This window comes from Streptomyces sp. HNM0574, assembly GCF_012726235.1.
Classification (GTDB): domain Bacteria; phylum Actinomycetota; class Actinomycetes; order Streptomycetales; family Streptomycetaceae; genus Streptomyces.
On sequence record NZ_JAASAH010000013.1, the window covers coordinates 1 to 115,343 of the forward strand.

95 protein-coding genes, 1 pseudogene and 1 riboswitch are annotated in these 115,343 nt (G+C 72.4%); of the genes and pseudogenes, 22 read left to right on the forward strand and 74 right to left on the reverse strand.

From position 1 onward, the window contains the following. Window positions 1-304 precede the first annotated feature (304 nt). From HCC30_RS20770 to thyX, 3 genes are all read right to left on the reverse strand, one after another. Window positions 305-1,990: a ribonuclease J gene (locus tag HCC30_RS20770; RefSeq protein ID WP_169444139.1), complete on the reverse strand. Its 1,686-nt coding sequence runs from the start codon at window positions 1,988-1,990 to the stop codon at window positions 305-307. A gap of 161 nt (window positions 1,991-2,151) precedes the next feature. Continuing rightward, a complete protein-coding gene (gene dapA / locus HCC30_RS20775; RefSeq protein WP_169444140.1) occupies window positions 2,152-3,051 on the reverse strand; it encodes a 4-hydroxy-tetrahydrodipicolinate synthase in 900 nt (299 codons plus the stop codon). Between the two features lie 202 nt (window positions 3,052-3,253). Further along, the gene (gene thyX, locus HCC30_RS20780) at window positions 3,254-3,991 is read right to left on the reverse strand and encodes an FAD-dependent thymidylate synthase (RefSeq protein WP_169444141.1); all 738 of its coding nucleotides are present in this window, start codon (window positions 3,989-3,991) and stop codon (window positions 3,254-3,256) included. 263 nt (window positions 3,992-4,254) lie between these two features. Here thyX and HCC30_RS20785 point away from each other — a divergent pair, with 263 nt between their 5' ends. Next, window positions 4,255-4,494 carry a hypothetical protein gene (locus HCC30_RS20785; RefSeq protein WP_169444142.1) on the forward strand — a complete coding sequence of 80 codons (240 nt, stop codon included), beginning with the start codon at window positions 4,255-4,257 and terminating at the stop codon, window positions 4,492-4,494. Between the two features lie 110 nt (window positions 4,495-4,604). Further along, entirely contained in the window at window positions 4,605-5,153 is a 549-nt protein-coding gene (locus tag HCC30_RS20790) for a PH domain-containing protein (protein WP_169444143.1), read from the forward strand. 48 nt (window positions 5,154-5,201) lie between these two features. Here the strand turns inward: HCC30_RS20790 and HCC30_RS20795 are convergent, their stop codons facing one another. The 6 genes from HCC30_RS20795 to eccD all read right to left on the reverse strand — a co-directional run bounded on the left by HCC30_RS20795 (window position 5,202) and on the right by eccD (window position 12,439). Continuing rightward, window positions 5,202-5,699 (reverse strand): hypothetical protein, encoded by a 498-nt coding sequence (locus HCC30_RS20795; RefSeq protein WP_169444144.1) that lies wholly within the window; start codon window positions 5,697-5,699, stop codon window positions 5,202-5,204. 10 nt (window positions 5,700-5,709) lie between these two features. Then, window positions 5,710-6,462: a 4-hydroxy-tetrahydrodipicolinate reductase gene (gene dapB, locus HCC30_RS20800; RefSeq protein ID WP_169444145.1), complete on the reverse strand. Its 753-nt coding sequence runs from the start codon at window positions 6,460-6,462 to the stop codon at window positions 5,710-5,712. 65 nt (window positions 6,463-6,527) lie between these two features. Then, window positions 6,528-7,856, reverse strand: a complete 1,329-nt coding sequence (locus tag HCC30_RS20805) for a pitrilysin family protein (RefSeq protein ID WP_240979780.1) — start codon at window positions 7,854-7,856, stop codon at window positions 6,528-6,530. Window positions 7,857-7,953: 97 nt separating this feature from the next. Further along, entirely contained in the window at window positions 7,954-10,191 is a 2,238-nt protein-coding gene (locus HCC30_RS20810) for a polyribonucleotide nucleotidyltransferase (RefSeq protein WP_169444147.1), read from the reverse strand. A 319-nt stretch (window positions 10,192-10,510) separates the two neighbouring features. After that, window positions 10,511-10,801: a 30S ribosomal protein S15 gene (rpsO, locus tag HCC30_RS20815; RefSeq protein WP_169444148.1), complete on the reverse strand. Its 291-nt coding sequence runs from the start codon at window positions 10,799-10,801 to the stop codon at window positions 10,511-10,513. Window positions 10,802-10,972: 171 nt separating this feature from the next. Then, a complete protein-coding gene (gene eccD, locus HCC30_RS20820) occupies window positions 10,973-12,439 on the reverse strand; it encodes a type VII secretion integral membrane protein EccD (protein WP_346776733.1) in 1,467 nt (488 codons plus the stop codon). 314 nt (window positions 12,440-12,753) lie between these two features. Between eccD and eccCa the strand changes: the two genes are divergently transcribed. Together eccCa and HCC30_RS20830 are read left to right on the forward strand one after the other, a co-directional pair. After that, on the forward strand, window positions 12,754-16,695 hold the full coding sequence (gene eccCa, locus HCC30_RS20825) for a type VII secretion protein EccCa (RefSeq protein WP_169444150.1): 3,942 nt from the start codon (window positions 12,754-12,756) through the stop codon (window positions 16,693-16,695). A 200-nt stretch (window positions 16,696-16,895) separates the two neighbouring features. Continuing rightward, on the forward strand, window positions 16,896-17,159 hold the full coding sequence (locus HCC30_RS20830; RefSeq protein WP_169444151.1) for a DUF397 domain-containing protein: 264 nt from the start codon (window positions 16,896-16,898) through the stop codon (window positions 17,157-17,159). Window positions 17,160-17,223: 64 nt separating this feature from the next. Here HCC30_RS20830 and HCC30_RS20835 read toward each other — a convergent pair whose 3' ends face one another. From HCC30_RS20835 to HCC30_RS20850, 4 genes are all read right to left on the reverse strand, one after another. Continuing rightward, entirely contained in the window at window positions 17,224-17,817 is a 594-nt protein-coding gene (locus tag HCC30_RS20835; protein WP_169444152.1) for a hypothetical protein, read from the reverse strand. Between the two features lie 61 nt (window positions 17,818-17,878). Then, window positions 17,879-18,583 (reverse strand): hypothetical protein, encoded by a 705-nt coding sequence (locus HCC30_RS20840; protein WP_169444153.1) that lies wholly within the window; start codon window positions 18,581-18,583, stop codon window positions 17,879-17,881. Continuing rightward, window positions 18,580-19,866, reverse strand: a complete 1,287-nt coding sequence (locus HCC30_RS20845; protein WP_206324110.1) for a putative T7SS-secreted protein — start codon at window positions 19,864-19,866, stop codon at window positions 18,580-18,582. The genes HCC30_RS20840 and HCC30_RS20845 overlap by 4 nt, the downstream gene beginning before the upstream one ends. After that, window positions 19,866-20,192, reverse strand: a complete 327-nt coding sequence (locus HCC30_RS20850) for a hypothetical protein (protein WP_169444154.1) — start codon at window positions 20,190-20,192, stop codon at window positions 19,866-19,868. The genes HCC30_RS20845 and HCC30_RS20850 overlap by 1 nt, the downstream gene beginning before the upstream one ends. Window positions 20,193-20,525: 333 nt before the next feature. Between HCC30_RS20850 and HCC30_RS20855 the strand changes: the two genes are divergently transcribed. Together HCC30_RS20855 and HCC30_RS20860 are read left to right on the forward strand one after the other, a co-directional pair. Beyond that, a complete protein-coding gene (locus tag HCC30_RS20855; protein ID WP_169444155.1) occupies window positions 20,526-20,948 on the forward strand; it encodes a hypothetical protein in 423 nt (140 codons plus the stop codon). Between the two features lie 48 nt (window positions 20,949-20,996). Continuing rightward, on the forward strand, window positions 20,997-21,326 hold the full coding sequence (locus HCC30_RS20860) for a hypothetical protein (RefSeq protein ID WP_169444156.1): 330 nt from the start codon (window positions 20,997-20,999) through the stop codon (window positions 21,324-21,326). A 134-nt stretch (window positions 21,327-21,460) separates the two neighbouring features. Here the strand turns inward: HCC30_RS20860 and HCC30_RS20865 are convergent, their stop codons facing one another. From HCC30_RS20865 to eccB, 5 genes are all read right to left on the reverse strand, one after another. Next, complete coding sequence (locus tag HCC30_RS20865) at window positions 21,461-22,864, reverse strand: S8 family serine peptidase (protein ID WP_169444157.1); 1,404 nt, start codon at window positions 22,862-22,864, stop codon at window positions 21,461-21,463. A 329-nt stretch (window positions 22,865-23,193) separates the two neighbouring features. Then, the gene (gene mycP / locus HCC30_RS20870) at window positions 23,194-24,510 is read right to left on the reverse strand and encodes a type VII secretion-associated serine protease mycosin (protein WP_206324111.1); all 1,317 of its coding nucleotides are present in this window, start codon (window positions 24,508-24,510) and stop codon (window positions 23,194-23,196) included. A 185-nt stretch (window positions 24,511-24,695) separates the two neighbouring features. Beyond that, window positions 24,696-24,986 (reverse strand): WXG100 family type VII secretion target, encoded by a 291-nt coding sequence (locus HCC30_RS20875; protein WP_169444158.1) that lies wholly within the window; start codon window positions 24,984-24,986, stop codon window positions 24,696-24,698. Window positions 24,987-25,072: 86 nt separating this feature from the next. Continuing rightward, window positions 25,073-25,384, reverse strand: coding sequence for a WXG100 family type VII secretion target (locus tag HCC30_RS20880; protein WP_169444159.1), 312 nt, complete (start codon window positions 25,382-25,384; stop codon window positions 25,073-25,075). A gap of 460 nt (window positions 25,385-25,844) precedes the next feature. Next, complete coding sequence (gene eccB / locus HCC30_RS20885; protein ID WP_169444160.1) at window positions 25,845-27,380, reverse strand: type VII secretion protein EccB; 1,536 nt, start codon at window positions 27,378-27,380, stop codon at window positions 25,845-25,847. Window positions 27,381-28,243: 863 nt separating this feature from the next. Between eccB and eccE the strand changes: the two genes are divergently transcribed. From eccE to HCC30_RS29045, 3 genes are all read left to right on the forward strand, one after another. After that, complete coding sequence (eccE, locus tag HCC30_RS20890) at window positions 28,244-29,428, forward strand: type VII secretion protein EccE (RefSeq protein WP_346776734.1); 1,185 nt, start codon at window positions 28,244-28,246, stop codon at window positions 29,426-29,428. A gap of 122 nt (window positions 29,429-29,550) precedes the next feature. Beyond that, complete coding sequence (locus HCC30_RS20895; RefSeq protein WP_240979781.1) at window positions 29,551-30,303, forward strand: hypothetical protein; 753 nt, start codon at window positions 29,551-29,553, stop codon at window positions 30,301-30,303. 343 nt (window positions 30,304-30,646) lie between these two features. After that, window positions 30,647-33,541: an SCO5717 family growth-regulating ATPase gene (locus tag HCC30_RS29045; RefSeq protein ID WP_169444162.1), complete on the forward strand. Its 2,895-nt coding sequence runs from the start codon at window positions 30,647-30,649 to the stop codon at window positions 33,539-33,541. Between the two features lie 105 nt (window positions 33,542-33,646). Here HCC30_RS29045 and HCC30_RS20905 read toward each other — a convergent pair whose 3' ends face one another. From HCC30_RS20905 to rimP, 9 genes are all read right to left on the reverse strand, one after another. After that, window positions 33,647-34,609, reverse strand: a complete 963-nt coding sequence (locus HCC30_RS20905) for a bifunctional riboflavin kinase/FAD synthetase (protein ID WP_169444163.1) — start codon at window positions 34,607-34,609, stop codon at window positions 33,647-33,649. Window positions 34,610-34,734: 125 nt separating this feature from the next. Next, a complete protein-coding gene (locus HCC30_RS20910; protein WP_169444164.1) occupies window positions 34,735-38,325 on the reverse strand; it encodes a serine protease in 3,591 nt (1,196 codons plus the stop codon). A gap of 189 nt (window positions 38,326-38,514) precedes the next feature. Next, window positions 38,515-39,450 carry a tRNA pseudouridine(55) synthase TruB gene (gene truB / locus HCC30_RS20915; RefSeq protein WP_169444165.1) on the reverse strand — a complete coding sequence of 312 codons (936 nt, stop codon included), beginning with the start codon at window positions 39,448-39,450 and terminating at the stop codon, window positions 38,515-38,517. A 3-nt stretch (window positions 39,451-39,453) separates the two neighbouring features. Beyond that, a complete protein-coding gene (gene rbfA / locus HCC30_RS20920; RefSeq protein WP_169444166.1) occupies window positions 39,454-39,936 on the reverse strand; it encodes a 30S ribosome-binding factor RbfA in 483 nt (160 codons plus the stop codon). 15 nt (window positions 39,937-39,951) lie between these two features. Further along, the gene (locus tag HCC30_RS20925) at window positions 39,952-40,248 is read right to left on the reverse strand and encodes a DUF503 domain-containing protein (RefSeq protein WP_169444167.1); all 297 of its coding nucleotides are present in this window, start codon (window positions 40,246-40,248) and stop codon (window positions 39,952-39,954) included. Window positions 40,249-40,365: 117 nt separating this feature from the next. Continuing rightward, window positions 40,366-43,449 (reverse strand): translation initiation factor IF-2, encoded by a 3,084-nt coding sequence (gene infB, locus HCC30_RS20930; RefSeq protein ID WP_169444168.1) that lies wholly within the window; start codon window positions 43,447-43,449, stop codon window positions 40,366-40,368. A 153-nt stretch (window positions 43,450-43,602) separates the two neighbouring features. Next, on the reverse strand, window positions 43,603-43,890 hold the full coding sequence (locus tag HCC30_RS20935; protein ID WP_169444169.1) for a YlxR family protein: 288 nt from the start codon (window positions 43,888-43,890) through the stop codon (window positions 43,603-43,605). Between the two features lie 64 nt (window positions 43,891-43,954). Continuing rightward, the gene (nusA, locus tag HCC30_RS20940; protein ID WP_169444170.1) at window positions 43,955-45,010 is read right to left on the reverse strand and encodes a transcription termination factor NusA; all 1,056 of its coding nucleotides are present in this window, start codon (window positions 45,008-45,010) and stop codon (window positions 43,955-43,957) included. A gap of 2 nt (window positions 45,011-45,012) precedes the next feature. Continuing rightward, complete coding sequence (rimP, locus tag HCC30_RS20945) at window positions 45,013-45,558, reverse strand: ribosome maturation factor RimP (RefSeq protein WP_169444171.1); 546 nt, start codon at window positions 45,556-45,558, stop codon at window positions 45,013-45,015. Between the two features lie 268 nt (window positions 45,559-45,826). Between rimP and HCC30_RS20950 the strand changes: the two genes are divergently transcribed. From HCC30_RS20950 to HCC30_RS20960, 3 genes are all read left to right on the forward strand, one after another. Beyond that, window positions 45,827-46,366, forward strand: coding sequence for a hypothetical protein (locus HCC30_RS20950; protein WP_169444172.1), 540 nt, complete (start codon window positions 45,827-45,829; stop codon window positions 46,364-46,366). Continuing rightward, a complete protein-coding gene (locus tag HCC30_RS20955; RefSeq protein ID WP_169444173.1) occupies window positions 46,363-46,875 on the forward strand; it encodes a ferritin-like domain-containing protein in 513 nt (170 codons plus the stop codon). Before HCC30_RS20950 ends, HCC30_RS20955 begins: the two co-directional genes overlap by 4 nt. A 160-nt stretch (window positions 46,876-47,035) precedes the next feature. Then, entirely contained in the window at window positions 47,036-48,001 is a 966-nt protein-coding gene (locus HCC30_RS20960; protein WP_169444174.1) for an aminoglycoside phosphotransferase family protein, read from the forward strand. Window positions 48,002-48,089: 88 nt separating this feature from the next. On the opposite strand, the gene HCC30_RS20965 is transcribed toward HCC30_RS20960, so the two are convergent. The 11 genes from HCC30_RS20965 to HCC30_RS21015 all read right to left on the reverse strand — a co-directional run bounded on the left by HCC30_RS20965 (window position 48,090) and on the right by HCC30_RS21015 (window position 64,192). Then, a complete protein-coding gene (locus tag HCC30_RS20965) occupies window positions 48,090-49,829 on the reverse strand; it encodes a proline--tRNA ligase (protein WP_169444175.1) in 1,740 nt (579 codons plus the stop codon). Window positions 49,830-49,943: 114 nt separating this feature from the next. Further along, window positions 49,944-50,513 (reverse strand): GNAT family N-acetyltransferase, encoded by a 570-nt coding sequence (locus tag HCC30_RS20970; RefSeq protein ID WP_169444176.1) that lies wholly within the window; start codon window positions 50,511-50,513, stop codon window positions 49,944-49,946. Window positions 50,514-50,612: 99 nt separating this feature from the next. Further along, window positions 50,613-51,458 (reverse strand): GNAT family N-acetyltransferase, encoded by an 846-nt coding sequence (locus HCC30_RS20975; RefSeq protein ID WP_169444177.1) that lies wholly within the window; start codon window positions 51,456-51,458, stop codon window positions 50,613-50,615. Window positions 51,459-51,673: 215 nt separating this feature from the next. Then, the gene (ispG, locus tag HCC30_RS20980; RefSeq protein ID WP_169444178.1) at window positions 51,674-52,831 is read right to left on the reverse strand and encodes a flavodoxin-dependent (E)-4-hydroxy-3-methylbut-2-enyl-diphosphate synthase; all 1,158 of its coding nucleotides are present in this window, start codon (window positions 52,829-52,831) and stop codon (window positions 51,674-51,676) included. Between the two features lie 243 nt (window positions 52,832-53,074). After that, complete coding sequence (locus HCC30_RS20985; RefSeq protein ID WP_169444179.1) at window positions 53,075-54,379, reverse strand: site-2 protease family protein; 1,305 nt, start codon at window positions 54,377-54,379, stop codon at window positions 53,075-53,077. Next, complete coding sequence (dxr, locus tag HCC30_RS20990) at window positions 54,376-55,638, reverse strand: 1-deoxy-D-xylulose-5-phosphate reductoisomerase (RefSeq protein WP_206324112.1); 1,263 nt, start codon at window positions 55,636-55,638, stop codon at window positions 54,376-54,378. Before dxr ends, HCC30_RS20985 begins: the two co-directional genes overlap by 4 nt. 149 nt (window positions 55,639-55,787) lie before the next feature. Continuing rightward, complete coding sequence (locus HCC30_RS20995) at window positions 55,788-57,686, reverse strand: acyl-CoA dehydrogenase family protein (protein WP_169444180.1); 1,899 nt, start codon at window positions 57,684-57,686, stop codon at window positions 55,788-55,790. Between the two features lie 81 nt (window positions 57,687-57,767). Continuing rightward, complete coding sequence (locus tag HCC30_RS21000) at window positions 57,768-58,547, reverse strand: metallophosphoesterase (protein ID WP_169444181.1); 780 nt, start codon at window positions 58,545-58,547, stop codon at window positions 57,768-57,770. Between the two features lie 103 nt (window positions 58,548-58,650). Continuing rightward, window positions 58,651-60,105 carry an aldehyde dehydrogenase family protein gene (locus HCC30_RS21005; RefSeq protein ID WP_346776735.1) on the reverse strand — a complete coding sequence of 485 codons (1,455 nt, stop codon included), beginning with the start codon at window positions 60,103-60,105 and terminating at the stop codon, window positions 58,651-58,653. 234 nt (window positions 60,106-60,339) lie between these two features. Continuing rightward, entirely contained in the window at window positions 60,340-62,073 is a 1,734-nt protein-coding gene (locus tag HCC30_RS21010) for a PucR family transcriptional regulator (protein ID WP_169444183.1), read from the reverse strand. A 49-nt stretch (window positions 62,074-62,122) separates the two neighbouring features. Then, window positions 62,123-64,192: an ATP-binding protein gene (locus HCC30_RS21015; RefSeq protein WP_240979776.1), complete on the reverse strand. Its 2,070-nt coding sequence runs from the start codon at window positions 64,190-64,192 to the stop codon at window positions 62,123-62,125. 424 nt (window positions 64,193-64,616) lie between these two features. On the opposite strand from HCC30_RS21015, the gene gabT reads away from it, so the two are divergent. Together gabT and HCC30_RS21025 are read left to right on the forward strand one after the other, a co-directional pair. Next, window positions 64,617-65,969, forward strand: coding sequence for a 4-aminobutyrate--2-oxoglutarate transaminase (gene gabT, locus HCC30_RS21020; protein WP_169444271.1), 1,353 nt, complete (start codon window positions 64,617-64,619; stop codon window positions 65,967-65,969). A 120-nt stretch (window positions 65,970-66,089) separates the two neighbouring features. Further along, a complete protein-coding gene (locus HCC30_RS21025; RefSeq protein ID WP_346776736.1) occupies window positions 66,090-66,917 on the forward strand; it encodes a phosphatase PAP2 family protein in 828 nt (275 codons plus the stop codon). 44 nt (window positions 66,918-66,961) lie between these two features. On the opposite strand, the gene HCC30_RS21030 is transcribed toward HCC30_RS21025, so the two are convergent. The 7 genes from HCC30_RS21030 to HCC30_RS21060 all read right to left on the reverse strand — a co-directional run bounded on the left by HCC30_RS21030 (window position 66,962) and on the right by HCC30_RS21060 (window position 75,295). Then, a complete protein-coding gene (locus HCC30_RS21030) occupies window positions 66,962-67,480 on the reverse strand; it encodes a hypothetical protein (protein WP_169444185.1) in 519 nt (172 codons plus the stop codon). A gap of 161 nt (window positions 67,481-67,641) precedes the next feature. Next, complete coding sequence (locus HCC30_RS21035) at window positions 67,642-69,072, reverse strand: FAD-dependent oxidoreductase (RefSeq protein WP_169444186.1); 1,431 nt, start codon at window positions 69,070-69,072, stop codon at window positions 67,642-67,644. Beyond that, window positions 69,069-69,947, reverse strand: a complete 879-nt coding sequence (locus HCC30_RS21040; protein WP_169444187.1) for an ABC transporter permease — start codon at window positions 69,945-69,947, stop codon at window positions 69,069-69,071. The genes HCC30_RS21035 and HCC30_RS21040 overlap by 4 nt, the downstream gene beginning before the upstream one ends. Further along, entirely contained in the window at window positions 69,947-70,897 is a 951-nt protein-coding gene (locus tag HCC30_RS21045) for an ABC transporter permease (protein WP_169444188.1), read from the reverse strand. Before HCC30_RS21045 ends, HCC30_RS21040 begins: the two co-directional genes overlap by 1 nt. After that, window positions 70,894-72,045 (reverse strand): ABC transporter ATP-binding protein, encoded by a 1,152-nt coding sequence (locus HCC30_RS21050; RefSeq protein WP_169444189.1) that lies wholly within the window; start codon window positions 72,043-72,045, stop codon window positions 70,894-70,896. The genes HCC30_RS21045 and HCC30_RS21050 overlap by 4 nt, the downstream gene beginning before the upstream one ends. 45 nt (window positions 72,046-72,090) lie before the next feature. Further along, complete coding sequence (locus HCC30_RS21055; protein ID WP_169444190.1) at window positions 72,091-73,332, reverse strand: spermidine/putrescine ABC transporter substrate-binding protein; 1,242 nt, start codon at window positions 73,330-73,332, stop codon at window positions 72,091-72,093. Between the two features lie 448 nt (window positions 73,333-73,780). Continuing rightward, complete coding sequence (locus HCC30_RS21060) at window positions 73,781-75,295, reverse strand: gamma-aminobutyraldehyde dehydrogenase (protein WP_169444191.1); 1,515 nt, start codon at window positions 75,293-75,295, stop codon at window positions 73,781-73,783. A 211-nt stretch (window positions 75,296-75,506) separates the two neighbouring features. On the opposite strand from HCC30_RS21060, the gene HCC30_RS21065 reads away from it, so the two are divergent. Beyond that, window positions 75,507-76,547 (forward strand): adenosine deaminase, encoded by a 1,041-nt coding sequence (locus tag HCC30_RS21065; protein WP_206324113.1) that lies wholly within the window; start codon window positions 75,507-75,509, stop codon window positions 76,545-76,547. A gap of 79 nt (window positions 76,548-76,626) precedes the next feature. Here HCC30_RS21065 and HCC30_RS21070 read toward each other — a convergent pair whose 3' ends face one another. Beyond that, complete coding sequence (locus HCC30_RS21070; protein WP_169444193.1) at window positions 76,627-78,213, reverse strand: APC family permease; 1,587 nt, start codon at window positions 78,211-78,213, stop codon at window positions 76,627-76,629. A gap of 506 nt (window positions 78,214-78,719) precedes the next feature. Continuing rightward, window positions 78,720-80,168, reverse strand: a complete 1,449-nt coding sequence (locus HCC30_RS21075; protein WP_169444194.1) for a gamma-aminobutyraldehyde dehydrogenase — start codon at window positions 80,166-80,168, stop codon at window positions 78,720-78,722. A 171-nt stretch (window positions 80,169-80,339) separates the two neighbouring features. Here HCC30_RS21075 and HCC30_RS21080 point away from each other — a divergent pair, with 171 nt between their 5' ends. Both HCC30_RS21080 and HCC30_RS21085 read left to right on the forward strand, forming a co-directional pair. Continuing rightward, the gene (locus tag HCC30_RS21080) at window positions 80,340-80,828 is read left to right on the forward strand and encodes an Lrp/AsnC family transcriptional regulator (protein WP_169444195.1); all 489 of its coding nucleotides are present in this window, start codon (window positions 80,340-80,342) and stop codon (window positions 80,826-80,828) included. Then, window positions 80,813-82,192 (forward strand): aspartate aminotransferase family protein, encoded by a 1,380-nt coding sequence (locus HCC30_RS21085; RefSeq protein ID WP_169444273.1) that lies wholly within the window; start codon window positions 80,813-80,815, stop codon window positions 82,190-82,192. Before HCC30_RS21080 ends, HCC30_RS21085 begins: the two co-directional genes overlap by 16 nt. Window positions 82,193-82,296: 104 nt before the next feature. Here the strand turns inward: HCC30_RS21085 and HCC30_RS21090 are convergent, their stop codons facing one another. Further along, a complete protein-coding gene (locus tag HCC30_RS21090; protein ID WP_346776737.1) occupies window positions 82,297-83,802 on the reverse strand; it encodes a PucR family transcriptional regulator ligand-binding domain-containing protein in 1,506 nt (501 codons plus the stop codon). 245 nt (window positions 83,803-84,047) lie between these two features. Here HCC30_RS21090 and HCC30_RS21095 point away from each other — a divergent pair. The 4 genes and pseudogenes from HCC30_RS21095 (at window position 84,048) to HCC30_RS21110 (ending at window position 89,563) form a co-directional block, all read left to right on the forward strand. Then, window positions 84,048-85,560: pseudogene (locus HCC30_RS21095) on the forward strand (sodium:solute symporter). 29 nt (window positions 85,561-85,589) lie between these two features. Next, a complete protein-coding gene (locus tag HCC30_RS21100; RefSeq protein WP_169444197.1) occupies window positions 85,590-87,227 on the forward strand; it encodes a thiamine pyrophosphate-binding protein in 1,638 nt (545 codons plus the stop codon). Window positions 87,228-87,392: 165 nt separating this feature from the next. After that, the gene (locus HCC30_RS21105; RefSeq protein WP_169444198.1) at window positions 87,393-88,202 is read left to right on the forward strand and encodes an ATP-binding cassette domain-containing protein; all 810 of its coding nucleotides are present in this window, start codon (window positions 87,393-87,395) and stop codon (window positions 88,200-88,202) included. Further along, complete coding sequence (locus HCC30_RS21110; protein ID WP_169444199.1) at window positions 88,184-89,563, forward strand: hypothetical protein; 1,380 nt, start codon at window positions 88,184-88,186, stop codon at window positions 89,561-89,563. Before HCC30_RS21105 ends, HCC30_RS21110 begins: the two co-directional genes overlap by 19 nt. A gap of 250 nt (window positions 89,564-89,813) precedes the next feature. On the opposite strand, the gene HCC30_RS21115 is transcribed toward HCC30_RS21110, so the two are convergent. From HCC30_RS21115 to rpsB, 10 genes are all read right to left on the reverse strand, one after another. Then, entirely contained in the window at window positions 89,814-90,842 is a 1,029-nt protein-coding gene (locus HCC30_RS21115) for an ABC transporter ATP-binding protein (protein ID WP_169444200.1), read from the reverse strand. Then, entirely contained in the window at window positions 90,842-92,452 is a 1,611-nt protein-coding gene (locus HCC30_RS21120) for an iron ABC transporter permease (protein WP_206324114.1), read from the reverse strand. Before HCC30_RS21120 ends, HCC30_RS21115 begins: the two co-directional genes overlap by 1 nt. Window positions 92,453-92,508: 56 nt before the next feature. Next, window positions 92,509-93,585: a thiamine ABC transporter substrate-binding protein gene (locus HCC30_RS21125; RefSeq protein ID WP_169444202.1), complete on the reverse strand. Its 1,077-nt coding sequence runs from the start codon at window positions 93,583-93,585 to the stop codon at window positions 92,509-92,511. Beyond that, a riboswitch (TPP riboswitch) is annotated at window positions 93,582-93,699 on the reverse strand. (Overlaps the previous gene by 4 nt.) Window positions 93,700-93,787: 88 nt before the next feature. After that, complete coding sequence (gene rlmN, locus HCC30_RS21130) at window positions 93,788-94,900, reverse strand: 23S rRNA (adenine(2503)-C(2))-methyltransferase RlmN (RefSeq protein ID WP_169444203.1); 1,113 nt, start codon at window positions 94,898-94,900, stop codon at window positions 93,788-93,790. Between the two features lie 11 nt (window positions 94,901-94,911). Then, entirely contained in the window at window positions 94,912-95,088 is a 177-nt protein-coding gene (locus HCC30_RS21135; RefSeq protein WP_169444204.1) for a hypothetical protein, read from the reverse strand. 109 nt (window positions 95,089-95,197) lie between these two features. Continuing rightward, a complete protein-coding gene (locus HCC30_RS21140; protein ID WP_169444205.1) occupies window positions 95,198-96,340 on the reverse strand; it encodes a phosphatidate cytidylyltransferase in 1,143 nt (380 codons plus the stop codon). Between the two features lie 44 nt (window positions 96,341-96,384). Beyond that, window positions 96,385-96,942, reverse strand: a complete 558-nt coding sequence (gene frr / locus HCC30_RS21145; protein WP_169444206.1) for a ribosome recycling factor — start codon at window positions 96,940-96,942, stop codon at window positions 96,385-96,387. Window positions 96,943-97,197: 255 nt separating this feature from the next. Then, a complete protein-coding gene (gene pyrH / locus HCC30_RS21150) occupies window positions 97,198-97,968 on the reverse strand; it encodes a UMP kinase (protein WP_169444207.1) in 771 nt (256 codons plus the stop codon). A 197-nt stretch (window positions 97,969-98,165) separates the two neighbouring features. Then, complete coding sequence (tsf, locus tag HCC30_RS21155; protein WP_169444208.1) at window positions 98,166-99,002, reverse strand: translation elongation factor Ts; 837 nt, start codon at window positions 99,000-99,002, stop codon at window positions 98,166-98,168. Window positions 99,003-99,254: 252 nt separating this feature from the next. Next, window positions 99,255-100,145, reverse strand: a complete 891-nt coding sequence (rpsB, locus tag HCC30_RS21160; protein WP_169444209.1) for a 30S ribosomal protein S2 — start codon at window positions 100,143-100,145, stop codon at window positions 99,255-99,257. A gap of 460 nt (window positions 100,146-100,605) precedes the next feature. Between rpsB and HCC30_RS21165 the strand changes: the two genes are divergently transcribed. Further along, window positions 100,606-101,595, forward strand: a complete 990-nt coding sequence (locus HCC30_RS21165) for a M23 family metallopeptidase (RefSeq protein ID WP_240979777.1) — start codon at window positions 100,606-100,608, stop codon at window positions 101,593-101,595. A gap of 108 nt (window positions 101,596-101,703) precedes the next feature. Here HCC30_RS21165 and HCC30_RS21170 read toward each other — a convergent pair whose 3' ends face one another. The 16 genes from HCC30_RS21170 to HCC30_RS21245 all read right to left on the reverse strand — a co-directional run bounded on the left by HCC30_RS21170 (window position 101,704) and on the right by HCC30_RS21245 (window position 114,949). Next, on the reverse strand, window positions 101,704-102,243 hold the full coding sequence (locus tag HCC30_RS21170) for a TetR/AcrR family transcriptional regulator (protein WP_169444275.1): 540 nt from the start codon (window positions 102,241-102,243) through the stop codon (window positions 101,704-101,706). Between the two features lie 71 nt (window positions 102,244-102,314). Continuing rightward, window positions 102,315-103,160 (reverse strand): RNA polymerase sigma factor WhiG, encoded by an 846-nt coding sequence (gene whiG, locus HCC30_RS21175; protein ID WP_169444210.1) that lies wholly within the window; start codon window positions 103,158-103,160, stop codon window positions 102,315-102,317. A gap of 269 nt (window positions 103,161-103,429) precedes the next feature. Then, window positions 103,430-104,617 carry a DNA-processing protein DprA gene (dprA, locus tag HCC30_RS21180; protein ID WP_169444211.1) on the reverse strand — a complete coding sequence of 396 codons (1,188 nt, stop codon included), beginning with the start codon at window positions 104,615-104,617 and terminating at the stop codon, window positions 103,430-103,432. Further along, window positions 104,614-106,251, reverse strand: a complete 1,638-nt coding sequence (locus HCC30_RS21185; RefSeq protein ID WP_169444212.1) for an ATP-binding protein — start codon at window positions 106,249-106,251, stop codon at window positions 104,614-104,616. The genes dprA and HCC30_RS21185 overlap by 4 nt, the downstream gene beginning before the upstream one ends. After that, window positions 106,251-106,670: a YraN family protein gene (locus tag HCC30_RS21190; protein WP_169444213.1), complete on the reverse strand. Its 420-nt coding sequence runs from the start codon at window positions 106,668-106,670 to the stop codon at window positions 106,251-106,253. The genes HCC30_RS21185 and HCC30_RS21190 overlap by 1 nt, the downstream gene beginning before the upstream one ends. A gap of 153 nt (window positions 106,671-106,823) precedes the next feature. Further along, a complete protein-coding gene (locus tag HCC30_RS21195) occupies window positions 106,824-107,147 on the reverse strand; it encodes a DUF2469 domain-containing protein (protein WP_169444214.1) in 324 nt (107 codons plus the stop codon). Between the two features lie 58 nt (window positions 107,148-107,205). Further along, complete coding sequence (gene lepB, locus HCC30_RS21200) at window positions 107,206-107,937, reverse strand: signal peptidase I (protein ID WP_169444215.1); 732 nt, start codon at window positions 107,935-107,937, stop codon at window positions 107,206-107,208. A 165-nt stretch (window positions 107,938-108,102) separates the two neighbouring features. Then, window positions 108,103-109,035 (reverse strand): signal peptidase I, encoded by a 933-nt coding sequence (lepB, locus tag HCC30_RS21205; RefSeq protein WP_346776738.1) that lies wholly within the window; start codon window positions 109,033-109,035, stop codon window positions 108,103-108,105. Then, window positions 109,028-110,326 (reverse strand): signal peptidase I, encoded by a 1,299-nt coding sequence (gene lepB, locus HCC30_RS21210; RefSeq protein WP_346776739.1) that lies wholly within the window; start codon window positions 110,324-110,326, stop codon window positions 109,028-109,030. The genes lepB (HCC30_RS21205) and lepB (HCC30_RS21210) overlap by 8 nt, the downstream gene beginning before the upstream one ends. A gap of 304 nt (window positions 110,327-110,630) precedes the next feature. Continuing rightward, window positions 110,631-111,350, reverse strand: coding sequence for a signal peptidase I (gene lepB, locus HCC30_RS21215; protein WP_169444217.1), 720 nt, complete (start codon window positions 111,348-111,350; stop codon window positions 110,631-110,633). 72 nt (window positions 111,351-111,422) lie between these two features. Further along, the gene (gene rplS, locus HCC30_RS21220; RefSeq protein ID WP_169444218.1) at window positions 111,423-111,773 is read right to left on the reverse strand and encodes a 50S ribosomal protein L19; all 351 of its coding nucleotides are present in this window, start codon (window positions 111,771-111,773) and stop codon (window positions 111,423-111,425) included. Between the two features lie 130 nt (window positions 111,774-111,903). Beyond that, a complete protein-coding gene (gene trmD, locus HCC30_RS21225; protein WP_169444219.1) occupies window positions 111,904-112,737 on the reverse strand; it encodes a tRNA (guanosine(37)-N1)-methyltransferase TrmD in 834 nt (277 codons plus the stop codon). Beyond that, a complete protein-coding gene (gene rimM / locus HCC30_RS21230) occupies window positions 112,734-113,279 on the reverse strand; it encodes a ribosome maturation factor RimM (protein WP_169444220.1) in 546 nt (181 codons plus the stop codon). The genes trmD and rimM overlap by 4 nt, the downstream gene beginning before the upstream one ends. Before the next feature lie 118 nt (window positions 113,280-113,397). After that, a complete protein-coding gene (locus tag HCC30_RS21235; protein ID WP_169444221.1) occupies window positions 113,398-113,637 on the reverse strand; it encodes an RNA-binding protein in 240 nt (79 codons plus the stop codon). A 2-nt stretch (window positions 113,638-113,639) separates the two neighbouring features. Then, a complete protein-coding gene (rpsP, locus tag HCC30_RS21240) occupies window positions 113,640-114,077 on the reverse strand; it encodes a 30S ribosomal protein S16 (RefSeq protein ID WP_169444222.1) in 438 nt (145 codons plus the stop codon). A 224-nt stretch (window positions 114,078-114,301) separates the two neighbouring features. Then, window positions 114,302-114,949: a hypothetical protein gene (locus tag HCC30_RS21245; RefSeq protein WP_206324118.1), complete on the reverse strand. Its 648-nt coding sequence runs from the start codon at window positions 114,947-114,949 to the stop codon at window positions 114,302-114,304. Between the last annotated feature and the right edge of the window lie 394 nt (window positions 114,950-115,343).

Here is a 115,343-nt window from a genome sequence, read left to right on the forward strand (position 1 = left end):
CCCGATGATCGGGTAGGACGGGGTATCAACATTTTCTGGCGTTGACTTTTAGCACGCTGTTGAGTTCTCAAGGAACGGATGCTTCCTTCGGTCCACCCTCTCGGGCTTTCCTCCGGGCTTTCCCTTCGGTGTTTCCAACCTTACCAGATTCTCTGCCCGGCTCGTTTCCGAGCCATTTCGTGAATTCCGGCTGCTTCGGTTCTTCAGGCGGGGTCCGCCCGGTTTCCCGTTGCGTTGGAGCCGTAAACGTACTGGAGCGGAGCGCCCGGATGCAAATCGAGGCGCTCCGCCCTCTGACGAGGCCTCAGACCTCGACGACGACCGGCAGGATCATGGGCCGGCGACGGTAGTTGTCGGAGACCCACTTGCCCAGCGTGCGGCGCACGAGCTGCTGGAGCTGGTGCGTCTCGGCGATGCCGTCCTGTGCGGAACGGGCCAGCGCCTCGTCGAGCTTGGGGATCACCTGCTCGAAGGCGGCGTCGTCGATGCCCGAGCCGCGGGAGTGGATGTTCGGGCCGCCGACGATCTTGCCCGTGGCGCTGTCCACCACCACGAAGATCGAGATGATGCCCTCGTCCCCGAGGATGCGGCGGTCCTTGAGAGAGGACTCGGTGACGTCGCCGACCGACAGGCCGTCCACGTACACGTATCCGGCCTGGACCTTGCCGGAGATGCGGGCCTTGCCGTCGATGAGGTCGACGGCGACGCCGTCCTCCGCGATCACCACGCGGTCCCGCGGTACGCCGGTCTGCGCGCCGAGTTCCGCGTTGGCCCGCAGGTGGCGCCATTCGCCGTGCACGGGCATGAGGTTCTTGGGCTGGCAGATGTTGTAGAAGTACAGCAGCTCGCCGGCCGAGGCGTGGCCCGAGACGTGCACCTTGGCGTTGCCCTTGTGCACGACGTTGGCGCCCCAGCGGGTCAGCCCGTTGATGACGCGGTAGACCGCGTTCTCGTTACCCGGGATCAGCGACGAGGCCAGGATGACGGTGTCGCCCTGGACGATGCGGATCTGGTGGTCGCGGTTGGCCATGCGGGACAGCGCCGCCATCGGCTCGCCCTGCGAGCCGGTGCAGACGAGCACCACCTCTTCCTCGGGCAGGTCGTCGAGCGTCTTCACGTCGACGACGAGGCCGGCCGGCACCCGGAGGTAGCCGAGGTCGCGGGCGATGCCCATGTTGCGGACCATCGAGCGGCCGACGAACGCGACGCGGCGTCCGTACTCGTGCGCGGCGTCGAGGATCTGCTGGATGCGGTGGATGTGGCTGGCGAAGCTGGCCACGATGATGCGCTTCTGCGCGCTGGCGAAGACCTGGCGCAGTACGCCGGAGATCTCGCGCTCGGGCGGCACGAAGCCGGGGACCTCGGCGTTGGTGGAGTCCGACAGCAGGAGGTCGATGCCCTCCTCGCCGAGGCGGGCGAAGGCCCGCAGGTCGGTGAGGCGGCGGTCGAGCGGCAGCTGGTCCATCTTGAAGTCGCCGGTGTGCACGACCATGCCGGCGGGCGTGCGGATGGCGACGGCCAGCGCGTCGGGGATGGAGTGGTTGACGGCGACGAACTCGCAGTCGAACGGGCCGATGCGCTCGGTGTGCCCCTCCTCGACCTCCAGCGTGTACGGCCGGATGCGGTGCTCCTGGAGCTTGGCCTCGATGAGGGCCAGCGTCAGCTTGGAGCCGATGAGCGGGATGTCCGGCTTCTCGCGGAGCAGGTAGGGGACGGCACCGATGTGGTCCTCGTGGCCGTGCGTGAGGACGATGCCCTCGACCTGGTCCAGCCGGTCCCGGATGGAGGTGAAGTCCGGGAGGATCAGGTCGATGCCGGGCTGCTCCTCCTCGGGGAAGAGGACGCCGCAGTCGACGATGAGGAGGCGGCCGTCGAACTCGAAGACGGTCATGTTGCGGCCGATCTCGCCGAGACCGCCGAGCGGGGTGACCCGGAGGCCGCCCTCGGCAAGCTTCGGCGGCGGTCCGAGCTCAGGATGCGGGTGACTCAAAAGACTCTCCTTACCCAACGCGCCACGCGTCCCTGGCCTCCGGCGTAGGGAACCCGTGGGACACGTGGCGCGCGGTATTCGTGATGACGTGCTTCGTCGGGGGTGGTGCAGTCACTGCACTCGTCGTGGTCGTGCTCGGTATGCAGTTGTGAAGTCTGGTGCTACAGCTGTACCCCGCTGTGCGAGAGGTCGTGCTTGAGCTGTTCGGTCTCCTCCGGGGAGAGCTCGACGAGCGGCAGCCGGAGCGGGCCGCCCGGGAGTCCCTTGTGCGCGAGGGCGGCCTTGGTCGTGATGACGCCCTGGGTGCGGAACATGCCGGTGAAGACCGGGAGCAGCTTCTGGTGGATCTCCGTGGCCTTGGTGACGTCGCCGCTGAGGTGCGCGTCGAGCATGGCGCGCAGCTCGGGGGTGACGAGGTGGCTGACGACGGAGACGAAGCCGACGGCGCCCACCGAGAGCAGCGGCAGGTTGAGCATGTCGTCGCCGCTGTACCAGGCGAGGCCGCTGGTCGCGATGGCCCAACTCGCGCGCCCCAGGTCGCCCTTGGCGTCCTTGTTGGCGACGATCCGCGGGTGGTCGGCCAGCCGCACGATGGTCTCGGTGTTGATCGGGACGCCGGAGCGGCCCGGGATGTCGTAGAGCATGACCGGCAGCTCGGTCGCGTCCGCGATCGCGGTGAAGTGCCGGTAGAGGCCCTCCTGCGGGGGCTTGCTGTAGTACGGCGTCACGGCCAGGAGGCCGTGGGCTCCGGCCTTCGCCGCGTCACGGGCCAGTTCGAGGCTGTGCGCGGTGTCGTTGGTGCCGGCTCCCGCGACGACGTGCGCGCGGTCTCCGACCGCTTCCACGACCGCGCGGACGAGCTTGGCTTTCTCCACGTCGCTGGTGGTCGGTGACTCTCCGGTGGTGCCGTTGACGATCAGGCCGTCGTTGCCGGAATCCACCAGATGGGCAGCCAGCTGCTGCGCGCCGTCGAGGTCAAGGCCGCCGTCTGCGGTGAACGGCGTGACCATCGCGGTCAGGACCCGCCCGAAGGGCGTCTGCGGTGTGGAGGTCGGAGCCATGGGGTCCACGCTACTCGCAGCGGGTGGCGCAATGCTCCCTCGGGGCGGCTGTGGTGTCGGCCCGGGAGGGCCGTGGGCCTGCGCCGGAGGGGATGCGAGGGGATCGGACGGAGGGCCCGGCACTGCCTGCTCGGGGGTTCAAGCAGTGCCGAGCCCGTTCCGTCAGGCTAGTTGAACTTCCCGAAATGCCGCAATACGGACACTACGGAGCGACACGGCCGTTGGCGTTGAAGGCCGCGTACGTGAGGGGCATGAGCTTCGCCCACTGCGCCTCCATCTGCTCGGCCACCATGGCGATCTCGCGCTGCGGGAAGGACGGCACCTTCGCGTCCTCGTGCTGCGTGCGCAGGCCGAGGAAGTGCATCAGCGAACGGGCGTTGCACGTCGCGTACATGGAGGAGTAGAGGCCGACGGGGAGGACCGAGCGGGCCACCTCGCGGGCGATGCCCGCGTCCAGCAGCTCCTGGTACGTCGCGTACGCCTGGCGGTAGGACTCCTCCATCGCGCGACCCGTGAGCTCGTGCTGCTCCTCGGTGCCCTCGACGAACTCGTACTTGCCGGGACGGCCCTGCTGCACCAGCTTGCGGTCCGCCTCGGGGACGTAGAACACCGGGTCGAGACGGCGGTAGCGGCCGGACTCCTCGTTGTACGACCAGCCGGCGCGGTGCCGCTGGAACTCGCGGAAGACGAAGAGCGGGGCGCTGATGAAGAAGGTCATCGAGTTGTGCTCGAAGGGGCTGCCGTGGCGGTCCCGCATCAGGAAGTTGATCAGGCCCTTGGAACGCTCCGGGTCCTTCTGGAGCTCCTCCAGCGACTGCTCGCCGGCGGTGGAGACGCGCGCCGCCCACAGCACGTCGGTGTCCGCCGCGCTGTGCTTGACCAGCTCGACGGTCATGTCGCCGCGGAAGCCTGGGGCGGTCCGGTCTTGGGTTTCGGTCACTGGGCGGGTCCTTCCACGCACGTACTTCTGCCAGGGCGGCGACCACACTACGGCGCCCCACCGACAGTGCCCGAAGTGCCCCTGAACTTCCGGAGATACCCGACATACTCGCCACGAACGGAGAAAGAGGGACCCCGGTGCCGGTGTGCGCAGGTGGGCTTGATATTTTTCTCACATACCTCCGGTGGAGAACGGGCACTCGCCCACGCTCCCGGACGTTCACCTCTCACCAGCCCAGATCGAGTGTTTTCGGGAGCCCCGCCATGCTGCGCCGCGGAGAAAAAGTGCCGTTCGCCTTCGTCGCCGAGGCAGAACGGTTCCGCAGCAATGTGACGCCGCCGCCCCGGCCCGAACGCAGCTTCGCGCAGAAGGCCGGCAGCGCCCTGTTCGGACTGACCGTCGTGGCCGGACTCGCGGGGTCGCTGCTGCTGGGCACCCCCGCGCTCGACCCGGGACAGCAGGAGGGCCGCAGCGGTCACCCGGCCGCCGCCGAGGGCCGCTGACCGACGCCGGGTGACCGGACCGCCGCCTGCCACCCTCGGGTGGTCCGGTCACTCCCGCCTCGCTACTCTCCGGACTCACACAGTCCCCCTGTCGTGAGCGAGGACCACCCGTGCCCCTGCCCTTCCTGACGGCCGACCGCGACCCCGGTCCCGCCGCCCACACCGACGTCCCGCTGCCCCACACCGACCGCGACCGCTGGCGGCGTCCCTACCGGCCCGGGCCCTGGCGGGTCGGCGGCAGCGCGCTGCTGTTGCTGCTGTCCTCGTACGTGCTGATGTCGGCGCTGGTGATCGCGCTGACGGGGTCCGTCTGGGGCGCGCTCGGCGCTCTCGTGCCGGCCGTCGTCCTGATCGCGCTCGCGCTGCGCCTGCTGCGGGTGGGGGTGTGGGTCTCCGCGTACGGGCTGCGGCTCATAGGTCTGTTCTCGACCGTCACGCTGCGCTGGAGCGAGGTCGCGGCCGTGCGGACGGTGCAGCAGCCCGTCCGGTGGCTGGGTCTCCCCCGCACCGTGCAGGGCCAGGCGCTGAGCGTCGGCCGGGCACAGGGCGAGCCGCTGCGCACCGTACTGACCGACCACAACGCGGACTTCCTCAACCGGAGGGACGCGTTCGAGCACGCGGCCGACGTCATAGAGGCCTGGGCCGCCGAGTCCCGCTGACCGCCGTCCCCGCCGCTCCATGAGGACGGACGGGGACGACGGCGGGGGTCACACCTCCGTGCGGGGCTGCGCCTGGGCACCGGACTGCGCCTGGGCGGAGGGCTGTGCCGGGTTGCGGTGCAGGGTGATGGCGCGCTGCATGGCCTTGCGGGCGCGGGGGGTGTCGCGGGCGTCGTGGTACGCGACGGCGAGCCGGAACCAGGAGCGCCAGTCGTCCGGCGCCGCCTCCGTCTCGGCCTGCCGCCTGGCGAAGACCTCGTCCGCCGAGTCGCGGTCGATCCGGCCCGCGGCCGTGCGCTTCAGCTCGTCGACGGGCAGGCCGCCCTCGGCCTCCAGTTCCCGCGCCAGCCGGTTGGCGTTCCGCGCGAACTCCGTGGTGCGCCACAGGAACCAGACGCCGATGACCGGCAGCGCCAGCACGGCGACGCCGAAGGCGACCGTCACCGGGGTGCCCTGCCGGATGAGCAGGACGCCCCGGCTGCCGACCAGGAAGAAGTACACGACCAGCACGGCGGCCAGCGTGAAGTAGGTGATGCGTGCGCGCACGGGCCGGCCCTCAGTCCAGGTCGAGGAAGTGCTCGAGGCCGAAGGTCAGACCCGGCACCGACACCACCTTGCGGACGCCCAGCAGTACGCCGGGCATGAACGAGCCACGGTGCATGGAGTCGTGGCGGATGGTGAGCGTCTCGCCCTCGTCGCCGAGGAGGACCTCCTGGTGGGCGACGAGGCCGCGCAGGCGCACCGCGTGCACCGGGACGCCGTCCACGTCCGCGCCGCGCGCGCCCTCCAGCGCCGTGCTGGTCGCGTCGGGCTGCGCGGGCAGGCCCGCGTCCCGCCGCGCCTCGGCGACGAGCTGCGCGGTGCGCACGGCGGTGCCGCTGGGCGCGTCCGCCTTGTTCGGGTGGTGCAGCTCGACGACCTCGACGGACTCGTAGAACCGTGCGGCCTGCTGCGCGAAGCGCATCGTGAGGACGGCGCCGATGCCGAAGTTCGGGGCGATCAGGACGCCGGTGCCCGGCGCGGCGGCGAGCTGTCCGCGGAGCGTGGCCAGCCGCTCGTCCGTCCAGCCCGTGGTGCCGACGACGCCGTGGATGCCGTGGCCGACGCAGAACGCGAGGTTGTCCATGACCGACTCGGGGTGGGTCAGGTCGACGGCGACCTGCGTGCCGCTCCCGGTGAGGGCGTCGAGGCTGTCGCCGCGGCCGAGGGCGGCCGTCAGCTCCATGTCGTCGGCCGCCTCGACGGCCTTCACGGCCTCGGAGCCCATGCGGCCCTTGGCGCCGAGGACGGCTACGCGCAGCTTGCTCATTGATTCGTTCCTTCGGGAGTGTCAGGAGGGTCGGGGACGCGTGCCGAGGCCCGCTGCCCGGGGGCTCAGGAGAGCACCTCGTGCAGCCGGGACGTCTGTTTGTCGGTGAACGCCCCGATCGCGGAGAGGGAGGGACGCCCGGCGAGGACGTCCCGGGCCACCGAGCGGATGTCGTCCGGGGTGACGGCCGCGATCTTCGCCAGCATGGTGTCCACCGACAGCTGTTCGCCCCAGCACAGCTCGCTCTTGCCGAGCCGGTGCATCAGCGCGCCGGTGTCCTCCAGGCCCAGCACCGTCGATCCCGACAACTGGCCGACCGCGCGCCGCAGTTCCTCGTCCGTGATGCCGTCCCGGACGACGGAGTCCAGCTCCTCGCGGCAGAGCCGCAGGACGTCGGCGGCCTGGGACGGGCGGCAGCCCGCGTACAGCCCGAAGAGCCCGCAGTCGGCGAAGCCGGAGGTGTAGGAGTAGGTGCTGTAGGCCAGGCCGCGCTTCTCCCGGATCTCCTGGAAGAGGCGGGAGCTCATGCCGCCGCCGAGCGCCGCGCTGAGCACCCCGAGCGCCCAGCGGCGCTCGTCGTGCCGGGAGACGCCGGGCAGGCCGAGCAGGACGTGCGCCTGCTCGGTGTCCCGCCGGACGATGTCCAGGCGTCCGGTGGCGGGCAGCGGGTGGCTGCCGCCGCGCGGGCCGACCGGTTCGGCGCCCGCGGTGCGCTCCAGCGCACCGGCCCGCTCGAACGCGGCGCGGACCTGCTCGACCACGGTGTCGTGGTCGAGGTTCCCGGCCGCGGCGACGACCAGGCGCGGGGCGTCGTAGTGCGCGCGGTAGAACCGCTCGACGCGGTCGCGGTCGAGGGCGTTGACGGTGTCGACGGTGCCGAGGACGGGGCGGCCGAGGGCGCTGTCGCCGAACATCGTCCGCGCGAACAGGTCGTGCACGCAGTCGCCGGGGTCGTCCTCGGTCATCGCGATCTCTTCGAGGATGACGCCGCGCTCGGCGTCGAGCTCGGACTCGTCGATGACGGACGAGGTGAGCATGTCGGAGACGACGTCGATGGCCAGCGGCAGGTCGGCGTCGAGGACGCGCGCGTAGTAGCAGGTGAACTCCTTCGCGGTGAAGGCGTTCATCTCGCCGCCGACGGCGTCGAGGGCCGCGGAGATGTCGAGCGCGCTGCGGCGCCGGGTGCCCTTGAAGAGCACGTGCTCCAAGTAGTGGGTGGCGCCGTTGAGTTCGGGTGTCTCGTCACGGGAGCCGACGTGCGCCCAGATGCCGAAGGTCACCGAGCGCACGTGCGGGACGGTCTCGGTGACGACGCGGAGGCCGCCCGGCAGGACCGTCTTGCGCACCGCGCCGTCTGCCGTCGCGGATGCGCCCATGGCCCCCGTCCCCGTCATGGTCGTCGCTGTCATCTCCGCCTCGTGTTCGTCCGGGTACGGGCGACGGCCCGCCCCTCCGTGGAGGTGGGGCGGGCCGTCGCTCGGAGCGGTGAGGTCACTTGGCGTCCGCTGCGGACTCGTCCGCCGCGCCGTCCTCACCGGAGTTGTCCTCGTCCTCGTCGAGCACGGGGATCAGCGACAGCTTGCCGCGCTGGTCGATCTCCGCGATCTCGACCTGGACCTTCTGGCCGACGCCGAGGACGTCCTCTACGTTCTCCACGCGCTTGCCGCCGGCGAGCTTGCGGATCTGCGAGATGTGCAGCAGACCGTCCTTGCCGGGGAGCAGGGAGACGAAGGCACCGAAGGTGGTGGTCTTCACGACCGTGCCCAGGTACCGCTCGCCGACCTCGGGCATCGTCGGGTTGGCGATGCCGTTGATCGTGTTGCGGGCGGCCTCGGCGGCCGGGCCGTCGGCGGCACCGATGTAGATCGTGCCGTCGTCCTCGATCGTGATGTCGGCGCCGGTGTCCTCCTGGATCTGGTTGATCATCTTGCCCTTGGGGCCGATGACCTCACCGATCTTCTCCACGGGGATCTTCACGGTGATGATCCGCGGGGCGTTCGGGGACATCTCGTCCGGGACGTCGATGGCCTCGTTCATCACGTCCAGGATGTGCAGACGCGCGTCGCGGGCCTGCTTCAGCGCGGCGGCGAGCACGGAGGCCGGGATGCCGTCGAGCTTGGTGTCGAGCTGGAGCGCGGTGACGAACTGGCGCGTACCGGCGACCTTGAAGTCCATGTCACCGAAGGCGTCCTCCGCACCGAGGATGTCGGTGAGGGTGACGTAGTGCGTCTCGCCGTCGATCTCCTTGGAGATCAGGCCCATGGCGATACCGGCGACGGGGGCCTTCAGCGGCACACCGGCGTTCAGCAGCGACATGGTGGAGGCGCAGACCGAGCCCATGGACGTCGAGCCGTTGGAGCCCAGCGCCTCGGAGACCTGGCGGATCGCGTAGGGGAACTCCTCGCGCGTGGGCAGCACCGGCACGATGGCGCGCTCGGCGAGGGCGCCGTGGCCGATCTCGCGGCGCTTCGGGGAGCCGACGCGGCCGGTCTCACCGGTGGAGTACGGCGGGAAGTTGTAGTTGTGCATGTACCGCTTGCGGGTCACCGGGGAGAGGGTGTCCAGCTGCTGTTCCATGCGGAGCATGTTCAGGGTGGTGACGCCCAGGATCTGGGTCTCGCCACGCTCGAACAGCGCGGAGCCGTGCACCCGCGGGATGGCCTCGACCTCGGCGGCGAGCGTACGGATGTCCGTGACGCCGCGGCCGTCGATGCGCTTCTTCTCGCGGATGACGCGCTCGCGGACCAGTTCCTTGGTCAGCGAGCGGTACGCGGCGGAGATCTCCTTCTCGCGGCCCTCGAACTGCGGGATGAGCTTCTCGGCGGCGACGGCCTTGACGCGGTCCAGCTCGGTCTCGCGCTCCTGCTTGCCGGCGATGGTGAGCGCCTGGGCCAGCTCGTCGCGCACGGCGTCGGTCAGGGCCTCCAGCACGTCGTCCTGGTAGTCCAGGAAGACGGGGAAGTCGGCGACCGGCTTGGCGGCCTTGGCGGCCAGGTCCGACTGGGCCTTGCAGAGCGTCTTGATGAAGGGCTTCGCGGCCTCGAGACCGGCGGCGACGACCTCCTCGGTCGGCGCCTCGGCGCCGCCCTTGACGAGCTCGATGGTCTTCTCGGTGGCCTCGGCCTCGACCATCATCACCGCGACGTCGCCGTCGGGCAGGGTGCGGCCGGCGACGACCATGTCGAAGACGGCGTCCTCGAGCTCGGTGTGCGTCGGGAAGGCGACCCACTGGCCCTGGATGAGGGCGACGCGGGTGGCGCCGATCGGGCCGGAGAAGGGCAGGCCGGACAGCTGCGTGGAGCAGGAGGCGGCGTTGATCGCGACGACGTCGTAGAGGTGCTCGGGGTTGAGCGCCATGATCGTCTCGACGATCTGGATCTCGTTCCGCAGGCCCTTCTTGAAGGACGGGCGCAGCGGGCGGTCGATCAGGCGGCAGGTGAGGATCGCGTCCTCGGAGGGCCGGCCCTCACGACGGAAGAAGGAGCCGGGGATCTTGCCGGCCGAGTACATGCGCTCCTCGACGTCCACGGTCAGCGGGAAGAAGTCCAGCTGGTCCTTGGGCGACTTGGAGGCGGTGGTGGCCGACAGCACCATGGTGTCGTCGTCCAGGTACGCCACGGCGGAGCCGGCGGCCTGCTTGGCCAGGCGGCCCGTCTCGAAGCGGATGGTGCGGGTGCCGAAGGAGCCGTTGTCGATAACGGCCTCTGCGTAGTGGGTCTCGTTCTCCACCAGGGATGCTCCTCGTGATGTGTCCGCCGCCCGTGTGGCGGCGGACCCTCTGCGGCGGAGCGTGTCCGACGTTCGGGCCGGTCTTCGATCGAAGCACCCGGGAGCTTGCGCGGGTCCGGGGGCCACTACCGAGGACCGACGACAGGCGGGCACGCTCTGCCTCGTACATGTTCTGTTGTGGCTGCCGCACCCCGCCGCGACCGGCGGACGGTGTCCGACGGGACCAGCCTACCGAGAGTCGGCGGCCGGCGAGATGCGGCGGGAGATACGGCGAAGGGAGCGGCTCCCGGTCGAGGGGGCCGCTCCCTGTAGGCACGTCTTAGCGGGCGCCTGCCGCACCGCGGCGGATGCCGAGGCGCTCGACCAGGGCACGGAAGCGCTGGATGTCCTTCTTCGCCAGGTACTGCAGCAGACGGCGGCGCTGGCCGACGAGCAGCAGCAGACCACGGCGGGAGTGGTGGTCGTGCTTGTGGGACTTCAGGTGCTCGGTCAGGTCCGAGATGCGACGGGAGAGCAGCGCCACCTGGACCTCGGGGGAGCCGGTGTCACCCTCCTTGGTGGCGAACTCGCTGATGATCTGCTTCTTCGTCGCGGCATCGAGAGACGACACGCGTACTCCTCACGGTTTCATGGGCCCCGTCGAGCGCCCCTGGTATGGGTCACAGGGGATGCTTCGGTTACTCGGGAGGCCGGACAAGCTTACCAGCGGCTGCACACGCGTCCGCCCGCCCCCTGTGCTGCCGGAAGGGGGCGGGCGGACGGCTGTGCGTACGGGCGGGTGTCAGCCTCCGATGAGGCCCTTCACCTTGGCGTAGACGTCGAGCACCGCGAGGCACAGCGGGATCAGCGTCAGCAGGACGAAGGTCTCGGACAGCTCCATGAACCGGCCCCAGAAGGGGGTCAGTCCGGTGCGCGGGACGATCAGGCCGATGGCGGTGACCAGGGCGGCGGCCGCGGCGATGGAGGCCGTGATCCAGATCGTGCGGATGTCGAGCGGGCCGCTGTCCCCCTTGATCATGTCGGCGACGAGGCCGGCCGGGGTGTTCAGGGACAGACCGAGCGCGAGCAGCGCCAGGGCGCCGAGGCCCGCGATCAGGGCGCTGCCGACCTGCGCGGTGTACCGGAAGAGGCGGGCGCGCAGCAGCATCGCGATGCCGGTGGCGAGGGCGAGCAGCTGGCCCCAGCCGTTGTCGGAGAAGCCGAGGACGGCGGCGGAGCCGATGACGACGGCGCACCAGCCGCCGACGAGACCGACGAGCATCTCGTGGCCGCGGCGGGCCTGGGCCGCGATGCGGTCGGCGTCGACGGGGCCGTGGGTGTCGGGCTTGCCGTCGCCGTCGCCGTCGTAGCCGGGGGCCGCGACGCGGGGCTCGTAGCCGACGGGGAGCCGGGCGAAGCGGGCGGAGAGGCCGGGCAGGAAGGCGATGGTGCCGACGGCGACGGGTGCGGCGATGGCCGCGGCGGCGACGGGGCCGATGTCGGTGGCGACGGCGATGAAGGTGATCACGGTGCCGACGGCGGAGGCCACGGCGGAGGCGACGAACGGGCCGTCGCCGGTGGGTGTGACGGTGATCAGCACGGCGGAGGCGAGGAGTACGGCGACGCAGCCGAGGAGGAACTGGAGCCGGCCGACGCCGCTGTCCTCCGGGAGCGGCAGGATCGCGGAGCCCGCGATCATGATGTGCGGCATGGCCCCGAGCCCGAGGGCGATCGAGGAGGCGCGGTCGTCGTAGACCCGGGCGCGGACGCAGGCGAGCGCGACGAGCAGCAGCCCTGCGGCCGCGGCGATGATGCCGGGCAGGCCGTGCATGTCGTGCCGGACGGGGTCGGCGAACCAGAGCGCGAACGCCATGAGCACCAGCAGGACGCCGCCGCCGGTGAGGCCGGCGCCCCGCATCAGCGTCTCGTTCCACAGGGTGCGGTCCTGCTTGACGGACGAGGCGACCGCGTCGCTTACGTCGTCGAAGACGGCGGCGGGCAGCGAGTCGGCGAAGGGGCGCAGCAGGAGGACCTCGCCGTCCCGGATGCCGTTGCCCGCGAGGGACAGCCCCGACTCCAGCGCGCGTCCGTCCCGGCGCACCAGGTGGTACCCGGACAGCGAGCCGTCCGCCGGGCTGCCGCCGGACAGCCGGGCGATCTCCGGGTAGACGTCGGAGAGCGGCACGTCCTCGGGCAGCGCGACATCGATGCGCCCGCCGGGCGCGACTACCGTGACGCGGCAGAAGCCGGTCGCTGCGGTCGTGGCCACCTTGTTATTCCCCCTTGCATCTCTGCTCGGACCTTGCATCTCTGCTCGGACCGCGTAGATCCAGCATCACGATGAATTAGACATCTCGGGCCGAATGGCCCGTATTGCTCTGAAGTTCTTCCCCAAGGCCCCTCGCCGCGGAAGCACTTGGGAAGATTGCGGGTTACCTTACCGTCATCCGAGCCCGGTCCATCGCCCCGCTCTCCGCTCGCTCTCGCACCTACTAGGATCAACGCCTGCATGACCGGTAGCTGTTGCAGAGGCGGGGGCGTCGGTGCGTAATTGCGAAATTATCGTGAAGGACTGATGTATCGGTGAGTGTGGTCATCGTGAAGCGGCAACCACGGGTCATGCCGCCGACCGTGCCCGAAGGGGAAGTGAAGCTGGAATCCCCTCCGGAACTTCCCCGGGACGGGGACCAGGACATCTGGATGAATCTCCTGCCCCTCATGGGCATGGGCGGTTCGGTGGCATTCTTCTTCATGCCCGGCTCTCAGCCGTACATGAAGGTCGTCGGCGGCCTGATGGCCGTCTCCACCGTTGCCATGGCGATCGCGCAGCTCGTCAAGGCACGGCGCGGGGGTCGCGCGCAGCTCGGACAGGAGCGCCGCGACTACTTCCGCTATCTCGACCAGGTGCGCAAGGACGTCCGCAAGACGGCGGACGCACAACGGCACGCACAGCTGTACCAGCACCCGAGCCCGGATCAGTTGTGGGCGATCGTCGGTGACAACAAGCGGCTGTGGGAACGGCGCCCGTCCGACGCGGACTTCTCCTCCGTACGGATCGGAACGGGCTGGCAGCAACTGAGCACTCCGCTCGTGGCGCCGGAAACGGCTCCGAAGGACGAACTGGAACCGCTGACGGCGGACGCCATGAAATCCTTCCTCGACATTCACAGGTCCATCCCGGACCTGCCGATCGCGGTCAGTCTCCGGGCCTTCTACCACGTGGTGGTAACCGGCAGTACGGACGAGGTGTACGGCAATGTCCGGGCCACCATCGGCCAGTTGACGTCGCTGCACTCCCCCGAGGAACTGATGGTCGCCGTGGTGTCCCACCCCGGATCCATGGCCGAGTGGGACTGGACGAAGTGGCTGCCGCACTCGCAGCACCCCTCGCAGAAGGACGGCGCGGGCCAGGCCCGGCTGTTCTACGACGACCTGGGGCAGCTGGAGGAGGCGCTCGCCAACCAGCTGGAGGGCAGGGCCCGTTGGAACCGTGACGGCACCCCCGTCGCGGACCAGCCGCATCTCGTGGTGATCCTCGACGGCGGCTCCATCCCGCCGGACTCGCAGCTCGCGGGCGCCGAGGGCCTGCAGGGCGTCACCTTCATCGAGGTCGCGCCCGGCAGCCTGGACGACCAGATGTCCGGCGGCCTGACGGTGCACGTGCGGGAGAAGGCGCTGGACCTGTACGTCGGCCGCGAGTCGGCGTTCTCCGGCAAGCCGGACCTGCTCAGCTACGAGCAGGCCGAGGCGCTCGCGCGGCAGCTGTCCCCGATGCGCATGGGCAGCGGCGAAGAGGGCGAACCGCTGCTGTCCAACCTGGACTTCACCGACCTGATGGGGATCGGCGACGCCGGCTCCGTCGACGTCGCGCGGACCTGGCGGCCGCGTTCGCTGCACGAGCGGCTGCGGGTGCCGATCGGCATCGGCGGCGAGGGCGAGCCCGTGATGCTCGACATCAAGGAGGCCTCGCAGGAGGGCATGGGCCCGCACGGCCTGTGCGTCGGTGCGACCGGTTCCGGTAAGTCGGAGCTGCTGCGGACGCTGGTGCTCGGCCTGGCCGTGACGCACTCGTCCGAGACGCTCAACTTCATCCTCGCCGACTTCAAGGGCGGCGCGACCTTCACGGGTATGGGCGACATGCCCCACACCTCGGCGGTCATCACCAACCTCGCCGACGAGCTCACCCTCGTGGACCGCATGCGGGACGCGATCACCGGTGAGCTCAACCGGCGGCAGGAGCTGCTGCGCAAGGCGGGCAACTACGCCAACATCACGGACTACGAGAAGGCGCGCGCCGCGGGTGCCGCGCTGGACCCGATGCCGTCGCTCGTCCTGATCATCGACGAGTTCTCCGAACTCCTCACCGCGAAGCCGGACTTCATCGACATGTTCATCCAGATCGGCCGCATCGGCCGTTCGCTGGGTGTGCACATGCTGCTGGCCTCGCAGCGTCTGGAGGAGGGCAAGCTGAGGGGTCTGGACACCTTCCTGTCCTACCGGATCGGTCTGCGGACCTTCTCCGCCGCCGAGTCCCGTACGGCGATCGGTGTCCCGGACGCCTACCACCTGCCGAACGTGCCGGGTGCGGGCTTCCTCAAGTACGACACCGAGACGATGGTCCAGTTCAAGGCCGCGTACGTCTCCGGTGCCTACCGGGCCGCGGGCCCGACGCGGGTCAGCCAGTCCGCCTCGGCGCGTCCGGTGATGTTCACCGCCGAGCCGGTGGCCCTCCCGGTCCTGCCCGAGCCGGAGGTGCAGGAGGAAGAGGACGTCGACGAGGCGCTCGCCGACACCGTGCTCGACGTCATCGTGCAGAAGATGGTCGGGCAGGGCCCGTCCGCGCACCAGGTGTGGCTGCCGCCGCTGGACGAGGCGCCGTCCCTGGACCAGCTGCTGCCGGCGCTCGCCGGTACCCAGGAGCGCGGTCTGACCGCCCCGGACTACACGGCGCTCGGCCGTCTCACGGTGCCGGTCGCGCTGCTGGACAAGCCGTTCGAGCAGCGGCGTGACGTGCTGTACCGGGACTTCTCCGGTGCCGCCGGTCACGGCTTCGTCGTCGGTGGTCCGCAGTCCGGCAAGTCGACGCTGCTGCGGACGCTGATGACGTCCTTCGCGCTCACCCACACCCCGTCCGAAGTGCAGTTCTACTGCCTGGACTTCGGTGGCGGCTCGCTGCTGGCGATGGAGGATCTGCACCACGTCGGCGGTGTCGCCAACCGGCTGGACGGCGAGAAGGTGCGCCGTACGGTCAGCGAGGTCATGGCGATCCTCAACGAGCGGGAGGAGTACTTCCGCGCGAACAACGTGGACTCGATCGCCACCTACCGTCAGCGCCGCGCCGCCGGGCAGCTGCCGGACCAGAAGTGGGGCGACGTCTTCCTCGTCATCGACGGCTGGGCGACGTTCAAGAACGACTACGAGATGCTGGAGAGCGACATCACCGACCTCGCCACGCGGGGTCTCGGTTTCGGCATCCACCTGATCCTCACCGCCACCCGGTACACCGAGGTGCGCCCGGCGCTGAAGGACCTGCTGCAGAACCGCGTCGAGCTGCGGCTCGGCGACCCCTCGGAGTCGGAGATCGACCGCAAGGTCGCCGCGAACGTCCCGAACGGCCTGCCGGGCCGCGGTCTCAGCCCGGACAAGCTGCACCTGATGACGGCGCTGCCGCGGATCGACGGCTCCTCCACCCTGGAGGACCTGTCCGAGGCGACGGCGCAGACCGTCCGCTCGATCAACGAGCACTGGACGGGAGAGCCGGCACCGGCGGTGCGGCTGCTGCCGACCATGCTGGAGGCGGCGCGGCTGCCGAAGGGCTCCGACTACCCGGAGCACGGCGTCGCGTTCGGTATCGACGAGAGCTCGCTGCGTCCGGTCTTCGTCAACTTCGAGACGGACCCGCTGTTCGTCGTCTTCGGCGAGAGCGAGTCCGGCAAGAGTGCGCTGATCCGGCTGCTCATCCAGCAGATCACCGAGCGATACTCGCCGGACAAGGCGAAGATCGTCGTCGGTGACTACCGGCGTGCGCATCTCCAGGGCGTCCCCGAGGCGCACCTCTCGCGCTACTGCGCCGCGGCTCCCGCGCTGCAGGAGACCCTGGAGGGCCTCGCGGGTTCCATGTCCCGGCGCATGCCGGGTCCGGACGTCACGCCGGAGCAGCTGCGCAACCGCAGCTGGTACGACAGCCCCGACGCGTTCGTCATCATCGACGACTACGACCTCGTGGCGACGGGCCAGAACCCGCTGATGCCGCTGCTGGAGTACCTGCCGTTCGCGCGGGACGTGGGTCTGCGCGTCATCATCGCCCGCTCCTCCGGCGGCGCGAGCCGCGCGCTGTACGAGCCGGTGATGCAGCGCATGAAGGAACTGGGCGCGCAGGGCATGGTCCTCTCCGGCGACAAGTCCGAGGGCCAGCTGCTGGGCAACATCTCGCCCTCGCAGCTCCCCGCGGGCCGTGGTTACTTCCACACCCGCCGGCGCGGCGGCCAGCTCGTCCAGTCCGGCTGGCTCCCGGCCCGGTTCTGACCGGCTGAACGCACCACCGCGGAAGCCCGGTGGCGGACTCCCCGTCCGCCACCGGGCTTTCGCGTTTCCGCGGCACCTTCCGGGATCGTCCGAGGCCGTCCGGGGGCAGGGTGCCGCGTGGAATAATCGCGGTCCCGCGGGGGGCCGGGGGTGTGCCGGGCCCCGCCGCGTCGACGAGACCGTTGAAGGGAGACCCGGCCATGGGGACACAGCAGGAGAAGGACGAGCTGTACGCGATGGACATCTCCGGCGCCGTCTGGGAGTCCGCGCCCGGTGGCCCGGAGGACGAGAAGGTCGAGATCGCGCACCTGCCGGGCGGTGCCGTGGCGATGCGCAACTCCAAGGACCCCGGCACCGTGCTCCGTTACACCGCGGCCGAATGGCACGCCTTCGTCCTCGGCGCCCGCGACGGCGAGTTCGACCTCGAACCCACCGAACGCAACGGCGGCCTCACCGCGGGCTGACCGCGGCGGAACAGGTGAAGGGGCGGCACCCGTGGGGTGCCGCCCCGTTGTGCGGGTGACCGGGTTACAGCTTGTGCCGGGTCAGGCCGGTCCGTTCGGCGCGGCGCGTGCGGTCGGCGCCGGCGCGGCTGCGTGCGCCGGCGGTGGCCGCCCAGTCCTTGGGCTGCATGCACATGAGTTCGCCGGTTCCGGGGACCAGGACCGCCCCGCCGAAGGCGTCGTCCCCGGCGAACCAGACGCCGTCGGCGATGTCCTTCGGCCACTGCTTGCGGTGCAGCGCGTCACGGGCCGACATCTCCGGCGAGGCGTCGCCGGTCCCGTCGCCCAGCACCAGGAAACGGCGGCCGTTCTGGCGGAGGTTGACCTTCCGTACGGGGGCCCGGAAGACGGCGGGGTAGGTGCGCAGGATGCGTACGCAGCGGCGGGTCAGGGCGAGCGAGGAGACGAGCTTGTTGAGGTGCACGAGGGTGCCGGCCGCGCCGACGGGCGCCATCGGGATCAGGTAGCCGGAGTCGAGGACCACGAGCAGCACGGGCCAGACGGCGAACAGCGGGCACCAGGTGCAGAAGTACCTCAGCGCGGCGCGACGGTGCCGCCCGGCGGCCTGGGCGAGGTCCGCCTCCGTCACCTCGCGCGCGGGGCTCGAAGGGTCGGTCATCGGGGTTCTCCTAGCTGTCTGGACTGCTCGTCGCCGTCGGGGGCGGGACGCCCCGGGCCGCTCAGCCGAAATCGCTCCGGACCGCTTCGGCCGCCGAGCCCGGTGCGGGCCGCTCCCCGGGGTCCCGGGGCGCGGGGTCGGTGAAGCTGACCGTGGCGGCGACGCCGAGCAGGATATTGCGGTACGCCTCCGCGTTCTCCACGGAGGAGGTGACCAACTGCACCAGGACCACGCCCTGTCCGGACTCGTCCGGGACGGCGACGGTGCCCTGCCACACCGGTTCCGCCGCGCCGCCCGGCCGCTCGTCGAGCGCGGCACCGGGCAGGCGGGGGCGGCTCTCCCGGCTCAGGAGGAACCCGGTGCCGCAGGGCAGCGGCACCGGACGGATCTCCTCGCCGTCCCCGCCGCCCCGGCCCCCGGCCTCCTGGCCGAGGAGCGCGGCGAGTACCAGTTTCGGGCTGGTCCCCTGGACCTCGGCGCGGGAGAACACCAGCACCGAACTCGTCGCGGAACCGGCCTCGTCCGGGTGCAGCCCCAGGTACGCGCCCAGGACGCGCTGCCGCTGGAGCGACCACAGGAACATCGCGTACAGCCGGAAGACCTGGTCGGCGCGGCCGCGGAGCTCCGGGGGGAGGGCGCGGATCTGCTCGGCGGTCCGGGCCAGCCGCTCCTGGCCCGGGTCCGTCTCCAGGGGGACGTATCCGTGCGGGAGCGTGTACCAGAAGAGCGGCGCTTCCCCGGCCCGCTTCGCGTCCATGCCGTTCACAGCCGCATCCCCGCGACGAGATCACCCATGTCGGAGACGAACTCCGCGCCCGTGCCCCAGGCGCCGAAGCTCGCGGCGCCCGCCTTGGTCACCTCGGCCGAGTTGTGCCCGTAGCCCTCCGAGGGGAGCACGCCGGCCGTCTCCAGCGAAGAGGCCGTGTTCGCCGCCACGTTGGCGCCGTTCACGGCGTACTGGAGGACGCCGGTGTTCGGGTCGGTGGCGACGTCGAGCGCCTTGAACCGGAAGGCCTCGACGGCCTCCTTGCCGAAGGTGCTCGCCTTGGCCCCGGCGGACATCACCTCGCCGCCTTCCCTGGCGGCGCCCGCGAGCATGCTCACCTCGCCGCCCGCCTTCCCCAGCGCGCCCAGCCCGGGGACGACGCCGAGCGCGTCGCCGCCGAGCGAGGCGATGGCGCTGAACTGCTCCATGCCGCCGTGCTTTCCGGTCAGCGAGTCCCGGAAGTCCTCGCTGGAGAGGTTCTTCGCCATGCTCGCGGCACTGGCGACGACCGCGACGGCGGCGAACGCGGGGGCGAGCGGGGTGGGGAGCAGCGCCAGCAGACCGGCGACGGCGCCGATGGTGCCCGCGTGGTCGAGCAGGAACTGGCCGACGTCCTTGAGCCGGTCCCCGACCCAGGAGAGTCCCTCGCTCAGCCAGCCGGGCTCCTTCGGGGCCAGTTTGTCGTCGGCCTCGTCGAGTTTCCCGGCGGTCTTCCCGGCCTCCTCGCCGTGCGTCTTCTCCAGCTCCCCGGCCTTCTTGACGACGTCGTCGTAGGCGGTGTTGGCCTTCTCCACGGCGGCCGACGCCTCGCTCAGGCGGCGTTCGGCGGCGCGGAGGCGGTCGGTGGCCGCGTCGGCCTCGGCCTGGGTGGGGTACTGCTTGCCGCCGAGGCCGAGGTCGGGGTGCTTGGCCGCCTCGTCGTACCGGTCCTTGGCGGTGCCGGCGGCGGCCTTCTTGTCCTTGGCCTCGTCGTCGTACTTCCTGGCGAGTTCGCGGTGCGAGCCGAGGGTGGCGTCCCAGTCCTTGAGTTCTGCCGCGGCCTTCTCCATGGAACGGGCGGCGTTCTTCATGTACTCGGGGAGTTCGTCCTGGAGCGCTTCCCGGAAGGCGGTGGCGGCGTCGCCCTCCCAGTGCTCGCTCTCGCCGACGAGGCGTTCGATCTGCCGGTGCGAGGTACGGAGCGCCTTCGCCGCGCTCTCGACCTTGGTCCGCAGCGCCTCCACCTCGGCCGGGATGCCCGGTACGGGGTTCCAGCCGAGGTGCGGGTAGGGGTTGGCCGCCATCAGTTGCCGCCCTTGCCGCCGGAAGTGCCCTCGCCGGCCATCTTCGTGAGGGCCTGTTCGAGGTTCTTCTCCATCTCCTCGTAGCTCAGCTTGTTCGACTTCACGCCTTCGGCGATCTGGCCGATCATCTCGCCGAGCTGCTCGGAGCCGTACTTCCAGCGTTCCTGGAACCCGTCGCAGGCCTCGTCGAGGCGGGAGGTGCCGATCTGGTCGGCGCGGACGTGCGACAGCGCCTTCCTGGCCTCGTCCAGGTCCCGCACGCTGCTCTTCAAGGAGCGGACGAACATGTCCAGTTGGTCGGTGTCTGCCTTGAAGTGGCTCCCCACCGGATGCACCTCTCCCACGCACAGAAATCGGACGATCGAGACCAGGGGCGCATAAGCCGCCAGCGGCCCCCGCTCGCACAGCGGGGGCTGAGTATACGAGCAGATCGAGCCACCGGAATGGCTCGAATTCGACGTCGACGGGGGCCTCGGCCGGGCCGTTCCTCTACTGCCGTGCGGAGCACGGGTGTTGGCGGCGCGCGGCCCGGATGTGATGTCGGGAACACCGGGCGGAGGGCGGCACCGGGGCGTGGACGGGGGCACGGCATGATGGGCGGGCGGCCGCGGCAGCACGTACGCCCCGCCGGTACCCCGCACGCTCCGAAAGGCACCGCAGTGACCCAGCAGCCCCACGACGGAACGCCCGGCGGATCCCGCCCGGACCCGGCCGGTACCCGCCCGCAACGGGGCGGCCCGGCCCGCATGCTGCTGTGCTTCGCCGGCGTGCTCGCACTCGCCGTCGTGGCCGCGGTGCTGCTGGTCGTCACGGGGGCGGCGGAGCTGCAGACGGCACTGGTCGTCGTCGCCTGGGTGATGGTGCTGCTCAGCTTCGGCCTCAGCCGGTGGCTGACCCACCAGCGCAAGCAGCGCTACCTGACCCTCTTCCCCACCCTCGACGACGTGCGCCGCGGCCTGGACGAGGACGCGCTGCGCACCGTCCGCGACCGGGACGGAGTCCCGCAGGCGGTACGGGAGTTGCGCCGCCAGGTGCCGGGCATGCCGCTCACCGACGCCGCGAAGCTCGTCCGGGAGCTGTGACCTGCTGTGCGGGCATGTCCGCGACAGCCGGTGGGATACCCTGCCCGCATGAGTGGGAGCAGCTTCATCTGGAACTTGCCCGACGCGAGCGGCCGGCCGCCGCAGGCCACGGAGGAGCCCGAAGAAGCGCCCGTCACACGCCAGGCGCTCCGGGTGCTGCCGGGGGCCACGTTCCTCCTCGCGGGGATGTACCTCGCCGCCGCGATCGCGACCGTCCTGAACGGCGACTTCCGCGTCGCCTGGATGCTGTCCGCACTCCCCGCCGTCGGCGCCGCGTTCCTGACCGTGCGCGGGGTACGGCTGCGCCGGGTCGTCCTGTGCGCCGTCAGCCTCGGCGCCCTCGTCGTCTGGGGCGTCCTCGCGGCCGTCCTGGGCTGAACCGCCCCGCGGAATCCTCATGAGCCGTCGGCCCTCCGTGGCCGGCGGCTCAACCGCGTGTGGGGCCGGGCCGGTTGGCACGAAAGCGAGCCGCGGCGGAAGCGTTCTTCCGCCGCGGCTCGTGGTGCGCGTGCTTATGCCTGCTGCGGCCCGCCGGGCGGACCGGGCGGCGGCGGGGGCACGTCCTGGCCGGGCGCGGGCGGCGGCGGAACCGGCGCCCCGTACGGTCCGCCCTGCTGCGGCGCCGCTCCCCCGAACTGCCCCGGCCCGAAGCCGGGCTGGCCCGGCGCGGGCTGACCCGGCCAGGCCCCTTGCGGCCCCGGGTACGGCTGCGGGCCGCCCGGGCCCTGGCCGAGGGTGGCGCGGCGCTTGTTCCGGCTGCGGCCCACGAGGACGACGATCAGCAGCGCCACGACGACGAGGAGGATCAGGAAGTAGATGCCCAGCGTGACGATCGGCGGGCCGAAGAGGAACAGCCAGTCCATGCCGTCGTCGTCCGTGGAGCCGCCGGACGCCGCCGGGCCGGCCGAGGCGGAGGGCTCCGGCTTCGGCTGCTCCAGCGGCCCGGCCTCGGGCCCCGCGGGGATGTCGTAGGTGACGGCCCGGAACGGGCGGACGACGCCGTAGCCGAACTCCTTGTCCGGCAGCTCGGCCTCCTTGCCCGCCTTCTTCCCGTCCTCGTACACCGGCGGCTTGGCCGTCTTCACCAGCCGGTTGATCACCTGGCCCGCGCTCAGGTCCGGGTGCTCGGCCCGGACGAGGGCGGCGGCCCCGGAGACCTGCGCGGCGGCGGCCGAGGTGCCGGTGAACCAGCTGTAGCCGGACTCGGCGGTGCGGTCCGGTGAGACGAGGTCCTCGGCGGGAGCGGTGAGGACCGTGTCGCCGTACGAGGAGAGCGTCTCCAGCTCACCGTCCTTGTCGATGGCCCCGGCGGAGACGACGCCCGGGTAGGAGGCCGGGAAGTTCTCCTCCTCGATGCCGCCGTCACCGGCCTCGCCGACCACCACCACGTCCTTCGTGACGGCGTACGTCACGGCCTCGCGCTCGTCGGGCGTCTCGACGGTGCTGTACGAGAGGTTGAGCACGTCGACGCCCTGGTCGACGGCGTACCGGATCGCGTCGCCGTTCGACACCGCGGTCTCGTCGACCTTGACGGGCAGGATCTTCGCCTCGGGCGCGAGTCCCTTCATGCCCGAGCCGCCGCCCGCGCCGTGACCGTGGGCCGCGACGACGCCGGCGACCTGGGTGCCGTGCCCGTCGCTGTCCTCGGTGGCGCTGCCGGAACCGGTGAAGTCCCGGCCCTTGAGGACGTTGCCCGCCAGGTCCGGGTGGCGCGCGTCGACGCCCGAGTCGATCACGGCGACCGTGACGCCCTTGCCCGTCGAATGGCGCCAGACCGATTCGGCGTCGAAGGCCTTCAGGTCCCACTGCTTGTCCCGGACGTAGTCGGCGGCGGCGGGCGAAGCCCCCAGTCCGACCGTCAAAGCCACCGCCAGCGCGCCGGTTCCGACCGCGCGCAGCACTCCTCGGTGCGTCAAGCCGCTCCCTCTCTCTGTCGCGTCGGCACGGATTCCCGTCCGAACGCCGTCCCCCGCAGCCGCCGTCGCACCCTGCCCGTCCCGGGGTGCCCGCACGGGACACCCCTCACGGGCCGCTCGTCACGATCTGCTCGTCCACGGTCCGCCCGTCGCGGACCGCTCCTCACGAAAAACCACTCGGGCGCGACTCAACCGGCGCGCAACTGCCCGTCGCGCGCCGCCCGTTGGCCACTGCCCGCTGCCGGTCCCGTACGCGCGAGAACCCGGGCGGGCCCGTGGCGCCCACCCGGGTTCGGCGTCGATTCCCCGGCCGTGTCCGGCCGTCCGGCTCAGTCGGAGCCGGAGGCGATCCCGCGCTTGCGGCGGTAGTCGCGGAGCGCGACGGAGGTGCCGCCGATCAGCAGCGTGAGCACGGTGCCGGTGGCCAGGACGTAGACGGAGATGCGCTGGGTGCGCTCCGTCTCGCTCTCGCCGACGGTGAGCTTCATCGGCGTGGCGTGGCCGCTCTTCTGCTGGGCGTCCGGCGTCGGCGCCGGCTGCGGCTTGTCGTCGCCCGACAGCGCCGCGACCGGGTCGACGACACCCCAGCCGATCTTGGTGTCGGGCCCGGAGCCGGGACGGTTCGCCGTCTGCGCGAGGCGCGCGGCGACCTCCTGGGAGCTCCACTCCGGGTACTTGTCCATCATCAGCGCGGCGACGCCGGAGACGTACGGGGCCGAGAAGGACGTGCCGTCCGAGGCGCACTGACCGCCCTTGGGGACGGTGGAGACCATGCCCACACCGGGCGCCGCGACGTCGACGAACTCGCCGGACTGCGAGAAGAACGCGCGCTCGTTGTTGCGGTCCGAGGCGGCGACGGCGAGCACGCCGTCGTACGCGGCCGGGTAGGTGTTCTCCAGCTTGCCGTTCGCGCCGTCGTTCCCCGCGGCGGCGACGACGAGCCGGTCCTTGGCGACGGCGTCGCCGATGGCGGCCTGGAGCGTCGCGTCGGGCTTCTTGCCGACCGTGTCCGAGGAGATGTTGATGATCTGGGCGCCCTGCGAGACCGCGTGCCGGATGGCCTTGGCCATCGTCCGCGAGTTGCCCTTCTCCCCGTCGTCACCGCCGGTGTAGCGGATCGGGATGATGCTCGCGCGCGGGGCGATCCCGGAGAAGCCCGTGCCGGAGATCTTCTGCGCCGCGATGATGCCGGCGACGCGGGTGCCGTGGCCGTTGACGTCCTTGGTGCCGTCCGAGCCGCCGACGAAGTCCTCGCCGCCACCGGCCAGCGCGGGCGCGATCTGCTTGTTGCCCTTGTCGACGCCGGTGTCGATGACCGCGACCTTGACGCCCTCGCCCGTGGCCTCGCTCCACAGCTCGTCGAGCAGGACGCGCTGCAGCGACCAGGGCGTGCTCTTGATGTTCTTGCCGCCGAACTCGCACTCCGTCGAGTTGGCCAGCCGCGTCGGCGTGCTGCCGGAGCGGGCTTCCGGGCCGGACCCGGAAGCGGCGTTCCCGGAGGCCGCGGCGGGCGCGACGGTTCCGACGGCGCAGAGGCCGAGCGCCGCGAGTACGCCGAAGGCGCGCTGTGCGCCGCGAGTTGCTCCGGCCCGGCGGTGGCTGATCCCCACGTTCAGGACTTCCCCTATGAATCCAGTGATACCCATCGACTCGTGTCTCTCCCCCGGAGGTATCGGCCCGCGCGTGCCTGCACACCCCGGTCCTCGGCCGGCCCGCGCTGACGGACCGGACCGGCCGAAGGGCGGGAGGGCCGCGGCCGTACCCGCCCACAACCGACAGGAGCGGGCCGGCCCGAGAGGCCGGCCCGCTCCGTCCGGGCACCGACTACCGGTCAGTTGCCCCAGACGTTCGCGTTGCTCTTCTCCGTGGACTGGTAGTTGTCCGCGGAGTTCTGCAGAGCGGTCGAGATCTTCATCAGGACCTCGTGCAGGTGCTGCGCCGTCTGGTCCCACTGGCGCTGCTTCTGCTGGTACCCCTCCTGGGCGGAACCTTCCCAGGTGTTGGCCACGCGCTTGACCATGGCCTCGAGGTCGTCGAGCTGCTGCTTGATGCGACCTGCCGTCTGCCTGACGTCCGTCGACGCCTGGGAAACCGTCTGGAAGTTAACGAGAATTCCGGACACTTACGACTCCTCCTTCAGCGATATTCGGTAGTAGAGAGCTGTGAACCCGAGATCGGGAACGACAGCCGATCGGGGGTGTGCCCGGATCAGCCGAAGTCCGACATGATCTTGCTGACCTCTTGGTTCTGCTGCTCTTCCGTCGCCGAGTAGTTCTGACGGGTGGAGTCGACGGCTTCCTTGATGTCGTTGAGGATGTTGTTCATCTTGCGCGCATCCTCGTTCCACTGCTGCTGCAGGCGGTGGTAGGCGGTGGCCGCCTGACCCTGCCAGCCGCTGGCGATCTGCGAGATCACTCCGTCGAGGCGCTTGACCTCGCCCTGAACGGAGCCGTTGACCTCAGTGATCTTCGTGGACAGGGCCCGGAGCTCGTCCTCTGTTACCCGAAACTGTCCTGCCATGGCGCACCTTCCCCCATGCTCATCCTCGTGAACGTCTCAGTAGCCCGAAACGGGCTGCAGGGTCACCGTCCCAGCCGCGCAAAGAAACGGGCCGGCAGTTGACACCTTCAAGACAGTACCTTGCCCTACCGACACAGTCGTTCGCACGGCGGTACCGTCACACGGTCAACACACTGCCGCGACCAAGTCGTGACCCCTCTTCCACCGGGGTTTCACACCGTGCCCCGAGCCGCCCCCCGCGGCCTCCCCGTTCACTGCCAACTCCCGCCCCCGGTACGGGAGTTACGGCCTACCCCGAAATCGCCGCGAGTATGCCTCCGGGGCGTGCGCGGCGCCCGGACGGAGCGCGTCCGGGCTCGCGGAACGACGGGATCCGGACAACGGACGACGCCGCCCGCAGCGCACCCGGCTCCTGCCGGAAGCGCCGCGGACGGCGTCGTCGGGTCCGTCGCGGGACGGGTCAGAGACCCTGCTCCTGCGAGGCGTCCTTCGGGTCGAGCGCGGGGCCCTTGGGGATCAACGAGGCCCAGTTGTGCGGCACTTGGGACAGCTTGGTCTTCTCGTACCCCAGCCGGGCGCGGGCGCCCTTCTCCGCCTCGGCGCCGCCCTGCTGGCCACCGCCGCCGCTGGCGAGCGCGTAGCGCAGCCCGGAGTCGGTCATCAGGTACTGCGTACCGCCGCCGCCCTGGCCGCTGACCTCACGGAACAGCAGACCGGAACCGGAGCTGACGTAGGCGCTGGCCGAGCCGTCGACGAGGTTCGCCGGGTAGTCGGAACCGGCCCACGCCGCGAGCTTCGGGCGGCCGTCCTTCATCTTGCCGGTGTAGACGCTGCAGGAGACCGTGCGCGAGGTGCCGTTGATGCTGTCGGACTTGCGGTTCACGGGCTTGAGCACGTCCTCGGGCCAGCCCTTGCCGCCGCGCACCGTCTGACTGTTCGCGCCGCCCGCCGCGGCCTCGCGGGGCGTGACGCTGACCGGCTTCGTCTGGTTGAGCTCGGTCGCGCCCATCATCAGCTTGGCGACCAGCGGGCTGGTGCGCTGCACGCCGGTCTTCATGACGACGTAGTAGCTGGAGGTGCCCGCCGCCTCGGACTTCAGGACCGTGCCGATCTGACGCGCGTCCGCCGGGATCTCCATGACGCCGGAGAAGCTGGCGGGACCGCCCGCTGCGGCCGCGCCGATGGCCTCGAAGGTGATCGGCTCGCCCTCGTTGAAGGTGTCGAGCCACTGCGTGGTGACCGGCTGCGGCTGCCCGGCCTTGCTGCCCAGCACCAGCTCGGCGAGCAGGTCCCGGTTGGCGGTCTGCCGCTTGCCCTCCGGCCCACCCAGCATCAGCTTGGTGCCCCGGCCGTCGATCACGTACTGGTCACCCGTCTCGCTGTCCTCGACGTACAGCCCCTCGCCGTCCTTGAGACGGTTCTTGTTCTTCAGGGTGTTCTTGTCCTGGCCACCCATCACGAAGACGCCGCGCTGCGGTTCGCCGCCGCTCTTCGCACCCGGCTTCTCGCAGACCGCCCACTCCTTGGGCACGCCCGCGTCCTTCGGGTCGGGCAGCCGGTCGGGGGCGTACGGGATGCCGACGGTGGCACCGCGGGCGATCGAGCTCTTGTCGATGTCCTCGCCGCCGACCTCGATGACCTCGCCCTTGCCCTTGTCCAGGACGAGCTTGGCCGAGGCGTAGTTCAGGACGGGGTGGAGTTGCCCCTCCTTGTCCTTCTTGCTCTTCGGCAGGACCACGTAACGCGTCGTCGACTTGCTGTCCACGATGATGTGTTTGCCCGGCTCGTCCCAACCCTTGGGCGCACTCGGCTTGATGGCGCCCCACGCGACGAAACCCGCCACGAGTACGACACTCATCACCATGCTGGGCATCATGGCGCGTACCGGACGCGGAGCCTCCTCGTCGGACACTCTGGATTCCGGCTGCAAAAAGGCAGCAAGGGTGCGCTTCCGCGCAAAGGTGTGGGCGCTGAGCTCGTCCCGCCGCGTCGCCATCGGTCCCCGTCTCTCCCGTTCCCGTACTGGTGATACCCGGTGCCTGCTGGTCCCGGGCACGTTCGCCGGCACCCGCGCCCGGCGTGGTGATGTGCCGTCCGTGCTGCCGCGCGGGCCGCGCAACTGCGCCCCGGACGCGCGGTGTTCGTGCCGCCGCGGGGTGGCCCCCGGTGCCGCGGCGCGGCATCCGGAGGTGACCGTACGCGCGCCGCGCCGCACGTGATTGTCGTCCCTGCGGCGGCGTCCCTGCCACCCGTGGCGGCGGCCGGCCCCCGGCGGAACGTCCCGCGCCCGCAATGCTCGGCTGCACTACTATGCCGCCCCACGGTGCGTACGCAAACGCGCGGGTGGCAGCTCGGGTCGCGGTATCCGCACAAGGCCCTCACGGACCCTGCTGTCAGCCGTGTACCTGATGAGTATCCTGGCTGCTCGGCCGAAGTCGGTACGCCGCGGGCCGGTTCGGCCTCGTGTGCCGCTCGGACGCGCGCACAGCGCCCGTCCGGGCTCCAGCGTTCACGCGGACCCGCACCGGCCGACGAGGCGGTCCGGGCCCCACGGGGCTCCGCGCGCCGACCGAAGCCGAACGAAGCGACAGCCCGAAGCACCACCCGAAGCGCCCGCTGCCCGGCCCGCCGCCCGTCCGCAGGCCGAAGCCCGCGGAACGCGGCAACTGCCGCCAGCAGCAGGGCAGATGACACCTCGAAGGGGAAATACGGGGGATGACGAGCGCCACCCGCAGCCGGTCCCGGGGCCGGCGGGCCCCGCGTCAGCGGACTGACGAACAACAGCCCGCGCAGTCCGCGTCGCAGGGCCCCACCACCGCGACGCTCCGCCTGCGTACCCAGCCCGGCAGCCTCGGCCCGGTGCGACTGCAGCAGCTCGTGCTAATCGAGATCGCCGCGGGCCTGGTCCTGGTGGCCTGGATCCTGCAACCGTGGCTGGTCCTCCCGGCCGCCGTGGTCGCCGGTCTGCTCACGGTCGCCGCACTGGTGCGCCGCAGGCAGCACCCGCTCTCCGAGTGGTACGAGCTCAAGCGCTCGCTGCGGCGGCGCAAGCGCGAGGCGAAGCACCCGGTGCCCGCGGGCACCGACCCGAGCATGGCGCCGGTCGTCGAGTGCGACCCGGCCGTGCAGACCTCGACCTACGTGACGCGTGAGGACCGTGCCGTCGGCATGGTCGGCGACGGCACCTTCCTCACGGCGCTCATCGCCGTCGAGGGCAAGGACGCCCCGCTGCGCCCGGGCCGCCCGGGCCGCGTCGAGCGCCCGCTGCCGCTGGACGTGCTGCACGAGGCGCTGGAGACGGACGACATCCGGCTGGAGTCGGTGCAGATCGTCCAGCACACGCAGCCCGCGCCGGCGCCGCACCTGCCCGAGCAGTCCGTGGTGGCCCGGTCCTACGGTTCGCTGCAGGAGGCGTCGGGCATCCCGTCGCTGCGCATGACCTGGGTCGCGGTGAAGCTCACGCCCGAGCTGACGCCGGAGGCCGTCGAGGCGCGCGGTGGCGGACTCGGGGGCGCGCAGCGCTCCCTGGTGCGCGCCGCAGACCAGCTCGCGAGCCGCCTGGAAGGCGCCGGGTTCAGCGCGACGGTGCTGAACGAGGCGGAGGTCATCCAGGCCCTGGCCACCTCCAGCTGCCTCAACCCCCGGGCGAGCCAGAGCACTTCCTCCGACCGGCGCCCCGCGCAGCGGCGCACCGAGGAGTCCGTGCGCGGCTGGCGCTGCGACGACCGCTGGCACTCGACGTACTGGATCAGCCGCTGGCCGCAGGTCGGCCCGAACGCGGTCAGCGCCGCGCACCTGGCGTCGATCCTCACGTCCCTGCGTGTGTTCACCTCGGTCTTCAGCCTGACGATCGGACGGGGCGACGGCCGCTCGGCGCAGATCGCCGGGCACGTCCGGATCGTCACCCGCGGCGAGAACGACCTGGCCACGGCGCGGCGTGAACTCCAGCGCACGGCGGGCCGGGCCAAGACCGGTCTCGTCCCGCTCGACCGGGAACAGGTTCCCGGCGTGCTCGCCACCCTGCCCCTGGGAGGTACCAGCTGATGTCCGCTCCTCTGATGCCGCAGCAGACCGGGATGCCCGGCGCCGGCCTGGGCCGTCAGCAACAGCAGCAGGCGGCCGAGCCCGCGCAGCCCCGGCACGTCGCGACGCCGACCGACACCGGCATGATCCCGGTGATCGGCCGTCCCGACGAGTCCGAGGACGCCCCCCGCGGTCCGCGCCGCCCGGGCTTCGGCCTGCGCGGCCCGCGCCACCAGCGGCACTCCGTCGCCGTCGAGGAACTGGCCGCCATAGGCGTCCCGTTGGGCGACGACGGCGTGGTGATCGGCACGGACGCGCAGAAGCAGCCCGCGGTGCTCGGCCTCAGCCGCCGTACGGCGTACGACGTCCTGCTGATCGGCGGTCTGTGGACGGCCCAGGTGCTGGCGCTGCGCGCGGCGGGCACGGGTGCCCGGGTGGCCGTCGAGACGGGCCGTCCGCACGTGTGGCAGCCCCTGGTGCAGGCGGCCGGTGCCGAGCTGCAGTGCATCACCCTGCACGAGGTCGGCCGGGTGCCCTCGCTGGGCCCGTCCGTGAGCAGCCCCGTCGTGATCATCCGCGACGCGGGCATGAAGCCGCCCCGGGGGCGGGTCACTTCGGCGCCCTGGCAGTCCGTGGTGACGCTCCTGCCGTACCTCAGCCCGGCCGCGCCGCGGCTGCTGCAGACCTCCTCGCTGGTCGGCATCCAGCGGGTGTCGCCCGAGGAGTCGGGCCACCTGGCGCGCACGATGCGGCTGCCCCGCGAGGAGACGGAGACGCTCCCGACCCTCGGCGACGGCGTCACCCTGTGGTGCACCCGCAAGGACCGCTACTACTCGCTGACGCAGCCGACCGAGGCCGAGGCGGGCCTGCTCGGCACCGCGCGCCGCCTCGACTGAGTCACGCAGCAGGCAGCGGGCGGGTGCGCCGCGGCGCCAAGTGCGCGGAGAAAGCGGCGCAGTTGTCCGCTTTGACCCCTGTCCGTCCGGGAATCGGAGGGACAGGGGTCCTGTGTGAGAGAAAGTTGACCGGCGCTCGGTGTCCTCCGAGACTGGACCGAGACCTTCGGCTGGTTGAGTCGGATATCGAGTCGGAAGTGGCGTCGGACGAGAGCCGATGCCGAACAAGGCGGCCCCGCACCGAGCACCGGCGGGACCGCGGTGCCGTGCCCGGAGTTGTGATGATTAGGCTGGGTCACAGCGCAAGACCGGGGTGTGTGTGACCACAGCAGCAGGAGGCATTGTGAGCAGCGATCGGGACGAGATCCGCTGGGGCAGGACCGCGCCCGATACCGATGCGGAGAGCGCGCCCGAGCTCGAGACGGAGCAGACGGGCCAGTTCACGATCGACTACACGCCGCCCGCCTGGTACACGCGGGACGCGGACAGTTCCGCCGCGCCCAACACTCCTGGTGTGGGCTCCAATCCGGCCGGTCCGACGCCGCCCGCACCGCCCGTGCTCGGCCCGCCGCAGCCGCTGCCGGGGTCCCAGCCGCCCGCGCCCCAGACGCCCGAGCAGCAGGCACCCCAGGCACCCCAGCCGCCCCAGGCCCCGTTCAACCCGCAGGCACCTCAGGCTCCGCAGGCACCTCAGGCACCGCAGGCTCCGCAGGCCCAGGCACCGCAGACGCCGATGGCTCCGCAGGCACCCCAGGCACCGCAGGCCCAGGCACCGCAGGCACCCCAGGCCGACGAGCAGCAGGACTTCCCGCTGGCCGAGCCGCAGAGCCCCGCGGCGCAGAACCAGGCCACGGGCCCCGACTCCGCCGCGTCCGCCGGGACTTCGGAGCCGGCGGCCGGCTCGTCCTCCGAGACCTCCGGCGGCGGTGCCGCCGACCTCGAGGGCAGCGACACGATGCGCTTCTCCAGCGCCGCGCTCCGCCGCGAGCTCGACGAGATGGCCGCGGAGCGCCGCCGTCTGGAGGAGCAGAGCGCCTCCGCGAAGAGCGGCGCGTCCGGCTCCGGCGAGGAGAAGGACGGCGAGGCCCAGGAGGTACCCCGGGACGGAGCCTCCGCCCCGGCCGACTCCACGGGCGCCACCCCCGTCCCCGACGCCTCCGCCCCGGCCGAGCAGCCGGAGCAGGCCGCGGACGGCGCGGGCGAGACGCCGGACGCGGACGAAGCGGCCGCAGGCAGCACCCCCTCGGGTACGGCGTGGCCCGCCGCGCCCAGCAGCAGCGACGACGCGTCGAAGTCCACCGAACTCCCGCCGCTGCCCCCGGACTTCCAGGCCGCACAGCCGGCCGCGGGCGCCCAGCCCGGCCAGCCCGCCGCGGGCACCCCGGCGCAGGGCCAGCCCGCGCAGGGCCAGCCCGGCCAGCAGCAGCCCGGCGGTTACGGCTACCCCCAGCAGGGCGCGCCCGCACAGCAGCCGCAGCAGGGCGGTTACGGCTACCCGCAGCCCGGCCAGCAGCCCTACGGGGGCCAGCCGCAGCCCGGTCAGCAGCAGCCGGGTCAGATGCCGCCGCAGCAGGGCCAGCCGGGTCAGCAGCCCCAGCCGGGCGGCTACGGCTACCCGCAGCAGGGCCAGCAGCCCCAGCCCGGCCAGCAGCAGCCCAACGCGCCGCAGCCGCAGGGCGGTTACGGCTACCCGCAGCCCGGTCAGCCCCAGCACCCCGGCCAGATGCCGCCCCAGCAGGGCCAGCAGCCCCAGCCGGGCGGCTACGGCTACCCCCAGCCCGGCCAGCAGCCCCACCCGGGCCAGCCGCAGCCGGGCCAGCCCGGCCAGCCGCAGCCCGGCGGTTACGGCTACCCGCAGCAGGGCCAGCCCGCCCAACAGCCCCCGCAGCAGGGCCAGATGCCGCCGCAGCAGGGTCAGCCGGGCATGCCGCCGCAGGGCCAGCCCGGCCCGGCGGGCCCGCAGCAGGGCCAGCCCGGTGCCGACCCGGGCGCCGGTCTGCCCGGGCAGATGCCCGGCGAGGACGCGCGCCGGCAGGGCCAGGGCGGCAACCCGCTCGGTTACACGGCCGCCGTGGAGCTCTCCTCGGACCGGCTGGTCAACAACCGGCGCAAGCCGCGCTCGCAGAACCCGGCGCTGGGCGGCAAGTTCAAGTTCGGCGCCAAGAAGGAGGAGGCGGAGCGGCAGCGCAAGCTGGAGCAGATCCGTACGCCCGTCCTCTCCTGCTACCGCATCGCGGTGATCAGCCTGAAGGGCGGCGTCGGCAAGACCACGACGACGACGGCGCTGGGCTCCACACTGGCCTCGGAGCGCCAGGACAAGGTCATCGCGATCGACGCGAACCCGGACGCGGGCACCCTGGGCCGCCGGGTGCGCCGGGAGACGGGCGCGACGATCCGCGACCTCGTCACGTCGATCCCGTACCTGAACAGCTACATGGACCTGCGCCGGTTCACCTCGCAGGCGGCGTCCGGTCTGGAGATCCTGGCCAACGACGTCGACCCGGCCGTCTCGACGACCTTCAACGACGACGACTACCGCCGCGTCATCGACATCCTGGGCAAGCAGTACCCGATCATCCTCACCGACTCGGGCACCGGTCTGCTCTACTCCGCGATGCGCGGCGTCCTCGACCTCGCCGACCAGCTGGTCATCATCTCCACCCCGTCGGTGGACGGCGCCAGCAGCGCGAGCACCACGCTCGACTGGCTCTCCGCGCACGGCTACGGGGACCTGGTCCAGCGCAGCATCACGGTCATCTCCGGGGTCCGCGAGACCGGCAAGATGATCAAGGTCGAGGACATCGTGGCGCACTTCGAGACGCGCTGCCGCGGCGTCGTCACCATCCCCTTCGACGAGCACCTCTCCGCCGGTGCCGAGCTCGACCTGGAGATGATGCGCCCGAAGGTCCGCGAGGCGTACTTCAACCTGGCCGCGCTCATCGCCGAGGACTTCTCCCGCCAGCAGCAGGAGCACGGCCTGTGGTCGGGCAACGGCAACAACCCGCCCCAGCAGATGGCCCCGCCCATGCCGGGCCAGGGCCAGCCGATGCCCGGGCAGCAGGTGCCGGGCCAGCAGGTGCCGGGCCAGCCGTACGGCGGCCAGCCCTACGGGGGCCAGCAGCCGCAGCCGGGCCAGCAGCCGTACCCGCCGCAGCAGGGCCAGCCGTACCCGCAGCAGGGCGGCGGCTGGCAGCAGCAGCCGCAGCCGGGCCAGCAGCCCTACCCGCCGCAGCAGTGAGCACCGGCCCCTGAGCGTCCGACGCGACGGGGCCACCGCGCCGACAAAAGGGCCGGCCCGGGGAGTTGATCCCCGGGCCGGCCCTTCGGCGTGCGGCAGGCGCGGTCAGCCGTCGGTGCCCGTCCCGGCTTCGGCGACCAGTTCGCGGGAGCGCTCGACGTCCTGCGCCATGCGCTCCAGCAGCGCGTCCAGCGTGTCGAACTTCTCCTGCCCGCGGAGGTACGCGAGGAAGTCCACCGCCACGTGCATCCCGTACAGGTCCAGCCCGACGCGGTCGATCGCGTACGCCTCGACCGTGCGCTCGGTGCCCTCGAACTGCGGGTTCGTGCCCACCGAGATGGCCGCCGGCATGGCCTCGCCGTCCACGGTCAGCCAGCCCGCGTACACCCCGTCGGCGGGGACGGCGGTGTGCTGGAGGGTCTCCACGTTCGCCGTGGGGTAGCCGAGTTCGCGCCCGCGCTGTGCGCCGCGCACCACCACGCCCTCGACCCGGTGCGGCCGGCCCAGCACCTCGGCGGCGCCGACGACGTCGCCCTCGGCGATCAGCTGCCGGGTCAGCGTCGAGGAGAACGGCACGCCGCCCCCGGCCTTCCCGCGCTGGTAGAGGTCGACCACGACGACGTCGTAGTCGTAGGTGCGGCCCAGCTCGCCGAGCAGGGCCACGTCCCCCGCGGCCTTGTGCCCGAAGCGGAAGTTGGGGCCCTCGACGACGCTGCGCGCGTGCAGCTTGTCGACCAGCACCTTCACCACGAAGTCGGCGGGCGAGAGCTGCGAGAACTCCGCGGTGAACGGCAGCACCAGCACCGCGTCCACCCCGAGCTCGCCCATCAGCTCGGCCCGGCGCTCGTGCGGGGCCAGCAGCGGCGGATGGCTTCCGGGCCGGACGACCTCGCTCGGGTGCGGGTCGAAGGTGACGACGACGGCGGGGACGCCGAGTTCCCTGGCCCGCTCCACCGTCCTGCCGATGATCAGCTGGTGCCCGCGGTGCACCCCGTCGTACGAGCCGATGGTGACGACGCTGCGCCCCCAGCCCTCCGGAATGTCCTCCAAGCCACGCCAGCGCTGCACGTCCCGCTCCTCGCCGATGCCAATGGTTTCGCCGGTCCAAGGGTGCCATGCCGCTTCCCGGCGCTCGCACGGGACCCGCGTCTGTCCGCACAGCACCCGTCACCCCACGTGCGGACCCGGCCGCGCTACGGCTCGGCCCGCGCCCGGCACAGCCCAGGAACCCCCGCCTCCGGCCCGGCATCCTCCGCTTCCGGCCCCTCCTGCCCCGTCGCACCCCCGTGGCCTGCCGGTACGCCGGTGCCCTGGCCCGGCACCCTGCCCTCCGCCTCCGCTCCCCCGCCGGACGCCCACTCCTCCGGCGCCCCGGCGATCCAGGCCCGTACCGTCCGCGCGAACCCCGGGATCTCGCGGGCGAGTTCGAGCAGGCGCCGGTCGAAGGCGAGCGCGCCCTCCGGGGTGCGGGACATCAGCCGGCCGAGCCGGCGGACCTGCCCGGCCGGTGCCGCGCCGCCCCGCCGCCCGTACCGCCGCACCACCGCGGCCAGCAGCTCCTCCAGCACCAGCGGGTCCCGCTCCCGGGCGAGCAGCGCCTCCGTCAGCTCCTCGCCGTCCTCGGTGCCGCCCAGCTCGCGGACGAGGCGGGCGCGCAGCGCCGGCTCCGCGCCCTGCAACCGCGCCACCAGCAGGGCGAGCGCCTCCCCCGCCGAGGGCCCGCGCCCCAGCAGGCCGCGCAGATAGGTGGCGACGGCGTCCCCCGCCGCCTCGGGCCGCAGCTCCGCGTACTCCCCGGCCAGCTCGGCCACCCGCCGGGCCGCCACCGGCTCGCGCACCTGCGCCAGCGCCCGCAGCAGCGCGGTCGCGCCCGGTCCCGGCTGGTGCAGGCGCGCCCGGAAGACGTGCCGTACGACGTCCGGGTGCCGGGCGAGGGCGCTGCCGAGGGCCCCCGCGAGCGCCGGCTCGCCCGTGGCCGCCAGGTGCTCGACGGCGGCGGCGAGATGGGGGCTGCGGCCGCCCGCGTCCCGCACCAGCACCGCGAGCGCCCGCGCGCGCTGCCGCGGCCCGTCGTTCCGCTCCAGCAGGTCGCCCGCGGCGCGGCGGAGCAGCGCGCGGTCCTCGTCGGTGCGGGCCAGCGGGACGGCGCGGTGCGCGTAGGCCGCGGCGGCGGCGCGGTGCTCGACCTCGTCCGCGCGCGCCCAGCGGGCGACGGCGCGGCACAGCGCGGACGGTTCCTCGTGCAGCAGCTCGGCGAGAAGCTCGTCGGCGCGGGGGTGCCGGGCGCGCAGCAGGACGTCGAGCAGCCCGTCGAGACCGGCCGCTCGGTGCGCGTAGAGCAGGGCCTGTGCGGCGGTGGCGACGGTCGGGGACGCGGCGCCGTCGTGGCAGGGCAGCGGGCGCGCATCCCGGAACCAGTCGCACAACAGGGTCTGGACGGCGTGCGGTTCGGCGTCCAGCAGGGTGCCGACGGCGTCGATGAACCGCACCCGCGTCCCCGCTTCCGGCGCCGCCTCGCTGCCGTGCGGCGGGTCGGCGGGCAGCAGGACGCGGAGCAGGTCGAGCCGGCCGGCGGCCGGGAGCGGCAGTGCGGCCCAGAAGCCGGGGCCGAAGCAGGTGCAGGTCGCCGGGTCGGCGAGCGGTCCGCCGTCCCCGGAGGCGGCGATCCGCTCCGCGAGAGTGCGCAGGAGGTCCAGGTACGGGCGGGCGTCGGGCAGTCCGAGCAGCGTCTCGGTCAGCAGATGGGCCGCCCACCAGCGCGCCTCCCCGCCGTCCTCGGGCGCGGCCCGGGCCTCCGGCGCCGCGCGGTCGGCCAGCGGCCACAGCCGCGAGGCCAGCGCACCGGGGCCCTCGTTCCGGCCGCACAGCAGCAGGGCCTGCACCACGGGTCCGATCCGGTGCCGGGGCACGGGTACGCCCGCGCGCCGCCGGCCTATGAGCGCGTCCAGCGCCGCGTCGAGCTCCAGGTGCGCGCCCTGCACCCAGTCGCCCAGCTCCTCGTCGGCGAAGCGGTACCCCTCGCCGGCCGGGACGAGGACCTCCTCGGCCAGCACCGCCGAGGCCCAGCCGCTGCTCCACGGGAAGATCTCCTCGAACGAGGCGATGTCCAGCTCCCCCTGCCCCGGCCCCAGCGCGCGCCGCGCCGCCTCGTGCAGCTGCCCCGAGGCGGCCGCGGCCAGCCGCCGCACCGCCGCGGCACCCGGCGCCGGACGCACCCCCGCCGCCAGCCGGACCGCGACCCGCAGGCAGAGCAGGCCGAGGTACCCGGAGAGCAGCTCGGCCCGGTCCGGCACCCGCGCGCCCTCCCGGCCGTCCGCGCCGCCCGGCTGGGCCGCGCGGATCTCGGCGAGCATCCGTATCGCGAGCGGGTGGCGCGCGTCCCGCGGGGCGAGGACGCCCTCGGGCAGCCCGTGCCGTTGCCTGGCCGCGGCCGCCTGCCGCGCCGGGAGCCCGCCGAGCCGTACGCAGGGCGGCAGGCGCGTGCCCCGGTGCGAGTCCGCGCCGTACGCGCCTCCGCCCTGCCCCGGGCCGGGGTGCAGCATGCCGCCGGGGAAGAGCCGTCCGGCCTGCTCCCAGTACTCGGGGCGGCAGGCGACGACCAGGCGCGCGCCGGAGGCCCGCAGCCAGCTCGCCGTACCGGCCGTCCAGCCGCGCAGCGCGTGCGCGAGCCGGGGCGGCATCTCCTCCGGTGCGTCGAGCAGGACGAGCAGGGGGCGCCCGGCGTCGCGGGCCAGCCGGGCGACGACGTCGGCATTGGCCTCCCCCGGGTCGCCCGTGAACGGCCCGGCCGGGGCCGCGGTGACGATCCGCGCGGCCCCGGCCAGCGCCCGGCCCACGGCCTCGCGGAGGCTGCCGTCCTCGGCCAGCAGATCGGCGCCCCGCAGCCACACCGTCGGCGCGGGCTCGGCGCCCACGGCCCGCCGCGCCGCCAGCGCCGCCAGCTCGGTGCTCCGGCCGGTACCGGGCCGTCCGACGAGTGCCAGTACGGACGCGTGCCCCGCGGCGAACTCCCGCAGCGCGCCCACGACTTCGGCCCGCTCCACCGTCCCGGCCGCCCGCGCGGCCGCCGGGCCCACGGAGGTGGCGGTCAGCTCCAGCGCCCCCGCGAGGTTGAGGTCGGGCCCGAAGCCGGGCACCACCGCGCCGTTGCGCGCGAGCAGCGCGCCCAGCGGCCCGTACGCGGCGGGCGTCCCGGGCGGCCGCAGCGGCACCGCGAGCGCGTCCGGCCCCGCCTCGTCCGCGTCCCGCGCGCGCAGCGCGGCGCCGACGACGGCGAGCACGGCGCCGGTGCCCGCGTCGGCCACCGGGGCTCCGGGGGCGCACCGGCTCAAGCGCAGCCGCCCGGGCCCGTCCGGCAGCCGCAGCCCGAGGACGCCGTCGAGCCGGTGCCGTCCCTGGGGCGTGGCGTACCCGGCGGCGGTCCAGCCGGTGATCCGCGCGGCGAGCCAGCCCCCGTCCGGCAGCCCGACGCGTACCTCCCGGCCGGCCACCCGCGCCCGCTCGGCGGCGAACACCGCGGGCCTGACCCGGTCCTCGGCACGCTCGGCCCGGACGAGCCCGGGGACGCGGACGAACGCGAGGTCCCAGCCGGGCAGCGGCGTGACGTCCTCGGCGGCGACGCGGTGCTCGGCGCCGGAGGGGGCGCGGACGACGGCCGGCCCGTCCAGCGCCTCGTGGCTGGTGACGAGCGTGCCGAGACCGTCGGCGACGCATCCCGTGCCCCGCGTGCGTCCGCCGGGGCCGAGGATCCGCACCAGCGTGGGCTCCCCACGCACCGCCACCATTGCCCGAACCTCCCCGACGGCCCAACGCGTCGAGCCTAAGGGGGAGTTGATCAGCCACGCAGCGCGTTCGCGGAACGCGCCCCCGTGCACGCCCCGGCACGCGCCGAGCGCCCGCACGATGGAGTGAATCCGGGGCCCGCCCCGTACGGGACGGGCCCCGGAAGCGGAGCCGATGCGCGCGGACCGCCGTCAGGCGAACACGGCGAGGCTCTTCGCCTTGCCGTTCTTCTCCTCGACCAGCGCGATGAACCGGTCCTCGGGGCCGAACACCGCGACCGGCCCCTCCTTGCCCTGCCGGGCCACCGGCGCCGGCATCGTCAGCTGCACGCCGTTGCCCAGCAGCCGCGCCTTGTCCGCGTCGAGGTCCCAGCGCGGGAACGCCTGGGCAGCCGCCTCGGCGAGCGGCAGCAGCGAGATCTCGCCCGCCTCGTCGACCTCGCCCTGCAGCGCCTCCAGGCTCCGCGCGCCGTCCAGCTTGTACGGGCCGACCCGGGTACGGCGCAGCGCCGACAGATGCCCGCCGCAGCCGAGGGCCACCCCGAGATCGCGGGCCAGCGCCCGCACGTACGTGCCCGAGGAGCAGACGACGGACACCAGCAGGTCCGTGACGGGTGTCCCGTCCTCGGCCCGCTCCTCCCGCACGTCGTGCACCAGGAACGAGGAGATCGTCACCGGCCGCGCGGCCAGCTCGACGTCCTCGCCCTCGCGCACCCGCGCGTAGCTCCGCTTGCCGTCCACCTTCACCGCGCTGACCTTGGACGGCACCTGCATGATGTCGCCCGTCAGCTCCGCGACGGCCGCGTCGATCGCCGCACGGGAGAGCCCCTCGGCGCCCTCGGACGCGGTGAACTCCCCCTCGGCGTCCTCCGTCACGGTGGACTGCCCGAGGCGGACCGTCGCGACGTACTCCTTCTCCGTCAGCGCGAGATGCCCCAGCAGCCGGGTCGCCTTCTCGACGCCGATGACGAGCACACCGGTGGCCATCGGGTCCAGCGTCCCCGCGTGCCCGACCCGCCGGGTACGGGCGATGCCGCGCATCTTCGCGACGACGTCGTGCGAAGTGAACCCGGCGGGCTTGTCGACCACGACAAGCCCGCCGGGCCCGTTGTCCTTCTTCTTCGCCACAGGTCAGACGCCCTTGTTCCCGGCGGACCCCTCGGAGTCCTCCGCCTCGGCGCCCTCCTCGTCCTCGCCCGGCTTCCGGTACGGGTCGGCCTCGCCGGCGTACACGGCACCGGAGGACGCCTTGCGCACCTCCTCGTCGGAGGCCTTCGCCCGGGCGAGGAGATCCTCCATCGTGCGGGCGTTCTCGGGCAGGGCGTCGGGCACGAAGGTGAGGCTCGGGGTGTGCTTCACCCCGGCCGCCGAGCCGACGGCCGAGCGCAGCACGCCCTTCGCGCTCTCCAGCCCGGCCGCCGCCGCCTCCCGGTCGGCGTCGTCCCCGTAGACCGTGTAGAAGACCGTCGCCTCCCGCAGGTCCCCGGTGACCCGGGTGTCCGTGACGGTCACGTGCGAGCCGAGCCGGGGGTCCTTGATGCCCCGGTGCAGCTTCTCCGCGACCACCTCACGGATGAGGTCCGCCAGCCTCTTGGCCCGCGCATTGTCGGCCACTGGTCCGCTCCTTGCTTATTCGTCTTCGTCTGTGTGGAACCGCCGCCGCGTCGACAGCAGCTCCACCTCCGGCCGGGCGGCCACGAGACGCTCGCACCGGTCGAGTACGTCCGTCACATGCTCCGGGTCCCCGGACACCGCCGCCAGTCCGATCCTGGTCCGGCGGTAAAGATCCTGCTCGCCGACCTCCGCCGCCGTCACCGCGTACTTGCGCTGAAGCTCGGCGACGATCGGGCGGACGACAGAACGCTTCTGCTTGAGCGAATGGACATCGCCCAGCAGCAGGTCAAAAGAGAGAGTCCCTACATACACGCGGTGATGTTACGCGGAACGGCCGGGGCCGATCGACGGAGTTTCCCGCCGACCGGCCCCGGTACCGATCACACGCCCTGCGCGCTGAGCTCAGCCGCGCAGTGTCTTCCGCACGGCTCAGCCGCGCGGCTTCTCGCGCATCTCGTACGTCGCGATGACGTCGTCGATCTTGATGTCGTTGAAGTTTCCGAGGTTGATACCACCCTCGAAGCCCTCGCGGATCTCGGTGACGTCGTCCTTGAAGCGGCGCAGACCCTCGATGTTGAGGTTCTCCGCGACGACCTTGCCGTCGCGCAGCACCCGGGCCTTGGTGTTCCGCTTGACCTCGCCGGAGCGGATGAGCACACCCGCGATGTTGCCGAGCTTGGACGAGCGGAAGATCTCGCGGATCTCCGCCGTACCGAGCTCGACCTCCTCGTACTCCGGCTTCAGCATGCCCTTCAGGGCCGCCTCGATCTCCTCGATGACCTGGTAGATCACCGAGTAGTAGCGGACATCCACGCCCTCGCGCTCGGCCATCTGCGTCGCGCGCCCCTCGGCGCGGACGTTGAAGCCGATGACGATGGCGTCGGAACCCGTCGCCAGGTCGATGTCGGTCTCGGTGACCGCACCGACGCCGCGGTGCAGGATCCGCAGGTCGACCTCTTCGCCGACGTCCAGCTGCAGCAGCGAGGACTCCAGGGCCTCGACCGAACCGGAGGCGTCGCCCTTGATGATGAGGTTGAGCTGCTGGACCTCGCCCGCCTTGAGCACCTTGTCCAGGTCCTCCAGCGAGACCCGGCGGGTCCGCTTGGCGAAGGCCGCGTTCCGCTCGCGGGCGGCACGCTTCTCGGCGATCTGACGGGCCGTACGGTCCTCGTCGACCACCAGGAAGTTGTCGCCGGCGCCCGGGACGTTGGTGAGACCGAGCACCAGGACGGGGGTCGAGGGACCCGCTTCCTTGATGTTCTCGCCCTTGTCGTCGAGCATCGCGCGCACCCGGCCGTAGGCGTCGCCCACGACCATGGTGTCGCCGACCTTGAGCGTGCCGCGCTGGACCAGGACGGTCGCGACGGCGCCGCGGCCGCGGTCGAGGTGGGCCTCGATCGCGATGCCCTGCGCGTCCTGCTCCGGGTTGGCCCGCAGGTCGAGCGCCGCGTCGGCGGTGAGCACGACGGCCTCCAGCAGGGCGTCGATGTTCTCGCCCTGACGTGCGGAGATGTCGACGAACATGGTGTCGCCGCCGTACTCCTCGGCCACCAGCCCGTACTCGGTCAGCTGACCGCGCACCTTGGTCGGGTCCGCACCCTCGACGTCGATCTTGTTGACCGCGACGACGATCGGGACCTCGGCCGCCTTGGCGTGGTTCAGCGCCTCGACCGTCTGCGGCATGACGCCGTCGTTGGCCGCGACCACGAGGATCGCGATGTCGGTCGACTTGGCACCGCGGGCACGCATGGCGGTGAAGGCCTCGTGACCCGGAGTGTCGATGAAGGTGAGCTTGCGCTCCTCGTCATTGACCTCGGTGCTGGCCTGGTACGCGCCGATGTGCTGGGTGATGCCGCCGGCTTCGCCCTCGATCACGTTGGTCTTGCGGATCGCGTCCAGCAGGCGGGTCTTGCCGTGGTCGACGTGACCCATGACCGTGACCACCGGGGGACGCGGCATGAGCGCCGTCTCGCCGCCCTCGTCCTCGCCGAACTCGATGTCGAAGGACTCGAGAAGCTCGCGGTCCTCCTCCTCCGGGCTGACGATCTGGACGGTGTAGTTCATCTCGTCGCCGAGCAGCTGCAGCGTCTCGTCGGAGACGGACTGCGTCGCGGTGACCATCTCGCCCAGGTTGAACATCACCTGGACCAGCGACGCCGGGTTGGCGTTGATCTTCTCCGCGAAGTCCGTGAGCGAGGCACCACGCGACAGCCGGACGGTCTCGCCCTTGCCGCGCGGGAGCATCACGCCGCCGACGGACGGCGCCTGCATCTGCTCGTACTCCTGGCGCCTCTGCCGCTTCGACTTGCGGCCACGACGGGCCGGACCGCCGGGACGGCCGAAGGCACCCTGCGTGCCGCCGCGGCCACCGGGACCACCGGGACGCCCGGCGAAACCGGGACGACCGCCACCGCCGCCACCCGGACGACCGGCGAAACCGCCGCCGCCACCGGGACGACCGCCACCGCCGCCGCCGGGACGCCCGGCGAAGCCGCCGCCACCGCCGGGACGGCCACCGCCGCCCGGACGGCCACCGCCGCCACCGGGACCACCACGGCCCGGACCGGGACGCGGCCCGGCAGCCGGACGCTGCGGCATCATGCCCGGGTTCGGACGGTTACCGCCGCCACCGGGACGCGGACCGCCCTGACCGCCACCGGCCTGCGGACGCGGCATGTTGCCCGGGCTCGGACGACCGCCGCCCGGCGCCTGCGGGCGCGGGCCGCCGCCCTGACCCTGGCCGCCGCCCTGGCCCTGACCGGGCTTCGGAGCGGGGGCACCGGGCTTGGGGGCACCACCGGGACGGGGCGCCTGCGGGCGCGCCATGCCGGTCGAACCACCGGAGGTGAAGGGATTGTTGCCGGGGCGCGGGCCGGAGGCACGGCCACCCGGCTTCGGGGCCTGACCCGGCTTGGGCGCCTGGCCGCCACGGCCCTGGCCGCCCTGGCCCTGACCGCCCTGGCCGCCCGGCTTGGGCGCACCCGGCTTCGGGGCCTGGGCGCCCGGCTTCGGCGCACCCGGCTTCGGACCGCCCGGCTTGGGCGCGGCCTCACCGGACGGACCGGCCGGCGGCGCGGTGAACTCGGGCTTCGCGGGGCCCGGCTTCGGGGCACCCGGCTTGGGCGCACCGCCCGGCTTCGGCGCCTCGGGCGCGGCCGGGGTGACCGGCGCCGAGGTCTCGCCGGAGTCGCTCTTCGGGGTCACCGGGGCCGCGGGACCCGGCTTCGGGGCGCCGGGCTTCGGCGCTCCCGGCTTCGGTGCGGCAGCACCCGGCTTCGGGGCGCCCGGCTTGGGCGCGGCGGACTTGCCGCCGGACGGCTTCGGGGCGGACTTCTTGGCGCCACCGGCGCCACCGTCCGCGTCGAAGGCATCCGTCAGCTTGCGGACAACCGGCGCCTCGATGGTCGAGGACGCCGAACGGACGAATTCCCCAAGTTCTTGGAGCTTGGCCATGACGACCTTGCTCTCGATTCCAAGCTCCTTGGCGAGCTCGTATACCCGGACCTTAGCCACTTCGCTCCTTACGGCCCGGGGGATGTCCGCCGGACCTTCGCTACTTATGCATGGGCGTACTCATCGCGTACTCATCGAGTGCTCATCGCAATCTCGACCTACTTCCGACTCGCGAGGTACCTACTCCCCGCACGGAACTCCGTGCGGGCTGTCTTACGGTGTTGCCTGCTCGATCCGCACCACGTGCTCACGCAGATCCGCGGTGTCGAACGGTCCCGGACCCCGGAAGGCCCGGTTGAACGCCCGGCGGCGGACGGCCTGCTCAAGGCAGGCGACGGTGGGGTGCACATAAGCACCCCGGCCGGGCAGCGTACCGCGAAGATCGGGGACGCAGCGCCCCTCGATCAGCACCACACGCAACAGTCCGCGTTTGTCCGAACATTCCCGGCAACCCACACAGGTGCGCTCAGGGCTCACTCCGGTCCGCGTCCGGCCAGACACTCCTCAAGTCTACCTTCCTGAGCGGCCTGCTCCCCTGGGGGGTGAACAGGCCGGCATCACGTTTTCAGCCCTCTTCGGGCCGGCTTCCCCGGTCCGCCTGTCCGGCCGCCGGAGCAGCCGCCTGACCTGCGGTGTGACCGGGAGCGTCCGCGGTGTCGGGACGGATGTCGATGCGCCAGCCGGTCAGCCGGGCGGCGAGACGGGCGTTCTGCCCCTCCTTACCGATGGCCAGTGACAGCTGGTAATCGGGCACCGTCACCCGGGCCGAACGGGCCGCGAGGTCGATGATCTCCACCTCGCTGACGCGGGCCGGCGAGAGCGCGTTGGCCACCAGCTCGGCGGGGTCCTCGGACCAGTCGACGATGTCGATCTTCTCGCCGTGCAGCTCGGCCATGACGTTGCGCACGCGGCCGCCCATCGGGCCGATGCAGGCGCCCTTGGCGTTCAGCCCGGCACGCGCCGAGCGCACCGCGATCTTCGTGCGGTGCCCGGCCTCGCGCGCGATCGCGCAGATCTCCACCGAGCCGTCGGCGATCTCCGGGACCTCGAGCTCGAAGAGCTTCTTCACCAGGTTCGGGTGGGTCCGCGAGAGCGTCACCGAGGGGCCGCGGACACCCTTGGCGACCCGGACGACGTACGTCCGCAGCCGGGTGCCGTGCGAGTAGTCCTCGCCCGGGACCTGCTCCTGCGGGGGCAGGATGGCCTCCAGCTTGCCGATGTCGACCAGCACGCTCTTGGGGTCCTTGCCCTGCTGGACCTGGCCGGCGACGACGTCGCCCTCGCGGCCCGCGTACTCGCCGAAGGTGACCTCTTCCTCGGCGTCCCGCAGCCGCTGCAGGATGACCTGCTTGGCCGTCGTCGCGGCGATCCGGCCGAAGCCGGTGGGGGTGTCGTCGAACTCGCGCGGCTCGGCACCCTCCTCCAGGTCCGCCGGGTTCTCCTTCGCCCACACCGTCACGTGGCCGGTCTTGCGGTCCAGCTCGACGCGTGCGTTGCGGTAGCTGCCCTCGGTGCGGTGGTACGCGATGAGGAGGGCCGACTCAATCGCCTCGACCAGCAGGTCGAGGGAGATCTCCTTCTCCCTCACCAGCCCTCGCAGGGCACTCATGTCGATGTCCACGGTTACGCCTCCTCGCTTCCTTCTTCGGCGGCCGCGGACTCGTGCTGCGCCTTCTTCTCAGCGGCCTTGCGGTTGAACTCGATCTCCACGCGCGCCTTCGCGATCTCCTCGAACGCGAGACGGCGCGGGGTGGGCTTGCGGCCCTTCACTCCGGGAATCTCGAGGTCCAGACCCTCGTCGTCCACGGAGATGACACGTGCGGTGACCTCTCCGCCCCCGGCCTCGTCCGTCAGGTGCGCCTTGACTAGCCGGCCGACGGCGCGGCGGAAGTGCCGCGGCTGCGTCAGCGGGCGGTCGGCGCCCGGCGAGGTGACTTCGAGGACGTAGGGCGCGCCTCCCATGACGTCGGACTCGTCGAGCTTGTCGGAGATCACGCGGCTCAGATCGGCGCACGCGTCCAGCTCGACGCCCTCGTCGGAATCGACCACTACGCGGAGTACGCGCCGCTTGCCCGCCGGGGTGACCTCGATCTCCTCAAGATCCATTCCCTGCTCGCCGACCAGCGGTTCCAGCAGTCCGCGCAGCCTCTCGCTCTGGGTCGTACTCATCCGGGTGACTCCTCGGCCGCGTCTGCTGTTGTCGGGGACCTCGTACGGGAGGACGCATTCGGGTAAAGCCTATCGTCTGCCGCGGGCGACGCCGACCAGACGGGCGATCCGTGCGGGATGCCCGGTGCGTCCGGGTACGCATGGTGCGCCGCGGGTGGCCCCGTCAGGGGTGCGCGGAGGCACCGGCTACGCTCGCGTGGCGGTGATCACCGCCACCCGAGAACCATCCGGGGTTACCCAGGCGATGCCCATGTTCAGGGAGTTCACCATGCCGCTCAGGCCGCCCCCGGCTGCCCCGGACCTCCGCAGGAGGTCGCTCGTCACCGCCGCCGTACTGAGCGCCTCGGGCGCCTCGCTCCTCGTCTCCGGATGCAGCGGCGACGGCGAGGACCAGGACGCGGCCGAGCACACCCCCGAGGCCGAGCGGCTGCGCGCCGCCGAGGCCGGCCGTCGCCGCACCCTGCTGGAGCGCTACGACGCGACCGTCGCCGCGCACGCCCCCCTCGCCGCCCGGCTGAAGCCGCTGCGCACGGCGGTGGCGCGGCAGGCCGAGGCGCTCGACGGGAAGAGCCGGCGGGGCCGGGGCGGGGCGGCCGCCTCGGCGCGGCCGGAGAAGGAGAAGCGGCCCGAGGTGCCCGCGAAGGAGAAGGACGCGCTCGCCGCGCTCGCCGAGGAGGAGCGGCAGGCCGCCGACCGGCACACCGCGGCGCTGGCCGGCGCCCCGCCCGAACTGGCCCGGCTGCTGGCCTCGGTGGCGGCGGCCGGCGCCGCGCACGCGTACCTGCTCGGGGAGAAGGAGGAGGCATGAGCCGGACCGGGGAGACGGACACGGAGCCGGAGCTGGTCGAGGCGCTGCGCGCCGCGCTCGCCGCCGAGCACGCGACGGTGTACGGCTACGGCGTCGTCGGCGGCCGGATCTCCGACGCCCGCCGCGAGGAGGCCCGCGAGGCGCACGACGCGCACCGGGCCCGCCGGGACGAGCTGCACCGGACGGTGCGCGAGCTGGGCGGCGAGGCCGAGCCGGCGGCCGCCGCGTACTCCCTGCCCTTCGCCGTCCCGGACGGCCCGGCCGCGGTGCGGCTGGCCGCCGAGCTGGAGGACCGGCTGGCCGGCGCGTACGCGGATCTCGTACGGGCCAGCGAGGGGCGGCGCCGGCGGGACGCGGCGGGGGCGCTGAGCGAGGCGGCGGTCCGCTCGGCACGGTGGCGCGGCGGCGGCGTAGCCTTCCCTGGGCTCACCGAACGTGCCGCGGACCGGCGCCGGGCGCCCTCGGGCGAGGTGCCCTCCGGGGCGCCGCCGCCCAGCGGGCCCGCGTGAGCCGGGACGGCCGCACCGTTCCGGCGCACGTCCGCCGGGCCGCGCGTCCGGGCCGGCAGGTGTGAAGTGCCGGTGCCCGCAGTCCGGTTGACCGTCCCAGGACCGCCGCCCCGGCGGTGGCCCCGCCCCTTGTCGTCGTCCGAAAGGCCCACGTCTCCGCATGCCTTCTGCACTGCCCCTCGATCCCCCGCAGCGGCTGGTGCGCGCCCTCGGTTCCCTGCGCGGCTACGCGGGTGAGGAGGTCGAGGCCGAGGCCGACGCCTGGCTCGCCGCGCTGCCCCGGCTGCTCGAAGAGACGCTGAAGCGCTGGGAGTTGACGGCGGAGCGGGTCGTGGCCCCGGGCGGGCGCGGCAGCCTCGTGGCGCTCGTGCGGCAGCCGGACGGTGCGCCCGCCGTGCTGAAGCTGCTCGCGCCGGATCTCGCCGGGTCCCGGCTGCGGGCCGAGCGGGAGGGTGCGGCGCTGGCGCAGTGGGACGGCTGGGGTGCGGTGCGGCTGCTGCGGTCGGCGCCGGAGGACGGGGCGCTGCTGCTGGAGCGGCTGCACGGCGAGATGTCGCTGCGTTCGCTGCCGGAGGCGAAGGCGATGCTGGAGGCCGTCTCGGCGGCGCGGAGGCTGTGGGTCACGCCCGCCCCGGAGCCGGCGGGCGGCGAGGGCGTCTTCGAGACGGTCGCCGAGCACACCGCCGAGGAGATCGGGTTCCTGCGCGGCGCGGTGCCCGAGGAGGTGCTGCCACTGCTGGAGGAGGCACTTCAGCTGCGTGCCGCGCTGCTCGCCGAGCCGCCCGAACAGGTGCTGCTGCACGGGGACTTCCGGCAGGGCGCCGTCCTCGCCGCGGACGCGGAACGGGCCAGATGGCTGGCCGTCGGCCCCGAGCCGCTGCTCGGCGAACGCGCCTACGACCTGGCCCGGCTGACCCGGGACCGGCTGCACGACCTGGTGGCCTCCCCCGGCGCCGCGGCCGCCACCCGGCGCCGCATCCACAAGCTCGCCGACTCCCTCGACGTCGACCGGGAGCGGCTGCGCGGCTGGTCGCTGTACCGGGCCGTGGAGTCCGGCATCCGGCACATGGCGAGCGGGCGGCGCGAGGACGGGGAGATCCTGCTGGAGTTCGCGGGCTGGCTGTAGCCCCGGCCCGACGGACAGGACGGACACCACGACGCACAGCGGGCCCCGGCCGGAACTCTCCGGCCGGGGCCCGCTGTTGGTGCTTCGGTCAGCCCGCGAGGGCGGCGAGGCGGCTGACCGCCTCGTCGACGGGGAGTTCCTCGCGCTCGCCGGTGCGGCGGTCCTTGAGCTCGACGACGCCGTCCTTGGCGCCGCGTCCCGCGACCAGGATGGTGGGCACGCCGACCAGTTCCGCGTCGGTGAACTTCACGCCGGGCGAGACGCCGGCGCGGTCGTCGACGAGCACCCGGACGCCCGCGGCGCCGAGCTTCTCCGCGACGTCCAGGGCGAGTTCGGTCTGCAGCGCCTTGCCGGCGGCGACGATGTGCACGTCGGCCGGGGCGATCTCGCGGGGCCAGCACAGGCCCTGCTCGTCGGCGGTCTGCTCGGCGATGGCGGCGACGGCGCGGGTGACGCCGATGCCGTAGGAGCCCATCGTCACGCGGACGGGCTTGCCCTCCTGGCCGAGGACGTCCAGCTCGAAGGCGTCCGCGTACTTGCGGCCGAGCTGGAAGATGTGGCCGATTTCGATCGCCCGGTCGAGCTCGATGCCGGTGCCGCACTTGGGGCAGGGGTCGCCGGCCTCGACGACGACCAGGTCGACGTAGGTGTCCGGCTCGAAGTCCCGGCCCGCGACGACGTTCCGCGCGTGCTTGCCCTCCGTGTTGGCGCCGGTGATCCAGGCGGTGCCGGGGGCGATGCGCGGGTCGGCGAGGTACCGGAAGGAGGTGCCGGCCAGGCCGCCCTGGGGGCCGATGTAGCCGCGGACGAGGTCGGTGCGCCCGGTGAAGTCCTCGGCGGTGAAGGGCTCGACGACGGCCGGGGCGAAGAACTCCTCGACCTTGCCCATGTCCACCTCGCGGTCCCCGGGGACGCCGAGCGCGACGAGCTCGCCCGCGGCGCCAGCCGCTGATGTATCCGTGACCTTGACCAGCAGGTTCTTCAGGGTGGCCGAGGCGGGGACGCCGAGGTGCTCGGCGAGGGCCTCGATGGTCGGGGTGTCCGGGGTGTCCAGCTCCTCGACGGCGCCGTGCGCGGCGCCCTCGACGGGCTTGACCTCGACGTGCAGCGCCTCGGTGTTGGCGGCGTAACCGCACTGCGGGCACTGCGCGTAGGTGTCCTCGCCCGCGGCGGCCGGGGCGAGGAACTCCTCGGAGGCGGAGCCGCCCATCGCGCCGGAGATGGCGGAGACGATGCGGTAGTCCATCCCGAGCCGCTCGAAGATCCGCTGGTAGGCGGCGCGGTGCAGGTCGTAGGAGGTCTGGAGGCCCTCGTCGGAGACGTCGAAGGAGTAGGAGTCCTTCATGGTGAACTCGCGGCCGCGGAGGATGCCGGAGCGGGGACGGGCCTCGTCCCGGTACTTCGTCTCGATCTGGTAGAGGACGACGGGCATGTCCTTGTAGGACGTGCACTGGTCCTTGACCAGCAGCGTGAAGATCTCCTCGTGCGTGGGGCCGAGGAGGTAGTCGCCGCCCTTGCGGTCCTTGAGGCGGAACAGCTCGGGGCCGTACTCCTCGTAGCGGCCCGAGGTCTCGTACGGCTCCTTCGGCAGCAGCGCGGGGAGCTGGACCTCCTGGGCGCCGACCGCGTCCATCTCCTCGCGGACGACGCGGGTGACGTTCTCCAGCACCTGCTTGCCGAGCGGCAGCCAGGTCCAGATGCCGGCGGCGGTGCGGCGTACGTAACCGGCGCGGACCAGCAGCTTGTGGCTGAGCGTCTCGGCATCGGCCGGGTCGTCGCGCAGTGTCTTCAGCATCGACCGGGACAAGCGCTGGACTCGGGCTGCCATGGGGTTCTCCTGCTCGGGGCGTACGACGTACTCGGGCTGACAAACGGATCGGTCCGTTCGGCAAGTGGAATGCCGTCGAGACTATCCGGCCGCGGTCACGGCACGGAAATGGGTTCAGCGGCGGCGCAGCGGAAGCGGGGCGCCCATCACCGCGTACGGGCTGGGCGCGCTCGGGAAGATCACCCGGCGGGCGAGGTCCCGGTAGCCGAGCGAGCGGTACAGGGCGCGGGCCGGGCTCTCGGTGTCGAGCGCCGAGAGCAGCGAGCGGGGTTCGCCGGCGCCGTCGGTCAGCGTGGTGATCAGCCTGCGGCCGAGGCCGCGCCCCTGGTGGAGCGGGTGGACGTGCAGTTCGGTGACGACGAAGGCGTCGCTGAGCCAGTCGGCGTTGCCCTCCTGCCGCAGGTAGGGGTGGACGACGGTGGACCACCACTGGGTGCGGTCGTTGGGCATCCCGTAGGCGAAGCCGACGAGCCGGCCCTCGGGCGTGGTCGCGCCGAAGGCGCGCGTCCCCGGCGTCGCGAAGTGGCGCAGCACGATGGGGCGGCGGACGTCGACCTCGTCGTCGGTGAGCCCGAACGCGACCGCCTGTACGGCGAGCGCCTCGTCCACCCGCGCCCGCAGGTCGAGCGGTGCGACGAGCGCCTCGCGGGGGGCCCGGGGGGAGCCACCGGAAGAATGCAGCATGCGGGGGAGGCTACCGCCGCGCGCCGGGGCGGCGAACCGATCCCGGCGGACGCACGGATGTGTGGTTCCGGCCGCTCCCGGCGGAGCCGGAGGGCGGCGTCAGAAGAGGACGCTCATGAAGGTGCCGACCTCGCGGAAGCCGACGCGGCGGTAGGCGGCGCGGGCCGCGGTGTTGAAGTCGTTGACGTACAGGCTGACCACGGGGGCGACGTCGCGCAGCGCGTAGCGCAGCACCGCGGCCATGCCCGTCTCGGAGAGGCCCTCGCCCCTGCGGTCGGGGGCGACCCAGACGCCCTGGATCTGGCAGGCCTGGGCGGTGGCCGCGCCGATCTCCGCCTTGAAGACGACCCGGTCGTCCTCGACGCGCGCGAACGACCGTCCGGCGCCGACGAGTTCGGCGACGCGCGCCTGGTAGATGAGCCCGTTGTCGCCCGCCAGCGGCGAGATGCCGACCTCCTCGGTGAACATGGCGACGCAGGCGGGCATCACCAGGTCCATCTCGTTCTTGCGGACGCGGCGTACCAGCGGGTCGGGGGTGACGTCGTCCGGCACCCGCTCGGTGACCATCAGCGGCTGGTTCGCGCGGATGTCACGGGCCGGGCCCCAGTGCGGCTCCAGGTACGACCAGAGCGCGGCGGTGGGTCCGGCCGGGCCGACGACGGACGAGCAGCGCCGCCCCTGCCGCCGGGCCCGCTCGGCGAACGCGCGGACGGCCTCCGGCCCGGCGCACAGCGGGACGAGGTTGGCGCCCGCGTAGCACAGGGACTCCAGCCGGCCGCCGTGGTACCAGCCCCACATCTCGCCGCCGAGCCGCCACGGGTCGAGCCCGGACGCCTGGACGCGGGCGGCGACGAAGGCGTTGTTGACGGGTTCGCGGCGGAGTACGGCGAGGGCTTCGTCGAGCTCCTCGGGGCCGACGACCCGGGTGGAAGTGGTGGTCAACAACGTGGCGGCTGCCTCACCGTGCGGCCCGCGGGCGGGAGAACATCGGGGCGGAAGAGACGAGGAGGGGCGGGAGGGGGCGTCAGGGACGACCGTCTCCCGACTCTACCCCCGGGCCGCGCGGAGCGGCCATCTGACCAGCGCGCCCGCCCGTCCGCACGCGCCGATCCCCCGCCCCGGAGGTCCGGTGCGGGGGATCGTGGTGCGCGAGGGGCGGGTCAGCCCGCGACGGCCACGGAGGGCTCGCCGGACTCCACGCCGTCCTTCTCCATCTGCTCGGCGATCTTCATCGCCTCGTCGATCAGCGTCTCGACGATCTTCGACTCGGGGACCGTCTTGATGACCTCGCCCTTGACGAAGATCTGGCCCTTGCCGTTGCCGGAGGCGACGCCGAGGTCGGCCTCGCGGGCCTCGCCCGGGCCGTTGACGACGCAGCCCATGACGGCGACGCGGAGCGGGACCTCCATGCCGTCGAGCCCGGCGGTGACCTCCTCGGCCAGCTTGTAGACGTCGACCTGGGCGCGGCCGCAGGACGGGCAGGAGACGATCTCCAGGCGGCGCTGGCGCAGGCCGAGCGACTCCAGGATCGAGGTGCCGACCTTGATCTCCTCGGCGGGCGGCGCCGAGAGCGAGACGCGGATCGTGTCGCCGATGCCCTCGGACAGCAGCGCGCCGAAGGCGACGGAGGACTTGATGGTGCCCTGGAAGGCGGGCCCGGCCTCGGTGACGCCGAGGTGCAGCGGGTAGTCGCACTGGGCGGCGAGCTGGCGGTAGGCGTTGACCATCACGACCGGGTCGTTGTGCTTGACCGAGATCTTGATGTCGCGGAAGCCGTGCTCCTCGAACAGCGAGCACTCCCACAGCGCGGACTCGACCAGCGCCTCCGGGGTGGCCTTGCCGTACTTCTGCAGCAGCCGCTTGTCGAGCGAACCGGCGTTGACGCCGATCCGGATCGGGGTGCCGGCGTCGGAGGCCGCCCGGGCGATCTCCTTGACCTGGTCGTCGAACTTCTTGATGTTGCCCGGGTTCACCCGCACCGCGGCGCAGCCCGCGTCGATGGCGGCGAAGACGTACTTCGGCTGGAAGTGGATGTCCGCGATCACCGGGATCTGGGACTTCCGGGCGATGACCGGCAGGGCGTCGGCGTCGTCCTGCGTCGGGCAGGCGACGCGGACGATCTGGCAGCCGGAGGCCGTGAGCTCGGCGATCTGCTGCAGCGTCGACCCGATGTCCGCGGTGCGCGTCGTGGTCATCGACTGCACGGAGACGGGCGCGTCACCACCTACGGCGACCGGACCGACCTGGATCTTCCTGCTGACGCGCCGGTCGGCGAGCTTGGTCGGTACGTCCGGCATTCCGAGCGAAATCGCTGTCATCTGGCGTGCAACCCCAAGGTGTGGATCTAGGTCCCGAGAACGACGGGCTCCGGGGACCGAGATTACGGCAACGTCACCGGGCCTAGCACATCGCAGGATGAAACTCACACAAATGGTCACGCCCGTGCCGCAATGGGCACGGGCGCGACAATCCGTACAAGCTCCCCGGGCACACCCCGGTCCCGGACGGTCCCGGCCAGACCTTTTCCGGTCCCGTGCGGTCCCGTCCGGCGTCCGGGGCGGCTAGCCCGCCAGGGTCACGGGGTTTATGACGTCCGCGACCAGGACGAGCAGGGTGAAGCAGATGAAGACGCCGGCCACCACGTACGCCACCGGCATCAGCTTGGCGACGTCGAAGGGGCCCGGGTCGGGTCGTCGGAAGACCTTCGCGAAGGCGCGGCGCACCGACTCCCACAGCGCCCCCGCGATGTGCCCGCCGTCCAGCGGCAGCAGCGGCAGCATGTTGAACAGGAACAGCGAGAGGTTGAACCCGGCGACGAGGAACAGCATCGTCGCGACCCGCTGCGTCGGCGGGATGTCGAGGGAGAAGACCTCGCCGCCGACCCGGGCCGCGCCGACGACGCCCATGGGCGAGTCCTTCTTGCGCTCCTCTCCCGCGAAGACCGCGTCCCACAGGTCGGGGATCTTCGACGGCAGCGCGATCAGCGCCTGCACGCCGGACTCCATCATGTCGCCCATCCGGTCCACGGCCTGCGGGAACGACTGCTGGACGACGCCGCTGGCCGGGGTGAAGCCGAGGAAGCCCGCGGTGACGAACTCGCCCTCGACGTAGCCGCCCCGGCCGTCCGACTTGGCGACCTTGTTCTCGATCAGGTCGGCCCGCAGGGTCCTGCGCTCGCCGTCCCGCTCGACGGTGATCGTCGCGGGGCCCGTGGTGTCCCGGATGCGGGACTGGAGCTCGCCCCACTCGGAGACCTTCTGCCCGTCGAAGGCGACGACCTTGTCCCCGGCCTTCAGGCCCGCGGCCTTGGCGGGCGAGTCCTTCGCGTCCTTCGGGCAGGAGTCCGACTTCGCCGAGGCCGGGATCACGCACTTGGAGACGCTGCCGACGTTCGTGGTCGGGGTGTTGATGCCGAAGGTCATCAGCACCGTCATGAAGATCACGACCGCGAGGACCAGGTTCATGAACGGCCCGGCGAACATCACGATGACGCGCTTCCACGGCGCCCGCGTGTAGAACAGCCGCTTCTCGTCCCCGGGCTGGAGCTCCTCGTAGGCCGCGGCGCGCGCGTCCTCGATCATGCCCCGGAACGGGGAGGTGGAGCGCTTGCGCAGGGCGCCGTCGTCGCCGGGCGGGAACATCCCGATCATGCGGATGTAGCCGCCGAGCGGGACGGCCTTCACGCCGTACTCCGTCTCCCCCCGGCGACGGGAGAAGATCGTCGGCCCGAAGCCCACCATGTACTGCGGGACGCGGATGCCGAACATCTTCGCCGTCGAGAGGTGGCCCAGCTCGTGCCAGGCGATGGAGAACAGCAGCCCCACGACGAAGACCACGATCCCCAGCACGGTCATGAATGCGGTCATGCGCGGGCCTCCGCTGCTGCTGTAGCCATCTCACGGGCACGGGCGCGCGCCCAGGTCTCGGCGTCGAGGACGTCCGCGAGCGTCAGCCCGCCCTCCCCCGGGACGGCGCCGCGGCCGACGTGCTCCTCCACGACCGCCGCAACGGTATCCACGATGCCTGTGAACGGCAGCCCTCCGGCGAGAAAGGCGTCCACGCACTCCTCGTTGGCCGCGTTGAACACCGCGGGCGCGGTGCCGCCGAGCTCGCCGACGTGCGCGGCCAGCGCCACCGAGGGGAACGCCTCGGCGTCCAGCGGGTAGAAGTCCCAGGACATGGCCCGGGTCCAGTCGAAGACCGGGCCCGCGTCCGGGACCCGCTCCGGCCAGCCGAGGCCGAGCGCGATCGGCAGCCGCATGTCGGGCGGGCCGCACTGGGCGAGCGTCGAGCCGTCGGTGAACTCGACCATCGAGTGCACCGCGGACTGCGGGTGCACCACGACCTGGATGCGGTCGAAGGGCACGTCGTACAGCAGGTGCGCCTCGATGACCTCCAGGCCCTTGTTGACCAGCGTCGCCGAGTTGACGGTGATGACCGGGCCCATCGCCCAGGTCGGGTGCGCGAGCGCGTCCTGCGGTGTGACGCCGGCCAGTTCGGCCTTCGTCCGCCCGCGGAACGGGCCGCCCGAGGCGGTCACCAGCAGCTTGCGCACCTCGCCCCTGGTGCCGCCCATCAGCGCCTGGAACAGGGCCGAGTGCTCCGAGTCGACGGGCACGATCTGGCCGGGCTTCGCCCGCGCCTTCACCAGCGGGCCGCCGACGATCAGCGACTCCTTGTTGGCGAGCGCCAGCACCCGCCCCGCCTCCAGCGCGGCCAGCGTCGGCGCGAGACCGATGGATCCTGTGATGCCGTTCAGCACCGTGTGGCAGGGGCTCGCGGCGAGCTCGGTCGCCGCGTCGGGCCCGGCCAGCACCTCGGGCACGGGCTCGCCCACGCCGTACTCGGCCCGCAGCGCCTGCCGCAGATCGGCGGCCCGGTCCTCCCGCGCGACCGCGACCGTACGCACCTGCAGCCGGTGCGCCTGCCCGGCCAGCAGCTCCACGTTCCCGCCCCCGGCGGACAGGCCGGTGACGCGGAACCGGCCCGGATTCTTCAGCACGACGTCGACGGCCTGGGTGCCGATCGAGCCGGTCGACCCGAGGATCACGATGTCGCGGGGGCCGTCCGGCTCTTCGTCCGGACCGGGGTAGCGCAGGTGCGGGTCAGCGAGGGTTTCCGTCATGGCCCCATTGTGGCTGGTCCCGGAACCCACCGGGGACAGAGCCTCCGGGGCAGCTCACGAAGCAGCGCTCCCGGCCACCGGCCACGCCCCGGGCCGCTCCCGTACGCCCCTCGCTCCGGGAACCCGCGTACGCGCAGACGTGCGCCCGCTCACCCAACCCGCCTGCGCCGGTCCGGAGTTGGCGGCTCCCCCTGCGCGAACGGGGCGATCCAGGGGCCCGGGGTGGAGGGGTCGAGGATGCCGTGTTCGAGCCAGGTGTGGGTGCCGGTGAGGACGGAGTCGGTGAGGTGGGTGTCGAGGGTGTCGGTGTTGGTGCTCAGGCGGGTGAAGAGGGTTTCGGTGCGGAGTCGGGACTGGTGGCAGAAGACGTGGGCCAGCCGGCGGGCCGAGACGGCGTCGCCGCCCTCGCGGCGGAGCTGTTCGGCGCGAACGCAGGCGGCGCTCATGGCGAAGAGTTCGGCGCCGATGTCGACGACGCGGCCCAGGAAGCCCTGCTTGGTCTCCATCCGGCCCTGCCAGCGGGACATGCCGTAGAAGGTGCGGCGGGCCAGTCTGCGTGCCGCGCGTTCCACGTACCGCAGGTGCGGGGCGAGGTCGCCGAACTCGCGGTAGGAGCCGGGGCGTTGGCCCGCGCCGGTGACGAGCTGCGGCAGCCAGCGGGCGTAGAAGCCGCCCGCGGCGACGGCCGCCCTGCGCTTGGCGGCGGGCGTGCTGCGGGGGTCGACGAGGTCGCCGGCGACGGCGAGGTGGGCGTCGACGGCCTCGCGGGCGATGAGCAGGTGCATGATCTCGGTCGAGCCCTCGAAGATCCGGTTGATGCGCAGGTCGCGGAGGATCTGCTCGGCCGGTACGCCGCGTTCGCCGCGGGCCCGGAGCGAGTCGGCGGTCTCGAAGCCGCGCCCGCCGCGGATCTGGACCAGCTCGTCGGCCATCAGCCAGGCCATCTCGCTGCCGTACAGCTTGGCGAGCGCGGCCTCGATGCGGATGTCGTGGCGTTCCTCGTCGGCCATCCGCGAGGCGAGTTCGACCACGGCCTCCAGCGCGAAGGTGGTCGCGGCGATGAAGGACACCTTGCCCGCGACGGCCTCGTGCCGGGCCACCGGACGTCCCCACTGGACGCGTTCGCCGCCCCACTCGCGGGCGATTTTCAGACAGAGTTTGCCCGCGCCGACGCAGCTGGCCGGGAGGGAGAGCCTGCCGGTGTTGAGGGTGGTCAGGGCGATGCGGAGCCCGTCCCCCTCCTGACCGAGCCGGTTCGCGGCGGGGACGCGGACGCGGTGGAAGCGGGTGACGCCGTTCTCCAGCCCGCGCAGCCCCATGAACGCGTTCCGGTGCTCCACGGTGACGCCCTCCGCACCGGCCTCCACCACGAAGGCGGTGATCCCGCCGGACCCCTCCCCCTCCGGCACCCGGGCCATCACGACCAGCAGGTCGGCGATCACGCCGTTGGTGGTCCACAGCTTCACGCCGTCCAGGACGTAGTCCTCGCCGTCCCGTTCGGCCGTGGTGGCCAGCCGGGCCGGGTCGGAGCCGACGTCGGGCTCGGTGAGCAGGAAGGCGGAGATGTCGCTGCGGGCGCAGCGCGGCAGGAACGCGGCCTTCTGCTCGGGGGTGCCGAACAGCTTCACCGGCTGCGGGACGCCGATCGACTGGTGCGCCGAGAGCAGCGCGCCCACGGCGGGGCTGACGGAGCCGACGAGGGCGAGCGCGCGGTTGTAGTACACCTGCGTGAGGCCGAGACCGCCGTACTCGGTGCCGACCTTCATGCCCAGCGCCCCGATCTCGCGCAGGCCGCGGATCACGTCGTCGGGGATGCGCGCGTCCCGCTCGATGGCGGCCGCGTCGATCCGGGTGCGGGCGAACTCCCGCAGGACGGCGAGGAATTCCTCGCCGCGCCGGACGTCCTCGGGGTCGGGTTCCGGCTGCGGGTGGATCAGGTCGAGGCGGAACCGGCCGAGGAAGAGCTCCTTGGCGAAGCTGGGCCTGCGCCAGCCCCGCTCCCGTGCGGCCTCGGCGACCTCGCGTGCCTCGCGTGCGGAGACGGACATGTCACTCACCTCACGGCCGGACAGGGGCTTTGTGCCCGTATGTACCCGATGCCCGGGTCCCCTGCCAGTCCGCGCGCGCCGTCAGGGGACCACGCGGAAGTGGGTGGTCAGCCGGCCCGCGTCGTCGACGACGTGGAAGGCGAGCATCGGCGGCAGCGCGTGGTCCATCGGGCCGTCCGCCTCGCCCTCCCAGGGCATCCGCAGCGTCGAGACCACGCCGGGCGCCGCGACCAGCGGCAGCCCGGCGAAGCCCGTGACGGCCGGGGTGTGGCTGTGGCCGCAGAGCAGCGCGGTGACGTGCGGATGCCGGTCCAGCACGGCCGCGAGCCGCTCCTCGCCGAACTGCCGGACCGGGTCGACGTACTGCCCGTACAGCGGCACCGGCGGATGGTGGAAGCAGACGAACAGCGGCTCGGCGCGCGTGACTTGGGCGAGGACGCCGTCGAGCCAGGCGAGGGTGGCGTCGTCGAGGCGGCCGTCGCCGCGGCCCGGGATGCTGGAGTCGCAGAGCGCGAAGGTCGCGGAGCCCTCGGCGCCGCGGACGCGGACTGCCCGGTTCACCGGGGAGCCGTCCTGCGGGTCGCCGCCGAGCAGCGCGGCGCGGTAGGGGCCGCGGGCGTCGTGGTTGCCCGGGCAGTGCAGCAGCCGGTGGCGGGAGGCGCCGAGCAGCGCCGCGGCCTCCGCGTACTCGGCGTCCGTGCCGTGGTCGGCGATGTCGCCGGTGAGCAGGACGGCGTCCAGCTCGCCGGGGAGCCCGTCGAGGGTGCGCAGGACGCGGGCCGCGCGCTCCGCGGCGCGGGCGCCGCCGTCGCCCCGGTCGTACCCGAGGTGGATGTCGCTGATGTGCGCGAAGGTGAACACCCCGCGCCCTCCCCTCCGTTGGCCCTCCCCCTGCGGCCGGACACGCGAAGGCGCCCGCGTCCGGCCGGGAGGGAGAGTGCCGGACGCGGGCGCCGCGCGGGGACTACAGCTCCAGGCCGGTGAGCACCATGACGCGCTCGTAGGTGTAGTCCTCCATGGCGAACCGGACGCCCTCGCGGCCGACGCCGGACTGCTTGGTGCCGCCGTAGGGCATCTGGTCGGCGCGGTACGACGGCACGTCGCCGATCACCACTCCGCCCACCTCCAGCGCACGGTGCGCGCGGAAGGCGGCCTGCAGGTCGTGCGTGAACACGCCCGCCTGGAGCCCGTAGGGCGAGTCGTTCACGGCCGCGAAGGCCGCCTGCTCGCCCTCGACCTTCTGGAAGGACATGACCGGGCCGAAGATCTCCTCGCAGCCCGCCTTGGTGTCGGACGGGACGTTCTCCAGCACGGTCGGCGCGTAGCTGGCGCCGTCCCGCTTGCCGCCGACGAGCAGCTTGGCGCCGGCGGCGACGGCCTCGTCCACCCAGGACTCGACGCGCTTGGCGGCCGCCTCGTCGACGAGCGGGCCGACGTCGGTCGCCGGGTCCGAGGGGTCGCCCGTGCCGAGGGCCTCGACGGCCTCCAGGACCTTGGGCACCAGCCGGTCGTACACGGAGGCGTCCGCGATGACCCGCTGCACGGAGATGCAGGACTGGCCACCCTGGTAGTTGGCGAAGGTCGCGATCCGCTGCGCCGCCTTGTCCAGGTCCTCCTCGGAGCTGTAGTCGGCGAGGACGACGGCCGCGCCGTTGCCGCCGAGCTCCAGCGTGACGCGCTTGCGCGGCACCGAGTCGAGGATGGCGTAGCCGACGGGCGCCGAGCCGGTGAAGGAGATGACCGGCAGCCGCTCGTCCTGGACCAGCGCGGGCATCTTCTCGTTCGGCACGGGCAGCACGGAGAAGGCGCCGGCCGGGAGGTCGGTCTCGGCGAACAGCTCGCCCAGGATCAGCCCGGAGATCGGGGTGGCCGGGGCGGGCTTGAGGATGATCGGCACACCGGCCGCGATCGCCGGGGCGATCTTGTGCGCGCAGAGGTTCAGCGGGAAGTTGAAGGGCGCGATGCCCAGGACCGGGCCGTGCGGGATGCGGCGGGTCAGGGCCAGGCGGCCCGCGCCGCCCGCGTCGGAGTCGAGGCGCTGCGCCTCGCCGCCGTTGAAGCGGCGGGCCTCGTCGGACGCCCAGCGGAGGACGGAGAGGCAGCGGGCGACCTCGCCGCGCGCCCACTTCATCGGCTTGCCGTTCTCGGCGGAGATCAGTTCGGCGATCTCCTCGGCGCGCTCGCCGAGGCGGCGTCCGACGTGGTCGAGGGCGGCGGCGCGGACGTGCGCGGGCGTGGCCGCGAACTCGTCCGTGACGGCGACGGCCGCGGCCACCGCCTCCTCGGTCTGCTCGTCACTGGGGACGCTGACGGTGCCGACGTGGCGGCCGTCCCAGGGCGAGGTGACCTCGAGCGTGCCCGGGCCGGTGACTGCGCGTCCGGCGAGCCAGAACGCGTGAGGGGAAGTCGCTGTCGTCACTGCGGATCGCCCTTCTCTTCCGAAAATGGAGCACTCTGCTGAACCGAGCACTCTGCTGAGCCTGAGTGGAGATCGTGCGGCTTGCGGCGGATGACGGGAATCGACCGCCGACGCACGCATTGCCTCCGTGCTGCCCACCGTAGGGCGTGACACACCCCCTGAATCTTGTCCGACGCGGCGCACTGGCTTCCGGCTGTGCGCCGGATCGTCGTTTGGCGCTCCCCCGCGGAACGGTCAGCTGGTCGCCTTCAGCGCGAGCCAGAGCTCCATGCGGACGTCGGGGTCGTCGAGGGAGCGGCCGAGGATCTCCTCGACGCGGCGCATCCGGTAGCGCAGGGTGTGCCGGTGGACACCGAGGTCGGCGGCGGCCGCGTCCCACTGGCCGTGCCGGGAGAGCCAGGCGCGGAGCGAGGCGACGAGGTCGCCGCGCCCGTTCGCGTCGTGCTCGCGCAGGGCGCGCAGCAGCCCGTCGGCGAAGGCGCGCACCGCGTCGTCGGCGAGCAGCGGCAGCACCGAACCGGCCGCGACGTCCTCGTGCTCGACGAGCGGGACGCCGCGCCTGCGGGCCACCGACAGCGCCTGCCCGGCCTGCTTGAACGCCACGGTCACCGCCGGGAGCCCGACCGGTGCCGAGACCCCGACGACGAGCGACTCCTCGGCGCCGCAGCCTCCGTGGCCGCCGCCCTGCACGCTGTCGGGCCCCATGCCGGCCGTCTCGGCGCCCGCCGCCTCGGCGCAGGCCGCCGCGTACTGGGCGCAGGCGGCGACGGCGGAGCCGCCGTCGGCCGCGAGCACCACGAGCCGGGTGCCGTCCGGGACGACCAGCACGGCCTCGCCGTTGCGGGCGGCCGCCGTCTCCACGGCGTCGGCGAGCCCGTCCAGGACGCCCGTCAGGTTCTCGGCCGTGCCCTCGGGCGGCGCGACGGGCGTGCCCTCGCCGGTGCCGGTCACCGCCATCACGGCCGGGGGCCGTACCTCGCCGGCCTCGCCGGTGCCGCGGGCCCGGCCCGCCGCTCCCCCGTCGGGCACGGCGACGACGACCCGCATCGGGGCGTCCAGCAGGCCGCCGTACAACTGCCCGGCCACGGCCCGCGCGTGCTCGCCCTCGCCGGTGAGCAGCATCCGCATCACGGCCGCACCCAGGCGCTGTTCGGCCTCCTGGAGGGCGCGGGAGCGTTCGGTGGTGAGGGTCAGCAGCGCGATCGCGGAGTGCACCGCGTACCGCTGCGCGGTGCCCAGCGGGGCCGCCGTCCCCACGGCCAGGACGGCCTTGGCGCGGCGGCCGCTGCCCACGGACTGGAGCTCGACCCGGTCGTCGCCCGCCTCGGGGCCGCTGACGACGGCGCTCGCCGGGGCCGGACGGTCCCGCAGCCGCTCCGCGTCCCCCACGAACCGGGCCGCGCGGCGGCCGGCCCACGCGGGCGCGGTGGCCACGACGGCGCCGGCCGCGTCGTACAGCGCGGCCCAACCGTCCACCTCCGAGGCCAACTTGGCCAGCAGCGCGGCCGGGCCCTCCTGGGACAGCGCGGCCCGGGTCATCTCCCGCTGGGCGTCGAACCCGGCCGTGACGGCGCGGTACTGCTCGGTGGCGATGGCGGCCGAGACGGCCTTGCTGATCGCGATGAACGGGGTGCTGCGCGGCACCTCCAGCAGCGGCAGGTCCGCTTCCCGGCACGCGTCGAGCAGCGCCTCGGGGACCCGGTCGTAGTTGACCCCGGCGGCGAAGCCCAGCCCCACCACGCCCCGGCCCGCGAGCTTGCGCACATATCCGCGCATCGCGGCGGCGTCCGTGACGTCCAGCTTGAGGGCGGTGACGAGCAGCAGCTCACCGCCCTCCAGATACGGCGTCGGATCGGCCAGTTCGCTGGCGTGTGCCCAGCGCACGGGCGTGTCCAGCCGGTCCTGCCCCGAGAGCACGGCGAGCCGGAGGGCGGAGTGCTGCACGAGGGAGGCAAGAGTCGGTGGCATAACGATCCTCACCGTACAGCCGCGCGGACCATTTCGGTCATTCCCGGTGTCACTCGCCCAGCTTCGCCAGAATCGGGGAGGTGCGCTCCCCGCGCACCGTCATCAGGGACAGCACCGCGTGCCCGGGCGGCAGTTCGTTCGCCAGGTCCGAGGCCGACCACCGCTCCCGCTCGACGGTCCGTACGGTGACCGACTTCGTCGTCGCCCGCTGGCCGGTGAACGCGGTACGGACGGCGCGCACCCAGCGGGTGAGCAGGCCGCCGTGGAAGTCCGGGTTGTGCGTGACGTCCTCGGTCTGGACCCAGTCGCGGCCCCACGCCTGCGCGAAGATCTGCCCGTCCCAGGTGCTGACCCCGGAGAGCGCCACCTTGCAGCCGACCGCGCCGAGCGCCGCGGCGCGCAGCCGCTCCGGTACGTCGTCCAGGGTGCGCAGCCCGAGGACGACACCCGCGTGCGCGGTGCGCAGCCGCTGGATCTCCCGGACCGAGGCGGGGGTGAGCGTGTGCGCGGCGTCGTCCAGCGCGAGGCAGGCGAAGAGCGAGCGGTCGCCGCGGGCCAGCACGGACGCGGTGAACTGCGCCAGCAGCAGCCGGGCCAGCAGCCGGGACGCCTCCGCGTGCGCCCGCTCGGGCAGGTCGACGCGGACCCGTACCGGGCGGTCGAGCCGGTCCATGGAGAACGGCCTGGACCCTGGCGAGGTGTCGAAGAAGCCGGAGAAGGCGGGCCGGTCGAGGAACGCGACCCGGTCCGCGAGCAGCGCCCCCGGGTCTCCCGGGCGTCCCGCCTGCCGTTCCCGCGCGTCCAGTTCGCGCAGGGCCGCGCCCGCGCCGCCCGGGTCGGCGGCCCGGCACGCCTCGCGCAGCGCGGCGACGGCGACGGGCACCCCGTCCAGCAGCTCGCGCAGCTCGGGGACGCCGGGGAAGCGGCCGTGCGCGGCGCGGTAGGGGCCGATGAGCTGGGCCAGCGCGGTGGCCGCGCGGCGGGTGTCGGCGTCCGGGTCGTCGCCGACCAGGGCCTCGGCGAGCAGCGCGGCGGCCTCGTCCGGGTCCTCGCTGCCGCTGTACAGGTCGAGTCCGTGTTCCGCCCCGGGGCTGCCGGGGCGGATCACCACGTCGTACGCCTCGTCCGGGCCGAGCCCGGCACCGGCGGCGCCCACCGCCACGACGGCGGCGCGGCCCGCGAGCGCCTGCAGCGACATGGCCTCCACCACGGGCCGCAGGATCCGGCTGGTCTTCCCGGCGCCGGACGGGCCGACGGCCAGCAGCGAGGTGCCCAGCAGCCCCGGGTCCAGGGCCACTCCGGCGCCGCGGTGGGTGTACGGGTTCCGGTCGCTGCCGGTGGCGGCACCCATCCGCACCTGGCCGAGCAGCAGGTCGTGCCGGGCCGCCCGGGCGGGCAGGTCGCGCACGCCGGACGGGTGCGCCCAGGCGGCCGCGCCGTGCCGCAGCACGTCCTCGGTGAAGGTGTGCGGGCTCGCGGAGCGGCTGCGCACGGCCTGCCAGGCGCGCTGGATGCGGGCGTAGTCGACGTCGTTCATCCGGCCCGAGGTGACCTCCTCGGCCAGCCGGTCGGCCGCCGCGTGCTCACCGGCCCGCCGCACCTCGGGCCACGCGACCGGGTCCTCGGGCTGCCCGTTCACGCCGCCGGGGCGCTTCGCGGGCGCCGCCTCCGGCTCCGACTCCCGGAACAGCGCGGCCCCCGCCTTGCGGGCCCGGGGCCGGCAGTACCGCCGCCACACCTCGGGCCAGCGGCCCAGGCGGGCGGTGAGGTAGAGGATGATCCCGCCGGGGATGACGAACTCCGCCAGGAGCGAGACCACCACGCTGATGTTCACGTTGCCGGTCTTGTGCGGCGCCCAGGAGTCGGGCAGCACGGCCAGGATCCAGCCGAACACGGGGATGTACCCGTTCCGCACCAGGGACCAGACGAACAGCCCCACCAGCAGCGCCAGCAGGGCACCGCCGACGAGGTGGCGGTCACCGACCCGGTTCGGGTCCTCCGGCGGGCGCGGTTCGTGCCCCTTGCGCCAGATTCCGGGCTCGGCCTCGGGCCGCGGGGTACGGAGCCACGCCTCGAGCGACTCGTCCGCTGCGGGCGGACGCGTCGGCATGGGGGGCATGGGCGGCATGGCGGGTGCGGGGCCGGGACGCCCCGAGGGCGCGGACCGCGGTGCCGGTGTGCTCGCCCCCCGGGCCTCGCCCGGGCCGTGCACCCCGCCTGTCTCTTTCTCCCGGGGAGACCCCATGTCCATGTGCTGTCTCTCTACCCCTCGGCCGGCTTCGTCGCTGTCGCACTCCGGGTCCCAATCTAGCTGCCCCGCGCCCCAGTTGGCCGGGCCGAGGGCGAAGGGGGCGGGGAAGCGCGGGGCGGGGGACGGAAGGTGCGGACGGGGGCGCGGGGGCGGGGGCGTGCTCGACTATGTCCGGGACGGCCAACACGACACGGTGACTTCTCCGCAGCGGTACATGTCCCGGGGTCTGCGCGGGCCCTAGCCTGCCAAGCACGTAGACCCCCTTCGTCCTGAGGAGAGCGTTATGACCACGATGACTGAACTGTCCGGGGGGCCCGCCCTTCCCCAGGAGCGTCGCGTCGTCACGGCCATTCCCGGCCCCAAGTCGCAGGAGCTGCAGGAGCGCAAGCAGTCCAGCGTGGCCGCCGGGATCGGCGCCGTGCTGCCGGTGTTCGCGCGCCGGGCCGGCGGCGGTGTGCTGGAGGACGTCGACGGGAACTCGTTCATCGACTTCGGTTCCGGCATCGCGGTCACCTCGGTGGGCAGCAGCGCCGAGGCCGTGGTGCGCCGGGTGACCGAGCAGGTCGCCGACTACACCCACACCTGTGTGATGGTGACGCCGTACGAGCCGTACGTGGCGGTCTGTGAGGAGCTGGCGCGGCTCACCCCGGGCGACCACGCGAAGAAGAGCGCGCTGTTCAACTCCGGTGCCGAGGCCGTCGAGAACGCGGTGAAGATCGCCCGCGCGCACACCGGCCGCCAGGCCGTCGTCGTCTTCGACCACGGTTACCACGGGCGCACGAACCTGACGATGGCGCTGACGTCGAAGAACATGCCGTACAAGCACAGCTTCGGCCCGTTCGCGCCCGAGGTGTACCGGGTGCCGGTGGCCTACCCGTACCGCTGGCTGACCGGTCCGGAGAACTGCGCCAAGGAGGCGGCGGCGCAGGCGATCGACCAGATCAGCAAGCAGATCGGCGCGCAGAACGTGGCCGCGATCGTGATCGAACCGGTCCTCGGCGAGGGCGGGTTCATCGAGCCGGCGAAGGGCTTCCTGCCCGCGATCGTGGAGTTCGCGAAGGAGAACGGGATCGTCTTCGTCGCGGACGAGATCCAGTCCGGCTTCTGCCGTACCGGCCAGTGGTTCGCCTGTGAGGACGAGAACATCGTCCCGGACCTGATCACCACCGCGAAGGGCATCGCCGGCGGCATGCCGCTGGCCGCCGTCACCGGGCGCGCGGAGATCATGGACGCCCCGCACGCGGGCGGCCTGGGCGGCACCTACGGCGGCAACCCCGTCGCCTGCGCCGCCGCGCTCGGCGCGATCGAGACGATGCGCGAGCAGGACCTCAATGCGAAGGCCCGCCGCATCGAGGAGATCATGAAGCCGCGCCTGGAGAAGCTGGCGCAGGAGTTCGACGTGATCGGCGACGTCCGCGGCCGGGGCGCGATGCTCGCCATCGAGCTGGTGAAGCCGGGCACCGACAAGGAGCCCGCGCCCGAGGCGACCGCCGCGCTGGCCAAGGCCTGCCACCAGAGCGGTCTGCTCGTCCTGACCACCGGCACCTACGGCAACGTGGTGCGCTTCCTGCCGCCGCTGGTGATCGGCGAGGACCTGCTCAACGAGGGCATCGACGTGCTGGAGCAGGCGCTCGGCACCCTCTGACCGGCCCGCGCCTGTCCCGGTGACCCGGGCATAGCCTGGTGATCCGCGCCGTGTGCCCGCCACCTCCGCCGGTGGCGGGCACACGGCGTTTTCGGTGTCCGTCGACCGGGAGCGATCCCCGTGAAGAATCTGTGCGAGGGCGATGCGCGGTGGGTGATCGGCCTGCCCGCCCTCCGGCCGCTGCCGTACCGTTTCACGGGTCGGCCGGAGCCCGGCAGCGCGTCCTGGTTCCGGCGTCGCGCCCTGGCGCACGAACCTCACCGCTCGGACGGCCGCCCGTCCCACACCCCCCGGGGCGGGCGGAGTTCCGGCCCGGCCCCCGGACGGCCGCCCCGTCGCCGCCTGCCGCGGACGACGGTCCCGGTCTCGTTCCTCGCCCTCCTCGTGCTGGCCCTGCTGACCTGGCAGGTGGCCGCCGACGGGCCGCTGCGCGCCGCGGACGAGGAGCTCGGCGAGGCGATGCGGACGGCGGCCCCGCCGGCCGCGCCCCCGGAGCCGCTGTCCGAACTCCTCGCGGATCTGGGCAACTTGGCGGTGGCGCTGCCCGTGCTGGCGCTCGCGCTGCTGTGGTCGGGGCTGCGGACCCGCGCGTGGGTCCCCGCGGGGTGCGCGGCGCTGGCGATGGCGCTGGTTCCGCTGCTGGTCTCCGCGGGCAAGGCGTGGCTGGACCGTCCCGGCCCGCTGCACGGCACCGGCTACTTCCCCTCGGGGCACGCGGCGACCGCGGCGGTGGCCTTCGGCGCCGCCGCCCTGCTCCTCCTCCGGACCCTCGGCCCCTCGCGCCGCCGGCTCCGCGTCCCGCTGCTGTGCGCCGCCGCCGTCCTGACCCTGGCCAACGGCGCGGGCCTGGTGTGGCGCGGCTACCACTGGCCGGCGGACGTCCTGGCCTCCTGGTGCCTGGGCTGGCTGCTGCTGGTACCGGCGGCGGCGCTCGCCCGCAGGCGGTGACGGTGGCGGGCGGCGCCCTGGGGACGCCGCCCGCCGCCGGGCCCTCAACCCCCGTCGAAGCCGGGCCCGTTGGGGCTGCCCCGCCCGTCGCCGTCCGGCTCCCCCGTGGAACCGTCGGCGAGGCGGGCCGCTGCCTCGTGCAGGGCGAGTTCGAAGAGTGCCGGGTCGTTGAGGGTGCCGTGGCCGTCCGGCGGGACGAGCCAGCGGAGGCCGCCCGTGCTGGCCGTGCCGGGGTAGGGGACGACGATCCAGGTGCCCCGGCCCGCGCACCGTATCCCCGTCCCGAGCCAGCGGGCGGCGGTGCCCGCGGGGACGAAGAAGCCGATGCGGGCCCCGTCGGGTTCGGAGAGGACCGGTCCCGGCCGGTCCAGGCGGCTGGTGAGGATGTCGAGCGTGGGGTAGCCGAGCGTGCTGCTGACGCTCAGGACGTCCCACAGCCGCCCGGCGGGCAGCATCGCCATCCCGTCGGGGCTGCGTTCCCATTCGCGCCGGCAGTGCCCGGGGTCCGGTGCCGCGGACACCAGCCACTCGACCACCCTGTTCGTCCCCGCTGTCCCGCTCATCGCTGTGCCTTCTTCCTCTGCTGCCAGGGGCGTTCGCAGGGGGAGAGCGGCGGGGCGGCCGATCCTTACACGGTTTCGCGGATTTCTTTGACAACCCGTCCAACAAGGGCGCGCGCAGGTGCGGTTGGGGGGCGCACGGCACACGCCCCCCTTCCGTCCCGTCAGCTGTCGAAGCCCAGGCCCACCTTGTCCAGCGTCTTGAGCCACAGGTTCCGCCGGCCCTCGCGGGCGTCGGCGCGGGCCAGCGACCACTGGGTGATCCCGATCCCGGCCCAGCGCACCGGCTCCGGCGGGAAGGGCAGCGGCTTCCTGCGGACCAGTTCCAGCGCGGTCCGCTCGGTGCGCTCCCCCGCGAGCAGGTCGAGCACCACCTCGGCGCCGAAGCGCGTCGCCCCGACCCCGAGCCCGGTGAACCCGGCCGCGTAGCCGACCCGCCCCTGGTGGGCCGTGCCGAAGAACGGCGAGAAGCGGGAGCAGGTGTCGATCACGCCGCCCCAGGTGTGGCTGAACCGGACGCCCTCCAGCTGCGGGAAGTAGGCGAAGAAGTGCTCGGCGAGCCTGCGGAAGGTCTCCGGGCGCTGCTCGTACTCGTCGGCGATCCGGCTGCCGTAGTGGTAGAGCACGTCGTAGCCGCCCCACAGGATGCGGTGGTCCTCGGTGATCCGGAAGTAGTGGAAGTGGTTGGCGCTGTCGCTGAGCCCCTGCCGGCCCTTCCAGCCGAGCGCGGCCAGCTGCTCGCCGGTGAGCGGCTCGGTCATCAGCGCGTAGTCGTAGACCGGCGCGATGTACGGGCGTACCCGGCGCAGCAGCGAGGGGAAGGCGTTGGTGGCGAGCGCCACGCGGCGGGCCAGGACCCGGCCGTAGGGCGTGCGGACGGCCATCTGCCCGCCGGTGGCGGCGAGTTCGAGCGCGGGCGTGTTCTCGTAGATCCGTACGCCCGCGTCCCGGCAGGCGCGGCGGAGGCCCCAGGCGAGCCGGGCCGGGTTGACGACGGCGACGCCGCGCCGGTCCCACAGCCCGGCGAGGAAGGCGGGCGAGTCGACCTCGGCGCGGACGGCGTCGCGGTCGAGGAAGGTCAGGTCCGCGTCGATGCCGAGCCGCGCGGCCTCGTCGGCGGCCTCGCGCAGCTCCTGGACCTGGTACGGCTCGGTGGCGACGGCGATCTCGCCGGTGCGCGCGAAGTCGCAGTCGATGGCGTAGCGGTGCACGGCCTCCTCGATGGCGTCGAGGTTGCGGGCGCCCTGCCGCTCCAGTTCGGCGATCTCGTCCGGCCAGCGGGCGATGCCGTTCGCGAGTCCGTGCGTGAGGGACGCGGCGCAGAAGCCGCCGTTGCGGCCCGAGGCGGCCCAGCCGCACTCGCGGGCCTCGACGAGGACGACGTTCCGGTCCGGGTCGCGTTCCTTGGCGATCAGCGCGCTCCACAGCCCGCTGTACCCGCCGCCGACGACGAGCAGGTCGCACCGTTCGTCCCCGGCCAGCGCGCTCGCGGGCTCGGGGCGGTGCTCGGGGTCGTCGAGCCAGTACGGGGTGGGGCGGGCCCCGGCCAGGGCCCGCGCGGCGGTGGTGCGGGCGGCTGCGGTGCGGGCGGTCATCGGTTCCTCCTGCGGCGGTTGGCGGCGATCTGCCCGCCCAGTACGACGGCGACGGCGATCAGGAACATCGCCGTGCCGATCACGTTCACCTGCACCGGGACGCCGCGCTGTGCCGCGCCCCAGACGAACATCGGGAAGGTGACGGTGGACGGTCCCGCGTTGAACTGCGTGATGATGAAGTCGTCGAAGGACAGGGCGAAACTGAGCATGGCCCCGGCGGCGATGCCCGGCGCGGCGAGCGGCAGGGTGACGCGCAGGAAGGTCTGCACCGGCCCCGCGTACAGGTCACGCGCCGCCTCCTCCAGCCTCGGGTCCATGCTCATCACACGGGCCTTGACGGCGACGACCACGAAGCTCAGGCAGAACATGATGTGCGCGATGAGGATGGTGACGAAGCCGAAGCCGACCCGCATGTTGAGGAACAGGGTGCCGAGGGAGGCGCCCATCACCACCTCGGGCATGGCCATCGGGAGGAAGATCAGCGAGTTGGCGGTGCTCTTGCCGCGGAAGCGGTAGCGGGCCAGCGCGAAGGCGGCGCAGGTGCCGAAGACCGTGGCGAAGAGGGTGGAGAGCGCGGCGATCTGGAGGCTGAGCCCGAGCGAGCCGCACAGGTCGGCGACGCCGCAGGGGTTGGTCCAGGCGTCGGTGGAGAAGGTCCGCCACTCGTAGTTGAAGCGTCCCGCCGGCTTGTTGAACGAGAACAGCATGACGACGGCGTTCGGCAGCAGCATGTACACCAGCGCGGCGCCGCCCGCGAGGACGACGAGGTTGCGGCGTATCCAGCGCAGGGCCCGCGCTCCGGGCCCGGGGCGCCGGGGCGCGCGGGCGGGGCCCGGGGCCGGGGCCTCGGGGGTGAGGGTGTCGGTGACGGTCATCAGACCAGTTCCTCCGTCCCGGCCTTGCGCATGTACAGGCTGACCATGATCAGGATGAGGGCCATCAGCAGGAACGACATGGCGGCGGCCGTCGGGTAGTCGAGCACGTTGAGGAACTGTTTCTGGACGGCGTTGCCGATCATCTGGGTGTTCGGGGAGCCGAGCAGCTGGGCGTTGATGTAGTCGCCCGAGGCCGGGATGAAGGTGAGCAGGGTGCCCGCGACGACGCCGGGCAGCGACAGCGGGAAGGTCACCCGGCGGAAGGTCGTGGCGGGGGTGGCGTACAGGTCGCGGGCCGCCTCGTGCAGCGAGAGGTCGATCCGCTCCAGCGAGCTGTACAGCGGCAGGATCATGAACGGCAGGAAGTTGTAGGTGAGTCCGCACACCACGGCGAGCGGGGTGGCGAGCAGGCGCTCGCCGCCGGTGAGCCCGAGCCAGCTGGTGACGTCCAGGACGTGCAGCGAGCTGAGCACGCCGACGACGGGGCCGCTGTCGGACAGGATCGTCTTCCAGGCGAGGGTGCGGATCAGGAAGCTGGTGAAGAACGGCGCGATGACCATCACCAGCAGCAGCCCGCGCCAGCGCCCGGCGCGGAAGGCGATGGTGTACGCGAGCGGGTAGCCGATCAGCAGACACAGCAGGGTGGCGATCGCCGCGTAGAGGAACGAGCGGAGGAAGTGCGGCCCGTAGGCGGCCAGCGCGTCCGTGTAGTTGGCGAAGTTCCAGGTGACCCGGAAGCCCTCCTCCAGGGAGCCGCTCTGCACCGAGGTGCTGGCCTGGTAGAAGAACGGCGCCACGAAGAACAGGGCCAGCCAGAGGCCCGCGGGGAGCAGCAGCCAGTAGGCGGTGCGACGGCCGCGGCGCGGGCCGGGGTCCGGCGCGGCGTCCTCGGTGTCCTCCGGCTCCGTCCCGGCGCCGGGTGGGCCCGCGGGGGCGAGTGCTGCGGTCATGCGACACCCTCCCCGGCTGCGGACGGCTCGGCCCGGTCGGCGTCGAGGGCGAAGGTGTGCGCGGGCTGCCAGTGCAGGACGACGTCCGAGCCGGGAGTGAGGCGGGTGTCGCGTTCGACGTTCTGCTCGTATACCAGCAGCCCGGGGCATGCGGGGCTGTCGACGACGTACTGGAGCGAGACGCCGAGGTAACTCGCGTCCCGGATACGGCCGTTGAGGCGGTTGCGGCCGGCGGGGACGGAGGCGTCGTCGGCGTGCGCGAGGGAGATCTTCTCGGGGCGGACGCCGACCAGCAGCTTCTCGCCCTCCTCCGGGACGCGCCGCTCCCCGTCCGCGGGGAGCGGCGGGCAGCGGTCGGCGGGGAGGCGGAGGGTGTCCTCGGTGCCGGTGGGCCGGAGCCGGACGGCGTCCTCGCCGACGGCGGTGACCTCGGCCTCGACGAGGTTCGAGGTGCCGAGGAAGTTGGCGACGAAGGTGGTGCGCGGGTGTTCGTACAGTTCGGCGGGCGGGCCGAGCTGCTCGACCCGGCCGCCGTACATCACGGCCACCGAGTCGGCCATCGTCATGGCCTCCTCCTGGTCGTGCGTGACGTGCACGAAGGTGATGCCGACCTCGCTCTGGATGCGCTTGAGCTCCAGCTGCATCTGGCGGCGCAGTTTGAGGTCGAGCGCGCCGAGCGGCTCGTCCAGGAGCAGCACCCGGGGCCGGTTGATGAGGGCGCGCGCGAGGGCCACGCGCTGCTGCTGGCCGCCGGAGAGCTGCCGGGGCTTCCGCCGTCCCAGGGAGCCGAGTTCGACGAGGTCGAGCATCTCGTCGACCTTGTCCTTGACGTCGGTGATGCCGCGGCGGCGCAGGCCGAAGGCGATGTTCTCGCGGACGTCGAGGTGCGGGAAGAGCGCGTAGTTCTGGAAGACGGTGTTGACGGGGCGCTCGTGCGGGGGCAGCGCGGTGATGTCCTGGTCGCCGAGGAGGATGCTGCCCGAGGTGGGCTCCTCCAGGCCGGCGATCATGCGCAGGGTGGTGGTCTTTCCGCAGCCGGAGGCGCCGAGGAGGGCGAAGAAGGAGCCCTCGGGGATGGTCAGGTCGAGCGGGTGGACGGCGGTGAAGTCGCCGAAGACCTTGCCGACCCCGGAGATGGTGATCGTCATGACGGTTCCTCGCAGGGGAGTCGCGGTCGGGAGGGGGACGCTCGGTCAGCTGCCGATGAGCGTGGCGAACTTCTGCTGGAAACCGGTCTCTTCCTTCTCGTCCATGGGGCGGAAGTTCTTGCCCCGCGAGACGGTCTTCTCGTCCGGGAAGACGAGCGGGTCCTCGGCCAGGTCCTTGTCGATCTTCTCCATCTCGGCCTTCGCCCCGGTGACGGGACAGATGTAGTTGATCCAGGCGGCGAGCTCCGCCGCCTCCTTCGGCCGGTAGTAGTGGTCGATCAGGGCCTCGGCGTTGTCCTGGTGGCGTGCCTTCGCGGGGACGAGCAGGTCGTCGGTGCCGAAGAGGTAGCCGCTCTCGGGGAGCGCGAAGCCGATGTCCGGGTTGTCCAGCTTGAGCTGGACGATGTCGCCGGCCCAGGCGAGGCAGGCGGCGATGTCGCCCGAACTCAGCTCGTCCAGGTAGTCGTTGCCGCTGAAGCGCCGCAACTGCTTGCTGTCGACGGCCTTCTGGATGCGGGCGAGGGCCGCGTCGAAGTCGTCGGCGGTGAACCTCTCCGGGTTCACGCCCATGTCGAGCATGGTCAGGCCCATGGTGTCGGTCATCTCCGTCAGCATCGACACCCGGCCCTTGAGGGAGTCGTCCTCCAGCAGCTGGCGGACGCTGGTGACGTCCTTCCCCTTCGTCGCCTTCTTGTTGTAGGCGACGATGCAGGCCGTGCCCGCCCACGGGTAGCTGAACTGCCGCCCCGGATCGTGCGCCGCGGTCCGGAACCGGTCCTCCAGATTGGTCACCGCGTGCGGGAGGTTGGCCGGGTCGAGGCGCTGTGCCCAGCCCTGGCGGATGACGCGTCCGGCCATCCAGTCGGAGAGGCAGACCAGATCGCGTCCGGTGTCCTGGCCGGCGGCGAGCTGCGGCTTGATCTTGCCGTAGAACTCGTTGTTGTCGTTGACGTCCTCGACGTATTTGACCTTCACGCCGCTGCGCCGCTCGAAGCGGTCGAGGGTGGGGCGCTTCGACTTGTTCTTGTCGTCGACGTCGATGTACAGCGGCCAGTTGGCGAAGTTGAGGACCCGCTCCTTCTTCGAGTGGTCCGGGGCCGCCTCGGGCCCCTCACCGCCGCGGTTGCCCGCGGCCGGGGGTATGCCGCAGCCCGCGAGCAGGCCGCCGCCCGCGGCGAGGGAGGCGGCGCGCAGCAGCCGGCGCCTGCTCATCGCGGCACGGCCGTGGGTGAGACTCCGCTCCCACGCCGCGCGGACGGGTTCGGGCATGCCGTCGTACAGATCCATGGAGCCTGCCTTCCGGGGAGGGTGGGGAAGGTTGGGGGTGCGTACGGCCGCGTGGCCGGGACGGGCCGCGGACCGGCGAGGACACCGCCGGCCCGCACCGCGCCGGGACGTCACGCGGTGGTGCGGGGCTTGCGAACGAGCGTGGTGGTACGCGGTGTTGCGGGCGCCGGGCCGGGCGGGACGGCGGGCCGGGCGCGGGTGGGCCGTGGGCCGGTGTGCGGGGTCCGGCGGCGTGGGGGTGGGCGCGCGGCTGGTGGCGCACGCCCCGAAGCCGCCGCCGCGTGCGGGGAGTTCACGCGCCGAGGGTACGCGCGGGCGCGCCCCCGCCGCTCCCTCCGCACGTCCCTCACCTGCGACGTTCACCGAATCCGGCGGGGGCGGCCAGGGCTGGGTACGGGGCGGCGGCGCACGCCGGGAGGGGGGATCCCGGCGTGCGCCGGTCGTGGGGTCAGCGGTCGCCGAAGACCGTGCGGTGCCAGTCCTTGCGGGCGTCCTGCGTGACGTCGTACATCACGTGCTTGATCTGGGTGTACTCCTCGAACGAGTAGGCGGACATGTCCTTTCCGAAACCGGACGCCTTGTAGCCGCCGTGCGGCATCTCGCTGATGATCGGGATGTGGTCGTTGATCCACACGCAGCCGGCCCGGATGTCCCGCGAGGCCCGTCCCGTCCGGAACACGTCGCGGCTCCAGGCGGAGGCGGCGAGTCCGTACGGGGTGTCGTTCGCGAGCCGGATGCCCTCGTCGTCGCTGTCGAAGGGCAGGACGGTCAGGACCGGGCCGAAGATCTCCTGCTGCACGGCCTCGCTGTCCTGCGGCGCGTCCGCGATCAGCGTGGGCCGGTAGTAGGCGCCCTTGGCCAGGTCGCCGCCGGGCGCCTCGCCGCCCACGACGACGGTGGCGTACGAGCGCGCCCGGTCGACGAACCCGGCGACGCGGTCCCGGTGCTGGTGCGAGATGAGCGGGCCGAGGTCGGTCCCGGCGGCGAAGGGGTCGCCGAGGCGCACCTCGTTCATCAGGTCGGCGACGCCGCTGACGAACGCCTCGTACAGCGGCCGCTGCACGTAGGCGCGGGTCGCGGCCGTGCAGTCCTGGCCGCTGTTGATGAGCGCGCCCGCGACGGCGCCGTGCACGGCGGCCTCCAGGTCGGCGTCGTCGAAGACGACGAACGGCGCCTTGCCGCCGAGTTCGAGGTGGATCCGCTTGACGGAGGCGGTCGCGAGCTCGGCGATCCGCTTGCCGACGGCGGTGGAGCCGGTGAAGGAGGTCATGGCGACGGAGGGGTGGCCGACGAGCGCCTCGCCCGCGTCCCGGCCCGCGCCCGTGACGATGTTGATCACGCCGTCGGGGATACCGGCCGTGCGGGCCGCGTCGGCGAACATCAGCGAGGTGAACGGGGTGAGTTCGGAGGGCTTGAGCACGATCGTGTTGCCGGCCGCGACGGCGGGCAGCACCTTCCAGGCGGCCATCTGGAGCGGGTAGTTCCAGGGCGCGATCGAGCCGATGACGCCGAGCGGTTCGCGGCGCACGTAGCTGGTGTGGTCGCCGCTGTACTCGCCCGCGGCCACGCCGGGCAGCTGCCGGGCCGCGCCGGCGAAGAAGGAGACGTTGTCGAAGGAGCCGGGGACGTCGAACTCCTCGGAGAGCTTCAGCGGCTTCCCGCACTGGAGCGACTCGGCGAAGACGAAGTCGTCCGTGCGCTCCTTGAGCACCGCGGCCCAGGCGTGCATCGCGTCGGACCGCTCGGCCGGGGTGGCGGCGGCCCACTCCGGCTGGGCCCGTTCGGCGGCGCGGACCGCGGCGTCGACGTCGGCGGCGTCCGCGAGCCGGTAGCGGTACACCTGCTCGCCGGTGGCGGGGTCGGTGACCGCCTGCGTCGCGCCCGAACCGCCGGACGTGAACCGTCCGTCGATGTACTGGGCACCTTCCGCGAACCGTTCGGACACGTCGAAGCGCTGGACCATCGTGCTCTCCTGCCTGCCTACGGCAATGTGGCGTCAGCCGGGGTTGGTTGCTGATCCTGGCAGGGGGACCCCGATTCAACAAGGGATTCCGTCGCAGTCTTCTGATTACGCCACTAAAACTAAAGCGGGCGGTATCGCACCCAAGGTGCCCCGGGGTGCCCCGGGGCACCGTCCTAGGATGAACCGGTTCCCCTGCGTACCGGAGGCCCCCATGTCCGACTCGCCCGACCTCTCGGCGTTCATCGCCGGGCTGCCCAAGGCGGAGCTGCACGTCCACCACGTCGGCTCGGCCTCCCCGCACGTGGTCGCCGAACTGGCGGCCCGGCACCCGGAGTCGAAGGTGCCCAAGGACCCCGAGGCGCTGGCGGACTACTTCACCTTCACCGACTTCCGGAACTTCATCGAGCTGTACCTCACCGTCGTCGACCTGATCCGGGACGCCGAGGACGTGCGGCTGCTGACCTACGGCGTCGCCCAGGACATGGCCAGGCAGCGGATCCGCTACGCCGAGCTGACCGTCACCCCCTACAGCTCCGTCCGCCGCGGCATCCCGGACCGCGCCTTCCTGGAGGCGATCGAGGACGCCAGGAAGGCGGCCGAGCGCGATCTGGGCGTCGTGCTGCGCTGGTCGTTCGACATCCCCGGCGAGGCGGGCCTGGAGGCGGCCGAGGAGACGGCCCGGATAGCGACGGAGATGCCGCCCGAGGGCCTGGTCTCCTTCGGCCTCGGCGGGCCCGAGAAGGGCGTCCCCCGCGCCCTGTTCAAGCCGTACTTCGACCGCGCGATCGCCACCGGTCTGCACAGCGTCCCGCACGCGGGCGAGACCACCGGGCCCGAAACGGTGTGGGACGCGCTGACCTCGCTGCGGGCCGAGCGCCTGGGCCACGGCACCAGCGCGGCGGCGGACCCGGAGCTCATGCGGCACCTCGCCGAGCGGCAGATCCCGCTGGAGGTCTGCCCGACGTCCAACATCGCCACCCGCGCCGTCCGCACGCTGGAGGAGCACCCGCTGCCCGAGCTGGTCCGCGCGGGCGTCCCGGTCACGGTCAACAGCGACGACCCGCCGATGTTCGGCACGGACCTGAACACCGAGTACGGCATAGCCGCCCGGCTGCTGGGCCTGGACGCGGCGGGCGTCGCGGAGCTGGCGCGGAACGCGGTGCGCTTCTCGTTCCTCGACGCCCCGGGCGCCGCCCGCCTCCTCGGCGAGATCGACACCTACCTCGCCGACTGGCAGGCTCGCCGGCCCTGACCGGCCCCGGACGCACGTCGGGCCCGTACGGAGATCTCCGTACGGGCCCGACGCCGTCACCACCGTGTCCCCGGCCCGCTCAGTCCTCGACGACCATCGCGGGGGTCTCGCGGGTGAGGACCTCGCCGCGGAAGAACGCGGGGCTCCGCCGCCGCATGATCTCCATCAGCACCGCGCCGAGGACGAGCACGCCGACGCCGATCACGAAGACGCTGCCGACGCCCGCGACGGCGCTGCCGGATCCGTAGGCCGGGTCCCAGGTGTCGTAGAGCGTCTTGAAGAACACGGCCGTCAGCAGCAGCGCGCCCGCCAGCGGCATCACGCCGCGGTAGAGGAGCTTCCGCACGCTGCCGGTGAGGTCGCGGCGGAAGTACCAGACGCAGGCGAAGGCGGTCAGCGCGTAGTAGAAGCAGATCATGAGGCCGAGCGCGTACACCGTGTCGACCAGGACGTTCTCGCTGACGAAGGCCATCACGGAGTAGAAGACGCCGGTGCCCACGCCCGCGACGACCGTGGCCCGGCCCGGGGTACGGAACCTCGGGTGCACGCGGGAGAAGGACTCCGGCATCGCCTTGTAGGTGCTCATGGCGAGCATCGTCCGGGCCGCGGGCAGGAACGTCGTCTGGAGGCTCGCGGAGGCGCTGGCCAGCACGGCGAGGAAGAGCAGCACGCTGAACGGGCCCATGACCGGCCCGGCGAGCGCGGCGAAGACGTTGTCGGAGGTCTCGGGGTTGCCCAGGCCGATGCCCTCGCTGCCGGTGCCGGCGAACATCATCGCGGCGACAGCGGTCAGCGCGTAGCTGGAGACCAGCACGACCATGGCGAGCATGGCGGCGCGGCCGGGCGTCTTGTCGCTGTCGGAGGTCTCCTCGTTCAGCGTCAGGGTCGCGTCCCAGCCCCAGTAGATGAAGATCGACAGGGACAGTCCGGCGGTGAAGGCCGCGAAGGACGACACCGAGAACGGGTCGAACCAGCTCCAGGAGAAGTGCAGGTCGGCGGCCTGCGCCACGCTGTCCGACTTGGCGAAGGCCATCACCACGAACATCGCCAGGACCAGCATCTGCAGGCCCACGAGCGAGTACTGGAACCACTTGGTGGCCGTCATCCCGCGGTAGCTGATGGCGGTGGCCACGGCGATGAGGACGAGCACGGTGACCACGTGCACCGGCGTCCGCTCACCGAACTCGGCGATCCCGCTGTTGCCGGTGATCTCCGCGAGCAGCAGATAGAGGAACTCGGCGGCGACGCCCGCCAGGTTGGACAGCACGATGACCGTCGCGACGACGAGCCCCCAGCCGCACATCCAGCCGACGCGCGGCCCGAAGGCCTTGACCGTCCAGGTGAAGGAGGTGCCGCAGTCCGGAACGGCGTTGTTCAGCTCCCGGTACGCGAACGCGACCAGCAGCATGGGGAGGAAACCGGCGAGGAAGACGGCGGGCATCTGGAGCCCGACCTCGCCGACGGTGGGACCGAGCGTGCTCGTCAGGCAGTAGACGGGGGCGACGGTGGAGAGGCCGATGACGGCGCTGCCGGTGAGACCTACCGAGTTCTTGCTGAGTCCTTTGGACTGAACGCTCTCGTGGGAGGAGGCGGCCTCCGCGGCCGCCACTGCTCCCGTGGTCTCCCCGCCCTCTCGTGCCATGGTGCGGTGCTGGACTTGGGACATGCCGGGGACCGTATAGCGTGCTCTTTCCGCATCGGCCGGCGTTCACGGAAGGGCCACAGCCCGCCACGCGCCTTGAATTGCCACCGTCCGCGCGCCAGTTGACCGATGAACAGAAGGTGACGCGGAGAAAAAACCTGGGTATGGCAAGGGGTTGAAGTCGGACCCGGCGTGCGGGAACCGCACGGTGACCGATTTGCCCCGCCAAAGAATTTTCCCGTCGTCACTGGCTGTTCCCGTCGGTTACACCGTTACGGACGCACACGGACGGTGCGGCCAGGGGCAGTTCGTCCGCATCCGTGCCCGCGTCAGCCCGCCGACCGGCCCTCCGGACCCGCCGACGAACCGGCCCCCGGGACGGCCGAGGCCGTCCCGGGGGCCGGGATCGCGCGGCACGGGCGCGTGAGGGAACCGCCGCCTCCCCGTCCTCGCCGGCCTCCGCGGGCCGGGTGACGTACCGCCGCACGCAGCCGTCGGCGGGGAGGCGCCGGACGCGCCCGTGGCCGTCGCTACAGCGCGGTCATGACGTGCTTGACGCGCGTGTAGTCGTCGAAGCCGTAGGCGGAGAGGTCCTTGCCGTAGCCGGACTTCTTGAAGCCGCCGTGCGGCATCTCGGCGACGAGCGGGATGTGGGTGTTGATCCACACGCAGCCGAAGTCGAGCGCCTTGGACAGCCGCATCGCGCGGGCGTGGTCGCTCGTCCACACCGACGAGGCGAGCGCGTACTCGACGTCGTTGGACCACTTCACGGCCTGCTCCTCGTCGGAGAAGGACTGCACCGTGATGACCGGGCCGAAGACCTCGTTCTGCACGATCTCGTCGTCCTGCTTGAGGCCGGAGACGACGGTGGGGGCGTAGAAGTAGCCCTTGTCACCGACGCGTTCGCCGCCCGCCTCGACCTTGGCGTGCGCGGGCAGCCGGTCGATGAAGCCCGCGACCTTCTCCAGGTGGCCGGCGTTGTTGAGCGCGCCGTAGGCGGCGTCCGGGTCGTTCACGTCGCCGGTCTTCACCTCGGCGGCGGCCTTCGCCAGCGCCGTCACGAACTCCTCGTACACGCCCTCCTGGACGAGCACGCGGGTGGCGGCGGTGCAGTCCTGGCCGGCGTTGAAGAAGCCGCCGTCCCGGATGCCCTCGACGGCCGCGGCGATGTCCGCGTCGTCGAAGACGACACAGGGCGCCTTGCCGCCCAGCTCCAGGTGGACCCGCTTGAGGTCCTTCGCCGCGCTGCCCGCGACCTCCATGCCCGCCCGCACGGAACCGGTGATCGAGGCCATCGCGGGGGTGTCGTGCTCGACCATGAGACGGCCCGTCTCGCGGTCGCCGCAGACGACGTTGAAGATGCCCCGGGGCAGCTCCATCTCGTCGAACACGCCGCCGATCACCTCGGCCAGCCAGACGGCGGAGGCCGGGGTCGTGTCGGACGGCTTCAGCACGACCGTGTTGCCCGCGGCGAGCGCCGGGGCGAACTTCCACACGGCCATCATCAGCGGGTAGTTCCACGGCGCGACCTGGGCGCAGACGCCGACGGGCTCGCGGCGCACGAAGGAGGTGAGGCCCTCCATGTACTCGCCGGCCGACTTGCCCTCCAGCATCCGCGCGGCACCCGCGAAGAAGCGGATCTGGTCGAGCATCATCGGCAGCTCCTCCTGCCGGGTCAGCTCACGCGGCTTGCCGCAGTTGCGGCACTCCGCGTCCAGCAGCTCCTCCTGCCGGGCCTCCATCGCGTCCGCGATCTTGAGGATGGCGCGCTGGCGTACCCCCGGGGTCACGTCCCGCCAGACGGGGAAGGCGGCCTCGGCGGCCGCCATCGCGGCGTCGACGTCGGCCTGCGCGGACAGGGGCGCAGTCGCGTACGCCTCACCCGTCGCCGGGTCGACCACATCCGTGGTCCTTCCGTCGACGGCGTCCCGGAACTCTCCGTCGATGTAGTTGCGCAGCCGACGCAGCTCGGTGGTCACTTCGCACCCCTCCTGCTCCGTTGTCCATTGGGTGAGACCGTCAGCCTACCCATCAACCCTGCGCTTTCGATACACCTGCACGAGAAACACAACGGAATCAGTTCTCTGCGCGTCTGATCGCTACGGATTACATCGCTCAGCACTTGCGAAGCGGAGGAGGTCTCGTGCACAGTGGCGAACGTGGCTCGTGACCCTAAGAAGACGAACGGCACCCGATCGCTCGACGCCGTGTCCCTGGCGATCATCGAACAGCTCCAGGAGGACGGACGGCGTCCGTACGCCGCCATCGGCAAGGCAGTGGGCCTGTCGGAGGCGGCCGTGCGGCAGCGCGTCCAGAAGCTCCAGGAGCAAGGCGTCATGCAGATCGTCGCCGTGACCGATCCGCTCACCGTCGGCTTCATGCGCCAGGCGATGGTCGGCATCAACGTCGAAGGGGAACTCGACCCGGTCGCCGATGCTCTCTCGGAACTCGACGAGGTGGCCTACGTGGTCATCACCGCCGGTTCCTTCGATCTGCTCGCGGAGATCGTCTGCCATGACGACGAACACCTCCTCGAAATGATCACCAAGCGGATACGCACCCTTCCCGGGGTCCGGTCCACCGAGAGCTTCGTCTACCTCAAGCTGCGCAAGCAGACCTACACCTGGGGAACTCGATAACCGTGAGCAAGGACCTCTCCAAGACAGCCCACGACCACCTGTGGATGCACTTCACCCGCATGTCGTCGTACGAGAACTCACCCGTCCCGACCATCGCCCGCGGCGAAGGCACCTACGTCTTCGACACGGACGGCAAGCGCTACCTCGACGGTCTCTCGGGCCTGTTCGTCGTGCAGGCCGGCCACGGCCGCGCCGAGCTCGCCGAGGCGGCCAACAAGCAGGGGCAGGACCTGGGCTTCTTCCCTGTCTGGTCCTACGCCCACCCGAAGGCCGTGGAGCTGGCCGAGCGGCTCGCCCACCACGCCCCCGGTGACCTCAACAAGGTCTTCTTCACCACCGGCGGCGGCGAGGCCGTCGAGACCGCGTGGAAGCTGGCGAAGCAGTACCACAAGCTCAACGGCAACCCCGGCAAGTACAAGGTGATCTCCCGCTCCGTCGCCTACCACGGCACCCCGCACGGCGCGCTCTCCATCACCGGCCTGCCCGGCCTGAAGGCCCCGTACGAGCCGCTGGTTCCGGGTGCCTTCAAGGTGCCGAACACCAACCTCTACCGCGCCCCCGTGCACGGCGACGACCCGGAGGCCTTCGGCCGCTGGGCCGCCGACCAGATCGAGCAGCAGATCCTGCTGGAGGGCCCGGAGAGCGTCGCCGCCGTCTTCCTGGAGCCGGTGCAGAACGCGGGCGGCTGCTTCCCGCCGCCGCCCGGGTACTTCCAGCGCGTCCGCGAGATCTGCGACACCTACGACGTGCTGCTCGTCTCCGACGAGGTCATCTGCGCCTTCGGCCGCCTCGGCACGATCTTCGCCTGCGAGAAGTTCGGCTACGTGCCGGACATCATCACCTGCGCGAAGGGCATGACCTCCGGCTACTCCCCGATCGGCGCCGCGGTCATCTCCGACCGCATCGCCGAGCCGTTCTGGAAGGGCGACAACACCTTCCTGCACGGCTACACCTTCGGCGGCCACCCGGTCTCCGCCGCGGTGGCGCTGGCCAACCTCGACCTCTTCGAGCGCGACGGCCTGCCGCAGCACGTCCTCAACAACGAGGACGCCTTCCGCGCCACCCTGGAGAAGCTGCTCGACCTGCCGATCGTCGGCGACGTCCGCGGCAACGGCTACTTCTTCGGCATCGAGCTGGTCAAGGACAAGGCGACCAAGGAGACCTTCACCGAGGAGGAGTCGGAGCGCGTGCTCTACGGCTTCCTCTCCAAGGCCCTCTTCGACGCCGGCCTCTACTGCCGCGCCGACGACCGCGGCGACCCGGTCGTCCAGCTCGCGCCGCCGCTGACCTCCGACCAGTCGACCTTCGACGAGATCGAGCAGATCCTGCGCAAGGTCCTCACCGAGGCGTGGACCAAGCTGTGACGGCCGGCGCGTAACGCGCCGCCCGGGGTGTGACAGCAGGCGAGGGGCGGGACACGGTCACAGACCGCGTCCCGCCCCTCGCCGTCGCACCGGACCGCGCCCCGTCACAGCCAGGCGAGCGCGAACCACAGCTCCATCCGGACGTCCGGCTCGGCGAGATCCACGTCGAGCAGCGTCCCCACCCGCGCGACGCGCTGCCGCACCGTGTTGCGGTGCACGCCCAGCGCCACCGCCGTACGGTCCCAACTCCCGTGCAGGGACAGCCACATCCGCACCGTCTCGGCCAGCACCGGGTGCCCGTCCAGCGGCGCCAGCAGCGTGCGCGCGTGCGCCTGCCGCTCCTCGCGCGGCACCAGCGCCGCCACCCCGGACGCGCCCGCACCGGCCCCCTGCCGCACGACCGCGCGCCGCTCCGCCTGCGCCCGGCGCAGCGCCCGCGCCGCCTCGGCGTCCGCGCGCGCCAGACCGGACGCCGGGACGGGCGCGCTCACCCCGAGCGTCCACCCCGGCTGCGCCTTCGTGCCCGCGCCCTCGGGGACCAGGGCGCGCAGGGCGGCCCCGTCCACGTCGAGGAGCTGCGTGCCCAGCCCGGCGGCCAGTTCGGACAGCGAGAACGGGTCGTCGCCGTCGCCGCCGGTGCGGGGAGTGCCGCGGCGGGCGCCGTGCACCACGGACCAGCGCTCCGCGCCGTCCAGCAGCGGCGCCGCCTCGGCGGGCGACGCGCCCAGCATGAGCCGCACCAGCGCCGCCGAGCGGCGGGCGTCGCTCACGGCGGCGCGGGACTCCGTCAGCAGGGCCAGCAGCACAACGGCCACCCGCGCGACGGCCGCCGTGCCCGCAGCCCCGCCGTGCGCCGCTTCCCCGTCCGAAGGCGGGGCGCAGACGCCGAGCGCGAGCCGGTCCCGTCCGCCGAGCCCGTAGACGCTCAGCCGGTGGCCGTCCCGGGTGCCCGCGGCCGAGGAGGGGCCGGGGCGCAACAGCCGGGCCAGGGAGGCGAGTTCGGCCCGCGCCTCCTCACCCGGAGGGCTGCCGGCGCCGGCGCGCTCCACCCCGTCCGGGCCGAACAAGACGGTCCAGGCGCCGAGATGGCGGGCCAGTTCGCCGAGCACGGCGGGCACGGGGTGCGGGCGGGCCGCCGCGGCGGCGAGCGTCTGCTGCGCCGCGCTCAGGCTCCGCAGTTCGTGGTGCCGCCGCTCCGCCATCGCCTGCCACACGGCCTGCGCGACGGCCGCGAACGTGGTGCTGCGCGGCACCTCCAGCAGCGGCAGGCCGAGCCGCTCGCAGGCCCGCACCAGTCCGGCGGGCACCCGCTCGTGCACGGGCGCGACGCCGAAGCCGAGCGCCACGGCGCGCGCCTCGGCCGCGCGCCGCGCGTACCCCTCCCAGTAGGCGTCCGACGCGTCCGCGCCGTCCCGGTGCACCCCGGCGGTCAGCAGCAGCTCACCGCCCAGGAGGTACGGGCGCGGGTCGGCCATCTCGCTGGTGTGGACGGACGTCACGTACTGCTCGCCCGGCCCGGACAGGCCCGCGAGCACCCGCAGGCCCAGTGCGCCGTCGGCGGTCAGCGCGCCCAGCGGCACGGGGACCGGGGTGGGGACCGGCTCCTGCACAGCGCACCCCCTGGATGGTGTGTACATATTCGGCCGAGTGAATAGAGGAAACGTACACTTCCCGGCCTCCTTGCGGACACCTAGGCTCACCGCCCGGAACACCGCACCACACCCCCGCAGGTGCGGCGGTCCCCCTCCGGGACAGCGGCCCGGTTCCCCGTCCCCGAACTCCCCCGGCCCCACGGCTCCGTGGCGCCCCGCCTCCGCCGGCGCCCCGTCCCCGCCTCCCGCCCCAAGGAGCAGCCATGACCCTCGACCACGGAGTGATCGTCCTCTATCTCGCGGGCATGCTCGCGGTCGGCTGGTGGGGCATGCGCCGCGCGAAATCGAAGAGCGATTTCCTCGTCGCCGGGCGCCGGCTCGGACCGGCCCTCTACTCGGGCACCCTCGCGGCGATCGTCCTGGGCGGCGCGTCCACCATCGGCGGCGTCGGACTGGGCTACCAGTACGGACTCTCGGGCGCCTGGCTGGTGTTCACCATCGGCTTCGGCCTGCTCGCCCTCAGCCTGTTCTTCTCCGCGCGCATCTCCCGGCTGAAGGTCTACACCGTCAGCCAGATGCTCGACCTGCGCTACGGCGGCTCCTCCGCCGTCATCTCCGGGGTGGTGATGTGGGCGTACACCCTGATGCTCGCCGTCACCTCGACCATCGCGTACGCCACCATCTTCGACGTCGTGCTCGGCCTGGACCGGGTCCCGGCGATCGTCATCGGCGGCGTGGTCGTCGTCGCCTACTCGACGCTGGGCGGCATGTGGTCCGTCACGCTGACCGACATGGTGCAGTTCGTCGTGAAGTCCATCGGCGTGCTGCTGCTCCTGCTGCCGATCGCCGTGTACCGCGCCGGCGGCCTGGACGCCATGCGCCAGCAGCTCCCGGACAGCTACTTCTCGCCGATGAGCATCGGCGCCCAGACGGTCTTCACCTACGTGCTGGTCTACTCGTTCGGCATGCTCATCGGGCAGGACATCTGGCAGCGGGTCTTCACCGCGCGCAGCGACAAGGTGGCCCGCAACGGCGGCACCGTCGCCGGCGTGTACTGCCTGGTCTACGCGATCGCCGGGGCCGCCATCGGCACCGCGGCCAAGGTGCTCTACCCCGACCTGGACAGCCCGGACGCGGCGTTCGCCGTCATCGTCGACGACGTGCTGCCGGTCGGCGTGAAGGGGCTCGTGCTGGCCGCCGCGCTCTCGGCCGTCATGTCGACGTCCTCGGGAGCGCTGATCGCCTGCGCCACCGTCGCCAACAACGACATATGGGCCCGCATCCGCGCCCGCCTGCGCACCCCCGGGGCCCCGGCCGGACGGGACGGAGGCCGACACCGGCTCCGCGCACGACGAGGTACGGGGCAACCGCGCGTTCATCCTGCTGATGGGCGTGCTGACGGTGGCCGTCTCCATCGCCCTCAACGACGTCGTCGAGGCCCTCACCGTCGCCTACAACCTGCTCGTCGGCGGGCTCCTCGTGCCCATCCTCGGCGGACTGGTCTGGAAGCGCGGCACCGCGGGCGGCGCCCTCGCCTCCGTCGTCACGGGAGGCGTCACGGTGGTGGGCACGATGCTGTGGAAGGGCGTCCTCGCCGACGAGCCCGTCTACTACGGCCTGTTGGCCTCCCTCGCGGCCTTCGTCGTCGTCAGCCTCGCCGGCCGCCCCACCGACCCGGCCGTCCTCGACGCCTGGCGCCGCCGCCTCGCCGGACAGTCCACCGCACCGGAAGCACCCGCCGAGCCCGAGCCCGCAGCCCGGGCCGACCACTCCTGAGCCGCAGAGACGTGAGGCACTCACCCGACATGACCGCACAGCCCTCCCGCAACGGCGGCGACCTCGTCGTCGAGTCCCTGGCCGCCCTCGGCGCCACCACCGTCTTCGGGCTGCCGGGGCAGCACGCGCTCGGCACCTTCGACGCGCTGCGCCGCTCCCCGCTCGACTACGTGGGCCTCCGGGTGGAGAACAACGCGGGCTTCGCCGCCGACGCCTTCGCCCGCGTCACCGGCACCGTCGCGCCCCTGCTCGTCTCCACGGGGCCCGGCGCGCTGATGACACTCGCCGCGCTCCAGGAGTCCGCCGCCGCCTCCGCGCCCGTGCTCGGCATCAGCAGCCAGATCCCGACCGCCGGACTGGGCGGACGGCGGCGCGGCCACCTCCACGAACTCACCGACCAGAGCGCCTCGTTCCGCGACGTGGTGAAGTCCGTGCACACCGTGCGCTCCGCCTCCCAGATCCCCTCGGCGCTCGCCGCCGCCTGGGCCTCCGCGCTGGAGGCACCGCACGGCCCGGTGTGGGTGGAGATCCCGCAGGACGTGCTCCTCGCCCCCACCACCGTCCCGCCCGTCGGGAAACTCACCGCGGCCCCCCGCCCGCTGCCCCCGCGGGACGAACTCGTCGACGCCGCCGCCGCACTGCTCGACGCGGCCGAACGCCCCGCCGTCCTCGCGGGCGGCGGCACCGTACGGGCCGGGGCGCAGCGGGAACTGCTGGCGCTCGCGGAGAAGCTCGGGGCACCCGTCGCCACCACCTTCGGCGGCAAGGGCGCCTTCCCCTGGGAGCACCCGCTGTCGCTGCGCTCCTGGATGGAGGACCGGCACACCACGGACTTCCTGGAGGACGCGGACGTCCTCCTCGTCGTCGGCTCCGGACTCGGCGAACTCTCCTCCAACTACCACACGTTCGCCCCGCGCGGCCGGGTCGTACAGATCGAGGCGGACCTCGGGAAACTCGAATCCGTCCACCCCGCCCTCGGCATCCACGCCGACGCCGGCCTCACCCTCGCGGCCCTCGACCGCGCGGTGACCCCCCGCCCCCGCACCGACGCCGCGGCCGCCCGCGCCACCGCCCTCCTCACCCGGGTACGCGAACGCCTCGCCGCCCAGGACCTGGAGACCGAACAGTCCGTCCTCGCCGCCGTACGGGACGCCCTCCCCGACGACGCCCCCAGCTTCTGGGACATGACGATCCTGGCCTACTGGGCCTGGTCCGCCTTCGACCCCCGCTCCGGCGCCTTCCACAGTGCGCAGGGCGCCGGCGGACTCGGATACGGCCTGCCCGCCGCGCTCGGCGCGGCCGCCGCGGCCCCTGGCACCCCCGTCCTCGCCGTCTCCGGCGACGGCGGCGCCATGTACTCCCTCGCCGAACTGGCCACCGCACGCCAGCACGACCTGCCCGTCACCTGGCTCGTCGTCGACGACGGCGGCTACGGCATCCTCCGCGAGTACATGGACGACGCCTTCGGCGAGGAGACCGGAACCCGGCTGGCCCGCCCCGACTTCGCCGCCCTCGCCCGCTCCTTCGGCGTCCCCGCGACGGTCACCTCGCCCGGGCGGCTGCGCGAGGACCTGTCCGCCGCACTCGCCGCACCCGGCCCCTCGGTGGTGGTGCTCCCGGCGGTACTGCGGATGTTCGCGCCCACTCACCTCCCGGAGCACCCCTAGGGCCCCGTTCGGTGGAACCTGTGCCGCGCCGCAGCCGTGGGCGGCGGCGCGGCGGCACCCGTGTCCCTACCGTTTCGGGTTGTCCACAGGTGACCGATCGCCCCCGGCGTTCGTTCACCCAGCCAGGGGACGAGACGGCGGCAGGAACCACACGAGGAGCCAGGAGTGACCGCACCACCGGACAGCGACATGCTCCGGGCGCAGGGGCTGCACTACGCGTACGACGGCTCCCCCGCCCTCCAGGACGTCTCCCTCTCCGTCGCGGAGGGGGAGATCGTCTCCATCAGGGGCCCGCGGGGCAGCGGCAAGACCACCTTGCTCAGCTGCCTGTCCGGCCAACTGCCCGCCCCGCGCGGGGAGGTGTGGTTCGACGACATCGCCGTGCACACCCTGGGGCACGCCTCCAGACAGCGGCTGCGGCGCGACCGCTTCGGCTGGATCGGCAGCACCCCGCAGCTGGTGCCCGAACTCACCGCCTGGGAGAACGCCGCACTCCCGCTGCTGCTCAACGGCACCGGCCACCGCGCGGCCCAGCACACGGCCCGCGAGTGGCTGGACCGCCTCGACATCGGCGACTGCGCCAGGAAGCGCCCCGCCTCGCTCCTCCAGTCGCAGCGGCAGCGCGTCGCCATCGCCCGCGCCCTCGCCGGCTCCCCCGCCGTGCTCTTCGCCGACGAGCCGACCGCGCCACTGCACCGCTCGGACCGCGCTCAGGTGCTCCGCACGTTGACGACGGCGGCCCGCTCGCACGCCATCACCGTCGTCCTGGCCACCCACGACCTCGTCCCGCAGCCCCAGTCCGGGGCCCACGACGAGACCGGGCAGGAGCCCGCCGAGCCGGCGCTGACGGACCGCACCATCACCCTGCTCGACGGCCAGGTGCACCACCAGGACCCGCCGCCCCGCCGCTCCGGGAACGGCCCGGCGGGCGGCAGAGACGCGCAGGGCAGGGACACGTGCTCGCTCTCCGTCTAGCCCGCGGCACGCGGCCCCTCGGACTCGTCAGCCGCCTGCTGGTCGCCTGCGCGGCCGCCGGAGTCGGCTTCCTGCTGCTGGCCTCCCTCAGCTACGCGCTCGACCACCCCGGCAGCCCCGCCCACTCCGCGCGGCTCCTGCTGTGGTGCGCCCTCCCCCTGGCCGCCGCCGTGCAGTTCGCGACGGCGGTGGCCTGCTCCGAACCCGGCGCCCGCAGCCGCTCGGCACTCGACGCCGCCGGCATGGGACCCGCCCGGCTCCCGCTCCTCGCCGCGATCTCCACCGCCGTCGCCTGCCTCCTCGGCAGCGCGATCGCGCTGCTCGTCTTCCTGCACCTGCGGGGCGACCTCTCGGGCCTGCCGTTCGACGGCGCGGCCTCCGAACTCCTCGCCGCCGAGCGCTCGTTGCCCCTCGCGGGCGCGCTGACGCTGCTCTGCCTCGTGCCCGCCGCGGCCGCCGTCTCCGCGGCCCTGACCACCCGCGCCCGCGCGGGCGACGCGGCCCGCGACGTCCGCCACGCCCGGCCCGACGACACCGCGCGCCCCGCCGGCCCGCACCCCTCGGCCGGGACGGACACCTCCGGCGACGAGGGGCCGGGGGACACCGGCACGGGGTCCGGCGACGGGGAGCCCGTGAGCGTCGAGGCCGTCGACGCGGCCGCCGCCGGTGACCGCACCGGGCCCGTCGCCACCGCCGTCCTTCCCGTACGGGCTGCCACGCGGACGGTGCCGCAGCCCGTGGAGGCCCCGGCCGCGCCGGCGCCGGGGCAGCTCCCCTGGGGAGTCGCCGCGGCGGCCGCCGGTCTCGCGCTCGTGATGTACACGAGCGGTGACGTGACCGGTGCGGGGGACGGGGTGCGGGCGCTTCCCGTCGGCGCCGTCGTCGGCTTCCTGCTCGCCGCTTCCGGGCTCGTCCTGACCGGGCCGGGGCTGGTGCACCTGGCCGGGCGGGTGCTCGCCCTGGGACGTCCCGGGGCGCTGCGGCTGCTGTCCGGGCGGGCGCTCCAGCAGGACGCGGGGCGCATGGGGCGGCCGGTCGGTGTGCTCGGCGCCGTCGCCGCCGGCGGACTGTTCATCGCCGAGGTCCACGACGCGGGCCTGGGTCACGGCGTACCGGACGCCGGACCGCTGCCCGCGCTCGGGATGTGGCTCGTGGTGTCCTGCGTCGTCGCGAGCGCGCTGCTGTCCGTGGCCGAGACGCACGGGGCCCGCGCCGCGGTGGCCCGCGCACTGACCCGGATCGGCGCTCCCCGGCGGCTGATGCGCCTCGCGGCGCTCGTCCGTACGGGAGCCCTCGCGGTGGTCCTGGGCACCCCCGCATGGGCCCTCGGCATGCTCGCCGCACTGCCGTTCACCCACTGATCGGGGCGACCGGGGTAGTGGCTCAGCCACTCACACTGTCCCGACCGCCCAGCCGGCCGTGGGCTCACCGGTCCGGTGGCCGACTGGCTGAGCCACTGAGCCACGCTCTCCCCGAGCCACGACATCCCCAACTGGCCGACTGGCTCAGCCACTCACCCACGCCCCCCAACAGGCAAAGTGGCTCAGCCAGTTGACCACCACGAGCGGCAGCCCGAAGCGGCCCAGTGGCTGAGCCGGCCAGTCCCCGCCCTCACGCGTCGAGCCGTACGACCTCGGCCGCGTCGAAGGACACCCCGACCCGCTCCCCCGTCTCCGGCGCCGAGCGGAGCGGGCAGGAAGCCTCCAGTTCGGGGCCGTCGTCCGGCCGGAGGAGGACGGTGACGGCCGCCGCGCTGCCGCCGGGGAAGGTCCGGGCGCGCACCGTACAGGGCAGCCCGTCGGCGGGGGCGGTCAGGCGGACACCGTTGGGGCGTACCAGGAGGCGGCAGTCGCCGGCGGGCGTGCCCTCGGGGACGGGCAGCTTGCCCCACGGGGTGTCGGCGGTGTCGCCGTGCACCCGCGCCTCCACCACGTTGTCGAAGCCGAGGAAACGGGCCACGAACTCGGACGCCGGCCGGCTCCACACCTCCAGCGGCGTTCCCGCCTGCGCGATCCGCCCGTCCTTCATCACCACGACCCGGTCCGCCAGTGCGAACGCCTCCGCCTGGTCGTGCGTCACCGCGAGCACCGTGGTGCCCAACCGGCGGAAGAGCGACCGGAGTTCGACGACGAGCCGCTCGCGCAGACTGCGGTCCAGCTGGCCGAGCGGCTCGTCCAGCATCAGCAGCCGCGGCTCCGGCGCGAGAGCACGGGCGAGGGCCACGCGCTGCTGCTCACCGCCGGAGAGCGCGGACACCGCACGGCGCTGGGCGTCCGGCAGCCCCACCAGCGCGAGCAGCTTCCCCACCCGCTCGGCCGTCTCCCGCGCCCCCGTCCCGTGCATGCGCAGCCCGAAGGCGACGTTGCCGCCCACGTCCCGCTGCGGGAACAGCTGGTGGTCCTGGAACATCAGCCCGACGCCCCTGCGGTGCACCGGAACCCCGCCCTGGTCCTCGCCCGACAGCAACACCCGCCCGGCGTCGGCCGGTTGGAGCCCCGCCACGACCCGCAGCAGCGTCGACTTGCCGCTGCCGCTGGGCCCCAGGACGCACACCGTCTCGTGGTCGGCGACCTCCAGATCGACCGCGTCCAGCGCGGCACGCGCACCGAACCGTACGGTCACGCCCTCCAGTCGCAACATCAGAACTCTCCCGAACGGTCGGTACGGATGCGCTCCAGCGCGAGCAGCGTGCCCGCGCAGGCGAGCATCAGAATGGTGCTGAGGGCCATCGCCTGCCCGTAGTTGAGCTCCCCGGCCCGCCCCAGCAGCCGCTGCACGGCGACGGGCAGCGTCGGGGTGTCGGGCCGGGCGATGAAGACGGTCGCCCCGAACTCACCGAGCGAGACCGCGAACGCGAACCCCGCGGCGACCAGCAGCGCCCGCCGCACCATCGGGAAGTCCACCTCCCGCCAGGCGCGCAGCGGCGAAGCCCCCAGCACGGCCGCCGCCTCACGCAGCCGCACGTCCACCGCGCGCAGCACCGGCAGCATCGTCCGCACCACGAACGGCACCCCGACGAGGGCCTGCGCCAGCGGCACCAGCATCCAGCTGGAGCGGAGGTCGAGCGGCGGCTCGTCGAGAGCGATGAGGAAACCGAAGCCCACGGTGACCGCCGAAGTCCCCAGCGGCAGCATCAGCATCGCGTCGAAACCACGCACCAGCCGCCCCGCCCGCCTGGTCAGCGCGGCCGCCGCGAGCCCGCCCACCACCAGCGCGACGGCGGTCGCGACCAGCGCGTACAGGAACGAGTTGCCCACCGCCTCGACGGGCGCGACGACGAACGTGCCACTGTCCGAGGCGGAGCCCAGCGCCCGGTAGAACTCCAGCCCGTACCCGTCCGGACCGCGGAACGAGCGCTCCACCAGCACCCCGAGCGGCACCAGCACCAGCAGCACCACCACGGACAGCACCGACACCAGCAGCGCCCACTGCCCCGCACCCCGCGGCCGGTGCGAGGTCTGCTCGGCGGGCACCAGACTGAGCATGCTCTCCCGCCTGCGCACCGACCACGCGTGCACCCCCAACAGCACGGCCACCGCGGTGAACTGGAGCAGGGTCAGCACCGCCGCCGTCGGCAGATCCAGCAGATTCGCCGTCTGCCGGTAGATCTCCACCTCCAGCGTCGCGAACCGCGGCCCGCCCACGACCTGGATCACGCCGAACGACGTGAAGGTGAAGAGGAACACGATCAGCCCGGCCGCCCCCACGGACGGCGCCAGCGCCGGCAGCGTCACCCGGCGCCAGGCCGCGAGGCGGCCCGCGCCCAGCACCCGCGCCGCCTCCTCCTGCCGCGGGTCCAGCTGCGCCCACAGCCCGCCGACCGTCCGGACGACCACCGCGTAGTTGATGAAGACGTGCGCGAGGAGGATCGCCCACACGCTCGTGTCCAGCCGGACGCCGAACCACTCCTGCAACAGCCCGCCGCGCCCCAGCAGCGCCAGGAACGCCGAGCCGACCACCACTGTCGGCAGCACGAACGGCACCGTCACCACGGCACGCACCAGCTGCTTCCCGGGAAAGTCCAGCCGCGCGAAGACGTACGCGCCGGGCAGCGCCAGCGCCAGCGTCAGCCCCGTCGAGGCCGCCGCCTGCCACAGCGTGAACCACAGCACGTGCAGCACGTCCGGGTCGCCCAGCACCTCGCCCACCCGGTGCAGCTGCCACCGCCCCGACTCGCGCAGGCCCCGGCCGACGATCGCCACCACCGGGTACACGAAGAACAGCGCGAAGAAGACGGCCGGAACCGCCATCAGCCCGAGCCGCACCGCCGTCCCCCGACGGGACCCCGGCCGCCGCGCCCCGGAGGTCACTTCACGACGAGCGACGTCCACGCCTTGATCCACTGCTCACGGTTCCCGGCGATCTTCTCCGGGTCCATCGTCGCGGCGTCCGGAACCCGCTCCCCGTACTTCGTGAACAGCTCGGGCAGCTCCGCGTCCTCACGCACCGGCTCCACGAACATCTGCAACGGCAGATCCTCCTGGAACCGCTTGCTGATCAGGAAGTCCAGCAGCGCCTTCCCGCCCTCCGGGTTCGACGCGCCCTTCAACAGCCCCGCGAACTCCGTCTGCTGGAAACAGGTGTCCTTCGCGATACCCGTCGGCGCCTGCTCCGGTGCGGGCTTCTTGCCCAGCACCTCGACCGGCGGACTGGACGCGTAACTCACCACCAGCGGCCGGTCACCCTTGCCCTTGCCGCCCTGCGAACCGCTGAAGCGGTCGTTGTACGCCTGCTCCCAGCCGTCGACGACCTCGACACCGTTCTTCCGCAGCTTCGCCCAGTAGTCCTTCCAGCCGCGCTCCCCGTACTCGTCGACGGTGGCCAGCAGGAAACCCAGCCCCGGCGAGGACGTCGCCGCGTTCGGCGTGACCAGCAGGTCCCGGTACGCGGGCTTCGCCAGGTCGTCCAGCGTCTTCGGCGGGTCCAGCTTCTTCTTCTCGAACCAGGACCGGTCGTAGTTGACGCAGATGTCACCGGTGTCGACGGGCGTCACCCGGTGCTTGCCCCCGTCCAGCCGGTACTCGGCGGGGATCTTCTCCAGGCCCTTCGCCTTGTACGGGGCGAAGACGTCCTTCTCCAGCGGCCGGGACAGCAGCGTGTTGTCCACGCCGAAGAACACGTCCCCCTGCGGATTGCCCTGGTTCAGCACCGCCTGGTTGACGGCCGCGCCGGCGTCGCCGCCGCGCAGCACCTTCACCGTGTAGCCGCTCTCCCGCTCGAACTCCTTGAGCACCGGCTTCGACACGTTGAACGAATCGTGACTGACCAGCGTGACGGTCTTGCCGTCCGCCTCGTCGCCGGAACCGCCGCAGGCGGTAGCGGTCAGGGCCAGCGCCAGAACAGCGGTGACCACTGCGGCCGGACGCCGCACATGCACAGACATACGGATCTTCGACTTCCTACCCGGCATGACCCGGGCGAGGTTCGAGGGTCTGCGACCGTGCCTGCACGGCACGGGCGCACTCTCAGCGCTGTGAGCGCTCCCCTGTCGGTGTTCGGTTGACGCGCGCCGGGCGCGGGACACAGCCCCGCGCACCTACGCGTGTTCGAACACTACCAGCGTGCCGACCGGCACCCCGGGCCCGTCAGCGTTCCGTGGCCGCCAGCTGACCGCAGGCGCCGTCGATCTCCTGACCCCGCGTGTCCCGCACCGTCACCGGAACCCCGTGCGAGGCGAGCGTCCGCACGAACTCGGCCTCGTCCTCCGGACGCGACGCCGTCCACTTCGAACCCGGCGTCGGATTCAGCGGGATCAGATTCACGTGGACGCGCTTGCCCTTCAGCAGCCGCCCCAGCAGATCCGCCCGCCACGCCTGGTCGTTGATGTCCCGGATCAGCGCGTACTCGATCGACACCCGGCGGCCGGACTTCTCGGCGTACTCCCACGCCGCGTCCAGCACCTCCCGCACCTTCCAGCGCTGGTTCACCGGCACCAGGGTGTCCCGCAGCTCGTCGTCCGGCGCGTGCAGGGACAGCGCCAGCCGGCACTTCAGCCCCTCGTCGGCGAACCGCAGCATCGCCGGCACCAGACCGACCGTCGAGACGGTGATGCCGCGCTGCGACAGCCCCACCCCGTCCGGCTCCGGGTCCGTCAGCCGGCGGATCGCGCCGATGACCCGCTTGTAGTTGGCCAGCGGCTCGCCCATGCCCATGAAGACGATGTTCGACAGCCGCGCCGCACCACCGGGAACCTCACCGTCCCGCAGCGCACGCATGCCGTCGATGATCTGGTGCACGATCTCCGCCGTCGACAGATTGCGGTCCAGGCCCGCCTGACCCGTCGCACAGAACGGGCAGTTCATGCCGCAGCCCGCCTGCGAACTGATGCACATCGTGACCCGGTCCGGGTAGCGCATCAGCACCGACTCGACGAGCGTCCCGTCGTGCAGCCGCCACAGCGTCTTACGGGTCGCGTCGTCGTCACAGGAGATGTGCCGCACGACACTCATCAGATCCGGCAGCAGCTCGGCCGCCAGCTTCTCGCGGGCGGCGGCCGGAATGTCCGTCCACTGCTCCGGGTCGTGCGCGAAGCGGGAGAAGTAGTGCTGCGACAGCTGCTTCGCGCGGAACGGCTTCTCACCGGCCGCGGCCACCGCCTCACGGCGCTCGGCGGGGCTCAGATCGGCGAGGTGCCGCGGCGGCTTCTTGGCTCCGCGCGGCGCGACGAAGGTGAGTTCGCCGGGTGCGGGCGCTGCCATGGGGAAAACTCCTAGCTGGGGACGGACCCCGCGAACACGGGGCCGAAGCGGTGCCGTACCCGCAGCTCACCGGACGGCTCCACCACCACGGACACGGCGGCGAAGCGGATACGAGCCGGAAAGCGGGCCGGCCGCGGGACGGGCAGGAACCCGGCCCGGCAGCGGACGACGGCGTCCGCGCACGGCACGGGCTTTTCCAGAGTACCCGCTCGCCACGAACCTCCGCCCCGCTCACCCCGCGTGACGAAACACTGCCCGTACGGCCCCACGGCGGGACCGTACGCGACAGCCCGGGAATCAGCCCGCGCCGACGAAGACGACGAACAGCAGCCAGACCACCGGCGCCGTGGGCAGCAGCGAATCCAACCGGTCCATGATCCCGCCGTGCCCCGGCAGCAGCGTGCCCATGTCCTTGATGCCGAGATCCCGCTTCATCATCGACTCGCCGAGATCACCCAGCGTCGCCGTGACCGAAACGGCCAGACCCATCAGCAGCCCCTGCCACCAACTGCCGCCGTCGATCAGGAACTCCACGCACAGCGCGCCCGCCACCATCGCGAACGACACCGCACCGACCAGACCCTCCCGGGTCTTCCCCGGACTGATCCGCGGAGCCAGCTTCCGCTTCCCGAACCGCCAGCCCACCGCGTACGCACCGGTGTCACTGACCACCGTCAGCAGCAGGAAGATCAGCACCCGCCACGGGCCGTCGTCCGCGGCCAGCATCAACGCCACGAACGTCGCGAGGAACGGCACGTAGAACGCGGCGAACACCGCCGCGCTCACATCCCGCAGATACTCCTGCGGCGACTCCGTCATCCGCCACACCAGCACCGCCAGCGCCGTGAGCGCCATCGCCACCCACGCGCCACCGGCCCCGCGCACATACCCGGCGACGATCATCGCGCCGCCGCCCACCGCCAGCGGCACCAGCGGCGCCTGGATCTGCTTGCACTCGGCCAGCCGGGACGTGAACTCCCACAGCCCCACGACGATCGCCACGACGATCACGCCGACGAAGACCGGCTTGTACACGAACAACGAGGCCAGCACCACGGCCCCGAGCCCGACCCCGACCCCTATCGCCGCACGCAGATCCCGGCCCGCGCGCTTCTTCCGCCCCGCCGCGGCAGGGGAAGAGGACTGCTCCGCCGGACCGGCGACAGAGCCGGAATCGCCCGCCCCGCCGGCCGGAACACCGTCCGGCGGGGAGGAACTGTGCCGGTCACGGCGCTCACCCGGATCACCGTCGTCCGTGCTGCCGGGACCACCTGGGTCGGAAACGATGGGCATGGGCCGAGTCTGCGATGCGTCACCGCCCCCGCGCGCGGGACCCGCCGGTACGGAAGGCACCGGCCCGCGAGTCGCGGGCGAGGGCCCCTGATCGGGAGCGCTCCGGAAGCCGGCGCTCGGCGGCGCTCCCCAGGTTGAGTCGTTCACAGATTCGCAGCCTCAGATCTCGGACGTGGCACCCCAGCGGAAACTCAGACCTCGAGCAGCTCGGCTTCCTTGTGCTTGAGCAGCTCGTCCACCTGCGCCGTGTACTTGGCGGTGGTGTCGTCCAGTTCCTTCTCCGCGCGGCGCCCCTCGTCCTCGCCGATCTCGCCGTCCTTGATCGCCTTGTCGAGGGACTCCTTGGCCTTGCGGCGGACGCTGCGGATCGAGATCTTCGCGTCCTCGCTCTTGCCCTTCGCGACCTTGATGAACTCCTTGCGGCGCTCCTCGGTCAGCTCGGGGAAGACCACCCGGATGATGCTGCCGTCGTTCGACGGGTTGACGCCCAGGTCCGAATCCCGGATGGCCTGCTCGATGTTGCGCAGCGAGCTCTTGTCGAACGGGGTCACTACCGCCATCCGCGGCTCCGGAACGGAGAACGACGCCAGCTGGTTGATCGGCGTGTGCGTCCCGTAGTACTCCGCCACGATCTTGTTGAACATCGCCGGGTGCGCACGGCCGGTGCGGATCGCGGCGAAGTCCTCCTTGGCGACGACGACCGCCTTCTCCATCTTCTCCTCGGCCTCGAGGAGGGTCTCTTCGATCACCACGTGCTCCTGGTTCGATGAATGAGCCTTGCGGCCTTGCAGCTTGCGCTTGCGCCTTACGGCCTCGGGGGGACCGGTTGACGGTGTCACCCCCGCGGCAGTGCCGGCATCGTCCGTTGCGCCCTGATGCCTGCACGGTGTCCGACCGTCCAGCCGTTGTCCATCCCCGTACCGGCCGCATCGCACACGGTGTCACCACGACGGGACACCACACGCGAACAGGCGGCCGCACGGGGCGGATCCGGTCGGTACGGGTCAGACCCGGGTGCCCTGGTTGCTCACCAGCGTGCCGATCTTCTCACCCTTGACCGCACGACCGATATTGCCCTCGGCGAGCAGCTCGAAGACCAGGATCGGCAGCTTGTTGTCACGGCACAGCGTTATGGCCGTGGCGTCGGCGACCTTCAGGTCCCGGGTGATGACCTCGGCGTACTCCAGCGCGTCGTACTTCGCCGCGTCCGGGTTCTTCGCCGGGTCGGAGTCGTACACCCCGTCCACACCGTTCTTGCCCATCAGCAGCGCCTCGGCGTCGATTTCGAGCGCACGCTGGGCCGCGGTGGTGTCGGTGGAGAAGTACGGCATGCCCATACCGGCGCCGAAGATGACGACCCGGCCCTTCTCCAGATGCCGCACCGCGCGCAGCGGAATGTACGGCTCGGCGACCTGGCCCATGGTGATCGCGGTCTGCACCCGCGAGTCGATGCCTTCCTTCTCCAGGAAGTCCTGCAACGCCAGGCAGTTCATGACCGTGCCCAGCATGCCCATGTAGTCCGAGCGCGCCCGGTCCATGCCGCGCTGCTGCAACTCGGCGCCGCGGAAGAAGTTCCCGCCGCCGATGACGACGGCGATCTCCGCACCGTCCCGGACGACGGAGGCGATCTCACGAGCCACCTTGTGCACCACGTCGGGGTCCACGCCCAGGCCGCCGCCACCGGCGAAAGCCTCGCCGGACAGCTTCAGCAGAAAGCGCCGGCGGTCACCGAGGCCCCTGTCAGCATCGTTGTCGGTGTCGGTGTCCTTGCTCATGAGATCTCCTCGTGCACATACACATACGAAGGAGGCCATTGCCGGTGGATCCTCACGGTTCCCTGCACGGCAACGGCCTCCTCGTCACAACTGCCCTGTGCCCGACCGTATCGGGCCCGAGCCGGATTCCGTGAGCGCCCGTCACGCGACGAACGCGCGGGCGACCCTCACGGACCGGCGTGCGGTGTACGGGGGCGTCAGGCGCCGACGCGGAAGCGGGCGAACTGCTTCAGCGCGACACCGGCCTCGTCCAGAACCTTCTGGACGGACTTCTTGTTGTCCTTCGCGAAGGGCTGGTCCAGCAGGGCGTTCTCCTTGAAGAAGCCCGTGACGCGACCCTCGACGATCTTCGGCAGAGCCTGCTCCGGCTTGCCCTCCTCGCGCGCGGTCTCCTCGGCGATACGGCGCTCGTTCTCCACCGTCTCGGCCGGAACCTCCTCGCGGGAGAGGAACTTCGGCGCGAACGCGGCGATGTGCTGCGCGATGTCCTTCGCCAGCTCCGCGTTCTCCTTGTCCAGCTCCACCAGGACGCCGACCTGCGGGGGCAGGTCGGGCATCGTGCGGTGCAGGTAGGCGCTGACGAACTCGCCGGACAGCTGCGAGAAGCGGTCCAGGACGATCTTCTCGCCGAGGTTCGCGTTCGCCTCGTCGACGAAGGCCTGAACGGTCTGGCCCGGCTTGATCTCCGAGGCCAGCAGGGCGTCCAGGTCGGCCGGGGAGGAGGCGGCGACGTGCTGCGCGACCTCGTCGGCCACGGCCTGGAACTTGTCGCCCTTGGCGACGAAGTCCGTCTCGCACTTCAGCTCGACCAGCACACCGGACTTGTTGTCGTCCGCGATGAGGGCCACGACCGCGCCGTTGGACGCCGTGCGGCTCTCGCGCTTGGCGACACCCTTCTGGCCCTTGACGCGCAGGATCTCAACAGCCTTCTCGACGTCGCCCTCGGCCTCGTCGAGCGCCTTCTTGCAGTCCATCATGCCGGCGCCGGTGAGCTCACGGAGCTTCTTGACGTCGGCGGCGGTGTAGTTCGCCATCCTTGAAATTCCTTCGGTGCACAGGGCCCCGCCGTGTGCTGATCGCCGGGCGGGGCTTGTCCGTCATGAGGTCACGGTGACGGCCGCGAACGGTCCCGCGCGAAGGCAGCGGGAGGAGGAGACACCCGGGCGCGGGCGCTCCCCGGACCGGACCGGCCGAATCGGTCTCGGGACTCGGGAAGTCCGAGAGGTGAAGCGAGTGACACACCGGTCGGCGGCGCGAGCGCGGCCCGCACCGCCGACCGGTGGAGGTCAGGCGTTCTCGTTCTCGGCGGGCTTGGCGGCCTCGGCCTGCTCGGCGTCGGCAGCCTTCTCCGTCTCCGGGGAGGACTGGACCTCGGCCTCGGGGGCGCTCTCGGCCTTCTCGCCCTTCTCGCCCTCGAGGAGCTCGCGCTCCCACTCGGCCAGCGGCTCGGCGGCCTTCTCGCCACCCTTGGCGGCCTCGGCGGCGCCGGAGCGGGCGATGAGGCCCTCGGCGGCGGCGTCGGCGATCACGCGGGTGAGCAGCGTGACGGAACGGATCGCGTCGTCGTTGCCCGGGATCTTGTAGTCGACCTCGTCCGGGTCGCAGTTCGTGTCGAGGATCGCCACGACCGGGATGTTGAGCTTGCGCGCCTCACCGACGGCAATGTGCTCCTTCTTGGTGTCCACGATCCAGACGGCGCTGGGCACCTTCTGCATCTCGCGGATACCACCGAGGGTCTTCTCCAGCTTCGCCTTCTCACGCGAGAGGACGAGCAGCTCCTTCTTGGTGAGGCCGGAGGCGGCCACGTCCTCGAAGTCGATCTGCTCGAGCTCCTTGAGGCGCTGCAGACGCTTGTAGACCGTCGAGAAGTTGGTCAGCATGCCGCCGAGCCAGCGCTGGTTCACGTAGGGCATGCCCACGCGGGTCGCCTGCTCGGCAATGGCCTCCTGGGCCTGCTTCTTCGTGCCGACGAACATGATGGTGCCGCCGTGCGCGACGGTCTCCTTGACGAACTCGTAGGCGCGGTCGATGTACGACAGCGACTGGAGCAGGTCGATGATGTAGATGCCGTTGCGCTCGGTGAAGATGAAGCGCTTCATCTTCGGGTTCCAGCGGCGGGTCTGGTGCCCGAAGTGGACGCCGCTTTCCAGCAGCTCCCGCATCGTAACGACGGCCATGGCCGTTCTCCTTGGTACTCGGTTGTCGTCAGCTCCGGCCGGACTGCCGGAGCTTGCCTGACGCCCCCGACGCGCTGTGCCCGGGAAGAACTCCTCGTCACCGGCACCGCCGGCTAGGGGAGGTCCTCCGAGGACCGAGAAACGCGGCCACCGGGTCAGGGTGGCGGGGCGTGCGAAGTCGACCCGGTCACCCGGGCCGCCACCAGCAGTGTACGGGACCCGTGAACCGGCCCGCTCCCCCGCTCCGGTTCTCTCACCAGCGCCCGGAAGCGCGGCAGGAGCGCGACGGAGCACACCCCGCACCCCACCCGTGACTCCCCGCAGCACCCCACCCCCACCCTGTCCATCCGCCACGCCCACCCTCACCCCCACGAGCGACCGTCCCCTCCACGCCCGCCCCCTTGTCCACAGATTCCGTCCAAGATCCCCCAACTCCCGGGTTCTGCACGAGAGTCGGCACATGAACAGTCAGCGCAGCAGGGGTGCTCGTCACGGGGGCACTTACAGCGGGGCCGCTTTACGGCAGGTCTGGGTCGGGGGGCTTGTCGGGGTCGGTGCGGGGGTCGGGCTCGGGCTGGGCCCTGGGCTCGGGCTCGACGCCGGGTCCGGGCTCACGGGGAGGGCACTCGCCGTCCCCGCCGGTACCACGCCGACCCGGGCAAGCCCCGTCGACCACGAACCCCCAGCACTTGTCACCCGCACCTGGCCCGTCCACGAACCTCACAGCACCCGGCCACCACGGATCATCCGCCCCTGGGACCCGCCACCGACACCCTGGGCCGCCGGCCACCGAGGCGTGGACCTCGAAGCCGACCCGGGCCAAGCCGTACGCGCCGCGGCCCCGGGACGCATCACCTTCGCCGGAACCGTCGCGGGCACCGGCTCCGTAACCGTCGAACACCCCAGCTCAGGCAAGCCACCACTCCGCACCACCTACACCCCCGTACGCCCCAAGGCACGCAAGGGAACAACCGTCCGCTCGGGCCAAACCGTGGCCACCCTCGCCGACGACCCCACCCACTGCGGCACGCCCTGCCTCCACTGGGGCCTCCTCCGCGGCAAGCGCTACCTCAACCCGCTCTCACTCCTACCGCCACAACTCCGCCACACCGGCCCCTCACGGCTACTCCCCGTCACCGGCGTACCCACACCCGAACCACGCGCCGCCCTCGCCGGGCCACACGCCTCCACGGGACCGCGCACACCCGTAGCCGCACGGACCGGCAGCGCTGGAGGTGACGCGCGCCTCGCCCCGGCGGTCATCGCCGCGGCACTGCTCGTCGGCGTCATCTGGGCACGCCGCCGCCTCGCACGCCCGCGCGGACGTCGCACACGAACGACGGCCGGACCGAGAGGGCCACCAGGCGCGTTGCTACGGACTGCCGTGCCGAGGCGGCCGCCACCAGGGGCTGCGTGGGCGGCTCTGCGTATGGCTGCGGCCGGGCCATGACGGCTGTCGGCGCGCGGGCGGTGTGTGACTGCGCGCGGCCTGACTACTGACCGGACTGAACTGGGGGTGGGGGGAGGGGGCGGGGGGGGAGCCCCCAAGGACCGCGACTCAGCCCCGCACCCCGCGCAGCGCCATGGCAACAGCTGCTTCGGTGATGTGTTCGGGGTCTTCGGCTGCGCCGAGTTCGATGCGGCGGACGGCGGCGTCGACGACGCCTTGGAGGAGCATGGCCGCCAGGCGGGGCTGTTCGTGGCCGAGGTCGCCGAGGGCTTCGACGATCATGGCGATGAGTCCGCCGTGGGCAGCGCGGATCTTTTCGCGGGCGCCGGCGTCGAGTTCTCCGGCGGAGATCGCCACGACGGCGCGGTGCCGCCGGTCGCCGACGAGGGCGAGCTGGCTGCGGACGTAGGCCTCGATCTTCGCTTCGGCCGTTTCCTCGAGCTCCATGGCGGCTTCGACTTCGGCCGCCCATACGGGGAAGTCGACGGCGCACAGCTCTTCGACCACGGCGGCGCGGGAGCGGAAGTACTCGTAGACGGATGAGCGCGCCAGCCCGGTGTGCTGCGCGAGGGCGGGGAAGGTGAGTGCTTCCGTCCCTCCTTCGGACAGCAGTGTTCGGGCAGCGTCGAGCAGTGCGGCGCGCTGCATGGTCCGGTGCTCGGCCACAGAGGCCGCTCGAATCCTGGGCACGTCACTACCTTACGAAGGCGGGTGCGGGTTCAGCGACCGGCGTCGGCGAGCTTTGCGCGTAGCTGCAGGACGGATTTGGTGTGGATCTGGCTGACTCTGCTTTCGGTCACACCGAGTACCTGGCCGATTTCGGCCAGGGTGAGTCCTTCGTAGTAGTAGAGAGTGACGACGGTTTTCTCCCGGTCCGGGAGGGTGTTGATGGCGCGGGCGAGGAGGCGTCGGAGTTCGCGGTCCTCGGCGACTTCGACGGGGTTGTCGGCGGCGGTGTCCTCGAGGGTGTCCATGAGGCTGAGCCGGTCGCCGCTTTCGCCGCCGACGTGCAGCAGTTCTTCGAGGGCGACGACGTTGGCGAGGGACAACTGACTGAACACTCCGTGGAGTTCTTCGAGGGGTACTCCCATTTCGGCGGCCACTTCGGATTCGGAGGGGCTGCGGCGCAGGGAGGCTTCGAGGGTGGCGTAGGCGCGTTCGACGGCGCGGGCTTTCTGGCGGACGGAGCGGGGGATCCAGTCCAGGGCGCGGAGTTCGTCGATCATGGCGCCGCGGATGCGGGTGATCGCGTAGGTCTCGAATTTGATGGAACGTTCCGGGTCGAACTTCTCGATGGCGTCGATGAGGCCGAAGACGCCGGAGGAGACGAAGTCGGCCTGTTCGACGTTGGGGGGCAGTCCGACACTGACGCGTCCGGCGACGTACTTGACGAGTGGCGAGTAGTGCAGGATCAGCTGCTCCCGCAGCCGTCCGTCTCCCGTGGCCTTGTACGAGCGCCAGAGTTCGTCGAGGGAGGTGGGTGCTGTGCCGCGCACAGCGTCTTCTACTGCAAGGGGTGCGGATGCGGTGGCCGTGCGGTCAGACCCGGAGATGTGCTGGGGCATTGGTCGCCTTGAGCCGTTCTGCAGAGTGGACGTTACGCGGGGTGCCGATGATGGATGCCTCGACCAGAACTGATGTGAGCGTAGCGTGATCAGGCCATCGCAGTACGCGATGAACGGCTGCTCCGGGATGCGCAGATACGTTCCGCTGCCCGCACTCCGGAGTTACGCGTTCAGGGGTGCTCATATCAGGCGCTCGGTGCACGAGCGGTCTGAACAAGTGCATATGGATCACCCTGTCATTCGATAGCCCCAGGTCAAGGACCGCCTCATCACTCGTTGGGGTTCCGGGGTGCGGGCCTGGCCAACTGCCAGGCGTCGCCCTGGCGTTCGACGAATCCGAGTGCGCACAGCTCGTGGAGGCGGGCGAGGGCGGCGTCGATTCCCAGCGCCGCCTCGTGTGCGAGGTGTTCGGTGTCCGCGGGGCCGTGGGCGGGGAAGGCGTCGAGGACGGACGCCGTTTCGCGGGGCAGGGCGTCCCGCGGGAGGTCGGCGCCGCGGCGGGCGGGTGCCAGTTCGCCGATGTTTCCCACGAGTTCGATCATTTCTGCCGCGCTGGTGACCAGGACGGCGTCCTCGCGGAGCAGTTCGTGCACGCCGGACGACATGGCGGACGTGACCGGCCCCGGGGTGCCCATGATGTGGCGCCCGAGTGCCCGCGCGTGCCGGGCTGTTGAGAGGGAGCCGCTGCGCAGCGCGGCCTCGATGACGAGCGTGCCTCGGGAGAGGGCGGCGATCACGCGGTTGCGGAGGATGAAGCGGGCGCGGTTGGGGTGGCCTCCGGGTGGTAACTCGCCGATGAGGAGGCCCTGTTCGCCGATGCGCCGGATCAGTTCCGCGTTACCGGGCGGGTATACGGAGTCCGGTCCGCAGGCGAGGACACCGACCGTGGCTCCGTCGCCGGTGAGGGCTCCTCGGTGGGCGGCGGAGTCGATGCCGTAGGCCGCGCCGGAGATCACCGTCCAGCCGTGGCGGGCCAGTCCGGCGCTGATGACCGAGGCCACGTGGGCGCCGTAGTCGGTGCAGGCTCGTGCGCCGACGACGGAGACGGAGCGCAGTGCGCAGAACCGTAGGGAGGGTGTGCCCCGGGCCCAGAGGCCGATGGGGCGTGCGGGGCCCAAGTCGTCGAGCTGGGCGGGCCATTCGGTGTCGCCGGGGCAGATGAAGCGGCCGCCGATCCTGGCGACGAGTTCGAGGTCCTGTTGTGGGGTGCGGGGTAGCCGGTGGGTGCGCAGGCGGAGCCCGGCCCAACGGTGGCTGCTGATGCCGGCGGGGGCGGGGGCTCCGGTGCGGAGTGCGTCGAGGGTGGCCTCGGGGCCGATGCGGGTGAGGAGGCGGCCGAGGGTGTCGTCGCCGGGTTCGATGATGTGGGTGAGGGCGACGCGGGCGAGGCGTTCGTCCTCGGGGGCTTCGCTCGGGGTGATGTCGGTGTCTCCCTTCTGTGGCGGGCGCGGGTTCACCGGGGCGGGCGGGGTTCGGTGCGGGTTTGTGGGGTGCCGCGGCCGATGCCGGTGCGGAGTTCGAGGGCCCGGTCGACGTCTTCGGTGGCGGGCCGGTCGCGGCCGGCGAGGTCGGCGATGGTCCAGGCGACGCGGAGGACGCGGTCCAGGCCGCGGGCGGTGAGCATGCCGCGGTCCATGTCGTCCTCGGCGCGGTCGAGGGCTCCGGGGGTGACGGGCCAGCGGGTCCGGAGTTCGTGTCCGGGGACTTCGCTGTTGGTGGTCCACGGGGTGTCGGTGTACCGGGCGGCGGCCCGTTCGCGTGCGGTGCGGACGCGGTCGGCGATGACGGTGGTGGGTTCGGGGCGGCCGCCGAGGGCCGCGAGTTCCGAGCGGGAGAGGGGTTGTACGGCGACGCGGAGGTCGACGCGGTCGAGGAGGGGGCCGGAGAGGCGGGCCCGGTAGCGGCGGACGGATGAGGGGCGGCATTCGCACCAGCCGCTGGGTGCCCCGTGTTGTCCGCAGGGGCAGGGGTTGGCGGCGAGGACGAGGAGGAAGCGGGCGGGCATGCGCATCATGCCGTTGGAGCGGGCGACGACGATGTGGCCGGATTCCAGGGGCTGGCGCATGGCGTCGAGGACGCGGGCGCTGCATTCGGCGGCTTCGTCGAGGAAGAGCACGCCATGGTGGGCGAGTGAGACGGCGCCGGGTCTGGGCAGGCCGGTGCCGCCTCCGACGAGGGCGGCCATGGTGGCCGAGTGGTGTGGTGCGCAGTACGGGGGTGTGGTCACGAGAGGGTTGCCGGTGGGGAGGGCTCCGGCGACGGAGTGGACGGCGGTGACTTCGAGGGCTTCGTTCGGGGTGAGGGGTGGCAGGAGGCCGGGCAGGCGTTCGGCGAGCATGGTTTTGCCTGCTCCGGGCGGGCCTTTGAAGAAGAGGTGGTGGCGTCCGGCGGCGGCGATCTCCAGTGCGCTGCGAGCGGTGGCTTGTCCGGCGATCTCGGCCATGTCTACGGGTGGTGCGGTTCCGCTGCCTGTTCCGCCGGGGAGTTGTCCGTGTCCCGCGGGCCCGGGGTGTCCGGTGTAGGCGGTGGTGCGGGGGTCGGGGGTGCCGTCGGGTTCGGGTTCTTCGGTGGGTTCCGGTTCGTCGGTGAGGAGGGCGATGAGCTGCCGGAGGCTGCGTACGCCGAGGACGGTGACGTCGGGTACGAGTGCGGCTTCGGCGGCGGCGTGTTCGGGGACGACGACGCGTTCGTAGCCGGCGTCGGCGGCGGCGAGAACGGCGGGCAGGACGCCTCGTACGGGGCGGAGTCTGCCGTCGAGTCCGAGTTCGCCGATCATCATCAGGCCGGCGATGGCGCGTGGGTCGATGCGGCCTGCGGCGGCGAGGACGGCGCAGGCGACGGCCACGTCGAATCCGCTTCCGCTTTTGGGGACGGAGGCGGGGCTGAGGCCGACGGTGAGTTTCATCTGCGGCCATTCGGCGGCGGAGTTGACGACGGCGGCGCGTACGCGGTCGCGGCTTTCGCTGAGGCTTTTGTCGGGGAGTCCGACGAGGGTGAAGGAGGCGACTCCGGGTTCGAGGTCGGCCTGTACTTCGACGGGTACGCCTTCGACGCCGACGAGGGCGACGGAGCAGGTGCGCGCGAAGCCCATCAGAGCACCCCCTTGACGTGCTGGACCTGGGGTGCGCCGCGGGCCGGGACGAGGACGCCGATGAGGTCGATGCGTACTCCGCCGCCGGGGACGTTGCCGTACCGGGCGAGCCAGCGTTCGCTGAGCCAGCGGGCGGCGAGCCGGCGCAGGCGGGCGGCCTTGCGGGGCGAGAGCGCGGCCATGGGGTCCTGGTAGGGCTGGGGCGTCGCGGGGCGCGGCTTTCCGGGTGCCGTGCGGTCGCGGTGTACCTGCCGGGTTTTGACCTCGCAGATGACGAGGGCGTCGCGGTCGCGGGCGATGATGTCGACTTCGCCGTCGCGGCAGCGCCAGTTGCGTTCGAGTACGGCCATGCCCGCTGCGCGGAGCTGCCGGGCGGCGAGATCTTCGCCGTAGCGTCCGAGTGCACGTCGTGCGTCCATGCGCACCACCTCCGGGCGCCTACGGTGGCGGCTGCCGGAGCTGCGTGGGGATCTTGGTCGTTTTCTGTGGATGACGGAGGACCTGTGGACAACTCCGTCACCCTCGGCCGGACGTGAGGCAGACTCCCGGTCATTGCCTTGTCCTGGAGGTGGTCAGCCCTTGAAGCCGGAGTCCTCGGGGAGGTCGAGGTCGCTCTTGTTGAGCTCCTCGATGTTCACGTCCTTGAAGGTGAGCACGCGCACCTGCTTCACGAAGCGCGCCGGCCGGTACATGTCCCACACCCAGGCGTCGGCCATGGAGACCTCGAAGAAGACCTCGCCCTGGACGGAGTGGACCTGCATCTCGTAGTCGTTGGTGAGGTAGAAGCGCCGTTCGGTTTCGATCACGTAGTTGAACAGCCCGACGACGTCCCGGTACTCCCGGTAGAGCTTCAGCTCCATCTCGGTCTCGTACTTTTCGAGATCCTCCGCGCTCATGGCATGTTCCCCTTCAGCCGTGCGTCTCCCCATTGTGCTTCAGCGGTGTCGTTGTGCGTCAGCGGCGTCCCGTGTCCGCGGTCCGTCGCCTGGTGAGGGGGCCGTATGCGGCGCCGCCGAGGATCAGTACGGCGCCGGCGACGACGGCGGTGACGAGGAGCCGGAGCGGTCCGGGCTGGGAGGTGCCGCCGGGGAGCTGTTCGAAGCCGGTGGGCGGGGCGAGCATGCCGAGGTCGGCGCTGGGCCAGGCGACGGCGTCGACGCGGGCCTGGACGGCGGTGCGGGGCACGGCGCCGCTGTCGCCTTCTTCGAGGTGGACGCGGGAGTCGAGGGAGTCGATGCGGTTGTCGCCGAGGAGGAAGAGCTTGCCGTCGGGGACGGTGGTCTGTGGGAAGGAGGTCTGTGAGTCGGGTCCCTTGTCCTTCAGGTACGGCTCGTCGAGGGGGTCGCCGTTGACGGTGACGCGGCCGCCGTCGCCGCAGCAGGCGATCTTGTCGCCGCCGACGCCGATGACGCGTTTGACCATGGGGACGGTGCCCCACAGGTCGTCCTGGAAGACGACGACGTCGCCGCGGCGCACGTCCTTGCCGTCGATGCGTTCGGCGAGGACCCGGTCGCCCGCTTTGACGGTGGGGTTCATGGAGTCGGTGGGGACGCTGTAGGGCTGGTACAGGAGGGCGCCCCAGAGGAACGCGCCGAGGAAGAGGACGCAGCCGAGGGCCACGGCGGCTCCGGACAGCGTGTTGCCGAGGGTGCCGCGGCGCCCGTCGCCCCGCCCTGACTTGCCCATTCCGTACAACTCCCTGGTGGCTCGCCGTAATGATCTGGGCGAACCTTACCCGGGGTACGCCGAGGGGTCAGCCCGTGATCGACGTCTCGGTCGACTCACGGACTGACCCCTGGTCCGGCCGCGGAACGGCCGGTGGTGCGAGCTGGTGAACGTTCGGAGAAGGTCCTACGGAGAGGTCGCGGAACCGGTGCTTCCGGCCGGAGCGGCACCGGACACGGCGGCCGCCTCGGTCTCCTCGCGGAGCTTGTTGATCAGCCGCTTGCGCCGCCACAGCACGAGCGGCAGCGCACCCGCGACGCCGAGCGCCGCCGGGGCGCCCGCAGCGGCCTTCGCGGCGATGCCCTTCTGCTCGAAGGTGTCGGGGACGGGCAGTCCCTGCCAGCGGTTCACGGGCCAGGCGACGACGATGGCGCGGCCGACGACGTCGTCCTCGGAGACGGTGCCGCCGCCGCTGAGCTCCTGGTGGTAGCGGGAGTCGAGGGAGTCCTGGCGGTGGTCGCCCATCACCCAGATCCGGCCCTCGGGCACCTTGATTGGCCCGAACGGCCGGTCGTCGCAGGAGGAGTTGCCCGGGTACAGGTAGTCCTTCTCATCGAGCTTCTTGCCGTTGACGCTGACGGTTCCGCCGCGCTCGCAGGAGACGGTGTCGCCGCCGACGGCGATGACCCGCTTGATCAGGTCCTTCTCCTCGGCGGACGGCATGAGTCCGATGAAGCTGAGGCCCTTCTGCACGACGGCGCCGAAGCCCTCGGCCTGCGGGACGGGGGACTCGCTGAGCCAGCCGCCCGGGTCGTGGAAGACGACGACCTCGCCGCGTTCGGGCTTCGAGCCGAACCACGGGGTCAGTTTGTCGACAAGCACCCGGTCGCCCCGCTGCAGCGTGTTCTGCATCGAGTCCGACGGGATGGAGAACGCCTGTACCAGGAAGGTCTTGATCAGCAGCGCCAGCACGAGCGCGATGAGGACGAGCAGCGGCAGTTCCTTCCAGAAGGAACGCTGCTGCTGTTTCTTCTTGCCACCGACGGCCGAACTGCCGCCTCCCGCACGGCCGGCGGCCGGATCTTCTCCGGCGTCGTTGGTGCCCGCGCTGTCACTCACGCTGCTGCCACTGCCTTTCTCCACGGTCCGTGTCCGCCCGCGCGACTCGTCCCGTACCTGGTTTGCGTCCTGGCGCCCCGGTTCCCGGTCGCCATCGCCGGAACCGGACCGTGCGCCGACCGCCACGTCCCCCACATTCACTCCTCACACTGCGCTGCCGCCTGCCCGGAAGCCGGTACAGGCCCACCACTCCCATAACGAGCGGGAGTTCCGCAGGGATCGGGAGCTGTGCCACCTGATTGGCTCCGCCGCTGGCCGCCGTGGCGCCGGAGGCGTTGGGCACGGAGTCGAAGGCGCCCTCGTCCCCCAGCTGCCGCCAGTGGTCGAAGGGCCAGGCGATGACGACCGCGCGGCCGACGATCAAGTCCTCAGGCACCGTACCTCTGCCCTTGTCGTCGAGGTGGAACCGGGAGTCGGCGGAGTTCGCGCGATGGTCTCCCATGACGAACACGCGTCCGATGGGAACGGTCACCTTGAACCGGATTTCGGAGGGTTTGTTCCCCGGGTGCAGGTACGGCTCGTCGAGCGGTTCGCCGTTGACCTTCACTTTTCCGTCCTTGCCGCAGCATTCGACGGTGTCGCCGCCCACGGCCACGACCCGCTTGATCAGGTCCTGTTCGTCGTCCGAGGGGAGGAGGCCGATGAAGGTCAGCAGGCTCTTGATACCGAGCGGATCGCCGCCCTCGCTCTTCTTCTCCTCCTTCTCCAGCCAGCCGCCGGGGTCCTTGAAGACGACGACGTCGCCGCGTTCGGGCTTCGAGCCGAACCACGGGGTCAGTTTGTCGACAAGGACGCGGTCGCCGATGCGGATCGTCTGTTCCATCGAACCGGACGGGATGACGAACGCCTGGACGAGAAAGGTCTTCAGCACCAGCGCGATGACGAGGGCGACGCCGATGAGGATCGGGATCTCCTTCGTCGCGGAGAGCCGCCGGCGGCGCTTGATCCGCTTGGCGGCGCGGCGCCGTTCCGCCCGCCCCTGGCCCGCCCTGCGCGTCGGCGGCTCGTCCGAACCGGAACCCGAACCGTCGGGCGTACCGGTGGCCGCGGTGAGCCGCATCGTGTCCTGGGCGCCGGGCACATGGCTGTCGGCCGGCCCGGGAAACGGAGCAGAACCGTTCCGGCTCACGCCGCCGTGCCCCGGCACACCGGCCGTACCGTTCGGGGACGTGGCCCCCGCCCCGGCACCGGCGCCGGGAGGCCCGTACGCCGTGGCGCCACCGGGGTCACCGGCGCCGGAGTAGTCGAAGGGCTCGGTGTACGCGTACGCGCCGGGGTAGCCGCCGTTCACGCCGGGCGCCTGCCCGTTCGTGCCCCCGCCCGGAAACGGAGCGGAAGCGGAGGGCGGCGGCCCGCCGTTGGCCGAAGTCCCGCCCGGCGCCTGCCCGTTCGGGCCGGGCCCGGGCGGTCCACTCACGGAGAAGCCCGGCGGCCCGTCCGGCGGAAACCCCGGCGGCCCGTTCACCGACAGCCCCGGCACCCCGTTCCCGGTACGCCGCGCCCCGTCGGCCGCCCCGCCCGGACCGTAGACGTCGTCCCCGTCCCCGTATTCGCTCGGAACCCCGTAGTCGTACGGGCGGCGCTGTCCGCCGCGGTCAGCCATGCCCACCGGTCCCGGCACGCAACGAGGTCCACCGGTCGGAGGGCCAGCCGATCCAGTCGGCGCGGCCGATCACCTTCTCCTCGGGGACGGTGCCGCCGCCGGGGGTGCCGAGGTGGTCGCGGGAGTCGCTGGACTCCGAGCGGTGGTCGCCCATGACCCACAGCCGTCCCTCGGGGACGGTGATGTCGAACGGCACCGCGGACGGATCGTCGCCGGGGTAGAGGTATCTCTCGTTCACCGGTTCGCCGTTCACGTCGATCCTCCCCCGCTTGTCGCAGCAGCGGACCCGGTCCCCGCCGGTCCCGACCACGCGCTTGACGTAGTCCGTCTCGGACGGTTCGACCAGGCCGACCGCCGCCCCGGCCTCCCGCAGCAGACCGGTCACCGGATTACCGTCCGAGGCTTCCTCGTCGACGAAGGAGCCCCGGCCGTCAAAGACCACAACGTCTCCGCGCGCCGGATGGTTGCCGAAACCGTAGGCGAGCTTGTTCACGAGGACGCGGTCGCCCACCTCGAGGGTGGGCCGCATCGAGGTGCTGGGGATCAGGAACGGCTGCACGACGAAGGCGCTGACCAGCAGGAGCGCCACGAGGACCGCCATGGCGGGCAGCCCAAGACGAACGGAGCGCGACCAGCTCCCCTGCCCCTCGTCGTCGGGGGCGGAAGAGCGGTCACGCTCCGTTTCGTCGTTGCTCTGCGCGTCGGTGTCCATCGGGCCGAAAGCTTATCCGGCAGCCGTGGGACCTCCGACAGCGAGACCTGCTCGGATCTCGCGGAGACCTGCTCAGGCCTCGCGCTTCTCCTTGATCTTCGCAGCCTTGCCGCGCAGGTCACGCAGGTAGTACAGCTTGGCGCGACGGACGTCACCGCGGGTCACACGCTCGATCTTCTCGACGATCGGGGTGTGCACCGGGAAGGTGCGCTCGACGCCCACACCGAAGCTGACCTTGCGGACCGTGAAGGTCTCGCGCACGCCGTCGCCCTGACGGCGGATGACGACGCCCTTGAACTGCTGCACACGGGAGCGGTTGCCCTCGATGACGCGGACGTGGACGTTGACCGTGTCGCCGGGGCGGAACTCCGGGATGTCGCTGCGCAGGCTGGCGGCGTCGACGCTGTCGAGAAGGTGGGACATGTCCGTCTGCTTTCCTCGCCGATGCCACAGGTCATCAGCGGAATGATCGTGATGCTGAATGGGATGCCGTCACGTCTCACGGGCGTCGGTCCCCCTGTGGCAGGGTCGCGCGCGGACGTGAAGCAGCGGCCTATTCTTCCACGGCCTCGCCCGGCCGCCCAAATCGGCCGTCCGTTCCCTGCTGCCAGCCCAGTTCCGCGAGCGTCGCCCGGTCGCGCTTGTCGAGGGCGGCCGGGTCGCAACGGGCGATCAGGTCCGGGCGGTTGGCGCTGGTGCGGGCGAGCGCCTGGTCCCTGCGCCAGCGGGCGATGCGGCCGTGGTGGCCGCTGAGCAGCACCTCGGGGATGCCGCGGCCGCGCCACTCGGGCGGCTTCGTGAAGACGGGGCCCTCCAGCAGGTCGGCCATCGCGCCGGGGGCGAAGGAGTCGTCGCGGTGCGACTCGGCGTTCCCGAGCACCCCGGGCAGCAGCCGCGCGACGGCCTCCACCATGACGAGGACGGGCGCCTCTCCGCCGGCGAGCACGTAGTCGCCGATGGACACCTCGCGGACGTCGAGCCGCTCGCCGTACTCCTCGATGACGCGGCGGTCGATGCCCTCGTAGCGGGCGGGGGTGAAGACGAGCCAGGGCCGCTCGGAGAGCTCGACGGCCAGTTCCTGGGTGAACGGCTCACCGCTCGGCGTCGGCACCACCAGCACCGGCCGCTCCCCCGCCGCCTCGGGGCCGTCGTCCCCGCCGGTGGTGAGGATGTGGTCCAGGGCCTCGCCCCACGGCTCGGGCTTCATGACCATGCCGGGGCCGCCGCCGTACGGGGTGTCGTCGACGGTGTGGTGCCGGTCGTGCGTCCAGGAGCGCAGGTCGTGCACGCGGACGTCGAGCTGTCCGCGGGCGCGGGCCTTGCCGACGAGGGAGACGTTCAGCGGCTCCAGGTACTCGGGGAAGATCGTGACGACGTCGATCCTCACCGCGCCGCACCCTCGTCCGGGCCGTCCTCCGCGGGCTCGCCCAGCAGGCCGGGGGGCGGGTCGATGACGACGCGCTGCTCGTCCAGGTCGATCTCGGGCACGATCTCGGCCACGAAGGGGACGAGCACCTCGCTCTCGTCCGGGCGCCGGACGATGAGCAGGTCCTGCGCGGGGAGGTGGGCGACCTCCTCGACGCGGCCGACGGCGGTGCCGTCCGTGGTGACGACGTCGAGGTCCACGAGCTGGTGGTCGTAGAACTCCTCCGGGTCGTCCGGCTGCTCCTCCGGGTCGACCTCGGCGATGAGCAGGGTGTTGCGCAGGGCCTCCGCCGCGGTGCGGTCCCGCACGCCCTCGAAGCGCAGCAGCAGCCGGCCGCTGTGCACCCGCCCGGAGGCGATGGTGAGCGGGCCCGTTGCGGCGGGGTCGGTGGCGAGCCGGGCGCCGGGGCCGAGCCTCCGCTCGGGCTCGTCCGTACGCACCTCCACGGTGACCTCGCCCTTGATGCCGTGGGCGCGGCCGATACGCGCGACGACTAGCTGCACTGTGTTCTCCGTGCTCGTGACTGGCGAAACCGTCCGGCCGTGCGGGCCGGACAAGCGAACACGGGCCGGGGACGGCGAACTGCCGTTCCCGGCCCGTGCCGGTGTTGCATGCTGCGGCTCAGTGGACCTGGTCCACGTCGACGAGGTCGACGCGGACGCCACGGCCACCGAGCGCACCCACGACGGTGCGCAGAGCGCGCGCGGTCCGGCCGTTACGGCCGATGACCTTGCCGAGGTCGTCGGGGTGGACCCGGACCTCCAGCACGCGCCCCCGGCGCAGGGTGCGGGATGCGACCTGCACCTCGTCGGGGTGTTCGACGATGCCCTTCACCAGGTGCTCGAGGGCTTCCTCGAGCATCCTCAGGCCTCGGTCGACTCGGTGGACTCGGCCTCGGCCTCGTCCGCCTTCTTGTCGGCCTTCTTCGCCTTCTGCGTGATGGCCTCGCCCTTGGGCTCGTCACCGGCCGCCTTGGAGACGGACTCGAAGAGCGTGGAGTAGTCGGGCTTCGGCTCGGCCGTCTTCATCGGCTCGGGGGCCGGCAGACCCTTGAACTTCTGCCAGTCGCCGGTGACCTTGAGGATGGCCTCGACGGGCTCGGTCGGCTGCGCGCCGACACCCAGCCAGTACTGCACGCGCTCGGAGTCGAGCTCGATGCGGGAGGGGTTCTGCACCGGGTGGTACAGGCCGATCTCCTCGATGGCCCGGCCGTCACGGCGGGTACGGGAGTCGGCGACGATGATGCGGTAGTGAGGCGAACGGATCTTGCCCAGACGCTTCAGCTTGATCTTGACTGCCACGGGTGTGGTGTCTCCTGGTCTTGACGTGGGTGGGCACCGAAGTTGCCGCGTGGGGTTGCAGAACCCGAGTGCCCGATGGACGCGTCAGCCGGAGGAGAGAGGGGTCCTGTGCGACTGTCGAGTTCAGCTGGCCATGATGCCACACATGGCCGAATGCGCCGAACCTGATCCCCCGCTCCCCCGGCCCTCCACAGCCCGCGCTCCCGCCCGGTGACGGCGGCGGTTCAGCCGACGGCCGCGACGGCGGGGGCCTCCGGGATGCGGAACTGCTTGCCGCAGGCGCCGCACATGATCGGCGCCTGCGCGAGCACCGAGGGGACGACGCGGACGTTCCGCCCGCAGTCGCACACCGCCTTGACGCGTACGCCGCCGCCGGAGGAGCCGTGCCGGGCGGCGGGGCCGCGGAAGCTCTTGCCGGTGTCCGTCTCCGTCGCGGTGCTGTACGCCTTGAGCGCGCGCGCCAGGCGTTCCATCGTCGGCCGGTACCGGCGCCGGGTCTCGGGGGTGAGGCTGACCAGCGAGAAGCCGCTGCTGGGATGCGGTTCCTCGGCGTGCTCCAGGCCCAACTCCTCGGCGATCGCGAGGAAACGGCGGTTGTGGTAGCGGCCGGCCCGGGACGTGTCCCGGATACCGCGCGCTGCGGCGATGCCGTGCACGGCCTCGTGCAGCAGCCGTTCGAAAGAGAGTCCGCCGCCACAGGCGGACGACGACTCTCCGATCAGGGATTCGGGCGCGGCCAGGTCAGGCAGCTCTCCGTGGTGCCGTTGAATATCGGCCCAGGCGGCTGCCAGTTCGGCGGCGAGAACTGGTGGTGTCGTGCTCACGTCGTGCCCAACGAGCCGGAACGCCGTGGTGTTCCGATTCCGGGTCATCGCAAATATTTTGCACGTACCCGTCAGTTCACGCCGATGTGCTGGGACGAGGGCGGGTGGGCCGATCCGCGGCGAAGCCGCACAGCCGCCCGCAAGCCGGGACGTACCGTCGCGCATCGCGCGCCGGTCGCGGGCTCCCCCGCGCCGCTGTGCGCGCGGCCGTGCGCTGCGGGGACGGCAGGGGTTCCCCGGCGGTGGACGCAGTGACCTTAGCGCCGCTTCCTGTGCGCCCCGACGCCGGGGCCCGTCCGACGTACCGTGCGTAACCCCTTGCGGCGCAAGGGTCCGCGTCCCGGCGCCAACAGGGCCGCGCGGGCCGGGGGTTGGCGGCGGCCGGGCGGGGGTGCTCCGGCATGCCCGGGCGGCGGGGCCGTGCCACACTGCGAATTCGGGA

Bases quoted from the DNA above. Each gene is read 5' to 3' on its own strand.
- HCC30_RS20830 (WP_169444151.1), top strand. From the start codon at position 16,896: ATGGGGACACAGCAGGAGAAGGACGAGCTGTACGCGATGGACATCTCC.
- eccB (WP_169444160.1), bottom strand. From the start codon at position 27,380: ATGGCGACGCGGCGGGACGAGCTCAGCGCCCACACCTTTGCGCGGAAG.
- HCC30_RS20805 (WP_240979780.1), bottom strand. From the start codon at position 7,856: ATGACGGGGACGGGGGCCATGGGCGCATCCGCGACGGCAGACGGCGCG.
- HCC30_RS20895 (WP_240979781.1), top strand. From the start codon at position 29,551: ATGATCCCGGTGATCGGCCGTCCCGACGAGTCCGAGGACGCCCCCCGC.
- HCC30_RS21120 (WP_206324114.1), bottom strand. From the start codon at position 92,452: ATGGCGGTTCCGGCCGTCTTCTTCGCGCTGTTCTTCGTGTACCCGGTG.
- HCC30_RS21015 (WP_240979776.1), bottom strand. From the start codon at position 64,192: ATGCCCCCCATGCCGACGCGTCCGCCCGCAGCGGACGAGTCGCTCGAG.
- dapB (WP_169444145.1), bottom strand. From the start codon at position 6,462: ATGAGCAAGCTGCGCGTAGCCGTCCTCGGCGCCAAGGGCCGCATGGGC.
- HCC30_RS21115 (WP_169444200.1), bottom strand. From the start codon at position 90,842: ATGTTGCGACTGGAGGGCGTGACCGTACGGTTCGGTGCGCGTGCCGCG.
- HCC30_RS21100 (WP_169444197.1), top strand. From the start codon at position 85,590: ATGACCGCACAGCCCTCCCGCAACGGCGGCGACCTCGTCGTCGAGTCC.
- gabT (WP_169444271.1), top strand. From the start codon at position 64,617: ATGACTGAACTGTCCGGGGGGCCCGCCCTTCCCCAGGAGCGTCGCGTC.
- HCC30_RS21040 (WP_169444187.1), bottom strand. From the start codon at position 69,947: ATGACCGTCACCGACACCCTCACCCCCGAGGCCCCGGCCCCGGGCCCC.
- HCC30_RS20845 (WP_206324110.1), bottom strand. From the start codon at position 19,866: ATGGCGGCCAACCCCTACCCGCACCTCGGCTGGAACCCCGTACCGGGC.
- rpsB (WP_169444209.1), bottom strand. From the start codon at position 100,145: ATGGCCGTCGTTACGATGCGGGAGCTGCTGGAAAGCGGCGTCCACTTC.
- HCC30_RS20985 (WP_169444179.1), bottom strand. From the start codon at position 54,379: ATGACCGCATTCATGACCGTGCTGGGGATCGTGGTCTTCGTCGTGGGG.
- mycP (WP_206324111.1), bottom strand. From the start codon at position 24,510: ATGGGTATCACTGGATTCATAGGGGAAGTCCTGAACGTGGGGATCAGC.
- dapA (WP_169444140.1), bottom strand. From the start codon at position 3,051: ATGGCTCCGACCTCCACACCGCAGACGCCCTTCGGGCGGGTCCTGACC.
- rplS (WP_169444218.1), bottom strand. From the start codon at position 111,773: ATGTCCCACCTTCTCGACAGCGTCGACGCCGCCAGCCTGCGCAGCGAC.
- lepB (WP_169444217.1), bottom strand. From the start codon at position 111,350: ATGGACACCGACGCGCAGAGCAACGACGAAACGGAGCGTGACCGCTCT.
- HCC30_RS20860 (WP_169444156.1), top strand. From the start codon at position 20,997: ATGAGTGGGAGCAGCTTCATCTGGAACTTGCCCGACGCGAGCGGCCGG.
- HCC30_RS21245 (WP_206324118.1), bottom strand. From the start codon at position 114,949: ATGACCCGGAATCGGAACACCACGGCGTTCCGGCTCGTTGGGCACGAC.
- HCC30_RS21170 (WP_169444275.1), bottom strand. From the start codon at position 102,243: ATGCAGCGCGCCGCACTGCTCGACGCTGCCCGAACACTGCTGTCCGAA.
- ispG (WP_169444178.1), bottom strand. From the start codon at position 52,831: ATGACAGCGATTTCGCTCGGAATGCCGGACGTACCGACCAAGCTCGCC.
- HCC30_RS21050 (WP_169444189.1), bottom strand. From the start codon at position 72,045: ATGACGATCACCATCTCCGGGGTCGGCAAGGTCTTCGGCGACTTCACC.
- HCC30_RS21010 (WP_169444183.1), bottom strand. From the start codon at position 62,073: ATGCCACCGACTCTTGCCTCCCTCGTGCAGCACTCCGCCCTCCGGCTC.
- HCC30_RS21065 (WP_206324113.1), top strand. From the start codon at position 75,507: ATGTCCGACTCGCCCGACCTCTCGGCGTTCATCGCCGGGCTGCCCAAG.
- HCC30_RS21070 (WP_169444193.1), bottom strand. From the start codon at position 78,213: ATGTCCCAAGTCCAGCACCGCACCATGGCACGAGAGGGCGGGGAGACC.
- rimP (WP_169444171.1), bottom strand. From the start codon at position 45,558: ATGAGTACGACCCAGAGCGAGAGGCTGCGCGGACTGCTGGAACCGCTG.
- whiG (WP_169444210.1), bottom strand. From the start codon at position 103,160: ATGCCCCAGCACATCTCCGGGTCTGACCGCACGGCCACCGCATCCGCA.
- HCC30_RS21165 (WP_240979777.1), top strand. From the start codon at position 100,606: ATGAACAGTCAGCGCAGCAGGGGTGCTCGTCACGGGGGCACTTACAGC.
- HCC30_RS21060 (WP_169444191.1), bottom strand. From the start codon at position 75,295: ATGGTCCAGCGCTTCGACGTGTCCGAACGGTTCGCGGAAGGTGCCCAG.
- HCC30_RS20785 (WP_169444142.1), top strand. From the start codon at position 4,255: ATGCTGCGCCGCGGAGAAAAAGTGCCGTTCGCCTTCGTCGCCGAGGCA.
- HCC30_RS20950 (WP_169444172.1), top strand. From the start codon at position 45,827: ATGCCGCTCAGGCCGCCCCCGGCTGCCCCGGACCTCCGCAGGAGGTCG.
- HCC30_RS21055 (WP_169444190.1), bottom strand. From the start codon at position 73,332: ATGGATCTGTACGACGGCATGCCCGAACCCGTCCGCGCGGCGTGGGAG.
- HCC30_RS21235 (WP_169444221.1), bottom strand. From the start codon at position 113,637: ATGCTCGAGGAAGCCCTCGAGCACCTGGTGAAGGGCATCGTCGAACAC.
- HCC30_RS21195 (WP_169444214.1), bottom strand. From the start codon at position 107,147: ATGAGCGCGGAGGATCTCGAAAAGTACGAGACCGAGATGGAGCTGAAG.
- HCC30_RS20910 (WP_169444164.1), bottom strand. From the start codon at position 38,325: ATGGTGGCGGTGCGTGGGGAGCCCACGCTGGTGCGGATCCTCGGCCCC.
- HCC30_RS20970 (WP_169444176.1), bottom strand. From the start codon at position 50,513: ATGCTGCATTCTTCCGGTGGCTCCCCCCGGGCCCCCCGCGAGGCGCTC.
- HCC30_RS21030 (WP_169444185.1), bottom strand. From the start codon at position 67,480: ATGAGCGGGACAGCGGGGACGAACAGGGTGGTCGAGTGGCTGGTGTCC.
- tsf (WP_169444208.1), bottom strand. From the start codon at position 99,002: ATGGCGAACTACACCGCCGCCGACGTCAAGAAGCTCCGTGAGCTCACC.
- lepB (WP_169444215.1), bottom strand. From the start codon at position 107,937: ATGGGCAAGTCAGGGCGGGGCGACGGGCGCCGCGGCACCCTCGGCAAC.
- HCC30_RS21125 (WP_169444202.1), bottom strand. From the start codon at position 93,585: ATGTCTGTGCATGTGCGGCGTCCGGCCGCAGTGGTCACCGCTGTTCTG.
- HCC30_RS20955 (WP_169444173.1), top strand. From the start codon at position 46,363: ATGAGCCGGACCGGGGAGACGGACACGGAGCCGGAGCTGGTCGAGGCG.
- HCC30_RS21185 (WP_169444212.1), bottom strand. From the start codon at position 106,251: ATGGGCTTCGCGCGCACCTGCTCCGTCGCCCTCGTCGGCGTCGAAGGC.
- HCC30_RS20965 (WP_169444175.1), bottom strand. From the start codon at position 49,829: ATGGCAGCCCGAGTCCAGCGCTTGTCCCGGTCGATGCTGAAGACACTG.
- dxr (WP_206324112.1), bottom strand. From the start codon at position 55,638: ATGACGGAAACCCTCGCTGACCCGCACCTGCGCTACCCCGGTCCGGAC.
- HCC30_RS20835 (WP_169444152.1), bottom strand. From the start codon at position 17,817: ATGACCGACCCTTCGAGCCCCGCGCGCGAGGTGACGGAGGCGGACCTC.
- HCC30_RS21045 (WP_169444188.1), bottom strand. From the start codon at position 70,897: ATGACCGCAGCACTCGCCCCCGCGGGCCCACCCGGCGCCGGGACGGAG.
- HCC30_RS21035 (WP_169444186.1), bottom strand. From the start codon at position 69,072: ATGACCGCCCGCACCGCAGCCGCCCGCACCACCGCCGCGCGGGCCCTG.
- HCC30_RS20995 (WP_169444180.1), bottom strand. From the start codon at position 57,686: ATGTCCGTCTCCGCACGCGAGGCACGCGAGGTCGCCGAGGCCGCACGG.
- HCC30_RS21190 (WP_169444213.1), bottom strand. From the start codon at position 106,670: ATGGACGCACGACGTGCACTCGGACGCTACGGCGAAGATCTCGCCGCC.
- rlmN (WP_169444203.1), bottom strand. From the start codon at position 94,900: ATGGCAGCGCCCGCACCCGGCGAACTCACCTTCGTCGCGCCGCGCGGA.
- HCC30_RS20880 (WP_169444159.1), bottom strand. From the start codon at position 25,384: ATGGCAGGACAGTTTCGGGTAACAGAGGACGAGCTCCGGGCCCTGTCC.
- pyrH (WP_169444207.1), bottom strand. From the start codon at position 97,968: ATGAGCAAGGACACCGACACCGACAACGATGCTGACAGGGGCCTCGGT.
- HCC30_RS20960 (WP_169444174.1), top strand. From the start codon at position 47,036: ATGCCTTCTGCACTGCCCCTCGATCCCCCGCAGCGGCTGGTGCGCGCC.